The following is a 112918-nucleotide window of genomic DNA, read 5'->3' on the forward strand; positions in this document are numbered from 1 at the left end:
GGCCGCTTTTCAGCACCACGCTCGCACGCGTGCCGCCGGCCGACAGCACCTCCGCCACCTCGTCGTAGGCCGTGAAGCGCTGCATCACCGCGCTGCCCGCCTGCGCGGTGACGAGGAGGTCGAGGTCGCCGACGGTTTCGCGCATGCGCCGGAAGCTTCCCGCCACCGTCACCTGCCCGACGCCGGGTAAGGCCTGCAGGAAGGCGGTCAGTGTGTCGGCATACTGCGCGGCGACGGCGAGCTTGAAGCGATGCGTCTGGCTGACGTGCGCCTCCACCGCCTGCAGGATGTTGAGCTCGGTCTTGTCGCCGAACCCTGGCAGGGCGCGGATGCGGCCGTCGCGCGCGGCGCGATAGAGCTGCTCCACGGTCTGCACGTCGAGGTCGTGGTAGAGCGCCTTCACCCGTTTCGGCCCGAGGCCGGGGATCTGCAAGAGCTCGGTGACCGCCGGCGGCAACTCGCGGCGCAGGCGGTCGAGCAGGCTGCAATGGCCGGTCTCGACGATCTCGCGAACCTTGGCGGCGAGATCGGCGCCGATGCCCGGCAGCCGCGTCAGGTCCTCGCCTTTTTCCAGCAACACGCGCGCCTCCTGCGGCAGTTCGGCCAGCGTGCGCGCGGCGTTGCGGTAGGCGCGGATGCGGAAGGGGTTCGCGCCCTGGATCTCCAGGCGGTCGGCGATCTCCTCGAAGCGGGCGGCGATGTCGGCGTTGTGGACGGGCATCGGGTCTCCTTCAGGTGCGGCCGCCCGCCGTCGCCGCGGTCCGGCTGCGGCTCAGGCCGCCTGGCGCTCCCGGATGAAGGCCAGCGCCTCCTCTGGCGGCAGGGGCTTGCTGAACAGGTAGCCCTGCATGCAGTCGCAGTGATGCGCGGCCAGCAGCTGGCGCTGGGCTTCGGTTTCCACGCCTTCGGCGATCACCGCGAGCCCCAGGCTGTGCGCGAGCGCGATCGTGGCGGTGCAGATCGCGACGTCGTTGCTGTCGGTCTCGATGTCGTGCACGAAGGACTTGTCCAGCTTCAGGGTATGGATGGGCAGCAGCTTGAGATAGCTGAGCGAGGAATAGCCGGTGCCGAAGTCGTCGATCGACAGGCGTACGCCGAGCTCGCGCAGTGCCTTGAGCTGGCGGACGCTGACGTCGGGATCGTGCATCGCCACCGATTCGGTGATCTCGAGCTCGAGGTCGCTTCCCTTGAGGCCGTATTTCTGGAGTGCCCGCGAGATGTGGGTCAGCAGGACGAAGGCGCGCAGCTGGTGCGCCGACAGGTTGACCGACAGCACGATGTCGGCGATGCCGGCGTCGTGCCAGGCGCGCAGCTGGCGGCAGGCCTCGTCCAGCACCCATTCGCCGAGCGGCAGGATGAGGCCGGTTTCCTCGGCGACCGGAATGAACTCGGCAGGCGGCACGTGGCCCGCGCGCGGGTGGTTCCAGCGCAGCAGCGCCTCGAAGCCGACGACGCGGCCGCTCACGCTGTCGACCTGCGGCTGGTAATGGAGCGCGAACTGGCGCGTTTCGACGGCGACCCGCAGGTCGTGGTCGAGCGTAAGCCGCTTCATCGCGAGCTGGTTCATCTCGGCGGTGAAGAACTGGATATTGTTCCGGCCGGAGGACTTGGCGTGGTACATCGCGGCGTCGGCGTTCTTCATCAGCGTTTCGCCGTCCTCGCCGTCGCCCGGGTAGAACGCGAGCCCGATGCTCGCGGTCGAGTGCAGCGCCTCGCCGTCGATCCGGTAGGTCTGCGCCAGCGCGTGCAGGATCTTCTCCGCGACCCGGGCGGCCGTGGTGACGTCGTCGATCTCGGTCAGCGCCACGACGAACTCGTCGCCGCCGAGCCGCGCGACGATGTCGCTCTCGCGCACGCTGTCGCGCAGGCGGCGCGCGACCTCCTGCAGCAGCCGGTCGCCCATCGCATGGCCGAGGGTGTCGTTGATCGCCTTGAAGCGGTCGAGGTCGAGGAAGATGACCGCCAGCGCGCGCTGCTCCCGGTGCGCCATGGCGAGCGCCTGTTCGAGCTGGCTCTGCAGGCTGAAGCGGTTGTTCAGGCCGGTGAGGGCGTCGTGGTAGGCGAGCTCGCTGATCTGCGCCTCGGCCATCTTGCCGGCGGTGATGTCCTGCACGGTCCCGGTGCACACGCGCGCCGCGCCCTGCGCGTCGTAGCGCGTCTCGCCGTGCTCGCTGACCCACTTGATGCGGCCGTCCGGCATCAGCAGCCGATGGGTGATCTCGTAGGGCGTGCCCGTTTCCAGCGAGTTGGCATAGGCGCGATGGACGAGGTCGCGATCGTCGGGATGCACCGCGTTCAGGAAGGTGTCGTAGGTGGCGTCGAACCGCGCCGGATCGACCTCGAACAGGCGGAAGACCTCGTCCGACCAGCTCAGCCGGCCGCTCGCGATATCCAGTTCCCAGCTGCCGATCTGGGCGATGCGCTGCGCCTCCTTCAACCTCGCTTCGCTCTCCTTCAGCGCCATCTCGGCCAGATGCTTCGCGGTGATGTCGATGCCGATCGACACCATGAACTCCATCTGCCCGCTGTCGTCGAGCAGCGTGGAGTTCGACCATTCGATCAGGCGCCGGCTGCCGTCGCGGGTCAGCCAGTGGTTCGTGTAGCTGCTTCGCTGCGCGTGCGATGCACGCGTGAACGCGAGGAAGGCTTCGTGGTGCACCTGGTCGCGCTCGTCCGGCGGCAGCAGGACGTCCCAGGCGCAGCGGCCCTCGACTTCGGCGAACGTATAGCCCGTCAAGTCCTCGCAGGCCCGGTTGAAGCGGCGGATGCGGCCCTCGCGGTCGAGCACCACCACGAGCGCGGCAGCGCGCTCGAGGATGGCGTTCTGCAGCTGGGTAAGCTTGCGCAGTTCGAGCGAGCGCGCCTCCACCTGGGCCTCGAGGGTGCGGTGGGCGTCTGCCAGCGCATCCGTCATGTGGTTGAAGGCCCGGGCCAGGCGGCCGACTTCGTCGCGGCTTTCCTGCGGCGCCCGCTGCGACAGATCGCCTGCGGCGATGCGGTCGGCCACGTGGGTGAGCTTGCGGATCGGGCGGGACAGGCCGCGCCCCAGCACGTAGGCCGCGAGGCCGGAGAGCAGCAGGAAGGCCGCGAGCGCAACGTAGGTGATCCGGCGCAGATGCGCGGCGGGCGCCAGGGCTTCGGCGCTGTCGATCTTGACGACCATGCCCCAGCGGAGCGCGGGCAGATAGCGCCAGGCCGCGACGCATTCGATGCCGGCATAGTCGCGCACGATACCGCGGCCATGGTCGCCTGCGAGGGCCTTCTGCATCGGCAGCCCGGCAGCAGCGAGCGGGATCCGGTAGCGATACGCCGCGTCCCGGACGTGCCGGAGCGGGCCGGTATAGAGGGCCGTGTCGTCGTCCCGTTGTGCCAGGGCGGTTTCACCCGTGCGGCCCAGGCCGGTGCGATCGGCGGTCACCGATTCGAGCTTGCTGACGTCGAGCTGCAGCGCGAGCACGCCGGCGACCTTGCCGTCCGCCAGCACGGGGGCGGTCAGGAAGGCCGCCGGCCGATTGCCGGAGGGGCCGTACACGGCAAAGCGCGAGAGGTTGTCCTGCAGGGTCTGCGCGGTCAGCTCGAAGCTCCGGGCGAGCTGCGTGTCGCGATAGGGGCCGTTTCGGAGGTTGGTGCCCAGGTCCGACTCGCGCCGCAGCGAAAAGATCACGTTGCCGGCGGCATCGATGAGCAGCAGGTCATAGAATTCGCCCGCCTCGTAGGACGCGTTCAGGTCGGCGCGCAGCTGGCGGCCCGCCGCGGCGAAGGCGGGAGACTGCAATCCGTCGGCGCGGAAGGCACGTTCCAGGGCGAGCAGCCCGTTGCGGATGAGGTATCGCCGGCTCAGCGCGTGGACATCCGTCAGCCGCTCGTTCATGTAAGTGTCGATCTGGGCGGCCTTCTTGTCCGCGATGCTGGCCATGTTCGACAGCACGGTCTTGCGCAGCGACGTCTCGAACGAGGTCAGGTAGAACATGGCGAGACCTGCCAGCGGCAGCACGGCGACCAGCAGGTAGCTGAGCAGCAGGCGGCTGGAGATCGAAAGGGCCTTCATGTGCGGCCGCCGCTCAGCTGTCGGACCATCGCCTCCCATTCGGCAGGCGAACGGTAGTCGGGAAAGGGCTGGGGCCGCAATGCCTCGCCGGACGTCCAGACGATGTCGAACTGGCCGTCGGCACGGGCCCGGCCGATGCGCACCTGCTTCCACAAATGGTGGGTGGTCCGGTCGACGGCGACGAGTCCGGAGGGCGCGGCCATGCTCTGGTGATGCATGGCGTGATTGACCTGCTCCGGCGCGGCCGTACCCGCGTCGCGCACGGCCTGTGCCCACAGCCGCACGCCGACGTAGGCGGATTCCGTGGGGTCGCTGGTGACCCGGTCGGCCCCGTATCGCTGCTTGAACGCGGCGACGAAGCGCCGGTTGTCCTCGCCGGGCAGGCTCTGGAAGTAGCTCCAGACCGCGAAATGGTGGGGGTGGAAGGCCGCCGGGCCGATCGCCTTCAACTCAGCCTCGGCGACGCTGAAGGACATCACCGGGACCGTGCCGAGGCCGGCGTCCTTGAGCGCACGGAAGAAATGCACGTTGCTGTCGCCATTGATGGTGTTGAGGATCACGTCGGGCTTCAGCCCGCGGATCTCCGCAACGATGGCGCCGAAGTCCGGATCGCCCAGTGGGCGGTAGCGCTCCGCCAGCACGGCACCCTGGTTGGCCTCGACCAGGTCGCGGACGAGCAGGTTGGCGGTGCGCGGAAAGATGTAGTCCGAGCCGACCAGGTAGACGCGCTTGCCCAGGGTGTCCATGGCCCAGCGGGTTCCGGGAATGATCTGCTGGTTGGGTGCGGACCCGGTGTAATAGATCGCGGGCGACTGTTCCAGGCCCTCGTATTGCAGCGGATAGAACATCAGGGCGCCGTGCAGTTCCACCACCGGCTTCACCGCCGTGCGGCAGGCCGAGGTCCAGCACGCGAACAGGGCGCTGACCTTCTCGTGCGCGACCAGGCGCTCGGCCTCCGCGGCAAACGCGGCGTTGTCGGAACGGCCATCGGCAAGGTGGATCTCCACCGGCCGTCCGAGCAGGCCGCCCGCGGCATTGATTTCCTCGACCGCGAGCCGCACCGCATCGACCAGCGGACGCTCGCTCACGGCCATGGTGCCGCTGAGCGAATGCAGGACGCCGATCCGGATCGGCGCGACCGGCGGCGGATGCAACCAAAGCAGCATCCCCAGCGCGGTCGCCAGCAAGCCGCCCACAAAAACCACGATACGCCAACGGGTACTCATAAGGCGATTGTAGCCGGAGAATCGCGTCGTCCACACGAGGCAGATCCGCCGCGGCTGGCGGCATGTGGCCAAGCCCCGCAACGGGGGCGGGCAGGACCCGCCTCAGGTGCGGGAACGGGATGACGCGCCAGCCAGCACCGTCTCGACGCCGTCGCGGATGACCGCCTCCTCGTCGGCGGCGACGCGCAGCACCGGCCGGCTGCCGCGCGCCTCGATGCGGGCAGCGTTGGCGAGGTTGGCGTCGGCATCCAGCGCGAAGCCGAGGAAGCCGAGCGGCGCGCAGATGCGGTTGCGTACCTCCGGCGCGTGCTCGCCGATCCCGCCGCTGAAGACCAGCGCGTCGAGGCCGCCGGCCTTGGCCGCGAAGGCCCCGATGGCGGCGCGCACCCCCGTGCAGAAGAACTCGACGGCGAAGCGCGCGGCCTCGCTGCCGCTCGCAAGCAGCATCTGCATCTCGCTGCTTTCGCCGCCGGACAGGGCGAGCAGGCCCATGCGGTGATACACGAGATCGCGCAGGCGCTCCGGGGCGACGCGCGTGGCGAGTTCCAGCATCACGCCGGGGTCGAGGTCGCCGCTGCGCGTGCCCATGGGGATGCCGCCGGCGGGCGAATAGCCCATGGTCGTGTCGACCGACTTCAGGTCGTGCAGCAGGCACAGGCTGGCCCCGGCACCCAGATGCGCGACGACGACGCGGCCCCGCGCCGTCTCGCCGAGCAGCCCCGGCAGGCGCGTTGCGACGTAGGCGTAGTTGAGGCCGTGGAAGCCGTAGCGGCGCATGCCCAGCTCGGCCGGGATCGGCAGGCGGCGCGCCAGTTCGGGCAAAGTACGGTGGAACGCGGTGTCGAAGCACGCCACCTGCGGCACGCCGAAGCGCGTGCGGCACAGGTCGACGCCGAGCAGGTTGCCCGGCAGGTGCAGCGGAGCGAGCGGAACGATGCCGCGCAGCCGTTCGATCTCGGCGTCGTCCAGCAGGCGCGCATCGTCGTCGACCTCGCCGCCGTGGACGAAGCGGTGGCCGATGGCATCCGGCATTTCGCCGCCGAGGTCCTTCATCAGCGCGTCGAAGGCTTCGGCGTGGTCGTGCGGAAAGCCGTCGCCGATATGGCCGTAGCGCAGGTTGCGGCGCGTGCCGTCGGCGCGGAACAGGCTCGCCTTGAGGCTGGACGAGCCGCTGTTGAGCGCGAGGATGGTGCGCGTCATCGCGCCCACTTCCAGTCGCGGATCTCGGGCAGGTCCTCGCCGTGCAGGTGGACGTACTGCTTGTGCTCGCAGAGCCGGTCGCGCATGCGCTGCTTGATGTGCGCCGCCTGCGCCTGCAGCGCCGGCACGCGCGTCGCCACGTCCATGACCAGATGGAAGCGGTCGAGGTCGTTCATCACGACCATGTCGAACGGCGTGGTCGTCGTGCCTTCCTCCTTGTAGCCGCGCACGTGCAGGTTGTCGTGGTTGGTGCGGCGGTAGGTGAGGCGGTGGATCAGCCACGGGTAGCCGTGATAGGCGAAGACGATCGGCTTGTCGCGCGTGAACAGGGTGTCGAATTCCGCGGCGGAGAGCCCGTGCGGATGCTCCTCCCGCGGCTGCAGCGTCATCAGGTCGACCACGTTGATGAAGCGGATCTTCAGCTGCGGTGCGAGGTCGCGCAGGATCCCGATCGCGGCCAGCATCTCCAGCGTCGGCACGTCGCCGGCCGCCGCCAGCACGACGTCGGGCTCGCCGTCCTGGTCGCTGCACGCCCATTCCCATAGGCCGATGCCGGCGCTGGCGTGCTTGATCGCGGCGTCCATGTCGAGCCACTGCTGCTCGGGCTGCTTCCCGGCGACGATGACGTTCACCAGGTCGCGGCTCCGCAGGCACTGGTCGGTGACGCAGAGCAGGGTGTTGGCGTCCGGCGGCAGGTAGACGCGGATGATGTCGGCCTTCTTGTTGACGACGTGGTCGATGAAGCCCGGGTCCTGGTGCGAGAAGCCGTTGTGGTCCTGGCGCCAGACGTGCGAGGTGAGCAGGATGTTGAGCGAGGCGATCGGGCGGCGCCACGGGATGTCGCGGCAGACCTTGAGCCACTTGGCGTGCTGGTTGAACATCGAGTCGACGATGTGGATGAAGGCCTCGTAGCACGAGAACAGGCCGTGGCGTCCGCTCAGCAGGTAGCCTTCGAGCCAGCCCTGGCAGGCGTGCTCGGAGAGCATTTCCATCACGCGGCCGTCGGGCGCGAGATGGTCGTCGTCATCGCGGCGTTCCGCCATCCAGGTGCGGTCGGTGACCTCGAACAGGGCATCCAGCCGGTTGGACGCCGTCTCGTCGGGGCCGAACACGCGGAAGTTGTCGGGGTTGTCGCGCATGACGTCGCGCAGGAAGCGTCCCATCGCGCGCGTCGACTCGGCGATCGCGCCGCCGGGCGTGGGCACGTCGACCCGGTAGGCCTGGAAATCCGGCAGCCTGAGGTCGTGCAGCAGCTTGCCGCCGTTGGCGTGCGGGTTGGCACCCATGCGGCGCTCGCCGCGCGGGGCGAGTTCGGCGAGTTCCGGCCTGAGGCGGCCGCCGTCGTCGAAGAGTTCCAGCGGCCGGTAGCTGCGCAGCCAGTCCTCCAGCAGCCGGACGTGCTCCGGCCTGTCCATCTCGCCGAACGGCACCTGGTGCGAGCGCCAGGAGCCCTCGGTCTTGCGGCCGTCGACTTCCTTCGGGCCGGTCCAGCCCTTGGGCGAGCGCAGCACGATCATCGGCCACAACGGCCGGCCGGTTTCGCCGCCCTCGCGCGCGGCGCGCTGGATCGTGCGGATCTCGGCGATCGCCGTGTCGACCGCCGCCGCCATCTTCCGGTGCATCGCGTCCGGTTCGTGGCCTTCGACGACGTGCGGGCGGTAGCCGTAGCCGCGCAGCAGGCTCTCCAGCTCGGCGCGCGGGATGCGGGCCAGCACCGTCGGGCTGGCGATCTTGTAGCCGTTGAGGTGCAGCACCGGCAGCACGGCGCCGTCGGTGCGCGGGTTGAGGAACTTGTTCGAATGCCAGGACGTGGCGAGCGGGCCGGTCTCCGCCTCGCCGTCGCCGACGACGCAGCAGGCGATCAGCTCCGGATTGTCGAGCACGGCACCGTAGGCATGGAACAGCGCGTAGCCGAGCTCGCCGCCCTCGTTGATCGAGCCGGGCGTCTCGGGCGCCGCGTGGCTGGGAATGCCGCCGGGGAACGAGAACTGGCGGAACAGGCGGCGCATGCCTTCCGCGTCCTGGGACACGTCGTGATACAGCTCGCTGTAGCTGCCCTCGAGCCAGGTGTTCGCCACCACCGCCGGCCCGCCGTGGCCGGGGCCAGTGACGAAGATCATGTCGAGGTCGTGCTGCCGGATGGCGCGGTTCATGTGCACGTAGACGAAGTTCAGGCCCGGCGTCGTGCCCCAGTGTCCGAGCAGCCGCGGCTTGATGTGCGCGCGCTGCAGCGGCTCGCGCAGCAGCGGGTTGTCGAGCAGGTAGATCTGCCCGACCGAGAGATAGTTGGCGGCACGCCACCAGGCGTCGATGCGGTCGACTTCAGCCGGCGTCAGGGTTTCGGCGGATGCGCTTGCTGCAATGTCGTTCATTGCCTGCCTCCATGTAGGGGTCCGCGCGTCGCGGGGCGCCGGAGCCATGGCCTCGAGGGGGTCGCCTGAAGTCAGCGATACCAGAGAATGTGGCTGGCCTCGGCCGGCACCCGCGCGCCCTCGATGGCCGGAACGATGCGCGGCGTGTAGTCGCCCGCCGCCCGGCCGGCGGGAATGGCGATGCGATAGGTGTAGCTGTTGACCGCGCCGCCGAGCGGGTCGCCGCGCTGCATGCGGTGGATTTCCGGATGGCCCGCGTCCGGCGGCGCGGCGTACAGTTCGACGGCGACGAAATCGGGATCGAGATCGTCGAGGTAGACCGGCACGCTGAAGTTCCAGGCGCCGGCGTCGCCGTCGATCCGCATTTCGCCAAAATGCAGGCGTTCCCAGTGCCGCGCGAGGGCGTCCTGCCAGTCGCACAGGCGGCGGCCCAGCGCCGGGTCCTGGCGCGCCGCGTAGCATGCCGCGGCGGGCAGGTAGAGATGCTCGACGTATTCCCGCAGCATGCGGTTGCTGCTGAAGCGCGGGGTCAGGAGGCTCATGCTGGCCCGCATCTTCGCCACCCAGCCGCGCGGGCAGCCCTCGGCGTCGCGGTCGTGGTAGAAGAGCGGGATCACGTCCTCCTCCAGCATGCGGTAGAGCTCCGCCGCCTCGGCGGCGTCCCACGCCGGATCGTTGTCGTGCTCGCGCCCGTCGCCCAGGGCCCAGCCGAGTTCCGGCGCGTAGGCCTTCGCCCACCAGCCGTCGAGCTCGGAGAGGTTGAGGCCGCCGTTGACGAGGATCTTCATGCCGCTCGTGCCGCAGGCCTCCCACGGCCGGCGCGGCGTGTTGATCCAGAGGTCGACGCCCTGCACCATCTGCTCGGCGACCAGCATGTCGTAATCGGCGAGGAACACGACGCGCCCGGCCAGTTCCGGGCGGCTGGCGATGAAGTCGTTCCACTGGCGGATCATCGCCTTGCCGGCCTGGTCCCTGGGATGCGCCTTGCCGGCGATGACGAGCTGCACCGGATGGTGCGAATTGGTGAGGATGCGCACCAGGCGCTCCGGGTCGGCGAGCAGCATGTTGGGCCGCTTGTAGGCCGCGAAGCGGCGGGCGAAGCCGAGCGTCAGGGCATTGGGATCGAGCGCGTGCGCCGCCTGCGCGATCCGCTCGGCGGGCGCGTTGACGGTGGCGAGCTGGCGCTGCAGATGCTCGCGGACGAAGGCGATCAGCCGCTGGCGGGCGGTGGTGCGCAGCGCCCACAGCGTCGGGTCGGAGACGTCGCGGATCTGTTCCTCCTGGTGTTCCAGCTCGCCCAGCCAGCGCGCCTTGCCGCAGGCATCGGTCCAGATGCGGTCGGCCTCGGCCGAGTCCCACGACGGCACGTGGACGCCGTTGGTGATGTGGCCGACCGGCACGTCCTCCTGCGGCCAGCGCGGAAACAGCGGCTGGAAGATGCGCCGGCTGACGTGGCCGTGCAGGTGGCTGACCGCGTTGACCAGGATGCTGCCGCGCATCGCCAGGTAGGCCATGTTGAACGGTTCGCTGGCGTCGTCCGGATTGGCGCGGCCGAGCGCGAGCAGCGTGCGCGCGTCCAGGCCGAACGCCTGCATCGCCGCTTCCGTATAGCGCTGCAGCAGCTCCGGCGTGAAGCGGTCGAAGCCGACCGCGACCGGCGTGTGCGTGGTGAAGACGTTGCCCGCGCGCGTCGCGTTGAGCGCGCAGCGGAAGTCGCTGCCGTGGTCGCGCATGTGGCTCCAGGCGCGTGCGAGGACGACGAACGCGGCGTGACCTTCGTTGAGATGGCAGACCTCGGGGCGGATGTCCAGGCGGCGCAGCAGCTGCCAGCCGCCGACGCCGAGGCAGAGTTCCTGCAGCAGGCGCATTTCGGAGCCGCCACCGTAAAGCTCGGCCGTGACGCCGCGGTCCGCCGGGGTATTGAGCGGATCGTTGCTGTCGAGCAGGTAGAGGCTCACCCGGCCGACGCGCACCTGCCATGCGCGCAGGATCAGCGTGCGTCCGGGGAACGGCAGCTCGATGCGCAGGCGCTCGCCGTTGGCGTCGTAGACCGGCAGCACCGGAAGCTGGGCCGGCTCGTTGTGGGGAAAGAACTCGACCTGGTTGCCGTGCTCGTCGAGGCTCTGGCGGAAGTAGCCCTGCTGCCAGAGCAGGCCGATGCCGACCACCGGCACGCCGAGGTCGCTGGCCGTCTTGAGGAAGTCCCCCGCGAGGATGCCGAGGCCCCCGGAATAGATGGGCAGCGACTCGGACAGGCCGAACTCCATGCTGAAGTAGGCGACGCGCTGCAGCGCCGACGGCGGGCACGCCGTCTGGAACCAGGCGGGGCGGGCGAGCACGTCCCGGTGCGCCGCCGCAAGCTCAGCCAGCGTCGCGAGATAGTTCCCGTCGGCGGCCAGTTCCCGCAGACGCTCGACGGAAGCGTTCTGCAGGATCAGCCAGGGATTGTGGGTCTGCCTCCACAGCGCAGGGTCGATCCGTTCCCACAGGACGTCGGTGGCATGGCTCCACGACCAGCGCAGGTCCAGCGCCAGTTCGCCCAGCGCGGCGAGTGCGTCGGGGAGCGGAAACAGGGGCGTGGCAGGTGGACAGGGCATGGACGTGCCGGATACCGGGTTGCGACGACGACAGAATCTTAAGCCCGAAACATGACGGGCCGCTGACCACGCCCCCGGGCTAGCCGTGGCGTTCCCGGGGAGGGCTCGGGCGAAGCAGGAACGCCCGTAATGCGACCGCGTTGTTGTAGCGCGGTTCCCGCGCGCCGAACAGCAGCGTCGCCGGGCCGCTGCCGATGGCCGCGCGCAGCGCCGCCAAGCCCTCGGGCTGGTGCTGCAGCTCGTCGAAGTAGCGCTGCTGGAAGGCCTCCCATTTGGCGGGATCGTGGGCGAACCACGTGCGCAGCGCCGCGCTCGGCGCCACGTCCTTCAGCCACAGGTCGACGCGGGCCTGCTCGCGGCTGAGCCCGCGCGGCCACAGCCGGTCGACCAGGATGCGCGTTCCGTCGGCCGCGTCGGGCGTCTCGTAGACGCGCTTGACGCGGAGATCGACGGCAGCGGCGGCGCGCGGCGCGCGCATGCCGGCCTACCGCGTCCGCCTGGCCGCTGCGTGCGGCAGGCGCGTCGGATTCACGATCGGCGACGGGACGGTCATGTCTGTTCCTGGTCTTCGGGAAATGCAGGGGCCAGTTAACAGGGTAGCCGAGGGTGCGCCGCGCGCAAGCGCCGCCGGGGCGTCGGCGGGCGCTACCGGCGCCTGGCCGGGGCCGCGACCGGTGCCGCGGCGGCCGGCCGTTTCTCGAGGATGAACAGCGCGATGCCGCCGAGAATCGCGGCCGAGGCCAGCGCCAGGCGCAGCGTGAGCGCTTCGCCGAGGAACACGATGCCGCCGAGCGCCGCGATCACCGGCACGCTCAGCTGGACGATCGCCGCCTGGGTCGATTTCAGCGCGGGAAGGACGGCGTACCAGATCGCGTAGCCCATTCCGGAAGCCAGCGCCCCCGAGGCGATGGCGTAGCCGACGCCTGCGGTGTCGAGGCGCGCGCTGCCCGCGAGCAAGGCGCTCAGGGCGGCAGCGAGGAGCGCCGCGCGCAGGAAATTGCCCGCCGTGATCCGGGTGGGGTCGCCCGCGCCCCGGCCGCGCAGCGAATAGACGCCCCATGCCAGGCCGGCGCCGAGCATGAACAGCGCGCCCCGCAGCGGCGGCGCCGACAGGCCGGGCAGCAACAGGCCGACCAGGCCCGCGAGCGCGAGCGCGAAGCCGACGATCTGCGCACCGCGCAGGCGTTCGCCGGCCCGGATGCCGTGGCCGATCATCGTCGCCTGCACCGCGCCGAATAGCAGCAGCGCCCCGGTCGCCGCCGGCAGGCTGACGTAGGCGAAGGAAAACGCCGCCGCGTAGGCGAACAGCGCCAGCGCCGACGCCCAATCGCCACGCCCCGCGGCGGTGCCCCGCACGCGCACCAGCAGCCACAGCACCAGCGCGCCGGATGCCAGCCGCACCGTGGTGAAGCTCGCCGGATCGATGCCCGTGTGCTTGAGCGCGACGCGGCCGAGCAGCGAATTGCCGGCGAACGCGAGCATCGCCAGCGCGGTGAGGGCGACGAGGCGGGCAGTCGGCAAGGCGGCGCGGCGTGGCGTGCTCATACGCGAATGATATTGCCCTTCAGCGAGTAGAGGATCGCGATCACCTCGCTGCGCGTGCCGTCGTCGATTCCGTTCTTCTCCAGCGCGCCGACGATGTCGTCCATCACCGCGAGGTACTCCTGCTCGCTGATGTTCATGCCCTTGTGCGCGGCGAGCATGTCCTTGCCGGTATACGGCTCCGGACCACCGGCGCCCGCGCAGAAGAACTCGCGCGCCATGCGCCTGGCGTGCTCGAGGTCCTCGATCTGTTCGAAGCGCGGCTTGACGATCGGATTCCTCAGATGCGCGTCGATGATGTCGTCGACGATGCGGGCGATGCCCGCTGCCTTGCCCAGACGTTCGTAAAGTGTCGTCGTCATGTCGATCTCCCATGGCTTGGCCGGCTGCGCAGGACAGGCGCGGCGGCCGCAGCCGGGCGCCGCCGCTGCCTATCGTCATAGCTCAGCCGAAGGCGGAGCGCACGGCCGGCCCGCTGAATCGGGGCCTGCGGCGCGCGTCAGCCGTGCGCGGCAGCGGGTGCCGCCAGCCGCCGGGCGACCGCCGGGTCGAGCGTCTTCATGAACGACTCGACCGGGTCCGTATAGGCGCCGTCGCTGCCCAGCTGCTGGTTGAGGTCGCGGTGGGAGCGATCCTCGCCGAGCACGCTCGCGCGCGAGTCCAGCGCCTTGGCGCGCGCGACGAAGCGTTCCGCCTGCGCACAGGAATCGGCGCGGCGGGTGGAGCACACCGCGAGGACCGGATAGATCGGGCCGGTCAGCGCATGCAGGGGCGAGGTCGCGTCCCAGTATCCCGGATCGGCGCCGAAGGCCTCGTCGTAGAGCCGGAGATGCCGGGCCTTCATCAGCGACGCCACGTCGAGCGCGGCGCTGTCGAGCAGGATCGTGCCGAGCCACGGCTTCACCCCCTGCTTCGTTGCGCCGTCGGGGGACGCCGCCAGCAGCGCGACGAGATGGGCGCCCGCCGAATGGCCCATGACGATGAACTTGCGCGGGTCGCCGCCGAGCGCGGCGGCGCGGGTCTGCGCCGCGGCCAGCGCCGCAGCGACGTCCCGTTCCTGCTCGGCCGGGCCCGCGTCGGGCAGCATCCGGTAATTCACGGAGACGAACAGGAAGCCCCTGGGCACCCAGCGCGCGACCTTGCCGTCGACGACGGAGCCCGTACCCTTGTCGCCATGTCGCCAGCCGCCGCCATGGACCATGAAGATCACCGGCGCTGCCGCCGGCCGGTCCGGCAGGTAGATGTCCATGCGCTGGCGGGCGTCCTCGCCGTAGGGGAGGTCGCGCAGGACGCGCACGCCCGCGGGGAGCGGCGCGCGCCCGGCCGGCTCGCCGGATTCGGCCTCGCGCGCCTGCTGCCGCCAGCGCCCAGCCAGCACGCGTTCGAGCGCCCCCGCGTGCGCCAGCGGAGCGGCGAGCAGCAGGGCGAGCGCGCACGGAAGCGCGCGCAGCATGCGAGGGCGAGCGGACGATGGGCGCATCGGTTGCCTTTCCTGATGGCGGACGGCGGGTCGGTTTGCAAATGGCCGGCTATGCACGCGCCCGTGTTCGAAGCACGCGCCTGTCTAGGCCCTGGCGATGGCCACGTGCGCGCGCATCGGGAACGCGATCGTGTCGCCCTCCCGGTAGGCGGCGAGCGTGGGCTCGAGCTCGCGGCGCACCGCGTCGAGCATCGAGACGCGCGCGGGCGCGGCCAGCTGGGCGAAGGCCGGCAGCGCCGCCGCCGCGCTCGTCACGGCGAGGGGCACGAAGCGGTCCGCGTCGCCGAAGCGCGCCGTGATCGTTTCCGGGACGACCTCGACGGCGGCGAACCCCGCGCCCGCGAACAGGGTGCGCAAGGATTCGGCGTCGCCGAGCGAGAACGGCAGCGTGACCGAGGCCAGCGGCAAGGCGAGATGGCGCGCCGTGGCTTCCATCAGGGCCCGGAAGACGGGATGCCGTTCGATCGCCTGCAGCACGATCACCAGCGCGCGTCCGCCGGGGCCGAGCACGCGGCGCATCTCGCGCACCGCCGCCGCGCGGTCGGGCACGAACTGCAGGCCGTGCTGGCACAGCACGATGTCGAACGCCGCGTCGGGGAAGGGCAGCGTCATCGCATTGCCTTCGTGCCACGTGATCGCCGCACCCGCCGGCGGCGGAAGCCCGCGCGCGACGTCGAGCATGGCCGGGCTCATGTCGAGCCCGGCAACCTGGCCCTGTGCCCCCACGAGCGGCGCGGCCTGGCGGGCGACGGCGCCGGTGCCGCAGGCGACGTCGAGCACGCGCTCGCTCGGCCGCGGCGCGGCGTGGCCGAGCAGGGCCGTCGCCCAGGGTGTGAACATCGCGGGGACGAAATACTGCTCGTAGCTTTCGGCGGGGCTGCGGGGGGCGGCGGTTTCCATGGCGTTCACCGGATGGCGGCAGGGCGATGAATGGACTTTATAGCAGGAACCGGAGCAGGAACGGGCATGCGCCGTCGGTGCGCGCATCGCCCCTAGCGGCGGCGCATGCCTGGATGCACGAGCGGCGGTCAATCACCCGTCGGCGAAATGCGAAACGCGCGGACGGCCTCCAGTCGACGCAGCGCGACCGCGAGCGACGAGAGGTTCGCCGGGTCGGTCGTGCGGATGACCATCCGGTATTCGAACGAGAGGCCGTCATCCGAGATCCGGTAGCTCATGTTGGCGACCGTGAAGCCGCCTTTTTCCAGGAACGCCATCAGGTCCGGTTCCGGCATCACGCTGCTTCGGTCGAAGCGGACGAAATGATGCGCGTAGTAGTGAGACGGCAGCTTCGCCTCGATCCATCGGAAGACCGAAAGAATCCCGATCGTGAAGACGGTGGCAAGCACGGCCGGCGCATAGAAGCCGACGCCGAACAGGATGCCGATCGCGGCGGTGATCCAGATCGAGGCGGCGGTCGTCAGGCCACGAATCGAGAGCCCTTCCTTGAAGATCACGCCCGCGCCAAGAAAGCCGATGCCGGTCATGATCCCCTGCGCCATGCGCGTCGGGTCGGTGCGCACCGTGTCGAGCGGCACGCCCGGCAGCCATTTCCACTGATACAGCGTGACCAGCATCAGCAGGCTGGACGCCAGGCACACCAGCGTATGGGTTCGAAAGCCGGCAGGGCGGCCGTGAAAGCTTCGCTCGAGCCCGATGATTCCGCCCGCCACCAGCGCCGCCGTCAGGTGGACGACGATCTTGAGAAAGTCGCTATCCATGGCGTGCCTCCGGGTCTTGATCGTGTGAGGACAGGAGGCGCATGAGGAGATCAAGGGAGCCGCCATGTAACTCTCCGCAGTGCGGGCGGGCAAGAGATGCATTTGCTTCGCTCATGCGCACGGCTCAACGTTGGCGCTGAGGGGTGCGGAGACAGCAAGCGAAGCTTGCTGGCGGAGCGTCCCACTCGAACAACTTGTTAGACGCAAGCGCGCTCATGCGCTAGCAGGGTCTTTGCCCTGCCACTTAATTGAAAGCCCAACGACGCGGCACTTGGCATAGTGCTGTTGAATGAACGTTTCAATATCGCCAAGTTTGCGCGGGCCGTCGCTTAGCCATTCAACGCGCCATTCGGCAATTCGCTCGCCTTTTTCATGAACAAGAACTCCCTCTTCAGGTTCGTTGACCCATTCGAGTTGGCGGATTAATGCCAGGGGTTCTTCGGCCCCAGCGATGCTTGTGGAGAAATCCAAGGCCTCGCTATATGAGGCGAAGGCATAGTAGTAATCTTCCCCGTCATATTTGTCAGGGGCGCCACGCTCTGGGTGGCACCAAACACGATACTCAAGCACGTGATCGTAAAAGTAGCCGGCTCCTGATTTTGCCAGGGCAGAGTATTCGCCAACCATATCTGGGTCTATTGCATCCGGGTAGTTCATGGCATCGGCCTAACGTTGAAGGTGAGGGGCCGCCGGAGCGGCGAAGCCGCGGAGGGAACCAACCAGCGCAGCTGGTTGGCGGTCCCACTCGACCGGCGGGTTAGGCATGTTTCCGCCGCTTAACTTGAGCATACCCGTAAGCAAGCAGTACGACTCCGAACAGAAAGGTAGCGGAAAATATTGACCAGAAGAACTGGGGATTCTGGGCAACGGCAACAGAATGGCGGCGCCAGCTATATTCCCCGTCGGCGAGGCCGGTGAACGAATAGAAGAAGAATACACAAGAGAAGGCGAGCAATATGTACGGGCTATCGGCAGCGCCAGCATTGCGTACGCTAAGAAAAACCATCACTCCAAAGAATAGGGTCCCCAGCAGGAGCCGCGGGTCGTGGGACCTGTATGCCGCGTAGGCAGAAAAAGCCGCGATGAGCAGCGCAACGATGCGGACGATGGTTGTTCTCATGCCTAACGTAGAAGTGAGGGGCAGCCGGAGCGCGAAGCGCGGAGGGAACCAAAAAGCGCAGCTTTTTGGCTGTCCCTCTCGACTGCCGGGTTATGCATTGCGGCTCGCACCCAATGGAGAAAGCGATTTTGCAAACTCAAGAAATGTGATTTGAGCCTTGCCGAAATCGCCGTAGGTTTTTGTGGTTTGATTCTTTGCACTAACCACCCAAGGGCGCGACCTTTCTCGGTGATTGGCCTCTGTGACTTGCTCTCCATCGAAGACAAGGTCATAGGCAATGGCTTCGTATCGAAGCGCGACATCAGGTGTTTGTATCAACTTTCCGTTCTTGAAGGTGCGATGCAGGGAAATGGTTTCTCCCTCGCGCTGAACGACCCAACCTAGCGATTGCAGCGCTGCTGTTTGATTGGAAAAGAATTCATCAACTGACTCGTATGTGACAACAGGCGGTGGCATGGTAGATGCCAATTGAGATGGTGTGCCAGCGACCACAAGCTCCATCTTTTCGACGACGAAAGTCTTTGTTTCGCCCGACAATAGGCAGCGTGCACGAACCTTTCCGTCTTTGACGGAAATGGGTTGTATCTCTCGCTCCCTGCCTGGGGTGGAGCCACCAAAGTACCGCACTCGAAGACTTGCTCCATTATCGATGGCATTTTCCAGCGCCTCAGTAATCATGGCTGCTCCTAAGAAGGAAATGCATAACGTGGAATTAACCAGCCGCGCTTCAGCGCGGTCTGGTTGAATGCAGGGTTAGAGAACATGGCTAATGAACCGCAGGCGGTTGCTCTGAGAGAAGGCGCGACAAATGACCTTGAAGATGCTGAATTGCCTCTTTTGGAAAAGCAATCTGCAGGTATGCGTTATCAGCTACGTGAAGAGAAAGACCAACATGGCCGTTCTCGAACTGTAGTGATTGAGCGCCATGAACGAGAAGTGGCTGTCGTTGGGCGCTGGTTTTTCCGTCGGCTCGACGAGACGGTGGGCTGGCAAGTAGCCCAAGAAGCAATAAGTCGGCTGCCTGTGGAGGAACATGAATAGCCTGTTCTGTTCCGTTTTCGTCAACGAATGTAAGCGTAACCGCGCTTGTTTCTGTGTCGGTTGCTATGGCGAGAGATTTGGATATTTTCATATGTTCTCTAACGTTGAAGGTGAGGGGCCGCCGGAGCGGCGAAGCCGCGGAGGGAACCAACCAGCGCAGCTGGTTGGCGGTCCCACTCGACCGGCGGGTTAGGCATGTTTCCGCCGCTTAACTTGAGCATACCCGTAAGCAAGCAGTACGACTCCGAACAGAAAGGTAGCGGAAAATATTGACCAGAAGAACTGGGGATTCTGGGCAACGGCAACAGAATGGCGGCGCCAGCTATATTCCCCGTCGGCGAGGCCGGTGAACGAATAGAAGAAGAATACACAAGAGAAGGCGAGCAATATGTACGGGCTATCGGCAGCGCCAGCATTGCGTACGCTAAGAAAAACCATCACTCCAAAGAATAGGGTCCCCAGCAGGAGCCGCGGGTCGTGGGACCTGTATGCCGCGTAGGCAGAAAAAGCCGCGATGAGCAGCGCAACGATGCGGACGATGGTTGTTCTCATGCCTAACGCTTGCGGTGAGCCGGGCCACGATTAACTAACACAAGACCAACGCCGCTCGCGGGCCTCGGCTCGACCGGATTGTTGGGCACACACAGGAGTGAAGAATGGAACGAGACGAACTTTACCCGAAGGCGGTGGAGGTTGCGAAAGCCGCAAACCCTCCATCTATCTCAAACCTCCAGCGGTATTTGATGATCGGGTACAACAGGGCGAGCCGGTTGATGGACTACCTGATTGAGGACGGGATCGTGGAGCAGTTCGAGACTGAGAACGGGACGGGATACCGGCGCAAGGTGCCCAACGTCTGAATTAAGGGGCGCGCTTTAGCGCGTCCCGCTTGAATGACGGGTTAGCTGGTGCAGTCTAAGCAATGAAGCAACCAGTAGAGCCATTGCGGCAACGACAGCTTCGGCCGCAGCAATTGCAGGAATGCCCATGCCGCCGCCTTTTACTAACAGTAGCGTGCAAAGAGCAGCGGCGAACAGGATACAGACTACACAGCAGCCAACGGCAAACCAGGCGCGCTGGGACAGGTGAGCCGCGAAGTACAGGAGTGCTCCTGGCACAGCAAGAATTCCGGTCAGATACAGGAGCCCCGGTAGTTGAGAGGAAAGGTAAAAAGACAAGCGAATAATTGAAACACGGCCCAGAAAAAGGTCATATGCGAACAGAATCCAGATAGCACATAGGACTGGTAGCGCGAGCGTGATGAGGAACGTTCGTTTAATCAGCGAAGGCATAGGAAGCTAACGTGCTAGCTCAGGGGCGCGAAGCCGGCTTGCCGGCGGAGCGTCCCTCTGGAGCGGCGGGTTAGGCCGATTGGCGCGTTTTCCATGATGCAATAAACCTCCCTGCAACGGCACCTATAGCGATGACTATGGGGGCGCCCAAGAAATAGATGAACCAGCCGTTTGCCGCATGGGATTCGTTGGACTGCGCGACAAGGAACCAAACCGAAAACAGCAGAAGATGCAGGCCAATAAAGCCACCGACGGTAGCGCCCTTCGACGCTTCGAAGTACCCAGAAATGGCCGCCCAAATCCAGTGGGGGGCCGCAAAGATCATGTAGAGCTCTGCGAGCTTTTCCGTGGTGCGTGCAAACCATGAGAGGTTCAACTCGATCTGGGTGCCAGAGAGGGCCATGATCAATGCCACGATTGCGGGTAGAGCCAAGTGAGCGAGGTAGTACATGGCATCGGCCTAACGTAGAAGTCACCGGCGCTGCGCAGCTTTATCGCGCAGCGTCCGTGTGGACTGCCGGGTTGGGCCTCACTTGGCCTCCGAAATGTTTGCCTCAATCAAGCCGTTGGCATCTAGAAGGCAGCGAATATTGTGTTTCAGTTCCAGATTGAAGCTGTTCTTCGCCGTGAAAGAGGAGGTGACTGTTGTTCTTCCATTTGGATGCTCGTTTACAGCCAAGTCCATAACGCGCGAAAAGCTGAATGTGCTTGGGTGGTTTGCCTTTGACTTGGCATGCGACTCGCACAGGTCAATAGCGCGGCTACGGTCGATATGTTTAGCAGCCACCAACGCTGTTCCCTTTTCAACTTCTGATTTGGAGAAAAACGCATTAAAGACACTCGCGCCGGTACCGCAGGTGACATAAAAGACTGGGTCGGAAGGGCTGCCTTTACTTGATGAAATGTAGGCCGACCCTGGATCAATCGTTTTGCATCGTGAGTTCTCTCGATGAACTTTATTGACACCCGCAACAATTGCCTTTTTGTGAGGGGATGTTTTCTTGTCCCAAACGAAATCAGCCTCGGTAAATGTGACGGTGCCACCGCTGTCTTTCTTTTGGCCCCGAAGTGAACGGCTTTGCACCCATCCAATATGAGAGTTTTGTAGCCAATCAGGTTCTTTAACGCGGACTCTTGACCATTCGCCTTGCGTGCATTCCTCGATCACAGTAACTGTATTGTCAATTGTCAAGTACTGCGTAGTCTTGAGGATTTGGGTGGCTTTCTGGTTTATTAGCTTTTCGCTTTTTGCATTTGGTGCGGCATGAAGAACTACATCAGAGCCATTCACCCGTAGGGTTTGTCCTGATTTTGTGCTGCCCGATCCGCACGGCTCAGCCGATGCGGCCTGTGCTTCACCGTGCAGCGCAACGATAGCAAGAGCGACAAGAAGAGTGTTTGTTACAGGTGAAGGCATTGCAAAGACTCCTTATTGTGAGGCCCAACGTTTGAATTAAGGGGCGCGCTTTAGCGCGTCCCGCTTGAATGATTGGTTAGGCACGCATTCCGTGATGGATAAGGATTGGTGCGGAAGTCTGGGGTTGAAAGCCAATCAAGAAAGTTCACTTCCTCAGTAGATACTTCGATAGGTATGCCCAACCAATTTCCAATAGGTGCAATTCGTTTGATGAGTGAGTTTTGGAAGCTAAAGTCAGTTTCCAATATTAAATGCCCTGATTCACCACAAAGCACAGCCATCCATGAATAGGTATGCAGCTTGATTACCTTCTGAATTTTTATAGAGAGAAAGCGCTGCAATTGGACGCTGGTTTCAGTGCCGTCTCTTTCAGTAAAAATGGCTACTTTGGTATTTTGGTTAATACGTACGGTGCCGAATTTCTTAGAATGGCGCCTGGTCATACCCCATAGCGCGAGAAAGAGCAGGCCCGGCACGCCGAACAAGAGCTGTACCACTATGGAATGGGCGAATATACCGGCAGCGGCGAAAACCAATAGCGGCAAGGCCAGTATTAACGCCACCCATGAAGGGATATGCATACGTAGTCCACGACTATAGGGAAGTAGCGTTCCCCATTCCCCATCTGTCGAAAAAGGTTTCATGCGCCTAACGTAGAGCTAACCGGCGGCGCTTTAGCGCCGTCCAGCGACCGAAGGGAGCGAGGTTGAGCGCCGGGTTAGAGCGCGATGCAGCCAGCGGGTTTAGGAATGGTTTATCCACGCGAAGATTCCGACTATGAGAACGACCGTAAGCGCACCACCAAACAAACTCACGAGGGGCTGGCTGGTGTCGCCGATCTTTGGTTTGCAACGCCCGAACGTAACGATTGCGATATAAAACCTCCCAAGATGAAAGGCCACCACTTCGGATAGAAAACTAAAAACGGCATCAAGCATCTTGGGTTGCGCTCTAACGTAGAGCTAACCGGCGGTGCTTTAGCGCCGTCCAGCGACCGAAGGGAGCGAGGTTGAGCGCCGGGTTAGCCATGCACACTCCGCATGAAAACAATTGAGGGGGTTTCATTTGGCGATCAGTTGATCACTGCGTATTGCGTTCAATAGAGAAACTATCTCTCTATGAATGTGATATTGCTTTAAGAAAACCCAAAGAAACAAGAGCGCTGGACCACCAAAGACTACGCAAATGACTACGTTTGCAACCCACGGGAAATTTCCTGTCAGCAGTACGAACATGAAGAACACGCTTGCTAGAAACATAACGGCGAATCCATAAGGGTTTGTCTGGACTGTACTGTGGCCATAGCTATCGACCCACCCGAGAAAGCTATTCCAATCGTTTTCTTTCCCGAAAAAAGCGATGACGGTCATTCCGCATTCGATGATTGGCCATCCTTGAACAGTGACATCGAAGGTTTTCTTGCCGTCAGATTCAAACCCGAAATTAGTAAATCGACCGCCCATGGGGAGTCTGCCGCGAGCGATGCTGAATACCTGATCAAAGTGGATTTCTACGCGATGCATTCGTATGGCTAACGTAGAGCTAACCGGCGGCGCTTTAGCGCCGTCCAGCGACCGAAGGGAGCGAGGTTGAGCGCCTTGTTAGGAGTGGGAATCATGCGAAATGCGATACAGATTAGTGGTGTTTGGTTGGCAAAGGCGGTTCTTGTCCTAACGGGGAACCTTGAGTTAGCAGCAGCGTTTCGAGTGTTGCCTTTAGTGCGGAGGCTGCCTGTGGTGTTAACGAGAAAAGAAGATGGGTTTCGCCTTGAGTATCCAGCAACACCTCAAGATTTTCAGAGGATGAGGGATGAGTTACTCGGAGATCGCCATGCATGATTGCAACCACATCAGTGACCAGTGGCAAATGCGTAATTGGTTTATCTGCCATGCAAACTCCTAACGTTTGAGCTAACCGGCTGGACGCCGCAGGCGGCCAGTCCGAGCGACGCGAAGCGGCGCGGTGTTGAGCGAATTGTTAGGGCTGAATAGGCCCAACATCCATACCGTCATAACTGTCTAACTCGTGTTTTTCAGCGAAGGCATATAGCTGCATGTTTCTTTCATTGAGAGTCTGGGGGGAATGAGCTTCTTCCCTCTCCATGTGTAGAAAGAAATATTCATCTTCATCGTCTTCAAGTTCTGGCACGTATAAATCAACGAAACGATAGCCAGCATTCTCAAGAACAGCCGCAGCTTCTTGCAACTTTTCGCGGGATGGATCTGTAAAAAAATAACCCCAGAGCATTGGTTTGTTCATGTCCCAGCCAGTGTTGGACTGTATGTTTTCAAACATCTCTTCGAGGTCACTCAGTTCGATCATGTGTAACCCTAACGTTAAAGCTAACCCGCCGCCGGAGCGCACGGCGCGGAGGGAACCCGCCCGCGCAGCGGGTGGGCGGTCGGGTTGAGCGTGATGTTAGGCGCGGAATAAAAGAAAGACTGCAAACGCATGATGTACGGAACCTCCCTGTGAGCCACGCCTTTGTTGGCAACAATGCATCAAACCCCAACGATGTGCGAGCCGGAATTTGCATGGTGAGCTTGTAGCCCGAATTGGCTGCCAAACCACTGACAGAAAATACCCTGAATCACCGGAGTGCCTAACGCCTGAATTAAGCCGCGCCGAAAAGCGGCGTCGGCTTGAATGAATTGTTAGGCGGCAACACGGGGTGGGAACCGCAACCGATTACCGTCCGGGTCTGAGACAGCCATCTCTCTAAAAGTTCGCGTGGCGTCTTGTGGCGGCGCAGTCGCTTTATTCAAGGCTTTCGGATGGATCTTCCTTTACCTTTTTCAGCCACGATGAATTCCAGCCATCGAACACCTTCAGTCTCACTAGGGTTCCAATGGGAATGAGTGGTGCCGGCGGGAACGAGCAGGCTGTCACCGGGATTGAGGGTAATGGGTTTCTTACCCTCCTCCTGGAAAACGGGTGTCCCAGAAACCACATAGAAGGTGACCGCCGCCGGATGAAAGTGGCGACGGTTGACACCACCTGGCTCGTACTTCACATCTAAAACCGTGAATTCCAGATTCGCTGTGCCGTCCACTCCACGTACTATGAGATCTGTAGGTGTTACCCCGGATTTTTGTGGGATGTCTTTCGTATCTTGTGCTTGCGCTACGGACACAGCTAGAGCCGCCCCGAATAAGGCACCGATGGGTTTAGTTAGTCTGTTCATTTTCAATCTCCATTACGATGAGTGGATTACGCGACGGTGCTTCTTGCTGCCTAACGCCGCGCTCACCGGTAAATTGGGAGCGCAGCGAGTAATTTATCCGAGTGCAGCGCCTTGTTAGGCATGGGCCAATTTAAGACCAACAATACCCGCACAAATCAGCCCTAAACTAACTAGCTTAAGGACGTCAGTTGACTCACCGAATAATAATATTCCTAGAAGCGCCGTGCCTACAGCACCAATACCCACCCATATCGCATAGGCTGTACCGACAGGCAACGTTTTCAGAGCTAAACCTAGCAATAGAAAACTTGCAACCAACGAAGCCACCGTACCAACAGTAGGCCATAGCTTCGTAAAACCATCTGTGTACTTCAATCCAATGGCCCAACCAATCTCCAAAAGACCAGCTACAAACAAAATTACCCAACTCATAAACACCTCTCTATTAGCTTTGGGGCCGTCCCCTACCGAAATTGAGAGGTGAGGTCGTCCTCACTTCAGACTGCCTAACGTTCAAGCTAACCCGCCGCCGGAGCGCGCAGCGCGGAGGGAACCCGCCCGCGCAGCGGGTGGGCGGTCGGGTTGAGCGCGATGTTAGGCGCGGAGCAAAGGAAAGACTGCAAACGCATGATGTACGGAACCTCCCTGTAAGCCACGCCTTTATTTGCAACTATGCACCAAACCCCGATGAGGCGCGAGCCGGAATTTGAATGGTGAGTTTGTAGCCAGAATTGGCTGCCAAACCACTGACAGAAAACACCCTGAATCACCGAAGCGCCTAACGCTTGAGTTAAGCGGCGGCGAAGCCGTCCGCCTTGAACGAACTGTTAGCTGCCGCTTCGGTTACGGCGAACGTTACCCCGTAGAGCAGCGCCAACCCAAGCTCCGATGGCGAGCATTGCAAAAACCACGGGGATAGCCATAGCTGCCACACCAAACACGACAGTGAAATTGGCGCCGCCAAGGATGCTAGAGGCGACGAGGCCGGCTAGAGCACATGCTGTCAGGGCTGCTCCCCATACAATGATGCGCTTGGGCTTCACGAAAGCCGCCAAAAGCGCTCCGCCGCCAATCAATACGATCCATGTGATGTACGCGGTATCCATAGGCAGCTAACGTTTGAGTTGAGGGGCGCCATGGAAGCGGCGCGAAAATAGCCGAAGGCGCGCCGCTTTCATGGCGTCCCTCTCGAACGTGATGTTAGGCCAATGCATGCTGAATAACCGCCATAACGACAGGAACTAGAACTGACTTGGCCAACGCAATGTAACTAAACAACAGCAAGTAAAAAGCAATACGCCCCAAATCACCCCAAGACGCGAACAGGTTTGTGCCCTTTGGGGAGAGGATCAGTAACCAAAGCACGGGCAGCCCAACGATGGTGGAAGCTGCAAATACAGTGGCAAAAGGCGGGCTGATAAATGCTGAAATGAAAATGACAAGAACACATGCAGCAATAGTCCAGAAACCCAAGCGATCTTTTCGCTCTAATGAGATGCGTAGATTATTCGGCGTGAGCTTCATGTGTGGCCTAACGTAGAGCTAACCGGCGGCGCTTTAGCGCCGTCCAGCGACCGGAGGGAGCGAGGTTGAGCGCCATGTTAGGCAATTCATTCCGCATGAGCATTTTCTGACCCCCCACCCAAGGTACAAGCAATTGGGACAACAACAGCGGGACTAATCGTGACTAGCACGGACAACGACAAGCCCGCGGCAAATGCTACCTGAGCAAATTTTCGGGTGCCCATGTGTGGACGAAGAACAAGCTCTAGAATCCAGCCACCCGTATACATGAGGTTGGCTGCGACGCCATAGAGAACTATCCCGATAACGGCAAAGAGCGGCGGATCAGGGACCCCGCATTCCGATCCCGTGAGCAAAGCCGTAAGCACGCCACTGATGATGGAAACCACACCGGCCGCCCCGACCAGAAGATTGAAGGGGACTCTGCGCAGCTCCCACCATAGGATTGTTTCTTTCACAGTAAGCGGATCGGACTTTCGGTCAAAAGCACGATGGATTAGCTGGAGCATCTCGGGCCTAACGTTTGAATTAAGGGGCGCGCTTTAGCGCGTCCCGCTTGAATGATGGGTTAGGCGTGGAAGAGATGAGAGCCGGCAACATTATTCCTTTGTACTGCAGGACGGGCAGTGCCATGAAACCTTTGGGTGCGACCCCACCATGTGCCATATCGCCCAGAGTATGACCGCTGGCACCCCGATGATAACAACCGCTCCATAACGCCCGCCCCCTATGCCGAAGGCGCTCAAGAAAAGGAATGCGAAACCAAGGATTAAAAGCGACAGGACAGATGCCCCGACTACATCGATCAAGCTACGCTGCTGGCGCACTTCTTGTTCCATTGCGGCGCCACATTTCTGGCAAGGGTGATGGCCTTGGGTGTTTTCCACAATACATGCGCCTAACGTAAAGTGTCCATCCTAAATGACGCCTTATAAACCGTCATTCCTGATGGTGTTTGTAAAAAATGTGCTAAAAAACAATTTATTAGTATTTTTTAGGGCGTCCTAAAATGCCAGCAAATGCGTCATTGCAGCACTCGCCAAAACTTCTCGATCAGGTGCGCGGCAAGATCCGCCTCAAGCACTACAGCATTCGTACCGAGGAGGCTTATGTCGACTGGATTAAACGCTTCGTCCTGCATTTTGACAAGCGGCATCCTGCCGAGATGGGGGCGCGTGAAGTCGAGGCGTTTCTGACGCACCTGGCCGTGCACGGACGGGTCGCGGCGGCGACGCAGAACCAGGCCAAGTCGGCGCTGCTCTTCCTTTATCGCGAAGTGCTTGAACAGGATTTGCCCTGGCTTGAAAACGTGGAGCGGGCAAAAGCCCCCAGGCGGCTGCCGGTGGTCCTCACGCACGAAGAGGTGCAGGCAGCCCTCTCCCGGCTCGCCGGCACGCATTGGTTGGTGGCGGCCTTGCTGTACGGGGCCGGCCTGCGGATCATGGAGGCCCTGCGCCTCAGGGTGAAAGATGTCGACTTCGCGCGCGGCGAGATTCTGGTGCGTGAGGGGAAGGGGTTCAAGGACCGCGTGACGATGCTTCCCGGGCTCGTGACGGATCCGCTCAAGGCGCACCTGGAACACGTGCGCGCCTTGCACCAGCGCGATCTGGCCGAGGGCCACGGCGAGGTGTACCTGCCTTATGCGCTCGACCGGAAGTATCCGAACGCCGCGCGGGAGTGGGGATGGCAATACGTTTTTCCCTCGAAGAACCGGTCGGTCGATCCGCGTTCAGGGGTAGTGCGAAGGCATCATGTGCAGGACCAGGCGATTCAGCGCGCGATCCGCCAGGCCGTGCGCGACGCAGGCATTGCCAAGCCGGCCACGCCACATACACTGCGTCATTCCTTTGCGACTCACTTGCTCGGAAGTGGCTACGATATCCGCACGGTGCAGGAGCTTCTGGGCCACAAGGACGTGGCGACGACGATGATCTATACGCATGTGCTGAACAAGGGCGGGCGCGGGGTGACCAGCCCGCTCGATATGTGATGACGGACGAGGACTACATGCGCGCGGCGCTCGAGCTGGCGCGCCGGGGCTGGGAAGCGGGGGAGGTGCCGGTCGGCGCGCTGGTGGTGTGCGGGGGCGAGGTCGTCGGCCGCGGGTTCAACCGGCCGATCACCAGCTTCGACCCGACGGCGCACGCCGAGGTGGTGGCGCTGCGCGACGCCGCGGCGCGCGTCGGCAACTACCGGCTGGTGGGCTGCACGCTCTACGTGACGATGGAGCCCTGCGTGATGTGCGCGGGCGCGATCCTGCATGCGCGCGTGGCACGGGTGGTCTACGGCGCGAAGGAGTACAAGACCGGCGCGCACGGCAGCATCGTCGACGTGTTCGCCGAGCCGCGCCTCAATTTCCATTGCGACATCACCGGCGGCGTGCTGGCGGACGAATGCGCGGCGATGATCTCGGGCTTCTTCGAGGCGCGCCGGCAGCAGAAGAAGGAGACGACGCAATGAGCGGGCCGTTCATGGGCAAGCCCTTCATCGAGGTCGACAGCCGGCTGCAGCAGCTCTATCTGTGGGAGCCCGACCCGGACGGCGACCGCCTGATCCGGCAGTATCCGGTGTCCACCGCGGCGAACGGGCTCGGCGAGCAGAGCGGCAGCTACTGCACGCCGCGCGGCCGCCACCGCGTCGCCGAGAAGATCGGTGCCGGCACGCCGCTCCATGCCGTGTTCAAGGCACGCCAGCCGACCGGAGAGATCTGGACGCCCGCGCTCGACGCGGAACACCCGGGGCGCGACTGGATCCTCACGCGCATCCTCTGGCTCGAAGGCCTCGAACCCGGAAAGAACAAGGGCGGCACGGTCGACAGCCACGACCGATACATCTACATCCACGGCACCAGCGAGGAACACCTGATCGGCCAGCCGGCGTCGCACGGCTGCATCCGCATGAAGAATGCGGACGTGGCGGAGCTGTTCGAGCTGGTGCAGGTGGGGACGGAGGTGAGGATTTTCTGAGGTCGGGGGCCGGGCAGCCCCGATTCGAAAGACTCACGGCAGGCTTCGACAGGCCTGTCCTGAGCGAAGTCGAAGGGCTCAGGGCGAACGGGCCGGAAGTTGATCGCTTACGGACGTTGCTGCTTGGTGCTGGCCGCTGTTCCGTTCGTGGTGAGCTTGTCGAACCACAGGTCAGTTCACCTGCGCCTGTAGCGGCGCAGCCCCGATTCGAAAGACTCACGGCAGGCTTCGACAGGGCTGTCCTGAGCGAAGTCGAAGGGCTTTGGGCGAACGGGCTGGGAGTTGATTGCTTATGGGCGTTGCTGCTTGGTGCTGGCCGCTATTCCGTTCGTGGTGAGGCTTTCGATGAATCGAGGACAGGCTTGTCGAACTACATTCCACTTATGCTGGGGCCAGCGCATGGCAGCCCTTCGACAGGCTCAGGGCGAACGGGCTGGGAGTCGATTGCTTATGGGCGTTACTACTTGATACTGGCCGCTGTTCCGTTCGTGGTGAGCTTGTCGAACCACAGGTCAGTTCACGGGGACCTGTAGCGGCGCAACCCCGATTCGAAAGACTCACGGCAGGCTTCGACAGGCCTGTCCTGAGCGAAGTCGAAGGGTGCAGGGCGAACGGGCTGGGAGTTGATCGCATATGGGCGTTGCTACTTGGTGCTGGCAGCTGTCTATGCTGGGGCCAGCGCATGGCAGCCCTTCGACAGGCTCAGGGCAAACGGGCTGGGAGTTGATTACTTACGGGCGTTGCTGCTTGCTACTGGCCGCTGTTCCGTTCGTGGTGAGCTTGTCGAACCACAGGTCAGTTCACCAGGGCCTGTAACAGCGCAGCCCCGATTCGACAGGCTCACGGCGGGCTTCGACAGGCCTGTCCTCAGCGACGTCGAAGGGCTCAGGGCGAACGGGCTGGGAGTTGATTGCTTATGGGCGTTGCTACTTGGTACTGGCCGCTGTTCCGTTCGTGGTGAGCTTGTCGAACCACAGGTCAGTTCACCGGGACCTGTAGCGGCGCAGCCCCGATTCGACAGGCTCACGGCGGGCTTCGACAGGCCTGTCCTGAGCGACGTCGAAGGGCTCAGGGCGAACGGGCCGGGAGTTGATCGCTTGCGGACGTTGCTACTTGGTGCTGGCCGCTGTTCCGTTCGTGGTGATCGTGAGCTTGTCGAACGATCGAACCACATTTTGGCAACGCTCAAATCTCCTTCTTGGATCTGCACTTCGCCAGCCGCGAAATCTCCGCCCAATCTCCGCGCACCAGCGCCTCTTTCTTGGCGCGACTCCAACCCTTGATCTGCCGTTCGAATGTCAGTGCTTCGATGCGCGTTGGGCATTCCTGGCTCCACACGAGGTCAACGGGCAAGCGCGTCGCAGTGTAGCCGCCGCATGCCCCCGTCATGTGTTCGCCGACGCGCCTTTCCAGATCGTCGGTATGGCCTGCGTAGTAGGAACCATCCGCGCAGCGCAGGAGATAAACCCAGAACGTCACGCCTACAGCGGCATCGGCTTGTTCTCGTTGAGGTTGAGCCAGCCCTTGGCGATGCGGTAGATGAACCAGACGCAGGCGACGCCGAGCACGACCCAGCCGACCAGGATGATCCAGGTCAGCGCGCCGAGCACGAACCACACGACGCTCCACCAGAAGGTGCGGATCTGCCAGCTGAAGTGGCTTTCCAGCCAGGTGCCGCGGGCGTCGTCGCGCTTGATGTAGCCGAGCACGATTGCCACGATCGCGGTGATGCCGGCGAACAGCGACAGCGCGTAGAGCGCGTAGATGACGGTGGCGAGCGTCTTCAGGCTCGCGAGCTTGTCGTCGGCGGGAGCATTCATCAGTTACGCGCCTTTTCGTAGAGCGGCATCATTTTCGGCACCAGCGCGTTCAGCGCCTGCATGCGGTTGCTCGGCGACGGGTGGGTGCTGAGGAACTGCGGCGGGCCGTTGCCGTTGGCCTGGCTCATCTTCTCCCACAGGCTGATCGCGGCGTGCGGGTTGTAGCCCGCGCGGGCGGCGAGTTCGATGCCGTAGCGGTCGGCCTCGCTTTCGGCTTCACGGCTGTTCGGCAGCGTCAGCGCGATGTCGGCCACCGGCGCCAGCACGGTGAGGTCGCGCCCGGCGAGGATGGAGCCGAGCTCGAGCCCGCCCTGCGTGGCGATCGCGCGCGACATGCGCTCGCGGCCGTGGCCGAGGATGGCGTGCGAGATCTCGTGGCCCATGATCTGCGCGATCTCGTCGTCGGAGAGGTTCAGCTTGCGGACGATGCCGGTGTAGATCGCCATCTTGCCGCCGGGCATGCACCAGGCGTTGAGCGTCGGCTCGTCGATCACCGTGACCGACCACTTCCAGCTGCGGCTGGGCGGGTACATGTTCTCCGCCTGCACGATCAGGCGGTCGGTGATGCGCTTGACGCGCGCGTTGAGTGCGGCGTCGGTGCTGAGCTTGCCCTTCTGCTGCGCCTCGTTGACGGTCTGCGCGTAGGCCTGCGCGGACGAGGCCTGCGCCTGTTCCTCGGAGACCAGCACCAGTTGCTTGCGGCCCGACACGGGGTTGGTCTGGCACGCTGCCAGAGTGGCGGCGAGCAGGGCGGTCAGCAGCAGTCGGGTTTTCATGGCAGCTCCTCGTGGCGAGACGGCACCGGGTTCAGATCCCGCGCAGCAGTTCGTTGATACCGACCTTGGACAGCGTCTTCTCGTCGACCTTCTTCACGATGACGGCGCAGTAGAGGCTGTACTTGCCGTCCTTGGAGGGCAGGTTGCCGGACACCACGACCGACCCGGCGGGCACGCGGCCGTAGTGGACCTCGCCGGTCTCGCGGTCGTAGATCTTGGTGCTCTGGCCGATGTAGACGCCCATCGAGATCACGCAGTTGTCCTCGACGATGACACCCTCGACGACCTCGGAGCGGGCGCCGATGAAGCAGTTGTCGCCGATGATGGTGGGGTTGGCCTGCACCGGCTCGAGGACGCCGCCGATGCCGACGCCGCCCGAAAGGTGCACGTTCTTGCCGATCTGCGCGCAGGAGCCGACGGTGGCCCAGGTGTCGACCATGGCGCCTTCGTCGACGTAGGCGCCGATGTTGACGTAGGAGGGCATCAGCACGACGTTCTTCGCGATGTACGAGCCCTTGCGCGCGGCAGCCGGCGGCACGACGCGGAAGCCGCCTTCGCGGAAGTCCTTGGAGTTGAAGTCGGCGAACTTCGACGGCACCTTGTCGTAGTAGTTGGTGTAGCCGCCCTTGATGAAGGCGTTGTCCTCGAGGCGGAACGACAGCAGCACGGCCTTCTTGACCCACTGGTTGGTTTTCCATTCCTGGCCTTGCACGCGCTCGGCGACGCGCAGCTGGCCCATGTCGAGCAGGTCGATCACGGCCATGACGGCGTCCTTGACCTGTGCCGGGGCGTTGCGCGGGTTGAGTTCGGCACGGCGCTCGAAGGCGTCTTCGATGATTTTCTGCAGGTCTTGCATGGCGTTTTCCTGTTGTTGAAGGTTGAATCGAATGAGGGGCGGACCTTATGCGGCCTTGCCCGCGAAACGGACGATGCGGCCGGCCGCCTCGACGCAGGCGTCGAGGTGGTCGACCAGCGCGATGCGGATGTAGCCCTTGCCGGGGTTGGCCATGCCGGCGTCGCGCGCGAGGAAGCTGCCGGGCAGCACGGTGACGTGCTCCTGCTCGTAGAGGCCGCGCGCGAACGCGGCGTCGTCGCCGCCCGGCACGCGCGCCCACAGGTAGAAGGCGGCGTCCGGCGCGTCGAAGGACAGCACGTCCTTGAGCATCGGCATCACGGCGGCGAACTTCGCCGCGTACTGGCGGCGGTTCTCGACGACGTGCGCCTCGTCGTTCCACGCCGCGATGCTCGCGGCCTGCACCGCCGGGCTCATCGCGCTGCCGTGGTAGGTGCGGTAGAGCAGGAATTTCTTCATCACCTCGGCGTCGCCGGCGACCATGCCCGAGCGCAGGCCGGGGACGTTGGAGCGCTTCGACAGCGAGTTGAACACGACGAGGTTCCGGAAGCCGCGGCCGAGCTGCTGCGAGGCGGTCAGCGCGCCGAGCGGCGGCGTGCCTTCGTCAATCGGTGTGGGCATCACGCTCGCCCCCTCTCCCGCCTGCGGGAGAGGGTCGGGGAGAGGGCGCGAAGCGGTCGGGTCGGCCATCGCCTTCGCCCCCTCTCCCGCCTGCGGGAGAGGGCGGGGGAGAGGGAAATAGATCTCCGAATAGCATTCGTCGGCCGCGATGACGAAGCCGTGGCGGTCGGACAGCTCGAACACTTCCTTCCAGTCGTCGAGCGACATGACCTTGCCGGTGGGGTTGCCGGGCGAGCAGACGTAGACCAGGTTGATCTGCTCCCACAGGTCTTCCGGCACGCGCGACCACTCCATGCGGAAGCCGTTCTCGGGGACGGTGTTGAGGAAGAACAGGCGGGCGCCGGCCAGCAGCGCCGCGCCCTCGTAGATCTGGTAGAACGGGTTGGGCGAGATGACGGTGCGGCGGCCGTGGCGGGTCGAGTCGACGCTCGCCTGGGCGAACGCGAACAGCGCCTCGCGCGAGCCGTTCACCGGCAGCACTTCGGTCGCCGGGTCGAGTTTCACGCCATAGCGCCGGCCCGCCCAGGCGGCGATGGCCTGGCGCAGCGCATCGGTGCCCTGAGTGATGGGATAATTCGCCAGCCCGTCGAGCCCCGCGACCAGCGCATCCTTGATGAACTGCGGCGTCGGGTGCTTGGGTTCGCCGATCGACAGGTTGATCGGCGACAGCCCGGGATTCGGCGTCACGCCCGCGAAGAGCTCGCGCAGCTTCTGGAACGGGTAGGGATGGAGGAGGTCGAGACGCGGGTTCATTGCAGGTCGAAATTTAACGCAGCCACGCATTATAAAGCCCCATGCCGTCGATTCCCCTGCGGCGCACGCTCGCCGTCGCCAGCCTTGTCTACGCCGCCTCGATGTGGGGGCTGGTGTGGTATCCCTACCGCCTGTTGAGCGAGGCCGGCGTCGGCGGCATCGCCTCCAGCCTCGTCACCTACGCCGTGCCGCTGCTGGCGCTCGGCTGGGCGCACGGACGGGCGCTGCGCGCCGCGCGCGGCCGCGGGGCCTGGCTCGCGGCGCTGGCCCTCGCGGCGGGCTGGACCAATCTCGCCTACGTGCTGGCGGTGCTCGAAGGCGAGGTCGTGCGGGTGCTGCTGCTGTTCTACCTGTCGCCGCTGTGGACCGTGCTGTTCGCGCGCATCCTGCTGGGCGAGCAGCTCAACCGCGCCGGCTGGGCGGTGATGGCGCTGGCGGCCGGCGGCGCGCTGGTCATGCTGTGGCAGCCCGGCGACTGGCCGCTGCCGGCCAGCCGCGCCGAATGGCTGGCGCTGTCGGCGGGCGTGATGTTCGCCGCGAGCAACGTCATCAGCCGCCATCTCGACGGCGTCGCGGAGAGCGCCAAGGCGGTGGCGGTGTGGGGCGGCGTGGTCGTCTGGACCGCCGCCGGTCTCGCCTGGCGTCCGGCCGAGCTCGATTTCCTGGGCGCGGCTTCCGCGCACGCGTGGCTGCTGCTGGTCGGCGTCGGGGCCGTCATCGGCAGCATGACCTATGCCGTGCAGTACGGCCTGGCGCGCGTGCCGGCCAACCAGGCCATCGTCATCTTCCTGTTCGAACTGGTGGTCGCGGCGATTGCCGCCTATTTCCTGTCCGACGAGCGCATGAGCGCCCAGGAATGGGCCGGCGCGGCCATGATCGTCACCGCCAGCCTGTTTTCGGGACACATGGAAAACGCTCAACACGAGGAGAAAACAGCCCATGCCTGATTCACTTCCTTCAGGGCAGATCAACGGCCTGCTGCACGCCGGCCTGCTGGTGTCCGACCTGGCGCGCGCCCGAGGCTTCTACGAGTCGGTGCTCGGGCTCAAGCCCTGTCCGCGCCCCGAGCTGCCGTATGCCGGCGCGTGGTACGAGCTCGGCGGCGGCCAGCAGCTGCACCTGATGTGCCTGCCCAACCCGGACGCGGGCATTGCGCGCCCGGCGCACGGCGGCCGCGACCGCCACATCGCGCTGGGGGTGAAGGAGATGGCCGGGCTGAAGAGCCGGCTCGACGCGGCAGGGGTGACGTACACCGCCAGCCAGTCCGGCCGCGCAGCCTTGTTCTGCCGTGACCCTGACATGAACACCCTGGAGTTCGTCGAAATCCGCTAGCCGGGCCAGGCTTCGCGCTCCCGCCCCCGGTGCTTCGCACCCGCCGAGTCGCCGCTTGCACCCGGACATGAACACCCTGGAGTTCGTCGAAATCCGCTAGCCGGGCCAGGCTTCGCGCTCCCGCCCCAGGTGCTGCGCACCCGCCGAGTCGCTGCTTGCACCCGGACATGAATATCCTGGCGTTCATCGGGGCGGATCGGACGCTCCCTGGGATGTGAGCGAACGCACGCGGCGCAGCAGCCCCAGGATGAATCCGGCAAATGTCGCCGTCCACGCGGCAAGCGCGATGTAAAGAAAGGCCGGCGGCAGGAATCCGAGGAAGTCGAATCCCATCGCCTGGCGCATCCGGTCGGTGCCGAGCGCATACATGCCGAGCGGAAAAACGGCGCCCCAGTAAAGCGGGTCGTATTTCATCGGGAAGCGCTTGTACACGTGGCGCCACAGGGCGAGTATCAGCAGCATGGGAATCCACCAGGTGCCGGTCGCCCAGTAGAAGACCGTGAACGCCTTGATGAACGGCAACAGCGAGTCGAGGAAGGGGGCGCCGGACACGTTGATCATGAGCAGCGATCCCGCGAGGGTCGAAATGGCCATGGCGCCCATGTTGATCCAGTACGGCGGCGTCAGGTCGCCGGGGGCAAGCCCGAAGAAGGTGTAACGGTAGAAGATGAGCGACATCATCCAGATGTACAGCATGCCGCCCCACAGCCACATCGAGAGCACGAGGAAGTTCATCTCCAGCTTCCCGGGCTGATCGACGTGGGCAGCGAGCAGTGCACCGAGCGCCGCGATCGACTGGGTCGCCACGACGGCGAGCAGCCAGGCGCCGTTGATTCCCTTGTCGAGGGTCGGCTTATGGTCCTTGACGGTGAAGCCCGCGAAGATCGTGTAGGTCAGCGCAATCCAGAGCACGATCGCCACGCCCCACAGCACGATGCCGGTGCGGTAGTCCGCCGAGAGCACGACGAACTGGTTGCCGAGAATGCCGGTTGCGGCGACCGTGGTGAAAAACCCGGGGCCGCGCAGGTGATCGAGCATGTCGCTGAAGAACGGGCGGGTATGGCGAACCATGCGCAGCACGGTCAGCGCGCACAGCGCGGCATAGACGACGACGTTGAGGTGGAACAGCGCGTGCGCGACGCGCGGCATGGCCAGGAAGTGAGCGGCGAGCGAGACGACGCCCGTCGCCATGACCATGCCGAAATAGGCGGGCGACATGCCGGCCAGCTCGGCGAGCGAGCGCCGGCCCCGCGACTCGCGTCGGGCTGATGGACCGCGTGGGTCGGGTCTTGTGCTCATGGCCTCCGCGACGGGCGTCGTCCCGCGTAGCTCCGTAGCATAGCGCACCGTTCTCGGGCGGCGAGGCCATCCACGCGGCATCCGCACGCGCAGGTGGATGCATGGCGGTCGGGCGGGTCGGCGCAACGCCGGTTCGCGGCACGCATGCCCTGCCGGGAGGCGGGTTGAATGCAGGCCCGTGCCCCCCATATAGATCCCGTATTGCCTTCGAGGAGCAGACGATGAGCGAGTGGGTCGAGGCAACCGTAGTCGAACGCATACGCTGGAACGATGCACTGATTTCGCTGCGTTTCGAGGCCGAGCTGGCCCCTTTCAATGCGGGCCAGTTCATTCGCGCGGGGATGGACATTGCCGGCGAACGCATCGGGCGCCCGTATTCCATGGTCAATGCGCCCGACGAGAGGCCGCACGAGATCTATTTCAACGTCGTTCGCGAAGGCCCGCTTTCGCCCCGTCTGGCCCAGCTTCAGCCAGGAGAACGCTTCTGGGTCGTGCCCGCGCCCACTGGATTCCTCACCCTGGATGAAATTCCCGACGCCCGACACCTCTGGCTCCTCGCCACGGGTACCGCGATCGGTCCTTTCCTCTCCATCCTTAAGACCGCGGCGCCCTGGTCGCGGTTTGAAAAAGTCGTGCTGGGTCATTCGGTTCGCACACGGGACGAGCTGAGTTACCAGGAGACCATCCAGGAAATACAGCAGCGCCACCCCGTGCAATTCCAGTATGTTCCGTTCGTCACCCGAGAACCCGGCGACGGCCCTCTAGGTCAGCGGATTCCCGCCAGCATCGAAAGCGGCGCACTGGAGCGGGAAACGGGCCTGGCTCTGACCCCGGCGCTTGCCCACGTGATGCTATGCGGAAATGCCGGCATGCTGCAGGACACCCTGGCCAGCCTGGAAAAACGCGGGTTGAAGCGGCATCGCCGGCGCGAGCCCGGTCATGTCAGCATGGAAAAATATCACTGAGGGTGTCGGCGGCCCGCATGAGCGTCAGGCGCGCGCCCTGGGCAGCGCCCCATCGATTGGCGCCCGGTTGAGCATCGCGACCGTCATGGGATCATGCGCGTCGCAGCAGGACCGTGACGAGCAGGGAGGCGTCCTCCAGTGCCCTGACGGCGTGCGGCTCGGCGTCGGCAAGGTAGACCATGTCTCCTGCGCGGAGGATCTGCGTTCGTCCGTGGGCATCGAGTTCCACGGCGCCTTCCAGGCATTGAAGGGTGAGGGCGCCCGACGCCTTGTGATCCGGGGCGGCCGTCCCGGCGATCAGTACGAACCGGAAGACTTCGAGGTGATCGGCCCTGACCAGCGTGCTCGAACGCGCCTGGCGCAATGCCGGGCCAAGTGGGCGGACGTCGATCAGCTCGCCGGATGCTGCGTGGGTCATGGCCATGAACGCTCCTTGCCGGAATAACGAAGATGTCCGGATTCAGGCTTGATGCATGGTCCTGACTATAGCCCTTGGCCCCGGGTCGCAGGGGAGGCGAAGGTTTGCAGGCCGTCGCGCGCCAGCAGGGCGGCACCGTAGGCGGCTTGCGTGTGCGTGGCGCGCGCGACCGGAATCCCCAGCAGACGCTGGCGAATACGCATCCAGGCGGGGTTTTGCGCGCCGCCACCCGCGGTTTCGATCCGGCGCACCGGCGTCGCACCGAGCTCGGCGAGCAGGCGGTAGCCCCGGGTCTCGATGCGCGCGAGGCTTTCCAGCAGGCCGTGCAGGAATTCGGCGTCGTCGGCCGGGCGCGGCACGAGGCGGGGCGCCAGCGCGGGATCGTTGACCGGGAAGCGCTCGCCGGCCTTCGGCAGCGGGACGTAATCGAGCGGGCTGGCGACCGCCGGGTCGATGCGCTCGGACAGCACGGCCAGCTGGCGGTCGTCGAAGAACTGCCGCAGCACCGCGCCGCCGGCGTTGGACGCGCCGCCCGCGAGCCAGCGGTCGCCGAACCAGTGCGAGTAGACGCCGTGCTCGACCGATTCCACCCGCGTGTCGGACAGCAGCTTCAGCACCAGCGTGCTGCCGAGCGAGGTGACCGCGTCGCCGCTGCCCGAAACACCCGCGGCGAGGAAGGCGGCGATCGAATCGGTGGTGCCGGCGTGCACCATGCAGCCGGGATAGACGCCGAGATAGCGCGCGCGCGGGCGCGACACCGTGGCGAGGCGTGCGCCGGGCGCGATCGGCACCGGCAGGTAGTCGATGTCGGCGAGGTACTCGACCCAGGCCGGCCACTTCAGGGTGTCGAGGTCGAGCCCCAGCTTGAGGGCGTTGTGGTAGTCGCTCATGCCGACCCGGCCGGTCAGCAGCCCTGACAGCCAGTCGGCCTGGTTGAGGTAGAGGCGGGCGCCGGTGAGGCCGAGCCGCTTCTTCAGCCACAGCATCTTCGCCAGCCCCGAGGTGACGGCGGCGGCCGGATGGCCGGGCGTCGCAGTCCTGGCGATCAGGGCCGCCTCGTCGACGGCGCGGTCGTCGTTGTAGAGCAGCGGCGGATGGCGTGGCGACAGTTCCTCGTCGCACGCGAGCACGGTGCCGGAAGTGCCGTCGAGCGCGATGTCCGAGAGCTGGGTGCGGATCGGCGCCGGCAGCGTGGCGACGAGGTCCCACAGGGCCTCGCGCCAGATGCCGGCGCGCTCGTGCTCGGCGAGTTCGCCGAAGTCGCGCGCATCCTCGGCGACGATGGTGCCGGCGGCGTCGATGACGCAGGCGCGCGCGCCGCTGGTGCCGAAGTCTATTCCGAGAAAGTACAATGGCTTATCCGCGTGTATTCGACTGATGCTCGAACTGCATGAGGTCGACGCGCGGCGCCGGCTGCCAGCCTTCCTTGCGGTGCTCGGCGACGACGTTGGTGAAGATGCCGCCGCGCACGTAGAACTTGGCGGTGAGCCGCATGTAGCGCGGCTGGGTCGCCGCCACCAGGTCGTCGAGGATGCGGTTGGTGACGTCCTCGTGGAAATGGCCCTCGTCGCGGAAGCTCCACATGTAGAGCTTGAGGCTCTTCAGCTCGACGCAGGCCTGGTCGGGGATGTAGTCGAGGATCAGCGTAGCGAAATCGGGCTGACCGGTCTTGGGGCAAAGACACGTGAATTCAGGGACTTCCATGTGGATGTGAAAGTCGCGTCCCGGCTTCGGGTTGGGGAAGGTCTCGAGGGTCTTGGAGGGCGTGGAGGGCATGAAAAGGCTCGGTGTAGAATGGCGGGCTGAAACAGGGCGTCCCCGTGGGGACGTCGGGAGACATACATTATAAAAGCGAAGGTTGCATCGTCTTGCGTCTGACCCACATCAAACTCGCCGGCTTCAAGAGCTTCGTCGATCCCACCGTGATACCCGTGCCCGCGCAGCTGACCGGCGTGGTGGGCCCGAACGGCTGCGGCAAGTCCAACGTGATCGACGCGGTGCGCTGGGTGCTCGGCGAATCGTCGGCCAAGCACCTGCGCGGCGAGACCATGCAGGACGTGATCTTCAACGGCTCCGGCACGCGCAAGCCGGCCTCGCGCGCCTCGGTCGAACTGGCCTTCAACAACGAGCTCGGCCGCGCCGCCGGCCAGTGGTCGCAGTACGGCGAGATCTCGGTCAAGCGCGTGCTCGACCGCAGCGGCGAGTCGACCTACTACATCAACAACATGCGGGTGCGGCGGCGCGACGTCGCCGACCTCTTCCTCGGCACCGGCGTCGGTGCGCGCGCCTACGCCATCATCGAGCAGGGCATGATCACCAAGCTGATCGAGGCCAAGCCCGAGGAACTGCGCGGCTACCTGGAAGAGGCGGCCGGGGTCTCCAAGTACAAGGAGCGCCGCAAGGAGACCGAGGCGCGCCTCAAGGACGCGCGCGACAACCTCAACCGCGTCGAGGACATCCAGCGCGAGCTGACGGGCCAGGTCGAGAAGCTCACCGCCCAGGCCGAGGTCGCCCAGCATTACAAGCAGCTGCAGGCCGACCTGACCTACGCGCAGCACCGGCTGTGGTACGCGAAGAAGCACGACGCGGCGCAGCAGCGCGCGCGCATCGACCGCGACCTCACCGAAGCCCAGACGAAGCTGGACGCCGAGACGGCGCGCCTGCGCCACATCGAAGCCGAACTCGAAGCCGCGCGCCAGAGCCAGTTCGCCGGTCAGGACACGCTCAACGCCGTGCAGGCTGCGTACTACCAGGCGCAGTCCGAGGTCGCCCGCATCGAGCAGACGATGGCGCACCAGAACGCCACCCGCGAGCGGCTCCATCGCCAGGTGCACGATCTCGGCGCGCGGGTCGAGGCGCAGCAGGCCCGCCGCACCGCCACCGCGGAGACACTCGAGGAAGTCACGGCGCAGCAGCCCGCACTCGAGGCCGCGCTGATGGAAGCCGAGGCGGCGGCCCGCGAGGCCACCGACAGCACGCTGCCCGAGAAGGAATCCGCCCTGCGCGCCGCGCAGCAGGCGGTCGGCGAGGCGCAGCGCGCGGTGTCGCAACTCGACCAGGCGCGCCAGGTCGACGAGAACAGCCTCGGCCACACGCGCCGGCAGATCGAACAGCTGGAGGCCCGCCATCGCCGGCTCGAGCAGGAGCAGGCGCAGCTGCCGCGCCCCGATGCCGGCGGACTGGCCCAGAAGCAGGTCGACGTCGAGGCGCTGGCGCAGACCCTGGAGATCGCGCAGGCGCGGCTCAGGGAAGCGGAGACCGCGCTGCCCGAGCTCGACGCCGCGCGAGCCGGGCACATGCGCGAGCTCGAGACCGCGCGCAAGGCGCTGCACCAGACCGAGGCCGAACTCGCCGCGCTGCAGAAGCTGCAGGAAAGCCTCAAGGCCGACGAGAAGCTGGGTGCCTGGCTGTCGCGCCGCAACCTGCAGCACGCCGCGCGGCTATGGGAAAAGCTCGGCGTCGCGCCGGGCTGGGAGGCCGCGGTCGAGGCGGTGCTGCGCGAGCGGCTGCAGGCGGTCGCGGCGGACGCGCAGGCGGACTGGTTCGCCGAGGCGCCGCCGGCGCGGCTGACCGTCTGGGCGGCACAGGGTGTCGCCGCCGCGGAGGCGCCTGCCGAAACGCTCGCCAGCAAGGTCCGCACCGACGACCTCGCCGCGCAGGCCGCGCTGGCCGACTGGCTGGCCGGCGTGTACTGGGCCGACGATGCCGGCGCCGCACGCGCGCGCGCTTCGACGCTCCTTTCGGGGGAATGCGTCGTCACCCCGCAGGGCCACGTCTTCACGCCGCACAGCGTCACCTTCCATGGCCCGCATACCGCGGTCGAGGGCATCCTCGCGCGCGGCCGCGAGCTCGACCGGCTCGCCGACGACGCCGTGCGGCTGCGCGACGAGGCGGCGCAGCACGAGGCCGCCTACAACGAAGCGCACGCCGGATACGGCGACCGCCAGCGCGAGATCCAGGCGCTGCGCGCGCAGACCGGCCAGATGCAGGGCCGCCACCATACGGCGCAGATGGAGCTGCTGCGCCTGCAGCAGGCGCTCGAACGCGTGCAGAGTCGCGCCGCGCAGATCGCCCAGGAACTCGAGGAAGTCGCGGCCCAGCTGGAGGGCGCGCGCGCCGAGGTCGAGGCGCTGGAGGCGCGCCTGAAGGAATATCGCGGGCAGGAAGAGACCGCGCGCGAGGCCCTCTACGCCGCCCGCCAGCAGCGCGACCAGGCCGACCGCGCCGTCTTCGAGGCACGCGAACTGCAGCGCGCCGCCGAGCGCCGCCATCAGGAAGCCGGCTTCGCGCTGACCACCTGTACCAACAAGATCCGCGAACTGTCCGAGACGCTGGCGCGCATCGAGCAGGAGATCGACGAAGACGCGGCGCGGCTCATCGAGGCGCGCGACGAGCTCGCGCGCCTGCCGGCGGATGCGCTCGACGCCGAGCTGCAGGCGGCGCTGGCGACGCGCACCGAATGCGAAGCCGCGCTCGCCGCCGCGCGCGACGCGCTCGAAGGCCTGAGCGCCCAGCTGCGCAGCCACGACGAGGCGCGGCTGGCGTGCGAGCAGGGTCTCGACCCGCTGCGCCGCACCATCGAGCAGCTCAAGCTCAAGGACCAGGAAGCCATGCTGATGCAGGCGCAGTTCGAACTGCAGCTGCGCGAGGCGGCAGCCGACGAGGCGAGCCTCGAATCGGGGCTGGCCGACAGCCCTAGGCCTTCCCAGCTGCAGGCGGAGATCAACCGGCTGCAGAACGAGATCGCCGGGCTCGGCGCGGTCAACCTCGCCGCGCTGGAAGAGCTCACCCAGGCGAAGGCGCGCGCCGAGTATCTCGCCGCGCAGTGCGCCGACCTGCTGGAAGCCGTCACCACGCTGGAGGACGCGATCCGCCGCATCGACCAGGAGTCGCGCGCACGGCTCAAGGACACCTTCGACACCGTCAACCGGCACATGGGCGAGCTCTTCCCGCAGCTCTTCGGCGGCGGCCAGGCGAAGCTGATCCTCACCGGCGAGGAACTGCTCGACGCCGGCGTGCAGGTGTTCGCCCAGCCGCCGGGCAAGAAGAACGCGTCGATCCACCTGCTGTCGGGCGGCGAGAAGACGTTGACCGCGCTGTCGCTGGTGTTCGCGATGTTCAAGCTCAACCCGGCGCCGTTCTGCCTGCTCGACGAGGTCGACGCGCCGCTCGACGACGCCAACACCGAGCGCTACTGCAATCTCGTCAAGGCGATGTCGGACCAGACCCAGTTCCTGTTCATCACCCACAACCGCGTCACCATGGAGATGGCGCAGCACCTGGCCGGCGTCACCATGCAGGAGCAGGGCGTGTCGCGCATCGTCGCGGTGGACGTGGAAGAGGCGGCGGGGATGGTCGAGGCGGCCTGAGCACGCGATAGATCTCTTGGCACGCTGGCTACTCTTTGTGCCGGAGCCTATTCATACGCCGCAGCATTAAACAATGTTGGGAGAAGGCGGAATGAACGGCACAAGATTGTTGCTCACGGCTTCTTGCCAAAATTTGCCAAACTGCCTAGCATCAAGCCATGAGCACGATGAATATTTCCCTGCCTGACTCGCTCAAGACATTCGTCGACGAACAGGTATCGCAGCGTGGCTACGGCACCAGCAGCGAATACGTACGCGAACTGATCCGCAAGGACCAGGAGCGCCAGCATCTGCGTGGCCTGCTGCTTGAAGGTGCGGCCTCCGCACCGGCCGGCCCGGCAGACGCCGCGTATTTCGACCGTTTGCGCCGCCGCGCCGGCGGACACGGCGGGTGAATGCAAAGCCCGTCATCCCGCGTGCACTTGCCAACCGGGATGTGGACGAGGCCATCGCCTGGTATCTGAATGAGGACGCGGCGCAGGCGGCACTCGGTCTGGTCGATGCGCTCGAACGGGCTTATTCGCACATTGCCCGCCACCCGGCCACGGGTTCGACGCGATACGCGCTCGAACTGAATCTCCCCGGGCTGCGAAGCTGGCCGCTGAAAAATTACCCGTATCGGGTTTTCTACGTCGAGCGCGCCGATCACATCGATGTGTGGCGGGTGCTGCATGGTCAGCGGGATATTCCGGCGTGGCTGCTGGACGAATCGAGCGGCATTTGATGGAAATGCCCGGCACGATCAGGGACAATCCTGTTTTTTACGTAATGCGTGTGATCTCCCATGCTTGATATCCCGTTGCTGCGCAAGGACGCAGCGCTTGTCGCCGAGCGCCTGGCCGCGCGCGGTTTTGTTTTCGATACGGCGCGCTTCGAGGCGCTCGAGGCCGAGCGCAAGACGATCCAGACCCGCACCCAGGACGCACAGAGCCGCCGCAACACCCTGTCAAAGCAGATCGGCATGATGAAGGGCAAGGGCGAGGACACCACGGCGGTGATGGCCGAGGTGGCGGGGCTAGGCGACGAGCTGAAGCGGCTGGAAGCGCGCTTGTCCGAACTGCAGGGCGAACTCAACGATTTCCTCATGGGCGTGCCGAACCTGCCGCACGAGTCGGTCGCCGTCGGCAAGGACGAGACCGCCAACGTCGAGGTCAGCCGCTGGGGCACGCCCAAGGCATTCGACTTCCCGGTGCGCGACCACGTCGACCTCGGCGAGGGCCTGGGCCAGCTCGACTTCGCGGCGGCGGTGAAGATCACCGGCAGCCGCTTCACCGTCATGAAGGGCGGGCTTGCGCGCCTGCACCGTGCGCTCGCGCAGTTCATGCTCGACGTCCACACCCGCGAGCACGGCTATACGGAAGTGTACGTGCCGTACCTGGTCAACGCCGATTCGATGCGCGGCACCGGCCAGCTGCCGAAGTTCGAGGAAGATCTGTTTCATGTGCCGCGCAGCGACGCCGACCGGCTCTACCTGATCCCCACCGCCGAGGTGCCGGTGACCAATCTCGTGCGCGACGAGATCGTCGCACCCGAGGCGCTGCCACTGAAGTTCGTCGCGCACACGCCGTGCTTCCGCTCCGAGGCCGGCTCCTACGGCCGCGACACGCGCGGCATGATCCGCCAGCACCAGTTCGACAAGGTCGAACTGGTGCAGATGGTGAAGCCGGAGGATTCCTATGCTGCGCTGGAAGGCCTGACGGCGAACGCCGAGGCGATCCTGCAGAAGCTCGGCCTGCCATACCGCAAGATGCTGCTGTGCACCGGCGACATGGGGTTCTCGTCGGCCAAGACCTACGACCTCGAAGTCTGGCTACCGGCGCAGGACACCTACCGCGAGATCTCCTCCTGCTCCAACTTCGAGGCCTTCCAGGCGCGCCGCATGCAGGCCCGCACCCGCAACGCCCAGGGCAAGCCGGAGCTGCTGCACACGCTCAACGGCTCGGGACTGGCGGTGGGGCGCACGCTGGTGGCGATCCTGGAGAACTACCAGCGCGCCGACGGCAGCGTGGCGATCCCGGCCGTGCTGGTGCCCTACATGGGCGGCGTCGAGGTGCTCGAGCCGGCGCGCTGACGGGCGCGTCGCTCAGCCCGGGGGCAGGGCATCATCCTCGCCGGCGCCCAGGTTGAGCAGCGGGTTGTAGTCGGGTTCCAGACGCAGCAGGATGTCGTAGTAGTTGCGGATGTTCTCCGCGAAGATCAGCGCCTCCGCCCCGCGCGCATAGCCATATTTCATCACCCGCGCATAGCTGCCCCGCCCCAGGTACGGGAGGGCCTGCTTGACGTCGGCCCAGCTGTCGGGATTGCCGCCACGCGCCTGGGCGATGCGGCGCGCGTCCTCGAGGTGGCCCTGACCCTGGTTGTAGGCCGCCAGCGCGAGCCAGGTGCGGTCCGGCTCGGAGATGCGCTCGGGCAGCGCGTCCTTCAGCAGCGCCAGGTAGCGGGCGCCGCCGACGATGCTCTGGCGGGCGTTGAGGCGATCGGTGATGCCCATGCGGTCGGCCGTCTCGGCGGTCAGCATCATGAGCCCGCGCACGCCGGTCGGCGAGGTTGCGAAACGGTCCCACTTCGATTCCTGGTAGCCGATCGCGGCCAGCAGCCGCCAGTCGATGCCGGTCAGCGTCTGCGCCTCCTGGAAGTAGCGGCGCAAGGTGGGCAGGCGCTCCGGGCGCAGCTGCATGATGCCGAGGATGTCGCTGTTGTCGAGCCGCTTCACGTGGCCGAAATAGCGCTCGTAGGTGCGCCGGATGGTGCCGTCCCGGTTCGCCTGCTCGATGAAGCGCGCCAGCGCGTTGCGCAGCACCAGGGAACTGCGGGTCGGCAGCGCCCAGACGATCTTCTGCACGTCGGGAAGGTCGAATGCCACCGCCAGATCCGGATAGAAGGTGCGCATGGGATCGAAGTCCATGCCGTTGACGATCACCGCGTCGTACTTGCCGGCCTGCAGCTGGTCCAGGAGTTCGTCCGGCCAGACGTTCTCGAGCGCCGCCCAGCTGAGCTTCGGATACTTCCGCTTCAGGCGCATCAGCATCGGGCTATGCCCCGAGCCGACGATCAGCGCGACTTTCCTGCCGACCAGGTCCGCGACCGTGCGCGGCGCCGCGTCGCCGGTGCGGTAGACGACGTGAACCGGCGTCTCGAACAGGACCGGCCCGGCGATCAGGTGGTGATCCTTGACCACGGCCTGCGGCAGGGCCGCGGCCGCGAGGTGGATGCGTTGGGCCTTGAGCAGGCTGAACAGCGCGTCGGGGTTCGGCTTCTCGGTCCACTCGAGCTTCCAGTTCTGCGAACGGGCGAACGCCTCGAGCAGATCGTGTTCGAAGCCGGCCGCTTCGCCGTTGCGAGCGATGTAATAGGTGGCCGGGCTGTTGCGCGTGCCGACCTGCAGCTCGCCGGTGGCCTCGGGCGGCGGAAGCGGGCGGCTGCATGCCGCCAATGCCGCGGCCAGCAGCAGTGCGGCCGCTTGTCTCCCGATTCGTCCCATTTTTTTTGTCAGGCGGGGCATGAGCACAGTCTGACCGAGCGCGAAATTTTCGTCCAGCAGCGCGCAAAGCGGCCGACTCGGTTACAATACGCGCCGCCGGAGAGGTGGCAGAGTGGTCGAATGTACCTGACTCGAAATCAGGCGTAGGTGCAAGCCTACCGTGGGTTCGAATCCCACCCTCTCCGCCACGGTCACCAGGAAACCCGCTCAGCTGTCCGCTTGGCGGGTTTTTTGTTTTGTGCGCCCCGCTTTTGGCGCGCCGCGGAAGCCGTCGGCCGCGGCACGCCGGGAGCATGCCGCAACAGGCTTCGCCGAGCCCCGGACAGATCGGCAGTCCGGCGGACCGGACTCCGTGCATCGGGGGCCGCCTCGGAGTCGACCACGCGGCCTTCGCCGCACGGTGCCCGCGCCGGGCGATCCAAATTCACCTAGGATGGAAAAAGCAGGTTGCGACGGAGGGGCACGGTTCGGCAGGCCGGCGGATGGGCTTCGGGGCGAGGGGGGGCGGCATCGGGCAGGGCGTTGCAGGGGGCTTTGGCCCTACTTCCTGCGGGCTTGAAAATTCCCCCCATGACATCAAAATAAGGCCAGTAATTCAGGTTTATTCGAGCTATGGCAACCAAGCGAGAAGGTACTACCCTACTGGAACCGTCCGCGGCGAAGGTCAAGCCTCCGCCCTTGTACAAGGTGCTGCTGCTCAATGACGACTACACGCCGATGGAGTTCGTCGTGCATGTGCTCAGGAAGTTTTTTGGCATCGACCAAGAACGGGCGACACAGATCATGCTCAAAGTGCATACTGAGGGCGTAGGGGTGTGCGGGGTCTACCCGAGGGATATCGCGCATACGAAGGTCGAGCAGGTTGTGGATTTCGCGCGGCAGCACCAGCACCCGCTGCAATGTACGATGGAGGAAAGTTAGATGATCGCCCAGGAACTCGAAGTCACGCTGCACATGGCGTTCATGGACGCGCGGCAGAAGCGCCACGAATTCATTTCGGTCGAGCACCTGCTGATGGCGATGCTGGACAACCCCTCCGCCGCCGAGGTGCTGCGCGCCTGTGGCGCCAACATCGACGCGATGCGCGAGCAGCTCGGCAAGTTCATCGAGGAGCACACCCCCAAGGTGGGGGGCGAGGGCGAAGTCGACACCCAGCCGACGCTCGGCTTCCAGCGCGTGATCCAGCGCGCCATCCTGCACGTGCAGTCCTCCGGCAAGAAGGAAGTGACCGGCGCCAACGTGCTGGTCGCGGTGTTCGGCGAGAAGGATTCGCACGCGGTGTATTTCCTGACCCAGCAGGGCGTCACGCGGCTCGACATCGTCAACTACATCTCCCACGGCATCACCAAGACGCCGCAGAGCGAGCCCGCGCCGCGCCCCGAAGAACCCAGCGAAACCAGCGCCGAAGCGCCGGCCAGCTCGCCGCTCGACAGCTTCGCGCAGAACCTCAATTCCCAGGCGCTGGCGGGCAAGATCGACCCGCTGATCGGACGCGACCAGGAGCTCGAGCGGGTCATCCAGACCCTGTGCCGCCGCCGCAAGAACAATCCGCTGCTGGTGGGCGAGGCCGGCGTCGGCAAGACCGCGATCGCCGAGGGGCTGGCGCGCCGCATCGTCGAATCGTCGGTGCCCGACATCCTCGCGCAGAGCACGGTCTACGCGCTGGACATGGGCGCGCTGCTGGCGGGCACCAAGTACCGCGGCGACTTCGAGCAGCGCCTGAAGGGGGTGCTGAAGCAGCTGTCCGACAATCCCAAGGCGATCCTCTTCATCGACGAGATCCACACGCTGATCGGCGCCGGCGCGGCCTCGGGCGGCACGCTCGATGCCTCCAACCTCTTGAAGCCGGCGCTGTCCTCCGGCCAGCTGCGCTGCATCGGGGCGACCACCTACACCGAATACCGCGGCATCTTCGAGAAGGATCACGCCTTGTCGCGGCGGTTCCAGAAGGTCGACGTGCCCGAGCCCTCGGTCAACGAGACCGTGGCGATCCTGCGCGGGCTGAAATCGCGCTTCGAGGACCATCATGGCGTGAAGTACACCGCCGCGGCGCTCAGCACCGCCGCGCAGCTGTCGGCGCGCTACATCAATGACCGGCATCTCCCAGACAAGGCCATCGACGTCATCGACGAGGCGGGGGCCGCGCAGCGCATCCTGCCGAAGTCGAAGCAGAAGCGCGTGATCACGCCGAAGGAGATCGAGGACATCATCGCCAAGATCGCGCGCATCCCGCCCAAGACCGTTTCGGCCGACGACAAGAACTCGCTGAAGACGCTCGACCGCGACCTCAAGGCCGTGGTCTACGGCCAGGATGCGGCGATCGATGCCCTGTCGACCGCGATCAAGATGTCGCGCAGCGGGCTCGGCAACCCTCAGAAGCCGATCGGCAACTTCCTCTTCTCCGGCCCCACCGGCGTCGGCAAGACCGAGGTCGCGCGGCAGCTGGCCTACGTATTGGGCGTCGAGCTGATCCGCTTCGACATGTCGGAGTACATGGAGCGCCATGCGGTCTCGCGCCTGATCGGCGCGCCGCCCGGCTACGTCGGCTTCGACCAGGGCGGCCTGCTCACCGAAGCGATCAACAAGCATCCGTATGCCGTTGTTCTGCTGGACGAAATCGAGAAGGCGCATCCGGACATCTTCAACGTGCTGCTGCAGGTCATGGACCACGGCACGCTGACCGACACCAACGGCCGCAAGGCGGACTTTCGCAATGTCGTGCTGATCATGACGACCAACGCGGGTGCCGAGGTGCTGAACAAGGCGGCGATCGGCTTCTCGAGCAGCCGCGAGGCGGGCGACGAGATGGGCGAGATCAAGCGCATGTTCACGCCGGAATTCCGCAACCGGCTCGACGCGATCATCCCGTTCGCGTCGCTGACCGAGCCGGTGATCCTGCAGGTGGTCGACAAGTTCCTGATGCAGCTCGAGGAGCAGCTCCACGAGAAGAAGGTCGAGGCGGTGTTCACCGACGCGCTCAAGGACTATCTCGCCCGGCATGGATTCGATCCGCAGATGGGCGCTCGCCCGATGGCACGCCTGATCCAGGATACGATCCGCAAGGCGCTGGCCGACGAACTGCTGTTCGGCCGTCTCGCCAACGGCGGGCGCGTCACGATCGACGTCGATGCCGACGGCAAGGTCTGCCTGGAGTTCGAGGAAACCGTCGCCGCCTAGCGCCTTCGCACCAATTACCCATCAAGTTTCCGCATGGGTGGTCGTAAGCCGTTCCAGAGATAGACGCATCCCGGCCGGACGCACGTTGCGGCGCCGGACGGCGGTGCGCCTGTCCCTCGTGAACTGGACGGAGGATCACCCATGAAATTTCCCCTCGCATCGCGGCGCGCTGTCGTGGCTGCGGTCTGTAGCTTGTCCCTTTGCGGAAGTGCCGTTGCGGCCGGCGCCCAGGAGGCGAAGCCGGCGCTTTCGGGCGACGACCTGACTTCGGTCAGCGAACGCATCCGGCAAACCGGCGAAAAAATGCGTGAAGACCTGAAGCAGGCGCGGGCGCGCCTCGAGGCCGAGAAGGCACAGGAGGCGGAACGCCGGCGCCAGGAGGAACTGGCGCGCCAGCAGGCCCTCAAGGAAAAGCAGCAGCGCGAGGCCCAGCTCGCGGCGCAGGAGCGCGCCCGCCGCGAGGCCGCGGCGGAGGCCGAGCGGCAGCGCCAGGCGGCCCTGCGTGCCAAGCAGCTGGAGGCGCAGAAGGAGCAGGAGGCGCGCGCCCGTGCCGCCGAGGCCTTGCAGGCGGCGCGTGCATCGTCTGCACCGCGGGCGTTCGCGGATGACCGCCAGAGTGCCAAGGCCCGCGCGGCCGAGGCACTGCGGAAGGCGCGTGCGTCGGCGGGTCCGAAGGCGTTTACCGAATAGCAGGTCCCCCGGGGCAGCCTGCCCCGGGGAAGAGGCAACAAAAACGGCGCCGGAAGGGCGCCGTGAAAAACCCGGATGGCAGGAGGAGGAGCGCCTAGGGACGAGTCCCTACCGGGATATCTACAAGGGAAACAAGCATGGTTTGAATATAGGCCAAATCGCAACCACTGCCATCGGCAGATTGACCCAATCCATCCCAGTTATTTTGAATTAGCGGCGCACGCGCCGGTTTCTTTAGGGCCCCGCAATCGCGTTTTCGCGCGCTTGCCCAAAGGCCGGGAATCCCGCACCATAGCCGACGCGAGCGCGCGGCGCGCCGGCCGGCCCTGGTGAACGCGGACGTCGGGAACGGAATTTGCCCTGCTCGTACAAAATAACCAGACAAGAGCATTCGACATGACCGCCATCCACCCCGTCGTTCTTTCCGGAGGCTCGGGCACCCGCCTGTGGCCGCTGTCCCGCGCAGCGCTCCCGAAGCAGTTGCTGCCCCTCGCCAGCGACCGCAGCCTGCTCCAGGACACTGTCGGCCGATTGGCAGACATGCCGGAAATGGCGCCGCCCCTGATGGTCTGCAATGTCGAGCACCGCTTCATGATCGCCGAACAGATGCGCCAGATCGACACGCAGGCGCGGGCGATCGTGCTGGAGCCGGTCGGGCGCAACACCGCGCCGGCGATCGCGGTGGCCGCCCTGATGCTGTCGCGCGACGACCCCGACGCCCTGATGCTGGTATTGCCGGCGGACCACCTGATCGGCGACGTGGCAGCCTTCCATGCCGCCATTCGCACCGCGGCGCAGGCCGCGCAGGGCGGCCACCTCGCCACTTTCGGCATCGTCGCCGCGACGCCGGAGACAGGTTACGGCTACATCCGCAAGGGGGCCGCGCTTGCCGGCGTGGCCGGCGCCCACGAAGTCGCCGCCTTCGTCGAGAAGCCCGACCTCGCGACCGCCGGGCGATACGTCGAATCGGGCGAATACTTCTGGAACAGCGGCATGTTCCTGTTCCGCGCCTCGGATTTCCTGGACGAACTGAAGGCACTGCGGCCGGACATCCTCGGGGCCAGCCGCGCGGCGCTGGACGCCGCCACGCTCGACCTCGACTTCGTACGGCTCGACCCGCCCGCGTTCGAGGCCTGTCCGTCGGAATCGGTCGACTACGCCGTCATGGAACGCACCCGCCGCGCCGCCGTCGTGCCGGCCGACATCGCCTGGAACGACATCGGCGCCTGGTCGGCGCTGTGGGAGGTGGCCTCCAAGGACGAGCAGGGCAACGCGATCCGCGGCGACGTCATGCTGGAAAACGCCCGCAACAACTTCGTCCGCGCCGAGGGCCGCATGGTGGCGCTGCTCGGGGTGGAGGACCTGGTGGTGGTCGAGACCGCCGACGTCGTCCTGGTCGCGAAGAAGGACCAGGTGCAGGACGTGAAGAAGCTGGTCGACCGCCTCAAGGCCGAGAAGCGCTGCGAGCACCTCGTCCACAAGCAGGTCTACCGCCCCTGGGGCTGGTACGAGGGCATCGACGAGGGCGAGCGCTTCCAGGTCAAGCGCATCATGGTCAAGCCGGGCGAGAAGCTCAGCCTGCAGATGCACCACCACCGCGCCGAGCACTGGATCGTCGTCTCCGGCACGGCACGCGTGACGCGCGACGGCGAGGTCGAACTGCTGAGCGAGAACCAGTCGACCTACATCCCCCTCGGCACGACCCACCGGCTCGAGAACCCCGGCAAGATCGACCTGCACATGATCGAGGTGCAGTCGGGCACCTACCTCGGCGAGGACGACATCGTCCGCCTCGAGGACGTCTACAAGCGCAGCTGAGGCCGCGCGCCCTTCTTCGGCGCACGGGTTTACGCGGCATGGCGTGCCGGGTAGACTTGCGCGCCTGATCAACTGCGGAGACCCCACGTGGGCACTTGTTCGAGTGACGGTAGTCGGCCGGCGCGTGCAGCCGGCAAGCCCTCGGCAAGATAACGCGCAGGTCCCCCTGCCGCCGTCTCGCCGAAAGCGAGACGCGGAAAACCTCTCCGCCGGCCGTCCGCGCCGGCTTCCGTCGAATCTCCTGGCGTCGCCATCCTGTGGGTGGCGGCCCGAACGCCCCTGCTGCCAGCGGCACGGGAACCGGCATCGCGCTGCGCCGTCCATTGACGCGCGGGGCCGAGGCCGGAAGTTGCCGATCGGGATCCCGCCCCATGAAGAAGGGAAGAAGGATCGTGAGCATCGTTCGTCAGCACGCATCATGCACCGCCACCGCCCGGCCGCCGCAGCGCCCGCGCACGCGCGCCGCCACGGGCGTGCGATGGTGACGTCCCGGACCGCTCACAGGATCGACACACGCCATGCAGAACGACACTGACAGACGTTCGCCTGCATAACCCTCGCGCGACAGCGCAGGGGCGCGGGCAACCCAGGGGAACACGATGCGCTTCACGCTGTTGAAAGAGGTTTTTGCGGGATTCCTGCGGACCCGCCATCTCGCACGCCATTTCCACCGGCTGGCCCTGCTCGACACGCTGACGCAGACGGGCGTCAGCCGCGAGGTGCCCGCCAGCCTTGCCAGGACGCTGGTCGCGGCGGCCAGGGAAACGCCTTCCGCCCTGCTGGGACAGCTGGACAGCCGCGCCGACGGCCTGACCGAAGCCCAGGTCGAAAGCGTCCGCGAGCGGGTGGGCGTGAACGAGATCGAGCACGAGAAGCCGCTGCCGTGGTGGCTCCATCTGTGGCACTGCTACCGCAACCCGTTCAACCTGCTGCTGACGCTGCTCGCCGTTATTTCCTACCTGACCGAGGACATGAAGGCCACGCTGGTGATCTCGACCATGGTCGTGCTCTCGACGCTGCTGCGTTTCTGGCAGGAGGCGAAGTCGAACAAGGCAGCCGACGCGCTCAAGGCGATGGTCAGCAACACTGCCACCGTCATCCGGCGCGCCGAGGCGGGCGGGGCGGCGTCCGCCGACGCGGCGCAGGGGGTGTCCGGCCGGCGCTTCGAGCTGCCCATTCGCCAGCTCGTGCCCGGAGACCTGATCGTGCTGTCCGCGGGCGACATGATCCCTGGCGACTGCCGGGTGCTGGCGGCCAAGGACCTGTTCGTGTCGCAGGCCGCCATGACCGGGGAATCGATGCCGGTGGAGAAGTTCGTCGAGCAGCGCGTCGCCGCGACGCTCAATCCCCTCGAACTCGACAATATCCTGTTCATGGGCACCAACGTCGTGTCGGGCGCCGCGACCGCCGTCGTCATCGCGACCGGGAATCGCACCTATTTCGGCGCGCTGGCGAGCCGGGTGACGGCCACCGACCGGGCACCGACGTCGTTCCAGGCCGGCGTGAACAAGGTGAGCTGGCTGCTGATCCGCTTCATGTTCGTGATGGCGCCGCTGGTGCTGCTGATCAACGGCTTCACCAAGCACGACTGGATGGAAGCCCTGCTGTTCGCGCTGTCGATCGCCGTCGGACTGACCCCGGAAATGCTGCCGATGATCGTCACCTCGACGCTCGCCAAGGGGGCGGTATTCCTGTCGCGCAAGAAGGTGATCGTCAAGCGGCTCGACGCGATCCAGAATTTCGGCGCGATGGACGTGCTGTGCACCGACAAGACGGGCACCCTGACGCAGGACCGGATCTTCCTTGCGCGGCACACCGATGTGTGGGGCCTCGAATCGGACGCGGTCCTGCAGTTCGCCTACCTCAACAGCCATTACCAGACGGGACTCAAGAACCTGCTCGACGTCGCGGTGCTGGAGCATGTCGACGTCCAGCGCAAGCTCGACGTCGCCAGCAACTACCGCAAGGTCGACGAGATCCCGTTCGACTTCGAGCGGCGCCGAATGTCCGTCGTGGTCAGCGAACGCGAGGATCACCACGAGCTCATCTGCAAGGGCGCGGTCGAGGAGATCCTGGCGGCGTGCACCACCGTCCGCCACGGCGACCGCATCGAGCCGCTGACGGCGGCGGTGCTGGCGCGGATCCGCAACGTGACGACCGAGCTGAACGACGAAGGGCTGCGGGTCGTGGCCGTGGCGGTCAAGGAGGGGCCGCCGTCCCGCGAAACCTACGGCGTCGCCGACGAGCGCGACCTCACCCTGGTCGGCTACGTCGCCTTCCTCGACCCACCCAAGGAGAGCACCGCGCCCGCACTGCGGGCACTGGCGGAGCATGGCATCGCGGTGAAGGTGCTGACCGGCGACAACGAGCGGGTCACCGCCAAGATCTGCCGCGAAGTCGGGCTCGAGCAGCGCGGCGTGCTGCTCGGCTCGGACATCGAACGTCTGGAGGACAGTGAACTGGGCAGGGCCATCGAGGCCGCCAACGTGTTCGCCCGGCTGACGCCGGGGCACAAGGAGCGCATCGTGCGGCTGCTCAAGCAGAACGGCCACGTGGTCGGCTTCATGGGGGACGGCATCAACGACGCGCCCGCCCTGCGCACGGCCGACATCGGCATCTCGGTGGACACGGCGGTCGACATCGCCAAGGAGGCGGCCGACATCATCCTGCTGGAGAAGAGCCTGATGGTGCTCGAGGAGGGCGTGCTGGAGGGACGCCGCACCTTCGCGAACATGCTGAAGTACATCAAGATGACCGCCAGCTCCAACTTCGGCAACGTCTTCTCGGTGCTGGTGGCGAGCGCCTTCATTCCCTTCCTGCCGATGCTGCCGATGCACCTGCTGGTGCAGAACCTGCTCTACGACGTCTCGCAGATCGCGATCCCGTTCGACAACGTCGATCCCGAGCAGCTCAGGCAGCCGCAGCGCTGGCAACCCGGGGACATCGGGCGCTTCATGCTGTTCTTCGGCCCGGTGAGCTCGGTCTTCGACATCCTGACCTTCGCCCTGATGTGGTTCGTGTTCCACGCGGACAGCCCGGCGCGGCAGACCCTGTTCCAGTCCGGCTGGTTCGTCGTGGGCCTGCTGACGCAGACGCTGATCGTGCACATGATCCGCACCCCCCGCATCCCCTTCCTGCAGAGCCGTGCAGCGCCGCCGCTGCTGGCGATGACCGCGTTCATCATGGCGCTCGGCCTGTTCATTCCGATGGGTCCGTTCGCCCACTACTTCAAGCTGCAGGCGCTGCCCCCGCTGTACTTCGGGTTCCTGCCCGGCATCCTGCTGGGCTACATGGCGCTCACGCAGGCGATGAAGGGCTTCTATAGCCGGCGCTTCGGGTGGCAATGAGAACGTGTAGGGCAAACCCCTACACAGGCGGGTAAGAAAACGCCGTCACGCAATACAGCGTCCGTCCACATTAACTTTCCGGGGTGTCGTCCGAAAACGAATTCACCACGCCGACTTAAGTGTGGCTTTCGAAAAAATTTCGACGAAAGAGGGCAGGACCATGAAACTCGAAGAAATGCTGGATGAAATGCGCGATGTCAACCTGAACTACCTGATGCTGGCGCAGAGCATGATCCAACACGACAAGGCCACCGCCGTCTTTCGCCTGGGCATCAGCCAGGACGTCGCCGACCTGATCGAGGCCCTGACCCCTGCCCAGATCCTGAAGCTGGCCGCTTCCGGCATGATGGTCTCGCGCTTCCGCTTCGACGACGGCGCCGTCCTCAACATGCTGACGAGCTACACCAAGGACCGCGCCCTGGCGCAGTCCCACGCCGCCATCCTGATGGCCGGCCAGGCCGTCGAGGCCTTCGCCTGAAGCGCGGCCGGCGCCGAAAAAAGAAACACGCGGGGGGAGGGGAAGCATGAGCAAGAAAAGCCTGTTGAACGAGATGCGCGACACCCAGCTGGCGATCGAACTGATCGAACTGGGCGCCCGCCCGCAGGTGCTGGAGTCGGAGACCTCGCTGTCGCGCGAGCGCCTGCTCAAGCTCTACAAGGAGGTCAAGGGCGTGTCGCCGCCGAAGGGCATGCTGCCGTTCTCGACCGACTGGTTCCTGACCTGGCTCCCCAACGTCCATTCCTCGCTGTTCATCAACATCCACCGCTACATCACGAAGAACAGCGACTGCAGCGGCATCGAGGCCGTGCTGAAGAGCTACCGCCTGTATCAGGAATACCTGCATACCAACCAGATCGAGGAAGTGCTGAGCTTCACCCGCGCGTGGACGCTGAACCGCTTCTTCGAAAGCCGCATGCTCGACACCGCCGTCTGCAGCCATTGCGGCGGCCACTTCGTCGTCCACCCGGACGATCTCCACACCCACTACGTCTGCGGCCTGTGCAACATTCCGGCACGCGCCGGCAAGACCCGCAAGGCCAAGGCCGAGGCCGCGACCGCACTGACTGCCGCCGCCTGAGGGCGACGGCTGCGGTGATCCCGATGGCGCGCCTGCCGGTCGGCGTCCAGTCGCTCGCCATCCAGTGCGCCGCGCTTGCGGCGCTTGTCCTGCTGGCGCGGCTGCTGCCGCCGTCATTTCCCTTTCCTGACTCCCTCACGGCGCTTGTGCTGGCACAGGGCGCGCTCGCCGCGGCCCTGAGCCGGTCCTGGCGCCAGCCCCCGTGGTGGCAGGTGCTGCACCTCGGCTTCCTGCCGGGCGCCCTCGCGGCGACCCAGGCCACGCTGCCGGGAGGCGTTTACCTCGCGGGCTTCGTGCTGCTCCTCCTTTTCTACTGGAGCACCGTCCGTACCCGGGTCCCGCTTTTCCTGTCGGGCGAACGGGCGCGCCGGACGCTGGCGACGCTGTTGCCGCAGGCGGGTCCCTTTGCCTTCGTCGACCTGGGCAGCGGACTCGGCGGCGTGCCGCTCTTCCTGGAGCGGGAATTCCCGCAGGCAAGGCTGTATGGCACCGAAATCGCGCCGGCGCCCTGGCTGATCAGCCGCCTGCGCGCATGGCTGAAGGGGAGCCGCGTCGAGTTCCTGCGCCGCGACTACGCGAGCCTCGACCTGGGCGAATTCGACGTCGTGTTCGCCTTTCTCTCGCCGGCCGCGATGCCCGACCTCTGGCGGCAGGCGCAGGCGCAGATGCGCCGCGGCACGCTGTTCCTGAGCCTCGCGTTTCCGGTCGAAGGCCGTCTGCCGGACCGCGTGGAGGCAGAGGAGGCGGGCGGCCGCCACACGCTTTACGCCTGGCGGATGTGACGCGCGTGCCGCCGAAATACTCGCGCGTCGCCATCAAGTTTCGGGCGATCCGGTCGAATTCTCTACCTGAGGGCATCGGCTTCGCATCCTGCGCGACCCGGCCAAGGCGGGTTTGCTCCCCACCCCCTGGATCAATCGGAAGGAAGACACGTTCGTGCTAGTCATCGTTGGGTATCTTGTCGTCTTGGCCAGCGTCTTCGGGGGCTTCGCGCTGGCGGGCGGCCATCTGGCGGCGCTGTTCCAGCCGGTGGAGCTCCTCATGATCGGCGGCGCCGCGACGGGCGCATTCTTCGTCGGCAACAACAGCAAGGCGGTCAAGGCGACGCTGAAGGCGCTGCCGACCGTGCTCAAGGGCTCGAAGTACACGCGCGCGCTGTACATGGACCTGATGGCGCTGCTGTACGAATTGCTGACCAAGATCCGCAAGGAGGGCCTGATGTCGGTCGAGGCCGACGTCGACGCGCCGCAGGACAGCCCGCTGTTCGCCAAGTATCCGGCGGTGATGGCGGACCATCACCTCATCGAGTTTCTCACCGACTACCTGCGCCTGATGGTCAGCGGCAGCATGAACGCATTCGAAATCGAAAACCTGATGGACAACGAGATCGAGACCCATCATCACGAGGGCGAGGTGCCGGTGCACGTCATCGCCAAGCTGGGCGACGCCATGCCCGCGTTCGGCATCGTGGCGGCGGTGATGGGCGTGGTCCACACGATGGAGTCGGTCGGCCTGCCGCCGGCGGAGCTGGGCATCCTGATCGCGCACGCGCTGGTCGGCACCTTCCTCGGCATCCTGCTCGCCTATGGCTTCGTCGGGCCGCTGGCGACCCTGCTCGAGCAGAAGCTGCACGAGTCGACCAAGGTGTTCCAGTGCATCAAGGTGACGCTGCTGGCGAGCATCAACGGCTATGCCCCGGCGATCGCCGTGGAGTTCGGCCGCAAGGTGCTGTTCTCGACCGAGCGGCCGTCCTTCAGCGAGCTGGAAGAGCACGTCAAGGGCGCGAAGTCGCGCTGATCGCCAATCATCCGGCAGCGAGCGGCGTGATCGAGATATGAGCGAGCAGAAAGCCCCCATCGTCATCAAGCGCGTGCGCAAGAAGGCGGGCGGCCACCACGGCGGCGCCTGGAAGATCGCCTACGCCGACTTCGTGACCGCGATGATGGCCTTCTTCCTGCTGATGTGGCTGCTCGGCTCGACCACCAAGGGCGACCTCGAGGGCATCGCGGAATACTTCAAGACGCCGCTCAAGGTCGCCATGCAGGGCGGATCGGGCAGCGGCGACAGCTCCAGCGTCATCAAGGGCGGCGGCACCGACCTGACCCGCAAGAGCGGGCAGATCCAGCGCGGCCAGACCCAGGCGGAAAAGAAGACCTACAACCTCAAGGCCGCCCAGGCCGAGATCGAGCGCATCGAGGCGGCGAAGCTGAGGGACCTGAAGAAGCGCCTCGAGGTCGCGATCGACGCCAACCCGACGCTCAAGCAGTTCAAGCGCCAGCTGCTGATCGACATCACCAGCGAAGGCCTGCGCATCCAGATCGTCGACGAGCAGAACCGGCCGATGTTCAACCTGGCGAGCGCCGAACTGCAGCCCTACACCAAGGTGATCCTGCACGACATCGCCCAGGTCCTGAACGGGGTGGACAACCGCATCAGCCTGTCGGGCCATACCGACGCCACGCCCTACGCCAGCGGCGAGCGCGGCTACAGCAACTGGGAGCTGTCGGCCGACCGCGCCAACGCGTCGCGCCGCGAGCTGATCGCAGGCGGGCTCGCCGAATCGAAGATGCTGCGCGTGGTCGGGCTGGCCTCGTCGGTGCCGTTCAACAACGCGGGGCCCCACGATCCCGTCAACCGGCGCATCAGCATCATCGTGATGAACAAGCGCACCGAGGACGCGATCACCAAGGAGGCCAGCGGCGTCAACGTCGCCGACGCCGACGCGGCGCGCGACGAGCTCGACAAGGCGGGCGCGCCGAAGTAATCCCCCGGCGCCGACGTCTGGCGCGAAATTGCGGGGCAAATCCACCCTTATTCCCCTGATCGTCCGCACCGGACACGTCCAATAATTCAGCCTGAAGAAAGCCCGTCCGGCATCCAGGCGGGGACGGACTCATCAACCAGGCGAATTCAGGGATGGCTGAGGAAAGCGATCAGGAACGGACAGAAGCCCCGTCGCAACAGCGGCTGGAGAAGGCGCGCGAAGAAGGCCAGGTGCCGCAGTCGCGCGAGCTGGCGACGTTCGTCGTGCTGATGGTCGGCGGCGGCGCACTCTGGATGATGGCGAGCGGGCTTGGCCAGGCCATGTCCCGCATCGTCCGCGGCGGCATGCAGTTCGACCCGGCGGTCGGGCGCGACAGCGCCTACGTCATGGCGCAGCTGTCGGACCAGTTCACGCAGGCCGCACTGGCGCTCGCGCCCTTCCTCGGGCTGGTGATGCTGGCGGCCCTGGCCTCGCCGCTGCTGGTGCGCGGCTGGCTGTTCAGCACCAAGGCGCTCGTGCCGAACTTCAAGCGCCTCAATCCGCTCACCGGCTTCAAGCGCATGTTCTCCACCCAGGGCCTGGTCGAGCTGGTCAAGTCGCTCGCCAAGGTGGGCCTGCTGGGCATCGTCGCCGTCTGGCTGATCTGGTCCAACGTCGACGCGATCTTCGCGCTGGGCCTGGAATCGCCGGCCCGCGCCATCCAGCACATGGGCGCGCTGCTCGGCAAGATCTTCCTGCTCGCGTCCGGCGCGATGATCTTCATCGTCGTCCTCGACCTGCCTTACCAGCTCTGGAGCTACTACAACAAGCTCAAGATGACCAAGGAGGAGCTGCGCCAGGAAGCCAAGGAATCCGAAGGCGATCCGCACATCAAGGCCCGCGTCCGCGCCCAGCAGCGCGAGATGGCGCGCCGCCGCATGATGGCCGAGATTCCCACCGCGGACGTCGTGGTGACCAACCCGACCCACTACGCCGTCGCACTGAAGTACACCGAGGGCAAGATGGGCGCCCCGCGCGTCGTCGCCAAGGGCGCCGACGCCGTCGCCGCGAAGATCCGCGAGATCGCGGCCGGGCACCAGGTGCCGCTGCTGGAAGCGCCGCCGCTGGCGCGTGCGCTGTTCCGCCATACCGAGCTCGGCGACGAGATCCCGGCCACCCTGTACGCAGCGGTGGCCGAAGTGCTGGCCTACGTCTTCCAGCTGCGCCACTTCCGCCAGGCCGGCGGCGTCCATCCCGAGGCGCCGACGGCCCTGCCGGTTCCGCCCGAACTCGACCCGCTGCAGTCCGGCATGGGGGCTAGCGCATGAACGGTACGCTGAGTCTTTCGAACATCTTCAACCCCGCCAACGCCCGCACGCTGGCGGCGCCGCTTTTCATCGTCCTCGTGCTGGCGATGCTGGTGCTGCCGCTGCCGCCGTTCGCGCTGGACATGCTGTTCACCTTCAACATCGCGCTGTCGATCATGGTGCTGCTGGTGAGCCTGTCGACCAAGAAGGCGCTCGACTTCGCCGCCTTCCCGACCGTGCTGCTGCTGTCGACGCTGCTGCGCCTGTCGCTCAACGTTGCCTCGACCCGCGTGGTCCTGCTGCACGGCCACACCGGCCCCGACGCAGCGGGCAAGGTGATCGAGGCCTTCGGCCATTTCCTGGTCGGCGGCAACTACACGGTCGGCATCATCGTCTTCGTCATCCTGGTGGTGATCAACTTCGTCGTCATCACCAAGGGCGCGGGCCGGATCGCCGAGGTCAGCGCGCGCTTCACCCTCGACGCCATGCCGGGCAAGCAGATGGCGATCGACGCCGACCTCAACGCCGGCCTGATCGACGAGAACGAGGCGCGCCGGCGCCGGGCCGAGATCGCCCAGGAGTCGGACTTCTACGGCTCGATGGACGGTGCCTCGAAATTCGTGCGCGGCGACGCCATCGCCGGCATCCTGATCCTGCTGATCAACATCGTCGGCGGCCTCGTCATCGGCCTGCTGCAGCACGACCTGTCGCTCGCCGATGCCGCGTCGAACTACACCCTGCTGGCGATCGGCGACGGCCTCGTCGCACAGATTCCCGCGCTGGTCATCTCGATCGCCGCGGGCGCCATCGTCAGCCGCGTCAGCACCGAGGAGGACATCGCCGGCCAGATGCTGTCCAACGTCTTCAGCAAGACGCAGGCGCTCTACATCACCGCCGGCATCCTCGGCCTGATGGGGATGATCCCCGGCATGCCCAACTTCGCCTTCCTGCTGCTGGCCGGCGGCCTCGCCTGGCTGGCCTGGCGGCGCAGCCATCAGCCGCAGCAGGCCGAAGCCGAGGTGGAGGCGCCGCCGGTGGCCGCGGTCGAGTCGCAGGAAGCCACCTGGGAGGACGTCGCCCCGATCGACACGCTGGGGCTGGAAGTCGGCTACCGGCTGATTCCGCTGGTCGACCATTCCGCCGACGGCGAACTGGTGCGCCGCATCAAGGGCATCCGCAAGAAGTTCGCGCGCGAGATCGGCTTCCTGCCGCCGGCGGTGCACATCCGCGACAACCTCGAGATCAACCCGAACAGCTACCGCATCACGCTCAAGGGCGTCGAGATCGGCAGCGGCGAGGTGCGCACCGGCCAGTTCCTCGCGATCGACCCGGGCAACGTCGTCACGGCGCTCCCCGGCATCGCCACCCAGGATCCCGCGTTCGGCCTGCCGGCCGTGTGGATCGACGCCGAGCTGCGCGACCAGGCACAGGCCATGGGCTATACGGTGGTCGACCCCGGTACCGTCGTCGCCACCCATCTCAACCATCTGGTCACGCTGCACGCGGCGGAGCTGCTCGGGCGGCAGGAGACGCAGGCGCTGCTCGACCATCTCGGCAAGAGCGCACCGAAGCTGGTCGAGGACCTGGTGCCCAAGATGCTGTCGCTGTCGGTGGTGCAGAAGGTGCTGCAGAACCTGCTCGTCGAGGGCGTCGCGATCCGCGACATGCGCACCATCATCGACACGCTGCTCGAGCATGGCGGCCGGGTGCAGGATCCCAGCGAACTCACCTCGCTGGTGCGCGTCGCGCTCGGCCGCTCGATCGTCCAGCAGATCTACGGCCCCTCGAGCGAGCTGCCGGTGATCGCGCTCGACCACAATCTCGAGCGCCTGCTGCTGCAGACGCTGCAGGCAGGGCACGACGGCGCCGGCATGGAGCCGGGGCTGGCCGACACCCTGCTGGAGCGGACCCAGGCATCGGCGCAGCGCCAGGAGGCGCTCGGCCATCCCGCGGTGCTGCTGACGCCGGCCGTGCTGCGTCCGCTGCTCGCCCGTTTCCTGCGGCGCACCGTGCCGCAGCTCAAAGTGCTTTCACACGCCGAAGTGCCTGAAGGCAAACAGATCAAAGTGACTTCCCTGGTAGGAGGAGCAGCATGAACGTCAAACGCATCGTCGCCAAAACATCCCGCGAGGCCATGCGCCAGTTGCGCGACACGCTCGGACCGGACGCGGTCATCCTGTCCAACCGCCAGGTCGAGGGCGGCGTCGAGGTGCTGGCGCTGCCGGCCGAGGACATCGCGGCGATGGCGCCGCCGGTCGTCGAAACCCCCGCGCCCGCGCCGGCACGCCCGCGCGAACGCGTGGTCGCCGAGCCGGACGAGCGGGCGGAACCTGCGCCGGCGGTCACGATCAAGCGGCGCCTGATCGAGCGCGTGGCGGTGCCGACCGAGGACAGCGCCCAGCTGGCGCAGAGCGTCATCAGCGAGATCAAGGCGATGCAGGCGCGGCTGGAGAACCAGCTCGCCGACCTCGCGTGGCGCGACCTGCCGGGGCGCGACCCCGCCGGCGCCGGCGTCATGCGCGACATGCTGGCAGCCGGCTTCAGCGCCACGCTCGCCCGCGAGATGCTCGAATCGCTGCCGCGCGGCGAGGGCGAGCAGGCGCAGGCCTGGATGCGCAACACCCTGATGACGCGCCTGCAGGTGATGCAGAGCGAGACCGAGATGCTCGACGCCGGCGGCGTGTTCGCCCTGATGGGGCCGACCGGCGCCGGCAAGACGACGACGACCGCCAAGCTCGCCGCGCGCTTCGTGGTGCGCCATGGCGCCGACAAGCTGGCGCTGCTGACGACCGACAGCTACCGGATCGGCGGCCACGAGCAGCTGCGCATCTACGGCAAGATCCTCGGCGTGGGCGTGCATACCGTGCGCGACGCCGCCGACCTGCGCCTCGCGCTGACCGAGCTGCGCAACAAGCACACCGTGCTGATCGACACCGTCGGCATGAGCCAGCGCGACCAGGCCGTGGCCGAACAGGTCGAGATGCTGTGCCAGGCGGGCAAGCCGATCAAGCGGCTGCTGCTCCTCAACGCCACCAGCCATGGCGACACCCTCAACGAGGTGGTGCAGGCCTACCAGCGGCGCGGCCTCGACGGCTGCATCCTGTCGAAGGTCGACGAGGCCGCGAGCCTGGGCCCCGCGCTCGACTGCGCGATCCGCCACCAGCTCACCGTCCATTACCTCGCCACCGGTCAGCGCGTCCCGGAGGACCTGCATCTGGCCAACCGCCAGTACCTGATCCACCGCGCGTTCAAGGCGCGCACGGTGGCGTCGCCCTGGGAGCTGGACGAGAACGAGCTGGCCTTCGCGCTCTCCGGCATGCACGCAACCCAACACGAAAGCGCGGTGACCCTTGGATAAATTCGTCAGCGATCAGGCCGCCGGGTTGCGCCGTCTGCTGGGGCAGACCGGCTTCCAGGTGATCACCGTGATGTCGGGCCAGCAGGGTGCGGGCAAGACCGCCGCCACTGCCAACCTGGCGGTGGCGCTCGCGCGCTCGGGGCGCGACGTGCTCATCGTGGACCAGGCGCACAACGGCCGCGGCGCGACCGCCGCGCTCGGCCTGACGCCGCGCTACGACGTGGCGGACGTGCTCGCCGGCCGCTGCCCGCTCGAGGCCCTCCTGCTGGCCGGGCCGGACAACGTGCAGGTGCTGCCGCTCGGCGGCGACTTCAACAAGCTGGGCCGGCTCTCCGAGCGCGACCAGGCGTGGCTGGCGGAAGCCTTCAACCGCCTGCAGTGCGGCGTCGACGTCGTCCTCGTCGACATGGAGGAGGCGACCGACCCCGACGCGCTGCCGCTCGGCCTCGCCGCGTCCGAGATCATGGTCGTGCTGCCTCCGGGAACCGCCGCGATCACGCAGGCCTACACGCTGGTCAAGCGGCTGGCGCAGAATTTCGGCAAGCGCCGGTTCCGCCTGCTGCTGAACCGCATGACCTCGACCGAGCAGGCGCAGGCCGTGGCGCGCAACTTCGCGCGCACGGCCGAGCAGTATCTCGGCGTCGCGGTCGACTATCTCGGCTATATTCCGCTCGACGAGCGTCTCAGCCGCGCCGGCCATCTGCGCACCTCGGTGGTCGACGCCTTTCCGGTCGCGCAGTCGACCTCGCAGTTCCGCAAGCTGGCCGACGGCCTGCTGCGCTGGCCGCAGCCGCCCAGCCTGGGCAGCGTGGGCAGCGTGGGCGGCTTCATGCAGCGCGTGATCCAGGGTGGCCGTCTGGTGGAAGCCTGCAGAAGGGGATAAGGCACATGTATACCGCAACCGGCAAAAGCGAGAAGAGCGAGAAGAACGATTTGCTGACGCAGTACATGCCGATGGTGAAGCGCCTGGCGCACCACATGATGGGCCGCCTGCCGCCCAGCGTCGAGGAGGACGACCTGGTGCAGGCCGGCATGATCGGCCTGCTCGATGCGGTCAGCCGCTACGACGAGGCGCAGAGCGCGCAGTTCGAGGCCTACGCCATCCAGCGCATCCGCGGCTCGATGATCGACGAGCTGCGCCAGATCGACTGGATGCCGCGCAGCGCGCGGCAGTCGATGCGCAAGATCGAGCAGGCGATCAACACGCTGCAGCACAGGCTCGGCCGGCAGCCGAGCGAGACCGAGATTTCCGAGTACATGAAGGTGCCGCTGGCCGAATACCAGGCCATGCTGGGCGACGCGCGCGGCCACCAGCTGCTTTATTTCGAGGACTTCGGCGAATCCGACGAGGACGACTCCTTCCTCGACAAGCAGTCGGCCGACGAGGCGAGCATGCCGCTGCCGCAGCTGCTCGACGCCAACCTGCGCGCCTGCATCATCGCCGGCATCGAGAACCTCCCCGAGCGTGAACAGCTGCTGATGTCCCTTTACTACGAGCAGGAACTCAACCTGCGCGAGATCGCCGAGGTGTTCGGCGTGTCCGAATCGCGCATCTGCCAGCTGCACGGCCAGGCCATCGCGCGCCTGCGTGCCAAGCTCAAGGAAGACGCATGGATCGTGGGAGCCTGATCGGGCTGGGGCTGGCCGCGGCCGCCGTGTTCGGCGGCCAGGCGATGGAAGGCGGCAACGTCGCGCTGTTCATGCAGCCGGCCGCGTTCCTCATCGTCGTGGGCGGCACCCTGGCCGCGGTGCTGATCCACCATCCCTTTCCCGTGTTCGTGCGCGGCGTGCGGATGGCGAAATGGGCCTTCCGCCCGCCCGAGCCGGAAGGCGGCACGCTGATCCGCCGCATCGTCCAGTGGTCGCATACGGCGCGCCAGGACGGCCCGCTGGCGCTGGAAAAGCACCTCGGCATGACGCACGACCCGTTCCACCGCGCCGGCCTGCAACTGCTGATCGACGGCGCGGACGCGGCGAAGCTGCGTGAGACGCTCGACGTGCAGATCGTCGGCTTCGAGACCGCCGAGCGCCAGGCCGCCCGCGTCTGGGAAGCGGCGGGCGGCTACGCGCCGACGCTCGGCATCCTCGGCGCGGTCATCGGCCTGATCCACGTGATGGAGAACCTGGCCGAGCCGGGCCGCCTCGGAACCGGCATCGCCGTCGCGTTCGTCGCCACGATCTACGGCGTCGGCCTCGCCAACCTCGTGTTCCTGCCGATCGCCAACAAGATCAAGTTCACCATCGCCCGTCGCGTGGCCGAGCGCGAGATCGTCTGCGACGGCCTCGTCGGCATCGCGCAGGGCGACAACCCGCGCATCATCGAAGCCCGCCTCAAGGGGTATCTCTGAGCCATGCGACGGCGTCGCCGCATCGCCTACGACCACGACAACCACGACCGCTGGCTGGTGTCGTACGCCGATTTCATCACGCTGCTGTTCGCCTTCTTCGTCGTGATGTACGCGGTCTCGGCCGTCAACGAGAACAAGTACCGGCTCCTCGCCAACGCGCTCGGCAGCGCCTTCGGCAATCCGGCAGCCGAGGTGGCGGTGCCGCAGGTGTCGCCGGCGCCGCTGCCGCCCGAAGTGCGGCAGCGCACGCTGAAGCAGCAGCAGGCGATCGAGGAACGCGAGCACATGACCACCGTGGCGAGCAGCCTGCTCGAGGCGATGGCGCCGCTGGTCAAGGAAGGGCAGGTGCGCGTCACCCAGAGCCGCCGCGGCGTCAGCATCGAGATCAACGCGAACGTGCTGTTCGCCCCGGGGCGCGCCGAACTCGAACCGGCATCGCTGGCGGTCCTGCGCACGGTCGCCGGGAAGCTGAAAAACGAGCCGTTCAACCTCGAGGTGTCCGGCCACACCGACAACGTGCCGATCTCCAATTCGACGTTCGCCTCCAACTGGGAGCTGTCGGCGGTGCGTGCCACCAGCGTGGTGCGCCTGCTGGCGGCGAACGGCATCGCCCCCGAGCGGCTCGCCGCCGTCGGGCGCGAGGCCAGCCAGCCGGTGGCGTCGAACGACACCCCGGAAGGCCGCGCGCGCAATCGCCGCGTCGAGCTGATGATCCTGTCGACCATGCCGGACACCGTCGAGGAAATCCCGGTCCAGCCGAAGCCCGAAGCCCCGCCCCGCAGCCCGGCCTCTTGAAATCGGGCGGGCAGGCCCGATACTTCCAGTTCCGCTGTCCGGAACGAATTGAGAAGATCAGACCATGCCCAATGACCCGCTCGAAGGGGAAGTCCTTCCCGATGAACGCCAGCTGCCGGCCACCCCGGTGCCGCCGGCCGAGCTCTACCTGCTGCCGCTGACCGAAAAGCCCTTCTTCCCGGCGCAGACCCTGCCGCTGCTGATGAACGAGGCGCCCTGGCTCTCCACCGTCGAGGCCATCGGCGAAACCGCACACCACATGGTCGGCCTTGTCGTCGTCAAGCCCGACGACACCGACGACGTCAAGCGCGCCGACTTCCACACGATCGGCACGGCCGTGCGCATCCATCATCCGGTGAGGGCCGACGGCAAGATGCAGTTCATCGCCGAGGGCGTGCGGCGCTTCCGCATCGTCGAATGGCTGTCGGACACGGCCCCCTACAAGGTGCGCGTCGATTATCCGAACGAGCCCGGCAAGCCCGAGTCGGAGGAGATCCGCGCGTACTCGGTCGCCATCATCAACACGATCAAGGAGCTGCTGCCGCTCAACCCGCTGTATTCGGAGGAGCTGAAGTTCTTCCTCAACCGCTTCGGGCCCAACGAGCCGTCGCAGCTGACCGACTTCGCCGCCAGCCTCACCACCGCGTCGAAGCAGGAGCTGCAGGACGTGCTGGAGGCGTTCGCGCTGAAGAAGCGCATGGAGAAGGTGCTCGTCCTGCTGAAGAAGGAACTCGATGTCGCCCGCCTGCAGTCGCAGATCCGCGAACGCGTCGACGAGAAGATGACCGAGCAGCAGCGCGAGTTCTTCCTGCGCCAGCAGCTCAAGGCGATCCAGAAGGAACTCGGTATCGCCAAGGACGACAAGACCGCCGAGCTCGACACCTTCCGCGAGCGCATCGCCAAGCTGAACCTGCCCGAGCAGGCCGCCAAGCGCATCGACGAGGAGATGCACAAGCTCTCGCTGCTGGAGACCGGCTCGGCCGAATACACCGTCACGCGCAACTACCTCGACTGGCTGACCGTGCTGCCGTGGGGCGTGCACACCCAGGACAAGATCGACCTCGAACGCGCGCGCAAGATTCTCGACCGCGACCATGATGGGCTCGAGGACGTGAAGGACCGCATCATCGAATTCCTCGCCGTCGGCGCCATGCGCGGCGAGATGGCCGGCTCGATCCTGCTGCTGATCGGCCCGCCGGGTGTGGGCAAGACCTCGATCGGCAAGTCGGTCGCCGAGGCGCTCGGCCGCAAGTTCTTCCGCTTCTCGGTCGGCGGCATGCGCGACGAGGCCGAGATCAAGGGCCACCGCCGCACCTATATCGGTGCCATGCCGGGCAAGTTCGTGCAGGCCTTGAAGGAGGTCGGCTCGGCCAACCCCGTCATCATGCTCGACGAGATCGACAAGATCGGCGCCAGCTACCAGGGCGACCCGGCGAGCGCGCTGCTCGAAGTGCTCGACCCCGAGCAGAACGCCGACTTCCTCGACCATTACCTCGACGTGCGCTTTGACTTATCGAAAGCGCTGTTCATCTGCACCGCCAACGATTTCTCCATCCCGTCGGCGCTTCTGGACCGCATGGAGGTCATCCGCCTCTCCGGCTACATCACCGAGGAAAAGCTCGCGATCGCGAAGCACCACCTGTGGCCGCGCGTGCTCGAACGGGCGGGGCTCAAGAAGAACCAGCTCACGATCACCGAAGGCGCGATCCGCCACGTCATCGAGGGCTACGCCCGCGAGGCCGGCGTGCGCAACCTGGAGAAGCAGCTGGGCCGCGTCGCGAGAAAGGCCGTGGTGAAAATCCTCGGCGGCGCCGCCACGCCGATCAAGATCGGCACCAAGGAGATCGAGGCCTACCTCGACAAGCCCGTGTTCACCAAGGAAAAGCCCATCACCGGCGTCGGCGTCGTCACCGGTCTTGCGTGGACGGCGATGGGCGGCGCCACGCTGCCGGTCGAGGCCACGCGCGTCCACACGCTCAACCGCGGATTCAAGCTCACCGGCAAGCTCGGCGAGGTGATGAAGGAGTCGGCCGAGATCGCCTACAGCTACGTCGCCTCGCACCTCAAGGCCTACGGCGCCGACCAGACCTTCTTCGACAAGAGCTTCGTGCACCTGCACGTGCCGGAAGGCGCGACGCCCAAGGACGGCCCCAGCGCCGGCGTCACCATGGCGACCGCGCTGCTGTCACTGGCGAAGAACAGGAAAATCCCGCGCCCGCTCGCGATGACCGGCGAACTCACGCTCACCGGCCAGGTCCTGCCGGTCGGCGGCATCCGCGAAAAGGTCATCGCCGCGCGCCGCATCGGCATCCACGAACTCATCCTGCCCGAAGCCAACCGGCGCGACTTCGACAAGCTGCCCGAGCACATCCGCGCCGGGATGACGGTGCATTTCGCGAAGCGGTATCAGGATGTGGCGGACGTGGTGTTCGGGTGAAGCGGGACGCCGTTGGCTGCGGGCTGATGCTGATTTTGGTTCTCAGCGAATCGACAGGCGCATCACGCCGTTCTGCTGTTCAAGCCGGAGCATGCGCATTACATTCATGCCCAGCAGCGCATCGGTGGGCAAATTCGGCATGACGGCCACGTCGAAATCCCGCAGGACGAAGTCCCCGATCTGGATTGTTGACACTTTGGCTACGCAGCCTTGGGCGGGACCGTTTGCCGTGTTGAAGGTGCGGCTGGCGCACGAAGCGATGCCGGATTTGTAGGCGGTTTCCGGCGACAACGTGGTGAGTGTGGCGCCCGTATCCACCATGAAAACGGTCGCTGTTCCGTTCACGTATCCGGCCGCGTAATAGTGGCCGTCGGGTCGTTGTGTCAAATCCACGAAGCCAGGCCCCTTGACGTTGGGTTGCGGTCGTGAGGCCGCATGGGGTTGAGGTTGTCGGCGTCCCACCGAGATACGGAAGCCCTCGGGCCGGGCGGCGTCAGAGGACGTCAGCGAGAGGACGCTCGCCCCGCCGGCTTGCACTTCGACACCGCCCCGGATGTTCACCCGCGCACCGTCCTGGAAACCTGCCTGGTCGTTGCACCATGACGACCCGGCAAGAATAAACAAACCGTAATGGCCGACCGGGACACTGGCCTGTGCTGTCTGGCCGGCGAGCACGGACAAGCCCAGCATGCGCTTCCCCGTGCCGGGGTCGGTCAGATAGGCGACTACATGGAAGCGATGCCGATTGGCGATTTCCAGCCCGGAATACAGAACATCGGACCGCCGCATACGCGAGGGGTCGGCGAGCTGGACGGCGCCGTTTGCCGGGAGAGCAGCGGGCGTACAGGCCTGATAGCCGGTGAATAGCGGCTGGGTCGGCGCGAGTCCCGCTGTTTGCGTGTCGTTGCGCTTGAGCCGCGGGCCATAGTGGAAGAGCAGGGCGAGCGCGGCAACCACCACCAGCCAGATGAGCGCGCGCCGGGTCGGGCTTTGGGGTCGGTTCGGGGTGTTGCCGGACGCACCCGGGGATGACTCGTGTCCATACGCCCGCTGGCCCCGGGTGCCCCTGAATTGCTTCGGGTCGTACAGGCTTTCCTTCAGCTTGTCCTGCGCCTTCTTGTCCTTGTACCAGTCACGGTCGTAAATGCCCACGCGTCTTTCCCTCTTTCGCCGATCCCGCCGCGCTTACACGTCGAACGTCAGCAGCAGTTCCTCGCCGAGCATGTCGATGATCTTGACCGCGACACGGCTGCCAGAGGGTGGGGCGGGCAATTCGTAGCGACCCATGACGAAATCCTGCTTGCGCTCGGGCACGTCGGACAGCGCCACATTGAACAGCTCGCCGTTGTAGCGGCTGTCGATCAGCACGCAGTCCACTACTGCGCGCCAGTCGGGAATGCTGGCGCGGAACACGCCCTGGTCGAGGTTCAGGCGCTGCAGGATGGTCGGCGACAGCACGTCGCGGATGTCGACGATCAGCTGATCGCCTTCGCGCGAGACGGACACCTCCGCGCTCATCGGCTCGTGCTTGATGAAGCCGCCGTACTTGCCGTCGGTGCGCAGTTCGATCACGTGCAGCCGGTTCACCGGGCGGTTACGGTTGTAATCGTCCACCCATTGCTGGGCGTCCTGCTGGATGCCCAGCGACACGATCAGGATATCGCGTTCCTCGTCGGGCCGCGTCTTCAGCTCGGCGCGCAGCGCTTCCAGGTCCAGCGGCGTCAGCGGGTGATTGAACGGCACGATCTTCACCAGCCGGCCGCCTTGCGTGCCGTCGAAATAGGCGTCGGTGCGCGTGCGCGTCACCCCGAGATGCTGGCAGGCGAGCTCGACCGCCTCGTTGTGCTGGATCTGTAGGTCGTAGTCGTTGACGCGCCAGGTGGTAAAGCCGAACTGGCAGGGCGCGGGCGCGGCGGCTTCGTCGGCCACCAGCTTGCGTTGCTTGCCTTTGGCTTCCAGCGCGTCGCGCTGCTGCTCTATCACGCCCTGCAAACGCTTGGCCGTGGTCTGGATCGCCCCCTTGTTGATGTCGCAGCCGATCCAGCGACGGCCGAGTTTTTGGGCGATGGCAGCTGTTGTTCCTGAGCCGATGAAACAATCCAGAATGAGATCGCCAGAAGAAGACAAGAGGGAGATAAATCTCCTGACAAGCTGTTCCGGCTTTTGCGTGGGATATCCGGCGTACTCATCTCCTTGGGCCCGATAAGTCGTGATGTCATCCCAGCTATCGTGTACGAGCTTTCCTTTCTCTATATCGACGTAAGTTCTGAGATAACGGGGGTCTTTTGACCATGGATTGTCCGTCCCAGTCCTTCCGCGGGTGTAGTACCACCCTTTCTCATCTTGCTGGAGGTTTTCAGTAATGCGGTCTTTGTATGGAACCCTTACATCTTTCTCATCCGTATTGAATGTGTACTTATCTCCCTTCGAGTAGATAAGGATTGTTTCGTGTGCTTTAGGTAGTCGGACATATATGCCACGACCGGCTCCAATTACCGCGTGTTGCCAAATTACTTCGTTAATGAATCTGTCCCTTCCAAAGATCTCATCAAGGACACAGCGCAGCATGTATGAGACATTGTGGTCACAGTGTAAGCACAGGACGCCGTCGTCAGAGAGTAGTGAATACAAAATCTGTATCCGCTGATACATGAACTGCAAGTAGTTGTCGTTGGCCCAGATGTCGCTGTACTGCACCTGTTCGCCCAGGGTGTAGTCCTCGCCATCGATCTTGACGGTGCCCTTGGCGCCGCGCAGTTGCACCTTGCGCACGTAGTCGGCGCCGCTGTCGAAGGGCGGGTCGATGTAGATGAGCTTGACCTTGCCGCGAAAGCCGTTGGCGAGCAGGTGGGCGAGCACGTCCTTGTTGTCGCCGTGGTAGAGCAGGCCGCCTTGCGGCAGGTTGCGGGGCCAGTCGCTCCAGTCGCAGTCTGCGCTGCCGGCCGCATTCTTATCTGCGGGCGCGGGGAGCTCGAAGCGCTCGATGGCCTGAGCCGGAAAGGCGGTGACGCGGGCGAGGGGTTTCTTGCCGACCCAGGTGAGCATGGGCCGGCCCTTGGCCTTGGCGATGGTGACGTCGTGGGATTTCTTGGTTTTCTCGGTCATGGTTTTTCTCGTTGAGGCGCTCACTTGCCCAGGATGAAGTCGCGCACCTGTTGCTTGCCGGCATCGGCCAGTTGGGTGTCGGCGAACATCACGTGATAGGCGAGGGTGTCGGGGTTCAGCGCCTCCCAGCGCTTGAGGGCCACGGCCTTGCGGCCCTCGGGGGTTTGCGGTTCGTCGCCCTTTGCGAAGCGTTCCATGTCAGCGGCGATGTCGGGGCTGAAGCTGTCCTTCTTGATTTCGACGACGAGGTGCTTGCCGTCGGCGCGGCGCAGCACGAAATCCGGGGTGTAGCGGTGCCAGCGTCCATCTTCGCCGAGGTATTCGGCGCAGAGGTCGGTCTTGGACGGGTCGGTCAGCCCGCCGGTGAACCACAGGCCTTCGATACGGTGCGCTTCCTTCTTGAGCAGGGCGAGCGTCCAGTCGAGGAATTCGGCCTCGGGGCCGGAATCGAAGTTGTAGCCTTCGTAATGGAAGCTGCTGGCCCGCGCGAGGGTTTCATCGGCGGTGTCGCGCGCGGTCTTGTAGAGGGCTTCGCGTTCCTTGGCGAAGCTGATGCGGGCAGTGTAGACGGTGGCGCCGTTCTTCTCGCGCTGGTCGAAGCCGTCGGGCTTGACGAGGGCGACGGCGACGTCGACTTCCTCGTAGTGTTCCTCGTACTGTGCCCGCTGGGTTTCGATCTGTTTCCCCAGGTGGTCGAGGTGATGATCGGGAACCAGGCTGTCCGTGCCGTAGGCGATGCGCAGCGCCGCGAGCACGGCGCGGGTTTCGAGGTGGTAGTTGGCGGCGAGCTCGGCCGCGGCGGCGTAGACGTCGCGTTCCGGCGGCGCGGCGGGCAGGCTGTCGTCGCCGGCGTCCACGCGCTGCAAGGTCGTTTTCCCGGAAGCGGTTTCGACGATGTCCAGGGTCTGGATGCCCGGGGCTGCCGGGGCGGCGACGTCGGGAATCGTGAACGACAGCGGCGCGATGCCGGTTTCCTTGCGGCGATAGCGCAAGACGCGCTTCTTGATCAGCAGCGGCGGCAGGTGGGGCTTGTGAAGGACGATTTCCTTTTCCACGCGCTCGGCCTGCTGGGCGTCGAGTTCCTTGAGGCTGGTGCCGTAGGTTTCGGCCAGCTGGGATTCGAGCGTTTTCCTGTTGCTGGGCGTGAGATAGACGCGGGCGGGATGGCGGTTGCCGGGCACCTGGCGCAGGCAGCGCGTGGCGGCCTGCAGGACGAAGTTGTTGCTGTTGGCGAGCTTGCGCACCAGGGCGGTGGCGAACAGGCTGGGGCAGTTCCAGCCTTCGGTGCCCATGTTGACCAGCAGCAGGATGCGATGTGGGGCGCTGGGGTCGGACCCGGTGGCGTAGAAAGCCTGCCTGACCGCCTCCGGCGATTTGCCGTCGACCGCAAGCACGGTGTCGGTGCCGAGGCCGCGCAGCGCCAGGGCGGATTCGACCGCAGCGCGCAATTCATCGCGCGTTTCGATGTTGGGAAAGTAGATGGCCAGCCGCGCAGGAGCGCCGTTGGGCAGGCTGACTGGCCAGTAGTCGTCAATGAAATCGGTCACGACGCTGGAGACCAGGCTGTCGGCTTCGCCGTCGTCGAGGTCGAATACCTTGATGTTGTTGGCGAGTTCCTTGAGCACGCCGTCGCGGATGCCTTCGCCCAGGCCGTACCAGACGACGACGTCGCGCAGGGGCTGGCGCTCGAAGTAGGGCGTGCCGGTTGCGTTGACGACGACGATGAGGTTGGTTTCCTGCGCGAGGTAATCGATGGTGCGGCGGACTTTTTTGATGCCATCAGCCTTGAAGATTTCTTCGCCGGTGTCCTTGTCCTTTTCCCACTTGCCGAGCAGTTTCTGACCGTAGGTGTGATGCGCCTCGTCTGAAAAGACAGCGAGGTGCGGCAGCGAGGCGATCGCCTGCAGCCGCAGGTTGGCGAGCTCGGCCGCCTCTTCGGCCTTGGTGCCTGCAAGCAGGGCGATCTGCCCGCCGCCGCTGCGCACGTTCGGTTTCTGGATGCGGATTTTCTCGGTGTTGGTAACGATGATGTTGAAGCTGCTGCCCCAGACGATGGGAATCTGTTTGTCGCCGTCGCGCGTGAAGGTCAGCTTGAGGCTGGCCGCGAAGGGCTTGTGAAAGCGCGGCGGCAGGATGCGCTCGTAGGGGACGTCGGCCAGCTCGCGCAGGGCGCTGAGGATGGTCTTGCCCGGTGCGAATATCAGCGCGTTCTGGACGAAGGGCCCGTCTGGATATTCCTGCGCGAGCGCGAATTCGGTGGCGACAATGCTCCCCATCAGGATGGTTTTGCCCGCACCCATGGCGAGCGCGAGGATGTAGCTGGCGTAATCCAGCGTCAGTGATTCGCGCAGGCTTTCGAGCTGGTGTGTGCGGACGAAGGTGTTGTCGGTCTTGATGCGCTCGACCAGCACGTCGTAGTCGTAATCCGTCTCCTCGAACAATTTGGCACCGACACCCATGGCGCGCAGGCGCTCTTGCCGCTTGGGAAACAGCTCGGCATACAGTTCCGGGATCGTCGGAGTACCGAGGATCAGGCGCAGGTACCAATAGGTTTCGAGGGCGCGCAACTGGGCGCGCCGCAGGTAGCGCAGTTGGCTGCTCTGGTCGTCCTCGACAGCGAACTCCAGAATTTCACGGATGGCCGGGTAGTCGGCACATGGATAATTTTCCGTGCGCCAGGTATCGACCCGGTCAGACAGTGCCTGATAAAGGTAGCTCATGGAAGTTGGTCGACGACGAATGGTTGGGTTGTTATGAGGTCAGACATCGCCATGCCAGATTCGCGCGAAGTCGAAGGATAACTGCCGGTGATGCCGGATGGATAGCAGAACCACTGCACGACGGGTGTCATCGCTGATGTAAAGAATCAGGTAATCACCTGAAAGGTAGATCCGCAGATTATCAGCCGTGCTCTGAGGCAGGGCCGCTAGCAGGGCCAGCGCCTCTACTGAGCGGGGCGGCGTGTCCAGATAGTGTCGCCCGAGATTGGGGAAGCGGTGTAGAGTCGGGATGACCTCCATCCGGAGTTGGGTCAGCAGGTCGTCGTATGCATGGGCAATATCTGCTGCGGTGAGGAAGTCGACAATGCTGTCCAAGCAGGCCAGGAAGTTTGCGGCAAGCTCGACCGCGTAATCGTGTTCAGCCACGCTTGCGCCCGACCTTGCCGGCACGCGCTTTCTGCAGGCGGGCCAGGGCGGCGTCGGCGTTTTCGACGCGGCCGGCAGCGATGTCTTCCAGGCCACGGCGCGCGTCTTCAAGGATCAGCAGATGGATGCGTTCACGTTCGAGCTGGTGGTAGTAGTCGAGGCGCGCGGCGTCGATGAGCGCGACGTAGCTTTCGCCGTTCTTCGTCACGATCTTTTCCGCGCCGGCCTTCACCTGGTCGGCCAGTTCGGAAAGGTTGGCGCGTGCCTGCGAAAGGGGAATCACGTCCTGTGTCGAGAAGGCCATGACGGCTCCTTGGGTTGTACAAAACTTTGTGCATTATGCGCGCATGTTGGGGCGCGTCAACGCTCCAGTCCGCCTCTCCGGGGCATGGGCCGGCGACGGAAGCGGGCGAGGGGTGTTCCCGCTGCGCGGGCACGGGCAATGCCGTTGAGTCCCGCAATGGCGGGTACTATCCGCCTTCGCCTCCACAACAGAAGTGCCGCCGCATGCCCAACGACGTCAATGAAAAACCCCGCTACGCCATCGCGGCGGCCGTGCAGCTGCCGGGCGTGAGCGATTTTGAGTTCGAGGCCTCGCTGACCGAGTTGCGCGAACTCGCCAAGACGCTGGGCTACACCGTCACCCGCACCTTCACGCAGAAACGCGCGGGTTTCGATTCGACCGCCTACCTGGGCGTCGGCAAGCGGCAGGAGATCCGCCATTTCGTCCGCGGCGAATCGGCCTCTGATGCAGACGAGTCCGAGGCCGAGCGCGCGCCGCTGAACCCCCTGTATCGGCTCTCCACGCTCGTCGCCGGCGCCGACGACGCGGCCGACGCGGTCTCGCCCGTCCCGATCGAGGCCCTTCTGGTCGACCACGAAATCTCGCCGTCGCAGGCGCGCAACCTGGAAAAGGAAACCGGCTGCGAGGTAATGGACCGCACCATGGTCATCCTCGAGATCTTCCACCGCAACGCGCGCTCCCGCGCCGCGCGCGCGCAGGTCGAGATCGCCCGCCTGGGCTACATGGCCCCGCGCCTGCGCGAGGCGGCCAAGCTTGCCGGGCCGCAGGGACGCCAGCGCAGCGGCGTCGGCGGCCGCGGGGCCGGCGAGTCGCATACCGAGCTGGACAAGCGCAAGATCCGCGACCGCATCGCCGAACTGCAGCTCGAAATCACCGCGATGGACGCCGAGCGCAAGACCCAGCGCGCACGGCGGCAGGCGCACCAGGGCCTCGCCAGCGTCGCGCTGGTCGGCTACACCAACGCCGGCAAGTCCACCCTGATGCGTGCCCTCACCGGCAGCGAAGTGCTGGTCGCCAACAAGCTCTTCGCCACGCTCGACACCACCGTGCGCACCCTGCACCCCGAGAGCATCCCGCGTGTGCTGGTCAGCGACACGGTCGGCTTCATCAAGAACCTGCCGCACGGGCTGGTCGCGTCGTTCAAGTCCACGCTCGAAGAGGCGCTCGACGCCTCGCTGCTGCTCCACGTCGTCGACGCCAGCGACCCCGGCTTCGAACGGCAGATCGAAGCCACCGAGGACGTGCTGAACGAGATCGGTGCGCAGGACGTGCCGCGCCTGCGCATCTTCAACAAGATCGACCACGTCGGCGGCGCCACGACGCAAGCCGAACGCGCAGCCGAACTGCACGCCCGCTACCCGGGCTGCATCGTGATGAGCGCGCGCCGCCCGCAGGACGTCGCGAAGCTGCACCGCGCCATCGTCGCGTTCTTCCAGAAGGATCTCGTCGAAACCGAACTCTTCCTGCCCTGGGCCGCCCAGCAGCTGCGTGGCGAGGTCTTCGCCCGCTGCGAAGTGCTGGAAGAGCGCGCCGACGAGGACGGCGCATTCTTCCGCGTCCGCGGCGAACAGGCGGATCTGGACAGCCTGCGCGAGAAGATTGGTCAGGCCTGAGGGAAATGCCGGGCTGACGCTGCATTTTGCGAAGCGGTAGCAGGATGTGGGGGGGGGGTCGGGTGAGGAAGGCGAATTTGAAGTATTGCGTGAACTCCGATCCGTGATTTTTTAGGTTTGCTGGAGCGAACGGGCAGGGCGTAAAGTTCTGCCTAATCAAACAACTTTCGCCCATGCTTTGACGATCTTGCCGATGTAGATGGCGCGCCGTCCAAGTTACCCAAGTATCTAGGAATCCGTATGGTTGAAGCTCCACGTCGAGGTGACTCTTCGCTTTATCGAATACTCGGATTTGATCGACTCGTAGATTTGTTTGAGTCAAAGCAATTGTATTTTTCTCACCCATCCGCATGGGAAGATCCCTGTGAAAAGCTACTCGAGCATCGGCTTTCGCCGAACATCTTTGCTCAGTGCTGGTGCAAGAGTGGTGTGTCTGACGCCATGTGGCGTATCTACTCACCAAACCAGCTTGGGGTGAGAATCCGAACCAACAAACAAAAGCTACGCGAGCAACTCAAAGCAAGTGGAATGGACTTTCGCCTAAAGGACGTGAAATACAAGCGAGAGAGCGAACTTAACTACGAAATTGAAGCAATCGCCGACGAGCTCGCACAATCATTCCGGCTATCTGTCGCATTTGATTCACTTTTCATGAAACGCCTCGCGTTTAAGCATGAGTCGGAGGTGCGAGTCGCCATATATAAGCAAGGTGCTGATACAAACGAAACGTCACTAGGCATTAGGGTTCCAATTGATCCATTTGTGCTTATTGAAAGTGTCTTGATCGACCCTCGTGCCCCTGATCCATATGTCAGGGCGTACAAACATTTTTTGAAGGAACAATTGGGATTCCCCGGGAGAGTTGCGCAATCTGCTTTGTATGCGGGACGCGAACCTCTCGAAGTTTGGTGAAGATGTGCCTCGTAGTCCTAACCCATTCATCAATACGGGCTCGCGAGCACGAGCATCGGGGTTAGGTCTTGTCAAACGACATCCCTATTACCCCGATTGCCCGGGCCGCACCGATGCATCAGCGCGACCGCGGCATGACACGACTCAGATAAACAGACATACATCCGACTTCTGCGCCTGCGGCAGGAAACTCGCCGCGCCGATCCACCCCGCGATCTCGGGGATGAACTCGTCCTGCGAATAGCCGAACAGGTCCACCGTCATCTGGCAGGCGTAGAGCTTGGCGTCGGCTTCGAGGCAGGCGCTGCGCAGTTCGTCGATGCTGGCCACACCCTTGCTCTTCACCGTCTGCTTCATCAATCCGGTCGCGACCTTCTCGAAGCCGGGCACGCCGGCCATGACGGCGTTGGGGATGTGCCAGTTGATGTCCTTGAGCCACTGCGGGCCGAACGGCATCTTCATCGGCATGCTGGGGTTGCCGAGCGGGCTGATCTCAAGGTGCAGGTTCTTCTTCAGCAGTTCGAGGCCGTAGAAGGTGAAGAACACCGACACGTCCCAGCCCAGCGCGCCGGCGGTGGAGGCGAGGATGAAGGGCGGGTAGGCCCAGTCCATCGTGCCCTTGGTGGCGATGATCGACAGCGAGGGCACGTGCGCGGCTTCGCGCTCGGCCATCTTTGCTTCGAAGCGCTGGTCGAACCACTGGTCGAGCAGCGCCGGTGTGAGGTGTTCGGCAAGCATTTTTTCGGGGGCGCCCATGATGGTCTCCTTAGCTCTTGCGGATCAGGAAGGCGAACTCGCCCTGGTTCTCGCTCGACGAGACCAGTTCGTTGCCGGTCTGCTTGCAAAAGGCCTGCATGTCCTTGAGCGAGCCGGGGTCGGTCGACACGACGGCGAGGGTGTCGCCCTTGCCGAGCCCGGTCAGGGCCTTCTTGGTGCGCAGGATGGGCAGCGGGCAGTTCATGCCGCGGGCGTCCAGGGTCTGGGTTGCGTGCGTGCTCATGGTGAAACCTCCTCTAGTAGATGACCGTACGGTCAAGAGAATCGGCAAAAAAATTGCCGGGGGAAAAGCGGGAATGGCAGGCAAGGAGCAGCCGGGTCCTTACGGAAATAGTGAACAGGTCCTTCGACAAGCTCAGGACGAACGGCAACGTTTTTGCGTTGCTAGACCGGTCGGTTAAGTGGCAGGCGAAAAAAAACCGGTCCGCGTGCATGATCTCAGTCGCGGGCCGTTTCGACGCGCAGCGTCTTGATGGCGGGGCCGAGGCGGTAGATCACCTCGGGGTCGTTCTGCGACTTGGCCAAGAGGATCACGCCTTCGAGGTAGGCCAGCATCGCCTCGGCGGTCAGATCCGAATCGAGAGGTGCGATGGTGCCGGCGGCCACGGCTTCCTCCAGCGTCGCCTTGAAGCGCGTCTTGGCGCGCGAGAAGATCGCCAGCAGCTTGGCGCGCAGGATGTCGTCCTGGGTGCTGACTTCGAGCGTGAGGTTGCCGAAGATGCAGCCGAGCATGCGGCCGTGCACCTGCTTGATCGACTTCTGCCAGAAGTAGGCGGCGTCGACCAGGTAGTCGATGCGCTCCATCGGCGGCAGGGCGGGGTCGAAGGCCTCGGCGACGAAGCCGTGGGCCCATTCGTCGGCGAATTCGTCGATGACGGCGAGCACGAGGTCGCGCTTGGACGGGAAGAAGTGGTAGAAGCTGCCTTTCTGCACACCGGCGCTCTCGCAGATTTCCTGGATGCCGACGTTGGCATAGCTGCGCGAATGGAAGCGCGGCTTGGCGGCGGCGATGATGCGGGAGCGGGTATCGGTGGCAGCGTTCATGAGCCGGATGCTAGTTGACCGTTCGGTAAAATGCAAGCCGGGGGGCGAGGCCTGCTCATTCAGCCGGGAAACTGTGGCCAAATTCCCCGGGCCGGGCAGGGTCCTCGGGTAAAATGCCGCCCATGACCGAAGCCGCGCTTCTCGATCCCGCCCCCGAAGCCGCCCCCGCCGCGCCCGTCATCAAGGTGCGAGGCGAGCCGCTCACCGAGCTGCCGCAGGATCTCTACATTCCGCCCGATGCGCTCGAGGTCTTCCTCGAAGCCTTCGAGGGCCCGCTCGACCTGCTGCTGTACCTGATCCGCAGGCAGAACCTCGACGTCCTCGACATCCCGATGGCTGACCTGACCCGGCAGTACATGGCTTACGTCGAGGCGGCGCGGGCGACCAAGCTGGAGCTCGCGGCGGAATACCTGCTGATGGCGGCGATGCTGATCGACATCAAGTCGCGCATGCTGCTGCCGCGCCGCGAGCAGGCCGAGGAGGCGGGCGAGGGCGAGGACCCGCGCGCCGAGCTGGTGCGCCGGCTGATGGAATACGAGCAGATGAAGCTTGCCGGCCAGCACCTCGACGCGCTGCCGCAGGCCGGGCGCGACTTCGACACCGTGAGCGTGTTCCTGCCGGCGGCGGCCAAGCGCCTGCCGAGCGTGCATCCGGAGGAGCTCGCCGCCGCCTGGCTGGCGATCCTGTCGCGCGCGAAGACGCGCACCCACCACCGCATCGGCCGCCAGGACCTGTCGATTCGCGAGGTCATGACACGCATCCTGAAGCAGCTGACGCCGGGCGAATTCGCCGAATTCAAGGACCTGTTCCCGGCTGCCGCGAGCGTGCACGAGCTCGTCGTGACCTTCCTCGCCGTGCTCGAACTCACCAAGGAAACCCTGCTCGACGTGACGCAGGCCGAACCCTTCGCCCCCATCTACGTGAAGCTCCATGAATCTTCAGCCGAATGACAATCCGGACGACCTGGCGCGCGTGCTCGAAGCCGCGCTGCTGGCCGCGCCCGAGCCGCTGACGCTCGCCGACCTCAAGCGCATGTTCGAGGCGGATGGGTCTAAACAAAGCCTGGCCAACGACGTGCTGCGCCGTTCGCTCGAATCGCTGCAGCAGGCCTGGCACGGCCGCGGCGTCGAGCTGGTGCAGGTCGCAGACGGCTGGCGCTTCCAGACGCGGCCGGAGATGCAGCCGTGGATTTCGCGGCTGAAGGACGAAAAGCCGCCGCACTATTCGCGCGCGGTGCTGGAGACGCTGGCGATCATCGCCTACCGCCAGCCGGTGACGCGCGGCGACATCGAGGACATCCGCGGCGTGTCGGTGAACCCCAACATCATCAAGACGCTGGAAGAGCGCGGCTGGATCGAGGCGATCGGCCATCGCGACGTGCCCGGGCGTCCGGCGCTGTTCGGCACGACCAGCCATTTCCTCTCCGACCTCGGCCTGCGCACGCTGGCCGAGCTGCCGCCGCTGGAAGAGCTCGGCAACCTGGTCGCGCCGAGCGAGACCGCGCTGATTCCCGAGCTGCGCGAAACGGGCGAGGTCCAAGCCTTCGGCGCCCTGATCGAAGTGGCCGGTACCCACCCAGCCCCCATGTTCGGCGCGGTGATCGAAACCGCTGCCCCCACCCTTACAGAGACCGCCTGACATGTCCCGTCCATCCCCCATCCGGCGCGCGCCGGCCGCCCCCAAGGGGCGCGCCGCCGCCCGCCTGCAGCAGGCCACCGCGCCGGAAGCGCCGGCCGAGCGCCTGCACAAGGCGCTGGCCTCGGCCGGCCTCGGCTCGCGCCGCGAAATGGAGGAATGGATCGCCGAGGGCCGCGTGCAGGTCAACGGCGAGACCGCCACGCTCGGCAGCAAGGTCGGCCCGCGCGACATCGTCAAGGTCAGCGGACGGCGCGTCTACCTGCGCTTCGAGGACACGCGCCGCACGCGCATCCTGATCTACCACAAGTCGGAAGGCGAGATCGTCAGCCGCGACGACCCCAAGGGGCGCGCCACCGTGTTCGACGCGCTGCCCAAGCTGCGCGGGGCCAAGTGGATCTCGATCGGCCGGCTCGACTACAACACCGACGGCCTGATGATCTTCACCACCTCGGGCGAGCTGGCGAACAAGCTGATGCACCCGCGCTTCGAGGTCGAGCGCGAATACGCCGTGCGCATCCTCGGCGAGCTCACCGACGAGCAGATCCAGCAGCTGCTCGACGGCGTCGAACTGGACGACGGCCCGGCGCAGCTGCAGAGCTGCTTCCGCGCGGGCGGCGAGGGGGCCAATCGCTGGTATCGCGTCGTCATCAAGGAGGGCCGCAAGCGCGAGGTGCGCCGCATCTTCGAACATCTCGGCTTCACCGTGTCGCGCCTGACCCGCATCCGCTTCGGCCCGATCGCGCTGCCGCCGCAGCTGAAGCGCGGGCAGAAGACCGAGCTCGACGACGATCTCGTCGCGCGCGTGCTGGAATGGGCGGGGATGAAGGCCAGCCCGCGCCGGCAAACGCGCGGCGTACCGGACAAGCACACCCGCAAGCCGCGGATACGCTGAAGCGGCGGGCGCTTGCCCGCCGTCGTCGACGTTACTTCTCGGTCATCTTCTTGATGACGCCCGCCGCCCATTCGCGGCCGCCGAGGCCGAACGCCAGCGCGAAGGCGAGCCCCACCGCGCCGAAGCCGATCTGGAAGGCGGCGGTGAGCAGGCTGGTGCCGATCTGCAGCTGCTCCAGCGCCACGAACACGACGAAGATGATCACCGCATATTCCGACAGCGTGCTGATCGTCAGCGCGCCCTGCACGCCGATGTTGTTCAGGTAGGCGAACACCATGCGGTTGATGAAGCGTGCGACCAGCACGCCGAACACCAGCACCAGGATGGCGACGATGATGTTGGGGATGTAGAGCACGATCTTGTTGAACAGGTCGGCGACCATGTGCAGGCCGAGGCTGTTGGCCACGGTGACGATCACGATGAAGATCACGACCCAGTAGGCGAGGCGCGCGAGCAGGCGCGACAGCGTGATGTTGAGGTTCCCCTGCTTGAGGAAGGCTTCGATGCCGGTCTTTTCGGCGAGGGTGTCGAAGCGGAGCACGTCGAGCAGCTTGGTGACGCCGGTGCGCACCAGATTGGCAAACAGCCAGCCCACGAACAGCAGCACCAGCGCGGCCAGCAATTGCGGCACGTATCCGGCGAGCTGGGTCCAGAATGACGTGAGCGAGGCGACGAACACATCGAGTTGTTGCTGCATGGAACACTCCTCCATAACCGCGGACATGCCGCATTATAACGAACGCATCATGACGGCCCGCGGGGCGCCGGCACGCCGCGCGGCCGCCTGTCGGCCCGGCGATTTTATGCTTACACTGTAACAAACAAACGACGCTCACTTCCCGGCCCATGTTCGCCTGTCCCGCTCGCGCTGGATTCCTGCCGATTGGTCGCCTGCCCGCGCTGCTGTCGGCGCTGGCCGACCTCGGGTACCGGTGCTACAGGCCCGCGGCGGAAAACGGCGCCATCGTCCTGCGCGAACTGGCGGCGGGCGAGGGCCTGACGCGGGGGCTGCAGGCCGAGCAGGGCGCAGGCCGTTATCGGCTGACCCGGGATCCCCAGGATCGCTATTTCGCCTGGGTCAACGGCCCGCAGGCGATCAAGCCGCACGCCTTCGCTTCGCAGGAGACGCTGTGGCGCGTCGAGCGCGACGCGGCCGGGCGGCTGCAGTTCGCCGCGGTTCCGCCGCCTGCCGAGAAGAAGGCGCTCATCGGCGTGCGTGCCTGCGATCTCGCGGCGCTGGCCCTGCAGGATGCGCACTTCCTGCGCGAAGACCGGCGCGACCTGCATTACGCCGCGCGGCGCGCGCAGTTCTTCCTCGTCGCGGTGCAGTGCGCGGTGCCCGCGGCGACCTGCTTCTGCGCGTCGACCGGCGACGGCCCGACGCCGACCGCCGGCTACGATCTCGCGCTTGCCGAACTGCCGGACGGCTTCGTCGTCGTGGCCGGGAGCGAAGCCGGGCAGGCCGTGTACGACGCGCTCGACCTGGTGCCGGCCACGTCCGGGCAGATCGACGCGGCGCGCGCCCAGGGGGAGGCCGCCGCGGCGACGCAGGTGCGCAGCCTGACGCAGACCGTCGCCGCAACCGGGGAAACGCTGCGCGACGCCCTGATGGCGCGGCTCGAACATCCGCAGTGGGATGTGGTCGCGGCCCGCTGCCTCGCCTGCGGCAACTGCACCGCCGTCTGTCCGACCTGCTTCTGCCATGCCGAGCTCGACGCGCCCTCGCTCGACGGCGAAAGCAGCCGCCACGAGCGCATCTGGGACTCGTGCTTCGGCGAGGCGCACGGGCATCTGCACGGCTTCAACGTGCGCCCCGACATCCGCGCCCGCTACCGCCAGTGGCTGACGCACAAGCTCGCGACCTGGCACGACCAGTTCGGCCGCAGCGGCTGCACCGGCTGCGGCCGCTGCATCGCCTGGTGTCCGGTCGGCATCGACCTCACCGAGGAAGTCGCGGCGCTGACGGTGGGAAGCGAGCCGTGAGCGCACCCGCCGTGCTTGACGCCGGCACGCCGCACGCGGCGACCGTGGTCGCGCGCACGCAGGAGTCGCCGAGCATCTTCACGCTGCAGGTCCGCCTCGACGATACGGCCGCGCAGGCCGCCTACCGCTTCGCGCCCGGCCAGTTCAACATGCTCTATCTGCCCGGCGTCGGCGAGGTGCCGATCTCGATCATGTCGGACCCCGAGGAACGGGACGTCATCGGCCACACCATCCGCGCGCAGGGACGCGTCACCCGCGGGCTCGCCGCGCTCGCGCCCGGCGACCGCGTCGGGCTGCGCGGCCCGTTCGGCCGCGGCTGGCCGCTGCAGGAAGTGAGCGGCTGCGACGTCGTGCTGGTGACCGGCGGACTCGGCTGCGCGCCGGTGGTGTCGGTGATCCACTACGTGCTGAAGCGGCGCGAACGCTTCGGCAAGCTCGTCATCGTGCAGGGCGTCAAGCACGCCGAGGACCTGATCTGGCGCGAGCAGTACGACCGCTGGGCGAAGCTGCCCGACACCCAGGTGCTGGTCGCGGCGAGCCAGGGCGGCTCGCTGTGGCCCTGGCACGTGGGCCGCGTGACGGACCTGTTCGGGCTCGCCAACTTCAGGATCGACTGTGCGGTCGCACTGATGTGCGGGCCCGAAGGCATGATGCGCGCCGCGGCGGAGAGCCTGCTGGGACGCGGGCTTCCGGAGTCGCGCCTCTATCTCAGCATGGAGCGCAACATGCAGTGCGCAGTGGGCCGCTGCGGGCATTGCCAGTTCGGCGGCGCCTTCGTCTGCCGCGACGGCCCGGTGTTCAACTGGGGCCAGGTCAAGGGCCTGCTCGCGCACCGGGGCTACTGATGAACGCGCAGCCGACTCCGAAGCCCCGCGTTGCGGTGCACAAGTTCAGCTCGTGCGACGGCTGCCAGCTGGCCTTCCTCAATCTCGGCGAGGACCTGCTGGCGCTGGCCGAGCGGGTCGACCTGGTGCATTTCGCGGAGGCGGGGCCGCTCGACCCCGACACCGAGGTCGACGTCGCCTTCGTCGAGGGCAGCGTGTCGACGCCCGAGGACCTCGAGCGCATCCGCCGCATCCGCGAACACAGCCGCATGCTGATCGCCATCGGCGCGTGCGCCACCTCGGGCGGCATCCAGGGCCTGCGCAACGGCGCGGACGCGGCGCAATGGCTGGCGCAGATCTACGAACATCCCGAGGCCATCGCGAGCCTGGAGCGCTCGACCCCGATCGCGAGCCACGTCAAGGTGGATTTCGAGCTGTGGGGCTGTCCGGTCAGCGGGCCGCAGATGCTCGCGGTGGTGAACGCGCTGCTGCTGGGCGTGGCGCCGCGCGACAACGCCGACAAGGTGTGCACCGAATGCAAGCGCCTCGGCTATCCGTGCGTGCTGGTGAGCCGCGGCATCGCCTGCATGGGGCCGGTGACGCGCGCGGGCTGCGGTGCCCTGTGCCCGAGCCTCGGGCGCGATTGCTACGGCTGCTACGGGCCGGCCGAGAACGCGAACACCGATGCGCTGGCCGCGCAGTTCCGCCATCTCGGGCTCGCGCCGGAGGCGGTGGTGCGGCGCTTCCAGTCGATCAACAGCCAGGCGCCGGTCTTCCTCGCCGCGGCCGCCCGGATCCATGCAGGAGTCGAAGGCGATGAGTGAGACGCGGCGCAGCGTGGCGATCCACGTACCGGTGCTGGCGCGGGTCGAAGGCGAGGGCGCGCTCGACCTGCGCATCGAGGGGGGCAACATCACCCAGCTGCGGCTGCGCATCTTCGAGCCGCCGCGCTTCTTCGAGAAGTTCCTCGAAGGCCGCCACTACACCGAGATCCCCGACCTCGTCGCACGCATCTGCGGCATCTGCCCGGTCGCCTACCAGGTGACGGCGGCGCAGGCGCTGGAACGCCTCTTCAACGTCGAGCTGACGCCGTGGGCGCGTGCCATGCGCCGGGTGTTCTACTGCGGCGAATGGATCCAGAGCCACAGCCTGCACATCCACCTGCTTGCCGCCCCCGACTTCTTCGGCTGCGGCAACGCGATCGAGCTGGCACGGATCGCGCCGGACGAAGTCCGCCGCGGCCTGCGCCTGCAGGCGCTGGGCAACGAGCTGATGGACCTGTTCGGTGCGCGTTCGGTGCATCCGGTCGGCGTGCGCATCGGCGGCTTCCATGGCGCGCCGGCCGCGGCGCGCGTCCGCGAACTGCGCGAGAAGCTGCACGCCGCGCTGCCCGAGGCCGAGGCACTGGTGCGCTGGGCGGCGGCAATCCCGATGCCGCCGGACGACCAGGAATTCGTCTCCGTCGCCATGCGGCACGCCGGCGACTACGCGGTCGAGCTCGGCGACATCGGCACCAGCGACGGGCTGCGCATCGGCGCCGACGAATTCGACGCGCACTTCGCCGAGCGCCACGAGCCGCACTCGACGGCCCTGTTCAGCAGCTACCGCGGACGCCCCTACCTGGTCGGTCCGCTGGCGCGCCTGAACCTCAATCACACCCACCTGCCGCAGGGCATGCGGGTGCTGCTCGCCGAGACGGGACTCGCACTGCCGAGCCGCAATGTGTTCCACAGCCTGCTGGCCCGCGCGGTCGAGATCCTGCTCGCGCTGCACGAGGCGCTGCGCCTGCTGGCGGACTACCGCGTGCCGGATTCGCCCTGGGTCGAGGTCACCCCGCGCGCCGGCGTGGCGACCGGCTGCACCGAGGCGCCGCGCGGCCTCCTGTGGCATCGCTACGAAATGGACGCGGAGGGCCGCGTCGTCAACGCGCGCATCGTGCCGCCGACCAGCCAGAACCAGGCGCGCATCGAGGAGGACCTGCGGCTGTCGCTGCTGACCTTCGGCCTCGACCGGCCGGACGACGTGTTGCGCCTGCATTGCGAGAAGGTCATCCGCAACTACGATCCCTGCATTTCCTGCGCGACGCATTTCCTCACGCTGAACGTCGCGCGATGAAGGTGCGCATCCTCGGCGTCGGTTCGCCGGCCGGAGACGACCAGGCCGGCTGGCTCGTGGTCGATGCGCTGCTGGAAGCGGGCGTCGGCACCGGCGAACGCGTCGTCGTCGCGAAGCTCGACCGTCCGGGTGCGAGCCTGGTTCCGCATCTCGAACGCTGCGACTGGCTGATCCTGGTCGATGCCATGCAGGGTGGCGGCACGCCGGGCGAGGTGCGGCATTTCGATGAGGACGACTGGCCCGGCTATGCGCGAGGCGTGTCGAGCCATGGCTTCGGCGTGGCCGAGGCGCTGGCGCTGGCGCGTGCGCTCGGCAGCCTGCCGCCGCGCATCGACCTCTACGGCATCGAACTCGGCACGGCCATGCCGCAGGCCGAGCCCGGGCCGGCCGTCCGCGCCAGCGCACGCCATCTGGCGCAGCGCATTGCCGGCAGCGTCGCCGAGCGGGCCTGATCCGCGCGCATCCCCATGGAGCGCACGAGGTCATGGCCGGCGGCGCAGCCTGTACCATGGTTCGCGGTGCGCCTGCCGCCTATACTTTCAGGCAAGCGCAAGACCGATTCCGTTCGCGCCAATCACAAGGACAACCCATCGCGTGACCCGCCGTTTCCTCCTGCTGGCCTGGCTGCTGTGGGGGCTCGCCGCACCGGCGGCCTGGGCCATCCCGGTCAAGGTCGGGGTCTTCGACAATGCCCCCATCGTCGCGACGCCGCGTGACGGAGCGCCCGAAGGCATCGCGATCGACGTGATCCGCTGGGTGGCCGAGCGCGAGGGCTGGCAGGTGAGCTTCGTTCCCGACAGTTTCGATCACCTGCTGTCGCGGCTGGACAAGGGCGAGATCGACCTGCTCGTCGGCATCGCCTACAGCGAGGAGCGCGCCCGCCGCTTCCAGTTCACCCGCCAGAGCCTGCTCGCAAACTGGGGCATGGTGTTCCGCAATGCGCAGTCCGACATCGCGTCGCTGCCCGATCTCAAAGGCCGGCGCGTCGCGCTCATGCGCGGCAGCACCCACAGCCAGGCGCTGGTCGAGCTGGCCGCGCAATTCGATGCGGCATTCACGCCGGTCTACGTCGATTCCTACGCGCAGGTGCTGGAAGCGGTCGCCGAGCGCCGCGCCGACGCCGGCGCGGTGAACCGGGTGTTCGCCGCCGTGCATGCGCACGACGCCAACGTGGTCGCGACCAGCATCGTCTACAACCCGATCTTCGTTCACTTCGCGGCGCCGAAGCAGGCGAGCCCGGCCCTGCTCGCCGCACTCGACAAGCACCTCGCCGCCCTCAAGGCCGATCCGGAATCCGCCTACTACGCGTCGCTGAGCCGCTGGCTCGAGGCCGCTCCCGCCGAGCGCTACCCCGTCTGGCTGCCGTGGGCGGCAGGCGGTGCCGCCGGCCTGCTGGGGCTGACCCTGGCGGCTGCGGCCTTCCTGCGGCGCCAGGTGCGGCGCCAGACCGGCGAGTTGCAGCAGCGTGCCGAACAGCTGCAGTCCGAGATCGAGCAGCGCAGGAGCGCGCAGCAGCATCTCAACCGGATCGCCTACCACGACAGCCTGACGGAACTGCCGAACCGCGAGGCCTTCCGCCTCGAACTCGACACGATGCTGGCCGAGAGGCAGGGCACCGAGGAACGCCTCGCGCTGCTGTTCATCGACGTCGACCGCCTGAAGAACGTCAACGACGGCCTCGGCCACGGCGCCGGCGATCTCCTGCTGCAGCAGGTCGCCTCGCGGCTGCGCGGCGTGCTGCGCGCGCACGACTACCTGAGCCGCTTCGGCGGCGACGAGTTCGTCGCGATCGTCTCCGACATCGGCGAATCGTGCGACGCCGAGCTCGTCGCAAGCCGGCTGCTGAGCAGCCTGGCCCTGCCCATCGACATCGGCCCGACCCACATCTACAGCAGCGTCAGCATCGGCATCGCGCTCTATCCGGACGACGCGACCACGGCCGACACGCTGCTCAAGCACGCCGACACCGCGATGTACCAGGCCAAGGAGCAGGGCGGCAGCCGCTTCCTCTTCTACCACGCCCAGCAGACCGCCCGCGTGGTCGAGCGGCTGACGCTCGAAACGCGTCTGCGCCAGGCGCTGGAGCAGGGCGAGCTGACACTGCATTACCAGCCCATCGTCGCGCTCGACGACCGCCGCATCGTCGGCGCCGAGGCGCTGGTGCGCTGGAACGATCCGGAAAAGGGCCTGGTGATGCCCGGCGCCTTCGTGCCGGCGGCCGAGGATACCGGGCTCATCGTTCCGCTCGGCGAGTGGGTGCTGGAGGCCGGTTGCGCGCAGATGCGCGCGTGGCAAAAGCAGGGCTGGGCGGACGACATCACGCTCGCGGTGAACGTGTCGACGCGCCAGTTCGAAGGGCGGCGCCTGGTGCAGTCGGTCGAGCGGGCGCTCGCGCGCACCGGCCTCGCGCCCGCACATCTCGAGCTCGAGATCACCGAGAACGTGATGCTGATCGTGAACGACGACGTGCGCCTGGCCCTTGCGGCACTGCGCGAGATGGGCGTGCGGCTGTCGCTCGACGACTTCGGAACCGGCTATTCGAGCCTGAGCTACCTCAAGCAGCTGCCCTTCCATTCATTGAAGATCGACCAGTCCTTCGTCAGCCGCATCCCGGGGCAGGCCGGCGACACCCAGATCGTCACCACCATCCTGGCGCTGGCGAAGGGACTCGAGCTCGAAACGGTCGCCGAGGGCATCGAGACCCAGGCGCAATACGATTTCCTGCGCGAGCACGGTTGCGAGTTCGGCCAGGGCTACCTGATGAGCCGGCCGCTGGACGCGGCGGACTTCGCGGCGCGCCTCGGCAGCCGCCCGCGTCGCGGCAGGCGTTAGGGCGTCAGGGCAGGTCTTCCCGCCGCAGCATGAAGACGAACTGGTCGCCGCTTTCCGTATCGAGCCAGGTGAAGGGCAGGTCGGGATAGGCGGCCTCGAGGGCGTCGCGGTTGTGTCCGATCTCGACCACCAGCAGTCCGCCCGGGTTCAGGTGCGCCTTCGCCTGGGCCAGGACCTGCCGGGTCGCGTCCAGCCCGTCCTCGCCCGAGCCGAGCGCCAGCGCCGGCTCGGCGCGGTATTCGGGCGGCAGTGCGGCGACCGACTCGGCGTTGACGTAGGGCGGGTTGCTGACGATCACGTCGTAGGCGCGGCCGGCGAGCGCGGCGAACAGGTCGGACTCGACCAGCTCGATGCGGTCGTCGAGCCCGTAGTCGGCGACGTTCTTCGCCGCGACCGCGAGTGCATCCTTCGACAGGTCGACGGCGTCGACGGTGGCATGGGGAAAGGCGAGCGCGGCGAGGATCGCGAGGCAGCCCGAGCCGGTGCAGAGGTCGAGCGCGCTGCCGACAGCTTCGGGGTCGTCGACCCAGGGCGCGAGCTGCTCGTGCAGCAACTCGGCGATGAAGGAACGCGGCACGATCACGCGCTCGTCCACGTAGAAGCGGTGCGCGCCGAGCCAGGCCTCGTGCGTGAGGTAGGCCGCGGGGATGCGCTCCCGCACGCGGCGTTCGAGCACCGCCTGCACCTGCTCGGCCTCGGCGTGGGTGAGGCTGGCGTCGAGGAAGGGTTCGAGGCGGTCGAGCGGCAGGTGCAGCGTGTGCAGGATCAGGTAGGCGGCCTCGTCGAACGCGTTGTCCGAGCCGTGGCCGAAGAACAGGCCGGCTTCGTTGAAGCGCGACACCGCGAAGCGCAGCCAGTCGCGCACGGTGACGAGGGATTCGGTGTCGTCGAAGTGCTTCATGCGGCGAGCAGCTTTTCCAGGGTCTTTTCGTAGATCGCCGCCAGCCGCTCGATGTCCTCGACGGCGACGTGCTCGTTGAGCTTGTGGATGCTCATGTTGAGCGGCCCGAACTCGACCACCTCGCGGCAGATCTCGGCGATGAAGCGGCCGTCGGAGGTGCCGCCGGTGGTGGAGAGCTCGGGGGTGATGCCGGTGACCTCGCGGATCGCCTCCGAAAGCCGGTCGCAGAGGGGGCCGCGCGGCGTGAGGAAGGGCTTGCCGGAGAGCGTCCAGTCGATTTCGTAGTCGAGGCCGTGGCTGTCGAGGATCTCGTTCACCGCGTCCATCAGGCCCTCGGCCGTGCTCGCGGTCGAAAAGCGGAAGTTGAACTGGATCTCGACCACGCCGGGGATGACGTTGGTGGCGCCGGTGCCGCCGTGGATGTTCGAGATCTGCCAGGTCGTCGGCGGGAAGTAGGCGTTGCCCTCGTCCCACATGGTGTCGGCAAGTTCGGCGATCGCCGGCGCGGCGAGGTGGATCGGGTTCTTCGCCAGATGCGGGTAGGCGATGTGGCCCTGCACGCCCTTGACGCGCAGCGTGCCCGACAGCGAGCCGCGGCGGCCGTTCTTGATGGTGTCGCCGAACTCGGCGGCGCTGGTCGGCTCGCCGACGATGCAGTAGTCGAGCCGCTCGTTGCGCGCCTTCAGCGCCTCGACCACGCGCACCGTGCCGTCGGTGGCGGGACCTTCCTCGTCGGAGGTGAGCAGGAAGGCGATCGAGCCGGCGTGGCCGGGATGCGCGGCGAGGAAGCGCTCGGTGGCGGTGACGAAGGCGGCGTCCGAGGTCTTCATGTCGGCGGCGCCGCGGGCGTAGAGCTTGCCGTCGCGCACCGTCGGCTCGAACGGGTCCGAGGCCCACTGCTCGAGCGGCCCGGTGGGTACGACGTCGGTGTGGCCGGCGAAGCAGACGACCGGCGCCGCCGAGCCCTTGCGCGCCCACAGGTTGTCGACGCCGTTGTGGCGATGGCGCTCGATGCGGAAGCCGAGCTTCTCCAGGCGGGCGGCGATGAGGTCGTGGCAGCCGGCGTCGTCCGGGGTGAGCGATTTGCGCTTCAGCAGTTCAAGCGCCAGATCGAAAGTCTCGTTGGCCATGCGGGATCAGGCTCCGAACAGGTCTTGGTACTGGGCTTCGGCGAAGCCCAGGTGGTAATGGCCGTCGCGCTCCAGCACGGGACGCTTGATGACGCTGGGCTGCGCGAGCATCAGGGCGATGGCGCCGGCCTCGTCGCCGGCGGCCGCCTTGTCGGCGTCGGAGAGCTTGCGCCAGGTCGTGCCGCGCGTGTTCAGCAGCGCCTGCCAGCCGGCCTGCTTGCAGACCTGCCTCAGCCAGGCGGCGTCGACGCCCTGTTTCCTGAAGTCGTGGAAGGGGACGTCGTGGCCGTGCGCGGCCAGCCATGCGCGTGCCTTCTTGACCGTCGTGCAGTTTGGAATGCCGTAAAGCTTCATGCCAGTAGGGTCGCCCGGCGCCCGAATCCGCCGCGTGGACGTAAAATCGCAGAAAACCGAATCCGCAATTCTACCTGAGCCGATGCATCCTGCCGTCCACTCCCATTCACCGCCGCCGCCGCCCGGCGAGCCCAGCCTGCGCTCGATCGGCCGTCTCTTCCCCTATCTATGGGAATTCCGCGGCCGCGTGCTGCTGGCCCTGGCCCTGCTGATCGGCGCGAAGCTCGCTTCGGTGGCGGTGCCGATCGTGCTGAAGGACATCATCGATTCGCTGAACGGGCCGCGGCCCGAGGTGGTGCTGCCGCTGGCGCTGATCGTCAGCTACGGCCTGCTGCGCTTCGCCAGCACCACCTTCGCCGACCTGCGCGACGTGGTGTTCGCCAAGGTGACCCAGCGCGCCATGCGCCGCATCAGCATGGCCGTGTTCAAGCACCTGCACGGCCTGTCGCTGCGCTTCCATCTCGAACGCCAGACCGGCGGCATCACCCGCGACATCGAGCGCGGTTCCAAGGCCCTGTCGAGCCTGGTCGGCTACCTGCTGTTCCGCATCACGCCGACCTTGCTCGAGATCGTGATGGTGGCCGGCATCCTGTTCGTCAAGCTCGACTGGGTGTTCGGCGTCATCACGCTCGTCACGCTGGCGGCCTACATCGGCTTCACCGTCACCATCACCGAGTGGCGCACCCAGTTCGTGCGCCGCGCCAACACACTCGATTCCGAGGCTTACGGCCGCGCGATCGACAGCCTGCTGAACTACGAGACGGTGAAGTACTTCGGCAACGAGAAATACGAGGCCGAGCGCTACGACAGCAGCCTCGTGCAGTGGGAAGACATGGCGCTGAAATCGCAGCGTTCGCTGGGGCTGCTGAATGCGGCGCAGGCCGGAACGATCGCCATCGGCGTCACGCTGATGGTGCTGCGCGCCGCCAACGGCGTGGTGCACGGCACGCTGACGCTCGGCGACCTGGTGATGGTCAACGCCTTCCTGCTGCAGATGTTCCAGCCCTTGAGCTTCCTCGGCGTGATGTACCGCCAGATCAAGGAGTCGATCACCGACGTCGAGCGCATGTTCCAGCTGTTGCAGCGGCCGCGCGAGATCGAGGACCTGCCCGACGCGCGTCCGCTCGCCGTGCGCGCCGGCGAGGTGCGCTTCGAGCACGTCGGTTTCGCCTACAACCCGGACCGGCCGATCCTGCATGACGTCAGCTTCGTCATCCCGGCCGGCAGGACGGTCGCCGCGGTGGGCTCCAGCGGGGCCGGCAAGTCGACGCTGGCGCGGCTGCTGTTCCGCTTCTACGACGTCGGCGCCGGCAGCATCCGCATCGACGGGCAGGACCTCCGCCACGTCACGCAGGACTCGCTGCGCGCGGCCATCGGCGTGGTGCCGCAGGACACGGTGCTGTTCAACGACAGCATCTACTACAACATCGCCTACGGGCGCCCCGACGCGACGCGCGAGGAAATCATCGAAGCCGCGCGCGCGGCGCACATCCTGCGCTTCATCGAGAGCCTGCCGCAGGGCTGGGACACCGTGGTCGGCGAGCGCGGCCTGAAGCTCTCCGGCGGCGAGAAGCAGCGCGTCGCGATCGCGCGCACGCTCCTCAAGAATCCGGCCATCCTGGTCCTCGACGAGGCGACCTCCGCGCTCGACACCCAGACCGAGAAGGCGATCCAGGCCGAGCTGCTGGAGATCGCGAGGAGCCGCACCAGCCTCATCATCGCGCACCGCCTGTCGACCGTCGTCGAGGCCGACGAGATCCTCGTCATGGAGGGTGGTCGCATCGTCGAGCGCGGGTGCCATCCCGAGCTGCTCGCGAAAAACGGCGTCTACGCGCACATGTGGGCGCTGCAGCAGCAGGCCGAGGAAGAACCCGCCTGATGGCCGCGCTGCTGCTGCAGCCCGGCGTGCGCCGGCGCGAAGTCTGGGCGTGGGCGATGTACGACTTCGCCAACTCGGGCTACACGACGGTCGTCATCACGGCCGTGTTCAGCGCCTACTTCGTCGCCGTCGTCGCCGGCAATGCGCCGTGGGCGACCTTCGCCTGGACGCTCGCGCTGTCGGTGTCCTACGGCCTCGTGATGCTGACCGCGCCGCTCGTCGGCGCCTGGGCCGACGCCCACGCGCGCAAGAAGCGGCTGCTGGTGCTCACCACGCTCGGCTGCGTCGGCTTCACCGTCGCGCTGTACTGGGCCGGCCCCGGCGCACTCGTGCTGGCGATCGTCGCGCTGGTGCTGTCCAACTATTTCTTCGGCACCGGCGAGAACCTGATCGCGGCCTTCCTGCCGGAGCTCGCGCGCCCGCGCGCGATGGGGCGGGTGTCGGGCTGGGGCTGGTCGCTCGGCTACGTCGGCGGCCTGGCCTCGCTCGGCGCCTGCCTCGCCTACATCAACCGGGCGCAGGCGCACGGCCAGCAGGCCACTGCCTTCGTGCCGGCGACGATGCTGATCACCGCCGCGCTGTTCGTCCTGGCGAGCCTGCCCACGCTCTTCCTGCTGCGCGAACGCGCCGTCCCGCAGCCCGGGCGCCCCGCGCGCAACGCCTGGGCGCAGGTGCGCCACACGCTGGGCCACCTGCGCCAGCTGCCGGACCTGCGGCGTTTTCTCGTCTGCACCGTGCTGTACCAGGCGGGCATCCAGGCGGTCATCACGCTGGCGGCGATCTACGCCGCGCAGGTGTTCCACTTCGACACCCCGCACACCATCCTCCTGGTGCTGGTGGTCAACGTCACGGCGGCGGCCGGCGCCTTCGTGTTCGGCCATGTGCAGGACCGCATCGGCCATGTGCGCGCCATCGCCTGGACGCTGATCGGCTGGATCGCGATGGTGGCGATCGCCTGGGCCGCGCCCGACGAGCGCATGTTCTGGATCGCGGCCAACCTCGCCGGGCTCTGCATGGGGGCCTCGCAGTCGGCCGGGCGCGCGATGGTGGGACTGCTAGCGCCGCCGGCGCAGCAGGCCGAGTTCTTCGGCCTCTGGGGCCTCGCGGTCAAGCTCGCGTCCATCCTCGGCCCGCTGACCTACGGTGCCGCCAGCTGGATCACGCGCGGCGATCACCGCGAGTCGCTGCTCGTCACCGGCAGCTATTTCGTCGCCGGCCTGTGGACGCTGCGCGGCGTGCGTGCGGGTCGCGGCCACCGCGCCGCGCGGCGCTTCGCCCGCGTCGGGGCCTGATCCGTGGCGGACTTCCGCATCGTCGCGACCGACTGGGAACGGGACGCCGCGCGTCTCGGCGCGGTGCGGCGCGCGGTCTTCATCGACGAGCAGGGCGTGCCCGAGGAACTCGAATGGGACGCGCACGACGCCGTCTCGCTGCATTTCCTGGCGCTCGCAGCAGACGGCCACGCGGTCGGCTGTGCCCGCCTGCTGCCGGACGGACACATCGGCCGCATGGCGGTGCTGCCGCCCTGGCGCGGGCGCGGCATCGGCCGGGCGCTGCTGGATGCCGCGACGGCTGCGGCCCGCGCGCGCGGCCACCGCCTGCTGCAGCTCAGCGCGCAGGCCCACGCAACCGCGTTCTATGCAGCGGCCGGCTTCGTCGCCGTCGGCAGCGCATACGAGGAAGCCGGCATCCCTCACGTCGCGATGCAGAAGGTGCTGGCCTGAGCACGGCGGCAGCGCGTGCCGCCGCGCCGTTGCAGCGACGTGCCGGAATTTGCTGATAGAGTGCGGCATGCGAGGCCGGGGGCACGCCCCGGGCTGCGCGACGAATCACGAGGACACACACGCATGACATCAACCGACCCGCAGGGCGCAGGCCCTGCTTCCCCGACTGCCGAGGCATCGCGCGCGCCGCTCCGGGCCGCCATCGTCGGCGCCGGGGTCGCCGGCGCGAGCTGCGCCGGCACCTTGGCAGCGGCCGGCTGGGACGTCGAGGTATTCGACAAGGCGCGGGGCGCCGGCGGACGGCTGTCGACCCGCCGCACCGATCACGGATGGGCCACGCTCGGCACGCCCTTCATCTCCGCCAAGCGCGAACCGTTCCGCAGCCAGCTGCGCGAGTGGACTCGGCAGGGCTGGGTGGCGCCGGTCCGCGGCACCATCTGGCAGGGGCGCGCGACGATCTCCTGGGCCGAAGCGCAGTTGCAGAACCACTACCGGCCCACGATCGAGCCTTCGCAGCTGGTGCGCCAGCTGCTCGGCCAGGCCCGCCTGCACACCAAGTCGCGCGTCGCCGCGCTGCAGCCGCGCACGCTCGTGATGGAAAACGGCGACCTGAAAGGCGACTACGACTGCGTGATCTGCAGCGTGCCGAGTCCGCAGGCGATCCCCATGCTCGACGCGTTGCCGCTCCTGCGCGAGCGCGTGAGCGGCGTGCGCTACCGGCCGATCTGGTCCTTCCTGATGCGCTGGGAGGGCGGTCCCGCCGCCGACGTCATCAAGTTCGACGACCATCTGCTTAATCTGGCGGTACGCCAGCCCACCAACGGCCCCGGGGTGTGGTCGGTGTACAGCAGCCACGAATTCGCCGAGACCTATCTCGAGGCGTCGGTCGAGGAGGCCAGCACGCGGGCGGCTTCCGCGCTGATGGGTCTGCTGGGGTTGCCGTGGCCGGTCGAGGTCGAGGCGTCGCATCTATGGCGCTACGCGCGCCCGCACTCCGAGGTGGGGGGCTTCTGGGTCGGCGACCGCGAGAACCGGGTCGCACTGATCGGCGACGGCATCGCCGGCGTCGGCGTCGAGCGGGCATGGGAAAGCGGCATGCGCCTGGCGCAGGCGCTGGTGCAGGCGCGCGACGAACTGCTGATCTGAGCCGGCGTCGCCGGCTTTCGGCCGCTCAGCCCTCGGCGATGACGTAGCGGTTGCGGCCGGCCGCCTTGCCTTCGTAGAGCGCGAGGTCCGCGCGCTTGATCACGCTCGCGAGGTCTTCCTGTTCGCCGGCCAGCGCAAGCCCGAGCGTGACGGTCAGCCGCAGCGTCTCCTCGTCGTCGATCGGCACCGGCGTGGTGCCGACGGTCGCCAGCAGGCGGCGGGCCGATTGCCGCGCCTCGGCCCCCGACTTGCATTTCAGCAGCCAGAGGAATTCCTCCCCGCCGTAGCGGTAGAGCGGCTCGTCCGCGCGCAGCGCCGCCTTCAGCGTGGCGGCGAGCTGCTGCAGCACGCGGTCGCCGACCGGGTGGCCGTAGGTGTCGTTGATCGGCTTGAAGTGATCGACGTCGATGATCGCCACATACAGCTGCGTGCGGTTGCGGCGTGCTTCCTTCTGGTAGAGCCGGAAGTCGTTCTCGATGCCGTAGCGCAGCGGCAGCTGCGTGAGCGGGTCGAGCTGGACGGCCTTCGACAGGATCAGGGTCTTGAAGCGGGCGAGCAGCCCGATCAGCTCGCCCTGCGACTGCTCGAACGTCTCCAGGTCGGCCTCGCTGCCCGGCTGGCCCTGCATGACCCGGGTGCAGATCGAGCGGATGGCGTCGTGCATCGCCTGGTGGACGGCGTCGACGCGTCCGGCGGCCGCCGCGTCGAGCATCTCGAACTGCCCCCGGTTCGCCATGAACCAGTTGCCGAAATGGCACAGCGCGTGCGCCTGCGGATCGAGCACGTCGTCGCCGGGGGTCGAGCGCACCACGGCGCAGCGCAGGATGCGGCGCGTCCAGTTCATGTGCGCCTCGACGGCGGCGTCGAGCTCGGCGGTGAAGCGGTCGGTTTCAGCGGGCAGGCCGGACATGGGTGGGATCCTCATCCCGCATACATCGGACAGCGCAAGGATATCTTGACGCGCGCCGCGCCGCCGTCGTCCGAAGCGACCAACCCGCTACAGTTCGCGGACGACGCGAAAGCCCAGGTTGAGGTCGAGCTCGTTTTCCAGCCGGCGGCGGCGAGCAGCGGCCCTGCAATCAGAGGGCGGGTCGAACCACGAGCCGCCCTTGGTCACGACCGCCTGCGGGCGGCCGGGCAGGGGGCGCTCGGCGGGGCTCGCGTGGTCGCGGGTCCAGGGGCTGGCGGTGAATTCCCAGACGTTGCCAGGCATGTCGTGCAGGCCCCAGCGATTGGGGCGCAGCTTGCCGACCTCCATCGCGCCGCAGCGGATGAAGCAGCGCGACAGCAGGCGGGGGCGCTTCGGGCGCGCGGCGTCGAAGCCCTGGCTCGCGTTGTAGAGCGCGTCGGCCGGCGTGATGCGGTCGCCGTGGGGATAGGCGCGTGGCGCCCCGGCACGGTACGCGTATTCCCATTCCAGCTCGGTCGGCAGGCGGTAGCGGTGGCCGGTCTGCTGCGTCAGCCAGTTGCAGTAGTCGCGCGCCTCGGTCTGGCGGATGTTGATCACCGGCTTGCGGCCGGACAGCCACACGAGTTCGCGCCGCGGCCGCCAGCCGGTTGCGCGGGCGTAGGCTTCGAACTCCTCGGTGGTGACCGGATACACGCCGATGGCGAAGCCGCGCTCGATCTGCGCCGTGCGCCGCGGGCGGTCCTGTGCCGGCGCGTCCTCGCCTGCCGCGGCGCCGTATTCGAACGCGCCGGCCGGAATCACGACCAGCAGCGGCGCCGCCGTTCCGTCGGCGAGGGCGTCCCGGAAATGGGTGTCGGCGAAGCCGGCGGCATGCGCGGCCGTGACCTGCAGTGCGATCAGCTCGCCTTCGTGCAGGGAAAACGTGTCGGGCAGGGGGGCGGGGCGGGGATTGGGATTCATGGCGTGGCGCGTGGCGGAGCAGGCTTGAATTATGCCACCGGAGCGGTGCCGAGGGCGGGGGGCGCGGCGCGGTTTCCGCAGGGCCGGCGCGCGGCGCGAAAACGCGGCAAACCGGCGGATTCGCACTAGAATGTCGGCATTTTTCCCACCCTTGGCGACGGGAACCATACCAAGCAGCCCGCGCCACGCACCGTCATGCTCTACATCGATCTCTTCAAATCCCTCGAACGCGCACGCTGGAACATGGAAACCGACATTCCGTGGGACCGCTTCGACGCCAGCAAGCTCACCGACGAACAGGCGCTCACGATCAAGATGAACGCCATCACCGAATGGGCGGCGCTGCCCGCCACCGAGATGTTCCTGCGCGACTTCGTGCACGACAGCGACTTCTCGGCCTTCATGTCGATCTGGTTCTACGAGGAGCAGAAGCACGCGCTGGTGCTGATGGAATACCTGCGCCGCTTCAAGCCCGACTTCGCGCCCACCGAGGACGAACTGCACGCCATCCGCTTCCCCTTCGACCCGGCGCCGCCGATGGAAACGTTGATGCTGCACTTCTGCGGCGAAGTGCGCCTGACGCAGTGGTACAAGTGCGCCGCCGACTGGCACACCGAGCCCGTCATCAAGTTCATCTACGAGACGATCTCGCGCGACGAGGGCCGCCACGGCGGCGCCTACCTGCAGTACATGAAGCGCGCGCTGAAGGCGGGCGGGTCGGGCGTCGCCGCCGCCTTCGCCAAGATCGGCTTCCTGATGGCCTCCAGCAAGCGCTCGGACAAGGCGCTGCATCCGACCAACCTGCACGTCAACGAGGCGCTCTATCCGCAGGACACGATCCAGTCGCGCCTCCCCGACCCCGAGTGGCTCGAACACTGGCTCGACGAGCAGATCCGCTTCGACGAAACCTGGGAGAACCGCGTCGTGGGCGGCATCCTGCGCAACCTGTCCAGCCTGCTCGGCCAGACCTTCGAGAACGTGCGCGACCTCAACAAGTATCGCAAGCAGATGCTGGCGGCGGCCTGAGACGAAGCGAGCTTCGAGGAAGAGGCCAGCGCCGTGTCAGCCGAATTCGTCGACCGCGATGGCTACCTTCTCGTGAGGGTCGACGCGGCGTGGACCGAGGCGGCCGCCATCGCATGGCTGAAGGGAGACGATGGCAGCGCCCGAGCGGCCGTCGCGCCTGCAGAGTGCGCGAGCCGGATTCGTGCAGCGCAAAATAGGCCAGCGGATGCTGGCCTTTTTCATGGGGTGGAACGGAAGCTCCGGGTCGGGCGGGGCTTCAATCGCACGGGGCGTTGAGTTCGGCGCGCGTAGCAGGCACGGCTGAGGCCGGATAAGCGGTTCGAGTCGACCTGGTGCCCAGCCACTGGTGTCTGAAGGCGGTACCAATGTCGAGGTTTATCAACCTGCGGTGATGGTCTTGAAGTCGGCCAAAGCGGCCGGTGGCGCGTCAGGGAGAGTGAGCCCGCTCTGAGCTGCTGACCGGACATCAACCCTTCTTAGCCCGCCGTGAAAATTCTCGTTCTGCGCCGTGAGAATGCGTACTGCGAACCCAAGAAGGACGTCTGGAAGCGCCCCCGAGCGGGATGCACTTGAAACCGGGCTCTACTCATTCCTTGTTGTCGCGATGGTTACGCGCCAACTTCACGAACGCGCGTAGGTAGTCGATTTCCGCGTCCGCGCCGCGGAAGCCCAGGAAGATCTGCTTGGCCACGCCCTGGCGGCCGAGCTTGACCGGGGCGACGTCGAATTTGTCGGCCTGTTCCTCTACCAGCCAGCGCGGCAGCGCGGCCACGCCGCGCCCGCTGGCCACCATCTGCAGCATGATGTCGGTGGTCTCGATAGCCTTGTGGCGCCGGGGGCTGACGCCGGCCGGGGTCAGGAAGCGAGTGTAGATGTCGAGCCGGTCGGTTTCCACCGGATAGGTGATCAGTGTTTCGTCGGAAAGCTGCCTGGGATGAACGTAGGCGGCCTGGCGAAGGGGATGTCCCGGGCCGACCACCAGCACCTGCTCATAGTCGAACACGGACTCGAAGGTGAGGCCGGGCTTGTAGAGCGGGTCGGGCGTCACCAGCAGGTCGATCTCGTAGCCGAACAGCGCGCCGATGCCGCCGAACTGGAATTTCTGCTTCACGTCCACGTCTACCGCCGGCCATGCGGCCAGATAGGGCGACACGATTTTCAGGAGCCACTGGTAGCAGGGGTGGCATTCCATGCCGATCCGCAGGGTGCCGCGCTCGCCCCGGGCGAACTGGTCGAGGTATTCCTCGGCATGGTCGAATTGCGGCAGCAGGCGATTGGCGATGGACAGAAGATAGGCGCCGGCCTGGGTGGGGCGCAGGCTGCGGCCCTCGCGGTGCCAGATGGCCAGTCCAAGCTGGTCCTCCAGCTTGCGCACCGCGTGGCTCAGGGCGGACTGGGTGAGATGGAGCTTTTCCGCGGCGGCGGTCAGAGAGCCGTGCTGGGCGACGGCATGGACGATTTCGAGATGGATGCGTTCGAGAACGGCCATGTCGTGTTCACTCATGATTTATTTTCATTAATAAATGAAATAATACCATTTTCATTCATAGACATATCCACCTAGGATGCCGCTACGTTTCATCGATCAAGGCATCCATCATGGTTTTCACCCACAACCTCGGCTTTCCCCGCATCGGCGCCAAGCGCGAACTGAAATTCGCGCTGGAGTCCTACTGGAAGGATCAATCCTCCCGCGACGAGCTAAAGGCGCTCGGCGCTGATCTGCGCCGCCGCCATTGGCAGGACCAGTCGGCCCTCGACCTCGCGCCGGTCGGTGACTTCACCTTCTATGACCAAGTGCTGGACATGAGCTTCACCCTGGGCAACCTGCCCGAGCGGGTGCAGGGATTTCATGGCGACGCGTTGGACAACACCTTCCGCGTGGCGCGCGGCCGCTCGGCCCACACCGCCGAGACGCACTGCTGCGGCGGCGCGTGTGGTGAAGTGGCTGCCGGCGAGATGACCAAATGGTTCGATACCAACTACCACTACATCGTCCCCGAATTCATCGCCGCCACCCAGTTCAAGCTGGATGCCTCCCGCCTGCTCGAGCAACTGGCCGAGGCCAAGGCCCAAGGCGTCAAGGCGAAGCCGGTGATCATCGGCCCCGTGACCTATCTCGCCCTCGGCAAGGCCAAGGACGGTTCCGACAAGCTGGCCCTGCTGGAGCGCCTGCTGCCCGTCTACACCGAACTGCTCGAGGCACTGGCCGATGCGGGGGCGGAGTGGGTGCAGGTCGACGAACCGATCCTCGTCACCGAGCTGGACGCCGGCTGGCAACATGCCTTCAATCTCGCGTACCACGCGCTCAAGGCGAGCCGGGTCAAGTTGCTGCTGACCGCCTACTTCGGGCCGCTGCTGGAAAACCAGTACCTCGCTGCCAATCTGCCCGTGGCCGGCCTGCACGTCGATGCGATCGGCGGCCGCGACGACATCCAGCCGCTCCTGGGCCTGTTGCCCGCGCACAAGGTACTTTCGCTGGGCGTCATCAACGGACGCAATATCTGGAAGACCGACCTCAACGCCGTGCTCGACTGGCTTGACCCCATCGCCAAGCGCCTGGGCGACCGCCTGTGGATTGCCCCCTCCTGCTCGCTGCTGCACGTACCGGTGGACCTGGACAGCGAACAGAAGCTGGACGGCGAGATCAAGTCATGGCTGGCCTTCGCCAAGCAGAAGCTGGAAGAGCTGCGCGTGCTTGGCGTGGCGCTCAACCAGGGCCGCGACGGGGTAGAGGCCGAACTCGACGCCAACCGTGCCGCCTGTGATGCCCGCCGCAACTCGCCGCGCGTCAACGACCCGGCGGTCAAGGCGGCCCTGGCCGGAATCACGTCCCAGCTCGGCCAGCGCCAGAGCCCTTACGCCGTCCGTTCCGCCAAGCAGGCGGCCCTGCTCAAGCTGCCCAAGTTTCCTACCACCACCATTGGCTCCTTTCCTCAAACCGCCAAAATCCGCCAGGCGCGCAGCAGGTTCAAGGCGGGCGAGATCGGTGAGGCAGCCTACCAGGCCGCCATGAAGGCCGAAATCACTCACAGCGTTCGCGAGCAGGAAGCGCTGGGTCTGGACGTATTGGTACATGGCGAGGCCGAACGAAACGACATGGTCGAATATTTCGGCGAGCAGCTCGACGGCTACGCCTTCAGCCAATTCGGCTGGGTGCAGTCCTACGGCTCGCGCTGCGTCAAGCCGCCCATCCTGTTCGGCGATATCAGCCGTCCAAAAGCCATGACGGTGGACTGGATCAGATACGCCCAATCCCTGACCGGGAGGCCGATGAAGGGCATGCTGACCGGCCCGGTGACCCTCCTCAACTGGTCATTCGTGCGGGACGACCAGCCCCGCTCCGTGTCCTGCAAGCAGCTTGCCTTGGCTATCCGACAGGAGGTGCTGGACCTGGAAACAGCCGGCGTCCGGGTGATCCAGATCGATGAGGCCGCCCTGCGCGAGGGCCTGCCGCTGCGCCGCGCGCAATGGAAGACCTATCTCGACTGGGCCGTGGAATCCTTTCGCATCACCGCCAACGGCGTGGCTGACGAAACCCAGATCCACACCCATATGTGCTACTCGGAGTTCAACGACATCCTCTCGGCCATCGCCACGATGGATGCGGATGTCATTACCATCGAGACCTCCCGCTCCGACATGGAACTGTTGGATGCCTTCAGGAACTTCGAATATCCGAACCAGATCGGCCCCGGCGTCTACGACATCCATTCGCCCAACATTCCGACCGAGCAATACATGCTGGAGCTGATGAAGAAGGCCGCCGAGCGCATCCCCGCCGAGCGCCTGTGGGTCAACCCGGACTGCGGCCTGAAAACCCGCCAGTGGAACGAGGTGATCCCGGCCCTGACCAATATGGTGTCGGCGGCCAGGACCCTGCGCACCAGCGTCGCCTGATTTCCCCTGTTCACCCATTGACTGTCCTGGCCTCGCGTCGGGGCAGTTCTTTAGAGGGTTCGCCATGTTCGAACGCACCCGCTACGGCCTGGACCAGATCGTCACCGAAAGCGAGCGCCTGTTGGGACTCGCCACATCACGATCAACCAGAACGCGATCACGAATGATGCGGAAAAGCCCTTCGTTACCGCTGGCATCAGCTTGGGTACGCCGGCGATGATGACGCGCGGTTTCGACACAGAAGAGGCACGGCGGGTCGGTAATCCGATTGCAGACGTGCTGGGCCATCCTGCGGAGGAGGGCCGTCTCGCCGCCGTGCGCAACCAAGCGCAAGTACTGACGTGGCGGTTTCCGGTTTATCGCTGAGGCCTCGGCATCTTGGAGATTTTCAATCGTCGCATCCGCATCCGCGCGTTCTGTATGCCCATATCCCTCGGCTTCTACGAGGCCGAGAAAAAGAGCCCACAACGTGTCCTGATCGACGTCGAATTGCGTCTGGCACCGCTGCAGCATGACATCCCCGATGATGTGCGTGCCACTGTTGATTACGACCTGATGCACAGGACGATTCCGAAACTGGTAGCCGGTCGTCATTTCAACCTGCAGGAAACCTTGTGCCACGAAATATTGTCCGTGTGCATCAAGCTGGATGGCGTGATCGGCGCTCGTGTGTGGGTGCGCAAGCCCGATATTTGCGCGGACTGCAAGAGCGCGGGCTACGAGGCCGAAGTCAGCGTGAACATCTGAATATGATCACATGCGCCAGATAGGGTCGAGAGGCGTTCATAGGACATTCGCTCAGAACGCAGTTCTTGGATGCAACCATCTTTTCAATAGTGGTCTTTCGCGACAGGCGGTCTCAGCGTCAGCAAAGGCCGAATTGCGACCATGCATCGCTCGCCTGGCAAGTGTCTGCCTCAATCCCATGGCGTCCCCATCCAGGGCACACGGGACCCGATGGATACGGCTGGCCGGAAATCCTATGCTGGCCAACCCGGGCTCGACCCCCGAGCACGAAGCCAGCGTGCTATAAACCCGGTCCTCCGCGCCTCACCCTGACCACGGTTCCTTCACGTCGTCCATCGGCCGCCCCTCGGTGCGCGCCGTTCACGGCATCGACGAACACCGCCTGCACCGATCCGATCGTCGCGCGGCATCCGTCGGTTCCTGCTTCGCCCAATCCGGCGTGGCCCAGGCCGCGCAGGGCGTCCTGTGCGGCGATCGTGAAGCGCGGTTGCATGAAGGGCGGGCCGCCTTCGCAGCTGATCCTGCCGGAGGCGTCGGTGACCGAGAGGCGCGGGGCTTCGATGGCCTGCTGCATCGTCATGCCGTGGTCGACGAGGTCGAGGGTGACGTTCAGCACCGAGTTGATGATGGTGGCGCCGCCCGGCGAGCCGTACGCGGCGACGGGCAGGCCGTTCTTGAACAGCATGGTTGGCGCCATGCTGGAGCGCGGGCGCTTGCCGGGCGCAACGTCGTTGGCGCCGGGATTGCCCGCCGCGGCGTCGGCGCTTGGCAGGAAGTTGAAGTCGGTCAGTTCGTTGTTGAGCAGGAAGCCGTAGCCGGGCACGGTGATGCCCGTGCCCCAGGTGTATTCGATGGTGGTCGTGTAGCTGACCATGTTGCCCCAGCGGTCGACGATGGCGAAGTGGGTCGTGTGCGGGCTTTCGGCGCGGGCGCGCGTGGTGCGCGGCGGTGCCGCGGTCGCGTCCCATGGGGTGGGATCGCCGGCTTCGGGCGTGTCCATGCGATGGTCGGTGCGGATCAGCGCGGCGCGCCGAGCCAGATACTCGGGATGCAGCAGGCCGCGGCGCGGCACGGGCGCGGCGTCGTCGTCGCCGATCCACACGGCGCGGTCGGCGAAGGCGAGGCGCATCGCCTCGATCATGACGTGCAGCGTCTTCGGACTGCCGAAGCCGTAGCCCTGCGCCGCGTCGCCGAGCGGAAAGCGCTCGAGCAGGCCCAGCATCTCCAGCAGCGTCAGGCCGCCCGAGGACGGCGGCGGCATGGTCGCGAGCGTCCAGCCGCGGTAGTGGCCGACCAGCGGTTCGCGAATGGCGACCGTGTAGCGCGCGAGGTCGGCGAGCGTCATGCGGCCGCGGCCGGCCGCGCCGAGCTCGCTGCGCGCCCGCTGCTGCGCGGCGACGATGGCGCGCGCGAGCGGCCCGCGATAGAAGGCGTCGGGCCCCTTGGCCGCGATCAGCCGCAGCGTCTTCGCGAGGTCGGGCTGCACCAGCCAGTCGCCTTCGGCGAGCGGCACGCCGCCGGGGCGGAAGGTCGCCGCGGTCTCGGGGTAGCGCGCGGTGCGGCCGTCGTCGTCGGCGATGTCGGCGGCGAGGAAGCGGTTGACGCGGAAGCCGTGCGCGGCGAGGTCGATCGCGGGCGCCAGCGTGTCGGCGAGTGTCATCGTGCCCCAGCGCGTGAGCGCGGTATCGATGCCGCGCAGCGTGCCCGGCACGCCGACCGCAAGACCGCTGGTGGAAGCGAGCGCGAAGGGCATCGGCAGGCCGTCGGGGGCGAACTGGTCGGGTCGGGCCGCAGCCGGGGCGCGCTCGCGCGAGTCGACGATGAAGGTCTGCTTCGTTTTCGCGAGGTAGACCATCATGAAGCCGCCGCCGCCGATGCCGGACGATTGCGGCTCGACCACGTTGAGCGCGAACTGCACGGCCGCCGCGGCGTCGACGGCGTTGCCGCCGGCGGCGAGGATGCGCGCGCCGGCCGCGGCGGCGGCGGGATGCGACACCGCGACGACGCCGTCGGGCGAGGCGGCGAGCACGGAACCGGACAGGAGGCACAGCGCGATCCAGCGCGTGCAGAGCGTGCGGAAGGACATGGGCGTCGAACGGGGAGCGGACAAGCCGCAAGCCTGCCCTGCTTTCGCAGGCGGCGTCAATGCGCGGGGCGGCCGCTCAGCCGCGCTTGCCGTCGACGCGGGGGCGCAGCAGCATGGGCGCGTAGACCCATGCGAACAGACCGAAGGCGGCGATCCAGATCAGGCCGGCGAGGTCGAGGATCGCGTCGTAGGCGGCCGGAAACGCCAGCGGCAGGGCGACGCGGACGAGCGCCGCGAGGTTGATCGCGACGAAGGCCGCGCTCATGATCGGAGGCGGCTCCAGCGGGCGTCCGGTGTGCCCGAGCGACACCCGCGCCATCATGCCCAGCGTGAGGGTGCCGATGGCGCCCGCGGTGAAGGCGTGCAGGGCGCTTCCGGCGGCGGCGTTCCAGCCGGCCGCCGACAGGGCGAGCAGGGCGAAGCCGACGACGATCCAGGCGTAGCCCAGATGCAGGATCCACAGCAGCGGGACCGACCAGAACTTCGGCGTGTACCAGCCCGCAAGGCGGCGCCCATGGACGGCCGCGGCGAATGCGGCGAGCGCGGCGGTGACGCCGGAATCCGGCGCGACGAGGGCCGCAGCCAGCGCCAGCAGGCTCGCGACCGGGGCCAGGCGCTCGATGCTCGTCCAGCGCCGCGCGCGGGTCTGCAGCTTGTTGTCGGTGAAGCTGGGGATGACGCGGCCGCCCATGACGCCGATCATCATGACGATGACGTAGACCGCGAGATGGAGGCCCGTGCGCGCGGTTGCGCCGGTCCAGTGCAGGGCCTCCGCGTGCACCAGCGCGTTGGCCACGGTGAGCGCGAGGAGGAGCACGGGAAACGGCGCGTTGTTGAGCTGCCTGGCCCGGGCGATGGGGACGGCGAGGCTGAGGGCCAGCACCGGCAGGAAGGCGAGGTCGACCGCGGCGACCAGCGCGGGCGGCAGCCCGGGGACGAGGAAGGCGGCGCGCCCGGCGAGCCACAGCGCGAAGAGCCCGGCGAGCGGGGCGCCGGAGGGCGTACGGATGCCGGTCCAGTTCTGGGCGGCGGTGAGGAGGAACCCGCCGATCACCGAAACGGCGAAGCCGAAGACCATTTCGTGGCCGTGCCAGACCAGCGCCGGCAGCTCGGTGACGTGGAGGACGCCGCGCAGCACCAGCAGCCACAAGGCGATCAGCAGGACGGCGTAAACGCCGGCGGCGAGGAAGAACGGCCGGAAGCCGAGGCCGAACGGCGCCCAGCGGGTTAGCGGCGGCCGCGCTTGCAGGTCTTCGATGGGCTGCATGGCGAGGACGAGGTCAACGGAATGGGGGCGCGGGCCGGAGCCCGCAGGCGGTCAGCCCGTGCTCCACGCGCGCGGGCGCTTCATGCCGGCGATCTTGCACGCCTGCTTGACGTAGCCGTAGGGGAAGAGCTCGAACAGTTTCTTCTGGGCGTCCCGGCCGACGCGCTCGGCGAGGTGCTTGATGACGTAGCGGGCATCCGCGGCGATCTGGTGCTCCTCGTAGAATTCGCGCATGAAGCGGATCGCGTCCCAGTGATCGTCGGTCAGCTGGATGTTTTCGCTTTCTGCCAGCACCTGGGCCACGTCCTCGTTCCAGTCGCCGGGTTCGATCAGATAGCCTTCGGCATCGCGCTCGGGCATCTCGATTGCCATGGTCTTTCTCCTGTTCCAGTCGTCGAATGATTATTGATGCATGTGGCATGTATGTTTACATGTTCCACCGCGACAATCAAGCGTGGCGCCCCGGAAACGGACCTCAGGTCCCGCCGCCGTGGAATTCCACCCCCGGCTGGCGCTCCGGCAGCGCTTCCACCAGCAGCTGGCGCCGCGCGAGCGCCATCGCCTCGACGGCCGCCTCGTTGAGGTAGCCCTTGGCGTCGGCCACCGCCGCGGCCAGCAGCTCGGCGGCCAGCGCGTTGGCGTCCTCGCCGACCGACTTCGCCAGTGCCCGCAGTTCGACGCAGGGATCGAGCGGCATCCGGATCTCGAGCGGCTTGCCGCTGCCGGGCGGGGCCGCCAGCGCGGGCGTGGTCCGGTCGCGCCGCCGTTCGGAAAGGACGCGGCCCATCACGTCGGCGATGCGCGACGCGGCCGACGGCGCCTGCCCGGACGGCTGCAGGCGGATCCGGTTGACGAAATACTTCTCGAAATCGACCTTGGCCTGGTGGACCCAGCGGCCCTGGCGCATCCAGTTGATGTCGCGCAGCGGCACCTGCGGCTCCGACAGATAGGTCGCGCCGGTGTTCCCCATGTCGCTGAGCCACTTGGCGCGCTGCGGCACATAGCTTGCCAGCGGCACATCGGTGGCCTGCGCGACGATGTTGTGCACGACGATTTCGCTGGCCTTCTGGATCGAGTAGACCGAATCGGGCGCCCCGACCGGCACCGGCGTATCCTGCACCGCGGGCTGGGCGACGCAGGCCCCGAGCGCGAACACGTTGGGAAAGTCGGGGTTGCGCAGGTACTCGTCGACCACCACCAGGCCGCGCGCATCGACCAGGCCGCTCGCCGAACTGACGCCCGCGACCCCGCCGAAGGCCGGCCAGTACATGGAATAGGCATAGGGAAGCGCATGGGTCCGCTTTTCGTTGCCGGCGGCGTCGAGCTCGACGATGTGGATGGCGTCCTTGTCGACGCTGACGGTCCTGGCGTTGCAGATCACGCTGATCTTGGTGTCGACCAGCGCGGCGGTGACCGCGCCGCGGCTGGCGCCGTCGCGCCCGAGGCCGAGGTGGCCAGGCCAGGGCTCGGGCGTGACCAGGGTGATCGGCACGCGCTCGCGGATGTTGCGGCGCTTGAGATCGGCATCGACCAGGAAGGCGTATTCGTAGAGCGGCCCCAGCACGCTTGCGCCCGGTGCGGCGCCGATCACGATCGGGCCGGGGCGGCGGACGAACTCGCGGTACGCCGCCAGCGCGCGTTCCGCTTGTTCGATGTGCAGCACCGAATGGGTGTGCTCGGCGAGCCCCGGAACCTCGTCGGCGCGGCCGGCGACGCCGGTGGCGATCAGCAGCGTGTCGTAGAAGAGCACGTCGCCGTTGTCGAGATCGACCTGGATGACGTCGGGCTGGATGCGCTTGACGCCGCTGTGGATGAACTTGATACCGCGCGCTTCGAGATAGGGGCCGATCGGGAAGGCGATGTCGGCCCGCTCGCGCCAGCCCATGGCGATCCAGGGATTGGACGGCACGAAGTGGAAGTAGGGCTTGTCCGACACGACCGTGACTTCGTCGTGCGGCCCCAGCTTGGATTTCAGGGCGTAGGCCGCAGTGACGCCAGCGATGCCGGCTCCCAGGATGACAACATGCGTCATTTCAGTCTCCTTGATCGGTTTGGGCTCAGCCTTCTCACCCTCTCCCGCAAGCGGGAGAGGGTCGGGGAGAGGGCGCGAAGCCGTCGATTTGGCGCATGCAGCGCCATGCCACAAACATCTGCCTCAGCCCCGCGGCCGCACGACCTGCCAGGCGCGTGCCGCGTAGGTCGTGGCCGCGAAGCCGCTCCAGACGTGCACCAGCCGCGTGAACGGGAAGACGAGGAAGATCGTCATGCCGAGGACGAGATGGGTCTTGAAGATCCAGCCCGCGCCGACGAGCAGCTCGACGGCATCGCCGCGGAAGGTGACGATGCGCTGCGCCCACTCGGCCAGGCGCAGCATCATGCTGCCGTCGAGGTGCTGCGCCGACAGCGGAATGGTCGCGAGCCCGAGCGCAAGCTGCAGCCACAGCAGGACCAGGATGAGGATGTCGCTGAACTTCGAGGTCGCGCGGATGCGCGGCTCGGTTAGGCGGCGGTGCAGCAGCAGCGAGAGGCCGATGAAGGCGAGCGCGCCCGCGGTGCCGCCAGACGCCATGGCGAGGATCTGCTTGGCGCCGGCGCTGATGAAGGGCGCGTAGACGAAGTGCGGCGTGAGCATGCCGAAGAAGTGGCCGAAGAACAGGAACAGCACCCCGATGTGGAACAGGTTGCTGCCGAGCCGCAGCTGGCCGCGCCTGAGCATCTGCGACGAGTCGCTCTTCCACGTGTACTGCTCGCGGTCGAAGCGGATCAGGCTGCCGAGCAGGAAGATGGTCAGCGCGATGTAGGGATAGATCCCGAACAGGAAGGTTTGCGAGTAGGACATTTTGCGATCCTCCTTGGGTCAATGAGTAGTGGGCGCGGCGGCCTGCCGACGCGACGCCGGCATCTGCACCACCGATACCTGCAGGCCCGGCTTGAGCAGCGGCTCGACGCCGTCTGCCGACGGGCCGAACATCTCCATCGCCTCGTCCATGTCGCGCACCGGCGGTTCGGCCAGTTCCTGCGCGGCCACCGGCGACAGCGCTTCCAGGACCTGGAAGACCGACGCGTAGGGGCTGCCGTTGGCGTCGAGCTTGCGGCCGAGGGCGGCGAGCACGTGCACGGCGTCGCCGAGCAGCGCGCGCGCCTCGTCGGCGGGAAGCAGCGACAGGAACTCGAGGAACAGCGGCACATAGTCGGGCAGCTCCGCCGCGCTCGCGTCGAAGTCGTGCTTCCAGTATTCCTGCAGCAGGTCGATCATGGCCGAGCCGCGGTCGCGCGACTCGCCGTGGATGTGCTCGAACAGGTGCAGCGAATGCGAGGGGTTGCGATCGAAGGTGGCGACGTAGTTCTCCTGCAGTTCGATCAGATTCGCCTCGTGCAGAAGGTCGAACAGCGGAGCCAGGCGCGCGGTCGCATCGCGGTTGAAGCCGCCTTCTTCGACCAGCGCGGCGTGCAGCTCGGGCAGGGCCGCCAGCCAGTCGGACTCCGGGTACATCAGCAGCAGGGACAGGACTTTGAAGGTCTTCATAGTGGGCTCATCCATCGGTTTGGGCTCAGCCTTCTCCCCCTCTCCCGCTTGCGGGAGAGGGCTGGGGAGAGGGCCGCACAGCGTCGGTTTGGGCGCGCAAAGCGCATCGCTTGCCCCCTCTCCCGCCTGCGGGAGAGGGTTGGGAAGCGGGAAACGGTCATCCGGTGCAGCAAGCATTGCCATCATCGTCACCCCGTCTTCTTCTTGGCGTGCAGCTGCGAAAGATCGACCGGCACGGCGTTCTTGCGGTTGCCGAACAGGCTGGGCTTCGAGACGCCGTCGGAGCAGCCGTTGCCGAAGGTGAAGCCGCAGCTCGATTTCTCCTCGAACGTGTTGATCGTCTCCTCGCGGTGCGTGCTCGGAATGACGAAGCGGTCCTCGTAGTTGGCGATGGCCAGATAGCGGTACATCTCGTCGGCCTGCCTCGAGGTGAGCCCGACCTGGTCGAGTGCGGCGGTGTTGGGCTTGCCGTCGACCGACTTGCCGCGCATGTAGGCGCGCATCGCCAGCAGGCGGTCGAGCGCGCTGACCACCGGCCTTTCCTTGCCGCCGGTGAGCAGGTTGGCGAGGTAGGTGATGGGGATGCGCAGCGACTTCGTGTCCGGGATGATGCCGTTCATGCCCATCTGGCCCGACTCCGCCGCCGCCTGGATCGGCGACA

General features: G+C 66.3%; 108 protein-coding genes and 1 tRNA gene (2 of these 109 only partly in view). 50 read left to right on the forward strand and 59 right to left on the reverse strand.

Annotation, left to right across the window (positions count from 1 at the left end; translation table 11 throughout):
- The 15 genes from polX to VA613_RS06140 form a co-directional block, all read right to left on the reverse strand.
- A protein-coding gene (gene polX, locus VA613_RS06070) for a DNA polymerase/3'-5' exonuclease PolX (protein ID WP_324780968.1) crosses the window boundary here: on the reverse strand, positions 1 to 721 show its 5' portion. 1004 nt of this gene lie to the left of the window's left edge; only the first 721 of its 1725 coding nucleotides appear in the window; the start codon lies at positions 719 to 721; the stop codon falls past the left edge of the window.
- A gap of 51 nt (positions 722 to 772) precedes the next feature.
- A complete protein-coding gene (locus VA613_RS06075) occupies positions 773 to 4048 on the reverse strand; it encodes a bifunctional diguanylate cyclase/phosphodiesterase (RefSeq protein ID WP_324780969.1) in 3276 nt (1091 codons plus the stop codon).
- Positions 4045 to 5274, reverse strand: a complete 1230-nt coding sequence (locus VA613_RS06080) for an urea ABC transporter substrate-binding protein (RefSeq protein ID WP_324780970.1) — start codon at positions 5272 to 5274, stop codon at positions 4045 to 4047. Before VA613_RS06080 ends, VA613_RS06075 begins: the two co-directional genes overlap by 4 nt.
- Positions 5275 to 5376: 102 nt before the next feature.
- Entirely contained in the window at positions 5377 to 6474 is a 1098-nt protein-coding gene (locus VA613_RS06085; RefSeq protein ID WP_324780971.1) for an acetate/propionate family kinase, read from the reverse strand.
- Positions 6471 to 8846 (reverse strand): phosphoketolase family protein, encoded by a 2376-nt coding sequence (locus tag VA613_RS06090; RefSeq protein ID WP_324780972.1) that lies wholly within the window; start codon positions 8844 to 8846, stop codon positions 6471 to 6473. The genes VA613_RS06085 and VA613_RS06090 overlap by 4 nt, the downstream gene beginning before the upstream one ends.
- A gap of 71 nt (positions 8847 to 8917) precedes the next feature.
- A complete protein-coding gene (glgP, locus tag VA613_RS06095) occupies positions 8918 to 11443 on the reverse strand; it encodes an alpha-glucan family phosphorylase (RefSeq protein WP_324780973.1) in 2526 nt (841 codons plus the stop codon).
- A 79-nt stretch (positions 11444 to 11522) separates the two neighbouring features.
- Positions 11523 to 11921, reverse strand: coding sequence for a DUF488 domain-containing protein (locus VA613_RS06100; protein ID WP_324780974.1), 399 nt, complete (start codon positions 11919 to 11921; stop codon positions 11523 to 11525).
- Positions 11922 to 12088: 167 nt separating this feature from the next.
- Positions 12089 to 12988 carry a DMT family transporter gene (locus VA613_RS06105; RefSeq protein WP_324780975.1) on the reverse strand — a complete coding sequence of 300 codons (900 nt, stop codon included), beginning with the start codon at positions 12986 to 12988 and terminating at the stop codon, positions 12089 to 12091.
- Positions 12985 to 13347: a group I truncated hemoglobin gene (locus VA613_RS06110; RefSeq protein WP_324780976.1), complete on the reverse strand. Its 363-nt coding sequence runs from the start codon at positions 13345 to 13347 to the stop codon at positions 12985 to 12987. Before VA613_RS06110 ends, VA613_RS06105 begins: the two co-directional genes overlap by 4 nt.
- Before the next feature lie 137 nt (positions 13348 to 13484).
- On the reverse strand, positions 13485 to 14438 hold the full coding sequence (locus VA613_RS06115) for an alpha/beta hydrolase (RefSeq protein ID WP_324780977.1): 954 nt from the start codon (positions 14436 to 14438) through the stop codon (positions 13485 to 13487).
- Between the two features lie 111 nt (positions 14439 to 14549).
- Positions 14550 to 15365 (reverse strand): class I SAM-dependent methyltransferase, encoded by an 816-nt coding sequence (locus VA613_RS06120; RefSeq protein WP_324780978.1) that lies wholly within the window; start codon positions 15363 to 15365, stop codon positions 14550 to 14552.
- Between the two features lie 128 nt (positions 15366 to 15493).
- Entirely contained in the window at positions 15494 to 16288 is a 795-nt protein-coding gene (locus VA613_RS06125) for an MgtC/SapB family protein (RefSeq protein WP_324780979.1), read from the reverse strand.
- Between the two features lie 111 nt (positions 16289 to 16399).
- Positions 16400 to 16843: a hypothetical protein gene (locus tag VA613_RS06130; RefSeq protein ID WP_324780980.1), complete on the reverse strand. Its 444-nt coding sequence runs from the start codon at positions 16841 to 16843 to the stop codon at positions 16400 to 16402.
- 100 nt (positions 16844 to 16943) lie between these two features.
- Positions 16944 to 17306 carry a hypothetical protein gene (locus VA613_RS06135; RefSeq protein WP_213360178.1) on the reverse strand — a complete coding sequence of 121 codons (363 nt, stop codon included), beginning with the start codon at positions 17304 to 17306 and terminating at the stop codon, positions 16944 to 16946.
- Between the two features lie 90 nt (positions 17307 to 17396).
- On the reverse strand, positions 17397 to 17984 hold the full coding sequence (locus tag VA613_RS06140) for a WYL domain-containing protein (protein WP_324780981.1): 588 nt from the start codon (positions 17982 to 17984) through the stop codon (positions 17397 to 17399).
- An 84-nt stretch (positions 17985 to 18068) separates the two neighbouring features.
- Between VA613_RS06140 and VA613_RS06145 the strand changes: the two genes are divergently transcribed.
- Positions 18069 to 18347, forward strand: a complete 279-nt coding sequence (locus VA613_RS06145; protein ID WP_324780982.1) for a hypothetical protein — start codon at positions 18069 to 18071, stop codon at positions 18345 to 18347.
- Positions 18348 to 18536: 189 nt separating this feature from the next.
- Here the strand turns inward: VA613_RS06145 and VA613_RS06150 are convergent, their stop codons facing one another.
- Positions 18537 to 18899: a hypothetical protein gene (locus tag VA613_RS06150; RefSeq protein WP_213360178.1), complete on the reverse strand. Its 363-nt coding sequence runs from the start codon at positions 18897 to 18899 to the stop codon at positions 18537 to 18539.
- Positions 18900 to 19003: 104 nt separating this feature from the next.
- Between VA613_RS06150 and VA613_RS06155 the strand changes: the two genes are divergently transcribed.
- Positions 19004 to 19207: a DNA translocase FtsK gene (locus VA613_RS06155; RefSeq protein WP_324780983.1), complete on the forward strand. Its 204-nt coding sequence runs from the start codon at positions 19004 to 19006 to the stop codon at positions 19205 to 19207.
- 15 nt (positions 19208 to 19222) lie between these two features.
- Here the strand turns inward: VA613_RS06155 and VA613_RS06160 are convergent, their stop codons facing one another.
- The 10 genes from VA613_RS06160 to VA613_RS06205 form a co-directional block, all read right to left on the reverse strand.
- The gene (locus tag VA613_RS06160; RefSeq protein WP_324780984.1) at positions 19223 to 19639 is read right to left on the reverse strand and encodes a hypothetical protein; all 417 of its coding nucleotides are present in this window, start codon (positions 19637 to 19639) and stop codon (positions 19223 to 19225) included.
- A 70-nt stretch (positions 19640 to 19709) separates the two neighbouring features.
- Complete coding sequence (locus VA613_RS06165; protein WP_324780985.1) at positions 19710 to 20090, reverse strand: hypothetical protein; 381 nt, start codon at positions 20088 to 20090, stop codon at positions 19710 to 19712.
- Between the two features lie 78 nt (positions 20091 to 20168).
- Entirely contained in the window at positions 20169 to 21056 is an 888-nt protein-coding gene (locus VA613_RS06170) for a hypothetical protein (protein ID WP_324780986.1), read from the reverse strand.
- A 50-nt stretch (positions 21057 to 21106) separates the two neighbouring features.
- Entirely contained in the window at positions 21107 to 21700 is a 594-nt protein-coding gene (locus VA613_RS06175; RefSeq protein ID WP_324780987.1) for a hypothetical protein, read from the reverse strand.
- Positions 21701 to 22117: 417 nt separating this feature from the next.
- On the reverse strand, positions 22118 to 22579 hold the full coding sequence (locus tag VA613_RS06180) for a hypothetical protein (RefSeq protein WP_324780988.1): 462 nt from the start codon (positions 22577 to 22579) through the stop codon (positions 22118 to 22120).
- 112 nt (positions 22580 to 22691) lie between these two features.
- On the reverse strand, positions 22692 to 22946 hold the full coding sequence (locus VA613_RS06185) for a hypothetical protein (protein WP_324780989.1): 255 nt from the start codon (positions 22944 to 22946) through the stop codon (positions 22692 to 22694).
- A gap of 87 nt (positions 22947 to 23033) precedes the next feature.
- The gene (locus VA613_RS06190; protein ID WP_324780990.1) at positions 23034 to 23378 is read right to left on the reverse strand and encodes a ribonuclease E inhibitor RraB; all 345 of its coding nucleotides are present in this window, start codon (positions 23376 to 23378) and stop codon (positions 23034 to 23036) included.
- Between the two features lie 439 nt (positions 23379 to 23817).
- Complete coding sequence (locus VA613_RS06195; RefSeq protein ID WP_324780991.1) at positions 23818 to 24240, reverse strand: cupin domain-containing protein; 423 nt, start codon at positions 24238 to 24240, stop codon at positions 23818 to 23820.
- 114 nt (positions 24241 to 24354) lie between these two features.
- Positions 24355 to 24672: a quaternary ammonium compound efflux SMR transporter SugE gene (gene sugE, locus VA613_RS06200; protein ID WP_075806979.1), complete on the reverse strand. Its 318-nt coding sequence runs from the start codon at positions 24670 to 24672 to the stop codon at positions 24355 to 24357.
- A 768-nt stretch (positions 24673 to 25440) separates the two neighbouring features.
- Positions 25441 to 25764: a hypothetical protein gene (locus tag VA613_RS06205; protein WP_324780992.1), complete on the reverse strand. Its 324-nt coding sequence runs from the start codon at positions 25762 to 25764 to the stop codon at positions 25441 to 25443.
- Positions 25765 to 26773: 1009 nt separating this feature from the next.
- Here VA613_RS06205 and VA613_RS06210 point away from each other — a divergent pair.
- The 3 genes from VA613_RS06210 to VA613_RS06220 are packed head-to-tail and all read left to right on the forward strand — an operon-like array spanning position 26774 to position 28730.
- Complete coding sequence (locus tag VA613_RS06210) at positions 26774 to 27754, forward strand: integron integrase (RefSeq protein ID WP_324780993.1); 981 nt, start codon at positions 26774 to 26776, stop codon at positions 27752 to 27754.
- Positions 27754 to 28224, forward strand: a complete 471-nt coding sequence (gene tadA, locus VA613_RS06215) for a tRNA adenosine(34) deaminase TadA (RefSeq protein WP_324780994.1) — start codon at positions 27754 to 27756, stop codon at positions 28222 to 28224. The genes VA613_RS06210 and tadA overlap by 1 nt, the downstream gene beginning before the upstream one ends.
- A gap of 11 nt (positions 28225 to 28235) precedes the next feature.
- Positions 28236 to 28730 carry a L,D-transpeptidase gene (locus tag VA613_RS06220; RefSeq protein ID WP_324781224.1) on the forward strand — a complete coding sequence of 165 codons (495 nt, stop codon included), beginning with the start codon at positions 28236 to 28238 and terminating at the stop codon, positions 28728 to 28730.
- A 1185-nt stretch (positions 28731 to 29915) separates the two neighbouring features.
- Here VA613_RS06220 and VA613_RS06225 read toward each other — a convergent pair.
- The 5 genes from VA613_RS06225 to VA613_RS06245 are packed head-to-tail and all read right to left on the reverse strand — an operon-like array spanning position 29916 to position 33553.
- Entirely contained in the window at positions 29916 to 30209 is a 294-nt protein-coding gene (locus VA613_RS06225) for a GIY-YIG nuclease family protein (protein WP_324780995.1), read from the reverse strand.
- Positions 30210 to 30211: 2 nt separating this feature from the next.
- Positions 30212 to 30550: a DUF4870 family protein gene (locus VA613_RS06230; protein ID WP_324780996.1), complete on the reverse strand. Its 339-nt coding sequence runs from the start codon at positions 30548 to 30550 to the stop codon at positions 30212 to 30214.
- Positions 30550 to 31326, reverse strand: a complete 777-nt coding sequence (locus VA613_RS06235; protein WP_324780997.1) for a M48 family metallopeptidase — start codon at positions 31324 to 31326, stop codon at positions 30550 to 30552. Before VA613_RS06235 ends, VA613_RS06230 begins: the two co-directional genes overlap by 1 nt.
- A 31-nt stretch (positions 31327 to 31357) precedes the next feature.
- Positions 31358 to 32182, reverse strand: a complete 825-nt coding sequence (gene dapD / locus VA613_RS06240) for a 2,3,4,5-tetrahydropyridine-2,6-dicarboxylate N-succinyltransferase (protein WP_324780998.1) — start codon at positions 32180 to 32182, stop codon at positions 31358 to 31360.
- A 45-nt stretch (positions 32183 to 32227) separates the two neighbouring features.
- Positions 32228 to 33553: a pyridoxal phosphate-dependent aminotransferase gene (locus tag VA613_RS06245; protein ID WP_324780999.1), complete on the reverse strand. Its 1326-nt coding sequence runs from the start codon at positions 33551 to 33553 to the stop codon at positions 32228 to 32230.
- A 41-nt stretch (positions 33554 to 33594) separates the two neighbouring features.
- Between VA613_RS06245 and VA613_RS06250 the strand changes: the two genes are divergently transcribed.
- Together VA613_RS06250 and VA613_RS06255 are read left to right on the forward strand one after the other, a co-directional pair.
- Positions 33595 to 34500 carry a DMT family transporter gene (locus VA613_RS06250; RefSeq protein ID WP_324781000.1) on the forward strand — a complete coding sequence of 302 codons (906 nt, stop codon included), beginning with the start codon at positions 33595 to 33597 and terminating at the stop codon, positions 34498 to 34500.
- Entirely contained in the window at positions 34493 to 34885 is a 393-nt protein-coding gene (locus VA613_RS06255; protein ID WP_324781001.1) for a VOC family protein, read from the forward strand. The genes VA613_RS06250 and VA613_RS06255 overlap by 8 nt, the downstream gene beginning before the upstream one ends.
- A gap of 183 nt (positions 34886 to 35068) precedes the next feature.
- Here the strand turns inward: VA613_RS06255 and VA613_RS06260 are convergent, their stop codons facing one another.
- The gene (locus VA613_RS06260; RefSeq protein ID WP_324781002.1) at positions 35069 to 36184 is read right to left on the reverse strand and encodes a tellurite resistance/C4-dicarboxylate transporter family protein; all 1116 of its coding nucleotides are present in this window, start codon (positions 36182 to 36184) and stop codon (positions 35069 to 35071) included.
- A 221-nt stretch (positions 36185 to 36405) separates the two neighbouring features.
- Between VA613_RS06260 and VA613_RS06265 the strand changes: the two genes are divergently transcribed.
- Positions 36406 to 37149: a ferredoxin--NADP reductase gene (locus VA613_RS06265; protein ID WP_324781003.1), complete on the forward strand. Its 744-nt coding sequence runs from the start codon at positions 36406 to 36408 to the stop codon at positions 37147 to 37149.
- Positions 37150 to 37240: 91 nt separating this feature from the next.
- On the opposite strand, the gene VA613_RS06270 is transcribed toward VA613_RS06265, so the two are convergent.
- Genes VA613_RS06270 through queF form a run of 3 tightly spaced genes read right to left on the reverse strand, consistent with a single transcriptional unit; the run spans position 37241 to position 39343 of the window.
- A complete protein-coding gene (locus VA613_RS06270) occupies positions 37241 to 37573 on the reverse strand; it encodes a cupin domain-containing protein (RefSeq protein WP_324781004.1) in 333 nt (110 codons plus the stop codon).
- Between the two features lie 59 nt (positions 37574 to 37632).
- The gene (locus tag VA613_RS06275; RefSeq protein WP_324781005.1) at positions 37633 to 38919 is read right to left on the reverse strand and encodes an FGGY-family carbohydrate kinase; all 1287 of its coding nucleotides are present in this window, start codon (positions 38917 to 38919) and stop codon (positions 37633 to 37635) included.
- Positions 38920 to 38923: 4 nt separating this feature from the next.
- Positions 38924 to 39343 carry a preQ(1) synthase gene (gene queF, locus VA613_RS06280; protein ID WP_324781006.1) on the reverse strand — a complete coding sequence of 140 codons (420 nt, stop codon included), beginning with the start codon at positions 39341 to 39343 and terminating at the stop codon, positions 38924 to 38926.
- Positions 39344 to 39435: 92 nt separating this feature from the next.
- Here queF and smc point away from each other — a divergent pair, with 92 nt between their 5' ends.
- The 4 genes from smc (at position 39436) to serS (ending at position 45007) form a co-directional block, all read left to right on the forward strand.
- The gene (gene smc / locus VA613_RS06285; RefSeq protein WP_324781007.1) at positions 39436 to 42936 is read left to right on the forward strand and encodes a chromosome segregation protein SMC; all 3501 of its coding nucleotides are present in this window, start codon (positions 39436 to 39438) and stop codon (positions 42934 to 42936) included.
- A 158-nt stretch (positions 42937 to 43094) separates the two neighbouring features.
- A complete protein-coding gene (locus VA613_RS06290) occupies positions 43095 to 43331 on the forward strand; it encodes a type II toxin-antitoxin system ParD family antitoxin (RefSeq protein ID WP_324781008.1) in 237 nt (78 codons plus the stop codon).
- A complete protein-coding gene (locus VA613_RS06295; protein ID WP_324781009.1) occupies positions 43328 to 43660 on the forward strand; it encodes a type II toxin-antitoxin system RelE/ParE family toxin in 333 nt (110 codons plus the stop codon). The genes VA613_RS06290 and VA613_RS06295 overlap by 4 nt, the downstream gene beginning before the upstream one ends.
- Before the next feature lie 60 nt (positions 43661 to 43720).
- Positions 43721 to 45007 (forward strand): serine--tRNA ligase, encoded by a 1287-nt coding sequence (gene serS, locus VA613_RS06300; RefSeq protein ID WP_324781010.1) that lies wholly within the window; start codon positions 43721 to 43723, stop codon positions 45005 to 45007.
- A 12-nt stretch (positions 45008 to 45019) separates the two neighbouring features.
- On the opposite strand, the gene mltF is transcribed toward serS, so the two are convergent.
- Complete coding sequence (mltF, locus tag VA613_RS06305) at positions 45020 to 46438, reverse strand: membrane-bound lytic murein transglycosylase MltF (RefSeq protein ID WP_324781011.1); 1419 nt, start codon at positions 46436 to 46438, stop codon at positions 45020 to 45022.
- 77 nt (positions 46439 to 46515) lie between these two features.
- Between mltF and VA613_RS06310 the strand changes: the two genes are divergently transcribed.
- From VA613_RS06310 to lon, 19 genes are all read left to right on the forward strand, one after another.
- Positions 46516 to 46605, forward strand: a tRNA-Ser gene (locus VA613_RS06310).
- A 424-nt stretch (positions 46606 to 47029) separates the two neighbouring features.
- Positions 47030 to 47338, forward strand: coding sequence for an ATP-dependent Clp protease adapter ClpS (gene clpS / locus VA613_RS06315; protein WP_324781012.1), 309 nt, complete (start codon positions 47030 to 47032; stop codon positions 47336 to 47338).
- Entirely contained in the window at positions 47339 to 49594 is a 2256-nt protein-coding gene (gene clpA, locus VA613_RS06320) for an ATP-dependent Clp protease ATP-binding subunit ClpA (RefSeq protein ID WP_324781013.1), read from the forward strand.
- 192 nt (positions 49595 to 49786) lie between these two features.
- The gene (locus tag VA613_RS06325) at positions 49787 to 50284 is read left to right on the forward strand and encodes a hypothetical protein (protein ID WP_324781014.1); all 498 of its coding nucleotides are present in this window, start codon (positions 49787 to 49789) and stop codon (positions 50282 to 50284) included.
- Between the two features lie 396 nt (positions 50285 to 50680).
- Positions 50681 to 52102, forward strand: a complete 1422-nt coding sequence (locus VA613_RS06330; protein ID WP_324781015.1) for a mannose-1-phosphate guanylyltransferase/mannose-6-phosphate isomerase — start codon at positions 50681 to 50683, stop codon at positions 52100 to 52102.
- Positions 52103 to 52701: 599 nt separating this feature from the next.
- Positions 52702 to 55449: a magnesium-translocating P-type ATPase gene (gene mgtA / locus VA613_RS06335; protein WP_324781016.1), complete on the forward strand. Its 2748-nt coding sequence runs from the start codon at positions 52702 to 52704 to the stop codon at positions 55447 to 55449.
- Between the two features lie 160 nt (positions 55450 to 55609).
- Positions 55610 to 55927, forward strand: coding sequence for a flagellar transcriptional regulator FlhD (gene flhD / locus VA613_RS06340; protein WP_324781017.1), 318 nt, complete (start codon positions 55610 to 55612; stop codon positions 55925 to 55927).
- A gap of 46 nt (positions 55928 to 55973) precedes the next feature.
- Entirely contained in the window at positions 55974 to 56528 is a 555-nt protein-coding gene (flhC, locus tag VA613_RS06345; RefSeq protein ID WP_324781018.1) for a flagellar transcriptional regulator FlhC, read from the forward strand.
- 23 nt (positions 56529 to 56551) lie between these two features.
- Positions 56552 to 57310, forward strand: a complete 759-nt coding sequence (locus VA613_RS06350; RefSeq protein WP_324781019.1) for a class I SAM-dependent methyltransferase — start codon at positions 56552 to 56554, stop codon at positions 57308 to 57310.
- A 154-nt stretch (positions 57311 to 57464) separates the two neighbouring features.
- Positions 57465 to 58325, forward strand: a complete 861-nt coding sequence (motA, locus tag VA613_RS06355; protein WP_324781020.1) for a flagellar motor stator protein MotA — start codon at positions 57465 to 57467, stop codon at positions 58323 to 58325.
- Positions 58326 to 58362: 37 nt separating this feature from the next.
- Positions 58363 to 59292, forward strand: a complete 930-nt coding sequence (gene motB / locus VA613_RS06360; RefSeq protein ID WP_324781021.1) for a flagellar motor protein MotB — start codon at positions 58363 to 58365, stop codon at positions 59290 to 59292.
- 152 nt (positions 59293 to 59444) lie between these two features.
- On the forward strand, positions 59445 to 60599 hold the full coding sequence (flhB, locus tag VA613_RS06365) for a flagellar biosynthesis protein FlhB (RefSeq protein WP_324781022.1): 1155 nt from the start codon (positions 59445 to 59447) through the stop codon (positions 60597 to 60599).
- A complete protein-coding gene (flhA, locus tag VA613_RS06370) occupies positions 60596 to 62674 on the forward strand; it encodes a flagellar biosynthesis protein FlhA (RefSeq protein ID WP_324781023.1) in 2079 nt (692 codons plus the stop codon). Before flhB ends, flhA begins: the two co-directional genes overlap by 4 nt.
- Positions 62671 to 63936 carry a flagellar biosynthesis protein FlhF gene (gene flhF, locus VA613_RS06375; RefSeq protein WP_324781024.1) on the forward strand — a complete coding sequence of 422 codons (1266 nt, stop codon included), beginning with the start codon at positions 62671 to 62673 and terminating at the stop codon, positions 63934 to 63936. The genes flhA and flhF overlap by 4 nt, the downstream gene beginning before the upstream one ends.
- Positions 63929 to 64819 (forward strand): MinD/ParA family ATP-binding protein, encoded by an 891-nt coding sequence (locus tag VA613_RS06380; protein ID WP_324781025.1) that lies wholly within the window; start codon positions 63929 to 63931, stop codon positions 64817 to 64819. Before flhF ends, VA613_RS06380 begins: the two co-directional genes overlap by 8 nt.
- Positions 64820 to 64824: 5 nt before the next feature.
- Entirely contained in the window at positions 64825 to 65565 is a 741-nt protein-coding gene (locus VA613_RS06385) for an RNA polymerase sigma factor FliA (protein ID WP_324781026.1), read from the forward strand.
- A complete protein-coding gene (locus tag VA613_RS06390; protein WP_324781027.1) occupies positions 65547 to 66284 on the forward strand; it encodes a flagellar motor protein in 738 nt (245 codons plus the stop codon). Before VA613_RS06385 ends, VA613_RS06390 begins: the two co-directional genes overlap by 19 nt.
- A gap of 3 nt (positions 66285 to 66287) precedes the next feature.
- Positions 66288 to 67079: a flagellar motor protein MotD gene (gene motD / locus VA613_RS06395; RefSeq protein WP_324781028.1), complete on the forward strand. Its 792-nt coding sequence runs from the start codon at positions 66288 to 66290 to the stop codon at positions 67077 to 67079.
- Between the two features lie 64 nt (positions 67080 to 67143).
- The gene (gene lon / locus VA613_RS06400) at positions 67144 to 69516 is read left to right on the forward strand and encodes an endopeptidase La (protein WP_324781029.1); all 2373 of its coding nucleotides are present in this window, start codon (positions 67144 to 67146) and stop codon (positions 69514 to 69516) included.
- Between the two features lie 42 nt (positions 69517 to 69558).
- On the opposite strand, the gene VA613_RS06405 is transcribed toward lon, so the two are convergent.
- The 5 genes from VA613_RS06405 to VA613_RS06425 are packed head-to-tail and all read right to left on the reverse strand — an operon-like array spanning position 69559 to position 76071.
- Entirely contained in the window at positions 69559 to 70668 is a 1110-nt protein-coding gene (locus VA613_RS06405) for a retropepsin-like aspartic protease family protein (RefSeq protein ID WP_324781030.1), read from the reverse strand.
- Positions 70669 to 70701: 33 nt separating this feature from the next.
- The gene (locus tag VA613_RS06410) at positions 70702 to 72621 is read right to left on the reverse strand and encodes a site-specific DNA-methyltransferase (protein ID WP_324781031.1); all 1920 of its coding nucleotides are present in this window, start codon (positions 72619 to 72621) and stop codon (positions 70702 to 70704) included.
- 20 nt (positions 72622 to 72641) lie between these two features.
- On the reverse strand, positions 72642 to 75341 hold the full coding sequence (locus tag VA613_RS06415; protein ID WP_324781032.1) for a DEAD/DEAH box helicase family protein: 2700 nt from the start codon (positions 75339 to 75341) through the stop codon (positions 72642 to 72644).
- A 39-nt stretch (positions 75342 to 75380) separates the two neighbouring features.
- On the reverse strand, positions 75381 to 75767 hold the full coding sequence (locus VA613_RS06420; RefSeq protein ID WP_324781033.1) for a type II toxin-antitoxin system RelE/ParE family toxin: 387 nt from the start codon (positions 75765 to 75767) through the stop codon (positions 75381 to 75383).
- Positions 75760 to 76071 (reverse strand): type II toxin-antitoxin system Phd/YefM family antitoxin, encoded by a 312-nt coding sequence (locus VA613_RS06425; protein WP_324781034.1) that lies wholly within the window; start codon positions 76069 to 76071, stop codon positions 75760 to 75762. The genes VA613_RS06420 and VA613_RS06425 overlap by 8 nt, the downstream gene beginning before the upstream one ends.
- A gap of 203 nt (positions 76072 to 76274) precedes the next feature.
- Between VA613_RS06425 and hflX the strand changes: the two genes are divergently transcribed.
- Both hflX and VA613_RS06435 read left to right on the forward strand, forming a co-directional pair.
- Entirely contained in the window at positions 76275 to 77684 is a 1410-nt protein-coding gene (hflX, locus tag VA613_RS06430) for a GTPase HflX (RefSeq protein ID WP_324781035.1), read from the forward strand.
- Positions 77685 to 77924: 240 nt separating this feature from the next.
- Positions 77925 to 78596 (forward strand): DUF2971 domain-containing protein, encoded by a 672-nt coding sequence (locus VA613_RS06435; RefSeq protein WP_324781036.1) that lies wholly within the window; start codon positions 77925 to 77927, stop codon positions 78594 to 78596.
- Positions 78597 to 78740: 144 nt separating this feature from the next.
- Here VA613_RS06435 and VA613_RS06440 read toward each other — a convergent pair whose 3' ends face one another.
- The 3 genes from VA613_RS06440 to VA613_RS06450 all read right to left on the reverse strand — a co-directional run bounded on the left by VA613_RS06440 (position 78741) and on the right by VA613_RS06450 (position 80417).
- The gene (locus VA613_RS06440; protein WP_456129308.1) at positions 78741 to 79352 is read right to left on the reverse strand and encodes a DsrE/DsrF/DrsH-like family protein; all 612 of its coding nucleotides are present in this window, start codon (positions 79350 to 79352) and stop codon (positions 78741 to 78743) included.
- Positions 79353 to 79362: 10 nt separating this feature from the next.
- Positions 79363 to 79596 (reverse strand): sulfurtransferase TusA family protein, encoded by a 234-nt coding sequence (locus VA613_RS06445; protein ID WP_324781037.1) that lies wholly within the window; start codon positions 79594 to 79596, stop codon positions 79363 to 79365.
- Positions 79597 to 79811: 215 nt separating this feature from the next.
- Positions 79812 to 80417 carry a TetR/AcrR family transcriptional regulator gene (locus VA613_RS06450; protein ID WP_324781038.1) on the reverse strand — a complete coding sequence of 202 codons (606 nt, stop codon included), beginning with the start codon at positions 80415 to 80417 and terminating at the stop codon, positions 79812 to 79814.
- A gap of 122 nt (positions 80418 to 80539) precedes the next feature.
- On the opposite strand from VA613_RS06450, the gene VA613_RS06455 reads away from it, so the two are divergent.
- Genes VA613_RS06455 through VA613_RS06465 form a run of 3 tightly spaced genes read left to right on the forward strand, consistent with a single transcriptional unit; the run spans position 80540 to position 82947 of the window.
- Complete coding sequence (locus VA613_RS06455; protein WP_324781039.1) at positions 80540 to 81367, forward strand: segregation and condensation protein A; 828 nt, start codon at positions 80540 to 80542, stop codon at positions 81365 to 81367.
- The gene (gene scpB, locus VA613_RS06460) at positions 81348 to 82055 is read left to right on the forward strand and encodes an SMC-Scp complex subunit ScpB (RefSeq protein WP_324781040.1); all 708 of its coding nucleotides are present in this window, start codon (positions 81348 to 81350) and stop codon (positions 82053 to 82055) included. The genes VA613_RS06455 and scpB overlap by 20 nt, the downstream gene beginning before the upstream one ends.
- A gap of 1 nt (position 82056) precedes the next feature.
- Positions 82057 to 82947 carry a pseudouridine synthase gene (locus VA613_RS06465; RefSeq protein ID WP_324781041.1) on the forward strand — a complete coding sequence of 297 codons (891 nt, stop codon included), beginning with the start codon at positions 82057 to 82059 and terminating at the stop codon, positions 82945 to 82947.
- Positions 82948 to 82978: 31 nt separating this feature from the next.
- Here the strand turns inward: VA613_RS06465 and VA613_RS06470 are convergent, their stop codons facing one another.
- Positions 82979 to 83644: a mechanosensitive ion channel family protein gene (locus VA613_RS06470; RefSeq protein WP_324781042.1), complete on the reverse strand. Its 666-nt coding sequence runs from the start codon at positions 83642 to 83644 to the stop codon at positions 82979 to 82981.
- 149 nt (positions 83645 to 83793) lie between these two features.
- Here VA613_RS06470 and VA613_RS06475 point away from each other — a divergent pair, with 149 nt between their 5' ends.
- The 6 genes from VA613_RS06475 (at position 83794) to VA613_RS06500 (ending at position 90701) form a co-directional block, all read left to right on the forward strand.
- Positions 83794 to 84930, forward strand: coding sequence for a 4Fe-4S dicluster domain-containing protein (locus VA613_RS06475; protein WP_324781043.1), 1137 nt, complete (start codon positions 83794 to 83796; stop codon positions 84928 to 84930).
- On the forward strand, positions 84927 to 85775 hold the full coding sequence (locus VA613_RS06480) for an FAD/NAD(P)-binding protein (RefSeq protein ID WP_324781044.1): 849 nt from the start codon (positions 84927 to 84929) through the stop codon (positions 85773 to 85775). Before VA613_RS06475 ends, VA613_RS06480 begins: the two co-directional genes overlap by 4 nt.
- The gene (locus VA613_RS06485) at positions 85775 to 86578 is read left to right on the forward strand and encodes an NADH-quinone oxidoreductase subunit B family protein (RefSeq protein WP_324781045.1); all 804 of its coding nucleotides are present in this window, start codon (positions 85775 to 85777) and stop codon (positions 86576 to 86578) included. Before VA613_RS06480 ends, VA613_RS06485 begins: the two co-directional genes overlap by 1 nt.
- A complete protein-coding gene (locus VA613_RS06490) occupies positions 86571 to 87869 on the forward strand; it encodes a Ni/Fe hydrogenase subunit alpha (protein ID WP_324781046.1) in 1299 nt (432 codons plus the stop codon). The genes VA613_RS06485 and VA613_RS06490 overlap by 8 nt, the downstream gene beginning before the upstream one ends.
- Positions 87866 to 88321: a hydrogenase maturation protease gene (locus VA613_RS06495; protein ID WP_324781047.1), complete on the forward strand. Its 456-nt coding sequence runs from the start codon at positions 87866 to 87868 to the stop codon at positions 88319 to 88321. The genes VA613_RS06490 and VA613_RS06495 overlap by 4 nt, the downstream gene beginning before the upstream one ends.
- 142 nt (positions 88322 to 88463) lie before the next feature.
- On the forward strand, positions 88464 to 90701 hold the full coding sequence (locus tag VA613_RS06500; protein WP_324781048.1) for a putative bifunctional diguanylate cyclase/phosphodiesterase: 2238 nt from the start codon (positions 88464 to 88466) through the stop codon (positions 90699 to 90701).
- 4 nt (positions 90702 to 90705) lie between these two features.
- On the opposite strand, the gene prmB is transcribed toward VA613_RS06500, so the two are convergent.
- The 3 genes from prmB to VA613_RS06515 are packed head-to-tail and all read right to left on the reverse strand — an operon-like array spanning position 90706 to position 93086.
- On the reverse strand, positions 90706 to 91602 hold the full coding sequence (gene prmB, locus VA613_RS06505; protein ID WP_324781049.1) for a 50S ribosomal protein L3 N(5)-glutamine methyltransferase: 897 nt from the start codon (positions 91600 to 91602) through the stop codon (positions 90706 to 90708).
- Positions 91599 to 92732: a succinyl-diaminopimelate desuccinylase gene (gene dapE, locus VA613_RS06510; protein WP_324781050.1), complete on the reverse strand. Its 1134-nt coding sequence runs from the start codon at positions 92730 to 92732 to the stop codon at positions 91599 to 91601. The genes prmB and dapE overlap by 4 nt, the downstream gene beginning before the upstream one ends.
- A gap of 6 nt (positions 92733 to 92738) precedes the next feature.
- Positions 92739 to 93086 (reverse strand): ArsC family reductase, encoded by a 348-nt coding sequence (locus VA613_RS06515; RefSeq protein WP_324781051.1) that lies wholly within the window; start codon positions 93084 to 93086, stop codon positions 92739 to 92741.
- An 82-nt stretch (positions 93087 to 93168) separates the two neighbouring features.
- Here VA613_RS06515 and VA613_RS06520 point away from each other — a divergent pair, with 82 nt between their 5' ends.
- The 4 genes from VA613_RS06520 (at position 93169) to VA613_RS06535 (ending at position 97835) form a co-directional block, all read left to right on the forward strand.
- Positions 93169 to 94965 carry an ABCB family ABC transporter ATP-binding protein/permease gene (locus VA613_RS06520; protein WP_324781052.1) on the forward strand — a complete coding sequence of 599 codons (1797 nt, stop codon included), beginning with the start codon at positions 93169 to 93171 and terminating at the stop codon, positions 94963 to 94965.
- On the forward strand, positions 94965 to 96257 hold the full coding sequence (locus VA613_RS06525) for an MFS transporter (protein ID WP_324781053.1): 1293 nt from the start codon (positions 94965 to 94967) through the stop codon (positions 96255 to 96257). Before VA613_RS06520 ends, VA613_RS06525 begins: the two co-directional genes overlap by 1 nt.
- A gap of 3 nt (positions 96258 to 96260) precedes the next feature.
- Positions 96261 to 96689: a GNAT family N-acetyltransferase gene (locus tag VA613_RS06530; RefSeq protein ID WP_324781054.1), complete on the forward strand. Its 429-nt coding sequence runs from the start codon at positions 96261 to 96263 to the stop codon at positions 96687 to 96689.
- A gap of 123 nt (positions 96690 to 96812) precedes the next feature.
- A complete protein-coding gene (locus VA613_RS06535; protein WP_324781055.1) occupies positions 96813 to 97835 on the forward strand; it encodes an NAD(P)/FAD-dependent oxidoreductase in 1023 nt (340 codons plus the stop codon).
- A gap of 25 nt (positions 97836 to 97860) precedes the next feature.
- Here VA613_RS06535 and VA613_RS06540 read toward each other — a convergent pair whose 3' ends face one another.
- Both VA613_RS06540 and VA613_RS06545 read right to left on the reverse strand, forming a co-directional pair.
- Positions 97861 to 98745 (reverse strand): diguanylate cyclase, encoded by an 885-nt coding sequence (locus tag VA613_RS06540; protein ID WP_324781056.1) that lies wholly within the window; start codon positions 98743 to 98745, stop codon positions 97861 to 97863.
- 87 nt (positions 98746 to 98832) lie between these two features.
- A complete protein-coding gene (locus tag VA613_RS06545) occupies positions 98833 to 99705 on the reverse strand; it encodes a formylglycine-generating enzyme family protein (RefSeq protein WP_324781057.1) in 873 nt (290 codons plus the stop codon).
- 195 nt (positions 99706 to 99900) lie between these two features.
- Between VA613_RS06545 and VA613_RS06550 the strand changes: the two genes are divergently transcribed.
- Positions 99901 to 100731 (forward strand): ferritin family protein, encoded by an 831-nt coding sequence (locus VA613_RS06550; protein ID WP_324781058.1) that lies wholly within the window; start codon positions 99901 to 99903, stop codon positions 100729 to 100731.
- Positions 100732 to 100767: 36 nt separating this feature from the next.
- Here VA613_RS06550 and VA613_RS06555 read toward each other — a convergent pair whose 3' ends face one another.
- Together VA613_RS06555 and VA613_RS06560 are read right to left on the reverse strand one after the other, a co-directional pair.
- Positions 100768 to 100953: a hypothetical protein gene (locus tag VA613_RS06555; protein ID WP_324781059.1), complete on the reverse strand. Its 186-nt coding sequence runs from the start codon at positions 100951 to 100953 to the stop codon at positions 100768 to 100770.
- A 364-nt stretch (positions 100954 to 101317) separates the two neighbouring features.
- The gene (locus tag VA613_RS06560; protein WP_324781060.1) at positions 101318 to 102235 is read right to left on the reverse strand and encodes a LysR family transcriptional regulator; all 918 of its coding nucleotides are present in this window, start codon (positions 102233 to 102235) and stop codon (positions 101318 to 101320) included.
- 95 nt (positions 102236 to 102330) lie between these two features.
- On the opposite strand from VA613_RS06560, the gene metE reads away from it, so the two are divergent.
- The 3 genes from metE to VA613_RS06575 all read left to right on the forward strand — a co-directional run bounded on the left by metE (position 102331) and on the right by VA613_RS06575 (position 105378).
- A complete protein-coding gene (gene metE / locus VA613_RS06565; RefSeq protein ID WP_324781061.1) occupies positions 102331 to 104631 on the forward strand; it encodes a 5-methyltetrahydropteroyltriglutamate--homocysteine S-methyltransferase in 2301 nt (766 codons plus the stop codon).
- 135 nt (positions 104632 to 104766) lie between these two features.
- Positions 104767 to 104997, forward strand: coding sequence for a hypothetical protein (locus VA613_RS06570; protein ID WP_324781226.1), 231 nt, complete (start codon positions 104767 to 104769; stop codon positions 104995 to 104997).
- A 12-nt stretch (positions 104998 to 105009) separates the two neighbouring features.
- Complete coding sequence (locus VA613_RS06575) at positions 105010 to 105378, forward strand: dihydroneopterin aldolase (RefSeq protein ID WP_324781062.1); 369 nt, start codon at positions 105010 to 105012, stop codon at positions 105376 to 105378.
- Positions 105379 to 105658: 280 nt separating this feature from the next.
- Here the strand turns inward: VA613_RS06575 and ggt are convergent, their stop codons facing one another.
- The 7 genes from ggt to narH all read right to left on the reverse strand — a co-directional run.
- A complete protein-coding gene (ggt, locus tag VA613_RS06580; RefSeq protein ID WP_324781063.1) occupies positions 105659 to 107464 on the reverse strand; it encodes a gamma-glutamyltransferase in 1806 nt (601 codons plus the stop codon).
- Positions 107465 to 107540: 76 nt separating this feature from the next.
- Positions 107541 to 108731, reverse strand: coding sequence for an NnrS family protein (locus VA613_RS06585; protein ID WP_324781064.1), 1191 nt, complete (start codon positions 108729 to 108731; stop codon positions 107541 to 107543).
- A 51-nt stretch (positions 108732 to 108782) separates the two neighbouring features.
- Positions 108783 to 109103, reverse strand: coding sequence for a TusE/DsrC/DsvC family sulfur relay protein (locus VA613_RS06590; RefSeq protein WP_324781065.1), 321 nt, complete (start codon positions 109101 to 109103; stop codon positions 108783 to 108785).
- 103 nt (positions 109104 to 109206) lie between these two features.
- Complete coding sequence (locus VA613_RS06595; RefSeq protein ID WP_324781066.1) at positions 109207 to 110763, reverse strand: NAD(P)/FAD-dependent oxidoreductase; 1557 nt, start codon at positions 110761 to 110763, stop codon at positions 109207 to 109209.
- A gap of 123 nt (positions 110764 to 110886) precedes the next feature.
- Entirely contained in the window at positions 110887 to 111570 is a 684-nt protein-coding gene (gene narI, locus VA613_RS06600; protein WP_324781067.1) for a respiratory nitrate reductase subunit gamma, read from the reverse strand.
- Between the two features lie 18 nt (positions 111571 to 111588).
- Positions 111589 to 112257, reverse strand: coding sequence for a nitrate reductase molybdenum cofactor assembly chaperone (gene narJ, locus VA613_RS06605; protein WP_324781068.1), 669 nt, complete (start codon positions 112255 to 112257; stop codon positions 111589 to 111591).
- Between the two features lie 188 nt (positions 112258 to 112445).
- Positions 112446 to 112918, reverse strand: the final stretch of a protein-coding gene (gene narH, locus VA613_RS06610; RefSeq protein ID WP_324781069.1) for a nitrate reductase subunit beta. The gene runs 1072 nt beyond the window's last position; the window shows 473 of its 1545 coding nt (coding positions 1073–1545); the start codon falls outside the window, past its right edge — the gene reads right to left on this strand; the stop codon is at positions 112446 to 112448.

Source organism: Thiobacillus sp. SCUT-2, from assembly GCF_035621355.1.
GTDB classification, from domain to species: domain Bacteria; phylum Pseudomonadota; class Gammaproteobacteria; order Burkholderiales; family Thiobacillaceae; genus Thiobacillus; species Thiobacillus sedimenti.

Bases quoted from the DNA above. Each gene is read 5' to 3' on its own strand.
- mgtA (WP_324781016.1), top strand. From the start codon at position 52,702: ATGCGCTTCACGCTGTTGAAAGAGGTTTTTGCGGGATTCCTGCGGACC.
- VA613_RS06520 (WP_324781052.1), top strand. From the start codon at position 93,169: ATGCATCCTGCCGTCCACTCCCATTCACCGCCGCCGCCGCCCGGCGAG.
- VA613_RS06130 (WP_324780980.1), bottom strand. From the start codon at position 16,843: ATGAACTACCCGGATGCAATAGACCCAGATATGGTTGGCGAATACTCT.
- VA613_RS06100 (WP_324780974.1), bottom strand. From the start codon at position 11,921: ATGCGCGCGCCGCGCGCCGCCGCTGCCGTCGATCTCCGCGTCAAGCGC.
- motB (WP_324781021.1), top strand. From the start codon at position 58,363: ATGAGCGAGCAGAAAGCCCCCATCGTCATCAAGCGCGTGCGCAAGAAG.
- VA613_RS06080 (WP_324780970.1), bottom strand. From the start codon at position 5,274: ATGAGTACCCGTTGGCGTATCGTGGTTTTTGTGGGCGGCTTGCTGGCG.
- VA613_RS06485 (WP_324781045.1), top strand. From the start codon at position 85,775: ATGAACGCGCAGCCGACTCCGAAGCCCCGCGTTGCGGTGCACAAGTTC.
- VA613_RS06160 (WP_324780984.1), bottom strand. From the start codon at position 19,639: ATGCCTTCGCTGATTAAACGAACGTTCCTCATCACGCTCGCGCTACCA.
- VA613_RS06555 (WP_324781059.1), bottom strand. From the start codon at position 100,953: ATGAAAAAGGCCAGCATCCGCTGGCCTATTTTGCGCTGCACGAATCCG.
- VA613_RS06185 (WP_324780989.1), bottom strand. From the start codon at position 22,946: ATGGCAGATAAACCAATTACGCATTTGCCACTGGTCACTGATGTGGTT.
- lon (WP_324781029.1), top strand. From the start codon at position 67,144: ATGCCCAATGACCCGCTCGAAGGGGAAGTCCTTCCCGATGAACGCCAG.
- sugE (WP_075806979.1), bottom strand. From the start codon at position 24,672: ATGAGTTGGGTAATTTTGTTTGTAGCTGGTCTTTTGGAGATTGGTTGG.
- VA613_RS06145 (WP_324780982.1), top strand. From the start codon at position 18,069: ATGGCTAATGAACCGCAGGCGGTTGCTCTGAGAGAAGGCGCGACAAAT.
- prmB (WP_324781049.1), bottom strand. From the start codon at position 91,602: ATGAAGCACTTCGACGACACCGAATCCCTCGTCACCGTGCGCGACTGG.
- VA613_RS06210 (WP_324780993.1), top strand. From the start codon at position 26,774: ATGCCAGCAAATGCGTCATTGCAGCACTCGCCAAAACTTCTCGATCAG.
- VA613_RS06085 (WP_324780971.1), bottom strand. From the start codon at position 6,474: ATGACGCGCACCATCCTCGCGCTCAACAGCGGCTCGTCCAGCCTCAAG.
- dapD (WP_324780998.1), bottom strand. From the start codon at position 32,182: ATGCAAGACCTGCAGAAAATCATCGAAGACGCCTTCGAGCGCCGTGCC.
- VA613_RS06445 (WP_324781037.1), bottom strand. From the start codon at position 79,596: ATGAGCACGCACGCAACCCAGACCCTGGACGCCCGCGGCATGAACTGC.
- flhB (WP_324781022.1), top strand. From the start codon at position 59,445: ATGGCTGAGGAAAGCGATCAGGAACGGACAGAAGCCCCGTCGCAACAG.
- queF (WP_324781006.1), bottom strand. From the start codon at position 39,343: ATGCCCTCCACGCCCTCCAAGACCCTCGAGACCTTCCCCAACCCGAAG.
- VA613_RS06290 (WP_324781008.1), top strand. From the start codon at position 43,095: ATGAGCACGATGAATATTTCCCTGCCTGACTCGCTCAAGACATTCGTC.
- VA613_RS06235 (WP_324780997.1), bottom strand. From the start codon at position 31,326: ATGAAAACCCGACTGCTGCTGACCGCCCTGCTCGCCGCCACTCTGGCA.
- VA613_RS06110 (WP_324780976.1), bottom strand. From the start codon at position 13,347: ATGACGACGACACTTTACGAACGTCTGGGCAAGGCAGCGGGCATCGCC.
- narI (WP_324781067.1), bottom strand. From the start codon at position 111,570: ATGTCCTACTCGCAAACCTTCCTGTTCGGGATCTATCCCTACATCGCG.
- VA613_RS06120 (WP_324780978.1), bottom strand. From the start codon at position 15,365: ATGGAAACCGCCGCCCCCCGCAGCCCCGCCGAAAGCTACGAGCAGTAT.
- VA613_RS06470 (WP_324781042.1), bottom strand. From the start codon at position 83,644: ATGCAGCAACAACTCGATGTGTTCGTCGCCTCGCTCACGTCATTCTGG.
- hflX (WP_324781035.1), top strand. From the start codon at position 76,275: ATGCCCAACGACGTCAATGAAAAACCCCGCTACGCCATCGCGGCGGCC.
- flhC (WP_324781018.1), top strand. From the start codon at position 55,974: ATGAGCAAGAAAAGCCTGTTGAACGAGATGCGCGACACCCAGCTGGCG.
- VA613_RS06175 (WP_324780987.1), bottom strand. From the start codon at position 21,700: ATGAAACCTTTTTCGACAGATGGGGAATGGGGAACGCTACTTCCCTAT.
- VA613_RS06455 (WP_324781039.1), top strand. From the start codon at position 80,540: ATGACCGAAGCCGCGCTTCTCGATCCCGCCCCCGAAGCCGCCCCCGCC.
- VA613_RS06545 (WP_324781057.1), bottom strand. From the start codon at position 99,705: ATGAATCCCAATCCCCGCCCCGCCCCCCTGCCCGACACGTTTTCCCTG.
- VA613_RS06155 (WP_324780983.1), top strand. From the start codon at position 19,004: ATGGAACGAGACGAACTTTACCCGAAGGCGGTGGAGGTTGCGAAAGCC.
- VA613_RS06495 (WP_324781047.1), top strand. From the start codon at position 87,866: ATGAAGGTGCGCATCCTCGGCGTCGGTTCGCCGGCCGGAGACGACCAG.
- VA613_RS06090 (WP_324780972.1), bottom strand. From the start codon at position 8,846: ATGAACGACATTGCAGCAAGCGCATCCGCCGAAACCCTGACGCCGGCT.
- tadA (WP_324780994.1), top strand. From the start codon at position 27,754: ATGACGGACGAGGACTACATGCGCGCGGCGCTCGAGCTGGCGCGCCGG.
- narJ (WP_324781068.1), bottom strand. From the start codon at position 112,257: ATGAAGACCTTCAAAGTCCTGTCCCTGCTGCTGATGTACCCGGAGTCC.
- VA613_RS06250 (WP_324781000.1), top strand. From the start codon at position 33,595: ATGCCGTCGATTCCCCTGCGGCGCACGCTCGCCGTCGCCAGCCTTGTC.
- VA613_RS06115 (WP_324780977.1), bottom strand. From the start codon at position 14,438: ATGCTGCGCGCGCTTCCGTGCGCGCTCGCCCTGCTGCTCGCCGCTCCG.
- dapE (WP_324781050.1), bottom strand. From the start codon at position 92,732: ATGGCCAACGAGACTTTCGATCTGGCGCTTGAACTGCTGAAGCGCAAA.
- VA613_RS06440 (WP_456129308.1), bottom strand. From the start codon at position 79,352: ATGGGCGCCCCCGAAAAAATGCTTGCCGAACACCTCACACCGGCGCTG.
- VA613_RS06245 (WP_324780999.1), bottom strand. From the start codon at position 33,553: ATGAACCCGCGTCTCGACCTCCTCCATCCCTACCCGTTCCAGAAGCTG.
- metE (WP_324781061.1), top strand. From the start codon at position 102,331: ATGGTTTTCACCCACAACCTCGGCTTTCCCCGCATCGGCGCCAAGCGC.
- VA613_RS06265 (WP_324781003.1), top strand. From the start codon at position 36,406: ATGAGCGAGTGGGTCGAGGCAACCGTAGTCGAACGCATACGCTGGAAC.
- clpS (WP_324781012.1), top strand. From the start codon at position 47,030: ATGGCAACCAAGCGAGAAGGTACTACCCTACTGGAACCGTCCGCGGCG.
- VA613_RS06490 (WP_324781046.1), top strand. From the start codon at position 86,571: ATGAGTGAGACGCGGCGCAGCGTGGCGATCCACGTACCGGTGCTGGCG.
- VA613_RS06415 (WP_324781032.1), bottom strand. From the start codon at position 75,341: ATGAGCTACCTTTATCAGGCACTGTCTGACCGGGTCGATACCTGGCGC.
- clpA (WP_324781013.1), top strand. From the start codon at position 47,339: ATGATCGCCCAGGAACTCGAAGTCACGCTGCACATGGCGTTCATGGAC.
- VA613_RS06385 (WP_324781026.1), top strand. From the start codon at position 64,825: ATGTATACCGCAACCGGCAAAAGCGAGAAGAGCGAGAAGAACGATTTG.
- VA613_RS06270 (WP_324781004.1), bottom strand. From the start codon at position 37,573: ATGGCCATGACCCACGCAGCATCCGGCGAGCTGATCGACGTCCGCCCA.
- ggt (WP_324781063.1), bottom strand. From the start codon at position 107,464: ATGTCCTTCCGCACGCTCTGCACGCGCTGGATCGCGCTGTGCCTCCTG.
- VA613_RS06105 (WP_324780975.1), bottom strand. From the start codon at position 12,988: ATGAGCACGCCACGCCGCGCCGCCTTGCCGACTGCCCGCCTCGTCGCC.
- VA613_RS06595 (WP_324781066.1), bottom strand. From the start codon at position 110,763: ATGACGCATGTTGTCATCCTGGGAGCCGGCATCGCTGGCGTCACTGCG.
- VA613_RS06260 (WP_324781002.1), bottom strand. From the start codon at position 36,184: ATGAGCACAAGACCCGACCCACGCGGTCCATCAGCCCGACGCGAGTCG.
- flhD (WP_324781017.1), top strand. From the start codon at position 55,610: ATGAAACTCGAAGAAATGCTGGATGAAATGCGCGATGTCAACCTGAAC.
- motD (WP_324781028.1), top strand. From the start codon at position 66,288: ATGCGACGGCGTCGCCGCATCGCCTACGACCACGACAACCACGACCGC.
- VA613_RS06550 (WP_324781058.1), top strand. From the start codon at position 99,901: ATGCTCTACATCGATCTCTTCAAATCCCTCGAACGCGCACGCTGGAAC.
- VA613_RS06465 (WP_324781041.1), top strand. From the start codon at position 82,057: ATGTCCCGTCCATCCCCCATCCGGCGCGCGCCGGCCGCCCCCAAGGGG.
- VA613_RS06330 (WP_324781015.1), top strand. From the start codon at position 50,681: ATGACCGCCATCCACCCCGTCGTTCTTTCCGGAGGCTCGGGCACCCGC.
- glgP (WP_324780973.1), bottom strand. From the start codon at position 11,443: ATGCCCTGTCCACCTGCCACGCCCCTGTTTCCGCTCCCCGACGCACTC.
- serS (WP_324781010.1), top strand. From the start codon at position 43,721: ATGCTTGATATCCCGTTGCTGCGCAAGGACGCAGCGCTTGTCGCCGAG.
- flhA (WP_324781023.1), top strand. From the start codon at position 60,596: ATGAACGGTACGCTGAGTCTTTCGAACATCTTCAACCCCGCCAACGCC.
- VA613_RS06205 (WP_324780992.1), bottom strand. From the start codon at position 25,764: ATGAAGCTCACGCCGAATAATCTACGCATCTCATTAGAGCGAAAAGAT.
- VA613_RS06425 (WP_324781034.1), bottom strand. From the start codon at position 76,071: ATGGCCTTCTCGACACAGGACGTGATTCCCCTTTCGCAGGCACGCGCC.
- mltF (WP_324781011.1), bottom strand. From the start codon at position 46,438: ATGCCCCGCCTGACAAAAAAAATGGGACGAATCGGGAGACAAGCGGCC.
- VA613_RS06195 (WP_324780991.1), bottom strand. From the start codon at position 24,240: ATGAACAGACTAACTAAACCCATCGGTGCCTTATTCGGGGCGGCTCTA.
- VA613_RS06190 (WP_324780990.1), bottom strand. From the start codon at position 23,378: ATGATCGAACTGAGTGACCTCGAAGAGATGTTTGAAAACATACAGTCC.
- VA613_RS06255 (WP_324781001.1), top strand. From the start codon at position 34,493: ATGCCTGATTCACTTCCTTCAGGGCAGATCAACGGCCTGCTGCACGCC.
- VA613_RS06410 (WP_324781031.1), bottom strand. From the start codon at position 72,621: ATGACCGAGAAAACCAAGAAATCCCACGACGTCACCATCGCCAAGGCC.
- VA613_RS06450 (WP_324781038.1), bottom strand. From the start codon at position 80,417: ATGAACGCTGCCACCGATACCCGCTCCCGCATCATCGCCGCCGCCAAG.
- VA613_RS06125 (WP_324780979.1), bottom strand. From the start codon at position 16,288: ATGCATCTCTTGCCCGCCCGCACTGCGGAGAGTTACATGGCGGCTCCC.
- VA613_RS06135 (WP_213360178.1), bottom strand. From the start codon at position 17,306: ATGAGAACAACCATCGTCCGCATCGTTGCGCTGCTCATCGCGGCTTTT.
- VA613_RS06585 (WP_324781064.1), bottom strand. From the start codon at position 108,731: ATGCAGCCCATCGAAGACCTGCAAGCGCGGCCGCCGCTAACCCGCTGG.
- VA613_RS06540 (WP_324781056.1), bottom strand. From the start codon at position 98,745: ATGTCCGGCCTGCCCGCTGAAACCGACCGCTTCACCGCCGAGCTCGAC.
- VA613_RS06560 (WP_324781060.1), bottom strand. From the start codon at position 102,235: ATGAGTGAACACGACATGGCCGTTCTCGAACGCATCCATCTCGAAATC.
- VA613_RS06435 (WP_324781036.1), top strand. From the start codon at position 77,925: ATGGTTGAAGCTCCACGTCGAGGTGACTCTTCGCTTTATCGAATACTC.
- VA613_RS06150 (WP_213360178.1), bottom strand. From the start codon at position 18,899: ATGAGAACAACCATCGTCCGCATCGTTGCGCTGCTCATCGCGGCTTTT.
- VA613_RS06220 (WP_324781224.1), top strand. From the start codon at position 28,236: ATGGGCAAGCCCTTCATCGAGGTCGACAGCCGGCTGCAGCAGCTCTAT.
- VA613_RS06525 (WP_324781053.1), top strand. From the start codon at position 94,965: ATGGCCGCGCTGCTGCTGCAGCCCGGCGTGCGCCGGCGCGAAGTCTGG.
- VA613_RS06140 (WP_324780981.1), bottom strand. From the start codon at position 17,984: ATGATTACTGAGGCGCTGGAAAATGCCATCGATAATGGAGCAAGTCTT.
- scpB (WP_324781040.1), top strand. From the start codon at position 81,348: ATGAATCTTCAGCCGAATGACAATCCGGACGACCTGGCGCGCGTGCTC.
- flhF (WP_324781024.1), top strand. From the start codon at position 62,671: ATGAACGTCAAACGCATCGTCGCCAAAACATCCCGCGAGGCCATGCGC.
- VA613_RS06075 (WP_324780969.1), bottom strand. From the start codon at position 4,048: ATGAAGGCCCTTTCGATCTCCAGCCGCCTGCTGCTCAGCTACCTGCTG.
- VA613_RS06165 (WP_324780985.1), bottom strand. From the start codon at position 20,090: ATGTACTACCTCGCTCACTTGGCTCTACCCGCAATCGTGGCATTGATC.
- VA613_RS06475 (WP_324781043.1), top strand. From the start codon at position 83,794: ATGTTCGCCTGTCCCGCTCGCGCTGGATTCCTGCCGATTGGTCGCCTG.
- VA613_RS06170 (WP_324780986.1), bottom strand. From the start codon at position 21,056: ATGCCTTCACCTGTAACAAACACTCTTCTTGTCGCTCTTGCTATCGTT.
- VA613_RS06390 (WP_324781027.1), top strand. From the start codon at position 65,547: ATGGATCGTGGGAGCCTGATCGGGCTGGGGCTGGCCGCGGCCGCCGTG.
- VA613_RS06230 (WP_324780996.1), bottom strand. From the start codon at position 30,550: ATGAATGCTCCCGCCGACGACAAGCTCGCGAGCCTGAAGACGCTCGCC.
- VA613_RS06515 (WP_324781051.1), bottom strand. From the start codon at position 93,086: ATGAAGCTTTACGGCATTCCAAACTGCACGACGGTCAAGAAGGCACGC.
- VA613_RS06535 (WP_324781055.1), top strand. From the start codon at position 96,813: ATGACATCAACCGACCCGCAGGGCGCAGGCCCTGCTTCCCCGACTGCC.
- VA613_RS06350 (WP_324781019.1), top strand. From the start codon at position 56,552: ATGGCGCGCCTGCCGGTCGGCGTCCAGTCGCTCGCCATCCAGTGCGCC.
- VA613_RS06590 (WP_324781065.1), bottom strand. From the start codon at position 109,103: ATGGCAATCGAGATGCCCGAGCGCGATGCCGAAGGCTATCTGATCGAA.
- VA613_RS06180 (WP_324780988.1), bottom strand. From the start codon at position 22,579: ATGCATCGCGTAGAAATCCACTTTGATCAGGTATTCAGCATCGCTCGC.